Origin of the sequence: Chryseobacterium sp. YIM B08800, from assembly GCF_026163565.1 — a bacterium.
Lineage (GTDB): Bacteria > Bacteroidota > Bacteroidia > Flavobacteriales > Weeksellaceae > Chryseobacterium.
Genome location: NZ_JAPDKN010000002.1, coordinates 115,343 through 220,854, shown reverse-complemented (window position 1 = coordinate 220,854; position 105,512 = coordinate 115,343). Strand labels below are relative to the sequence as shown.

The window sequence follows — 105,512 nt, the reverse complement described above, 5'->3', positions numbered from 1 at the left end:
AAAAATTTTGATGTTAATTCCCACAGATTACTCAGATTTGCACAGATTTTAAGCATAAATTTAATTTTAATACATATTACTAAAACCCATTGTGCATTTTAAATTTTGTTTTTCGGAAATAAGTGAAACGGCTTTGTATATCTTATTCCAGTATTTTTTAAAATTCCTTGCCTATCCTTGCGTTTTTTAATCGCTAAGAAAGACAAAGTTCATTTAGATAGACCTCTTTTTTTTAAATAAACAAAGGCATTTGACTTCGTCGAATCTTCGATTTCATTTAACAAAGAAATACAATGTTTTAAATATCAAGTATTTAAAAACTTATTCAAAATACACAACGGGTATTACTAAAGTATTTAGGATAAACAATGGTATTTGTTGTTAAAAAATCTCCATCCCTTAAATCAATCTATTAAGTTTAAAATAAGATTTCTGCGAAAAAAAACAAACCGAATATTTTATCTTTGCAAAAGACACGCAACCCATGAGAGTTTACAATACCAAACATTTTCTGAAAATATTGGTCAGCTTACATAAAAGCGACACCATGAAAATCCTTTTTCCAACAATGATTTTGATGGCTGTTTATTCTTACGGAATCCAGTATCTGGAAATTGAATATCTGCATTTGACCTCAAAATCTAAAGTCAGCAATGTCGGGATGATTCATTCTTTATTGGGATTTGTTTTGTCTTTATTGTTGGTTTTCAGAACGAATACCGCTTACGACAGATGGTGGGAAGGAAGAAAACTTTGGGGAAAACTGGTAAATGACACGAGAAATTTTGCCGTAAAAATCAATATGATTCTTTCAAACGACAGAGATTCTGCAAACCAAATTGCACGTTACTTAAAATACTATCCACATTTTTTAGCTAAACATCTTTCTCAGGAGTCTACAAGATTGGCTCTTGATGAAGATTATTCTGAAATTGAAAAATCTTTAAAAAATCACGGACCTACAGATTTGGTGATTCTTCTGACGCACAAATTGCATCAATTAAAAAAGGAAGGAAAAATTTCTGATGTAGAAATGCTGTATTTAGATACGCAGATCTCAGGTTTTCTTGATGTTTGCGGAGGTTGTGAAAGAATTAAAAATACACCAATCCCCTATTCATACTCTTCATTTATAAAAAAGTTTATTATTTTATATGTTTTGGCTTTACCGATTGCTTACGTGATCAATCTTGGGCTATTTATGATCCCGCTGACGGTTTTTGTATATTATGTATTGATGAGTCTCGAATTAATTGCTGAAGAAATTGAGGATCCTTTCAATAATGATGAGAATGATATTCCGATGGAAACGATCGCTCAGAATATTGAAAAAAATGTGCATCAGATTATGGGTGCAAAAAAATAAAAATAATGGATCGTTTTTAAATCCGTTCATAAAGAAGAATTCGTAAATTGTAATAAGAAATAAAAATTATTTTGGTAAATAAATTAAAACTGGAAGAACTCAACAGAATTGATGTAGAAACTTTTAAAAAGGTTGAGAAAATTCCTTTGGTGGTGGTTTTAGATAATATAAGAAGCATGCACAATGTGGGTGCGACTTTTAGAACAGCAGATGCTTTTTTGGTTCAGAAAATTATTCTGTGTGGAATTACGCCACAACCGCCACATCGTGAAATTCATAAAGCAGCTTTAGGCGCAACAGAAAGTGTAGACTGGAGTTATGAAAATGATATTAATGTCACGATAAACGATTTAAAAAGTCAGGGGTTTGAAGTTGTAGGTATCGAGCAAACAACTAACAGTACGATGATTACTGATTTTAAAATCGATAACACTAAAAAATATGCAGTTATTTTAGGGAATGAAGTGGAAGGAATCAGCGACGAAGCTTTGCAGAATATTGATTCTTTTATTGAAATTCCACAGCTCGGAACAAAGCATTCTTTAAACGTAAGTGTATGCGGCGGAATCGTGATGTGGGAGTTTGCAAAAGCCCTAAAATAAAAAAACTGCGTCTGTCTAAAGACAGTGCAGTTTGAAATAAATCTAATAAAAAGTAAAAATGAAAGGCGACAAAGATACTTTATTTTTCTTTACGAACAAATTTTTGAATCCGTTTTTTTACTTTTTTGAAAAATAACTTAACTTTTAGAGAAAGGTTTCGTTTAAAATTTTATAAATTAGCACAATGTTTATCAAGGACTATATCTCAAAAGATTTTCCGTGTTTTCATCTGACTGACTCTATCGAATCAGCTAGAGAAACCCTAGAAGCATTTGGATATACGCATATTTTCATTAAAAAATCCCACCACTTTTACGGAGCCATCGCCAAAGACTTCCTTTATGAGGAAGAAGGTACTCTGAAAAATCTGGAACATCAGATCGAGCGGTTTGCGATTTTGGAAGACAATAATATCATGGATAGCATCCGATTGTTTTATACATTCAATGCCAACGTGATTCCTGTGATTAACAAAAATGAAAAATATCTGGGTTACATCTGTTGCGACGATGTTTTTCAAACCTTTTCAAAATACCCTCTGTTTTCAGAAACCGGCGCTATTCTTACGATAGAAACTCCGGCAAGGAAATATTCTATGACAGAAATTGCCAATATCGTCGAGAGCAACAACTCTAAATTTTACGGCGGATTTATCAGTTTTATGTCTGATGAAGTGATTCATATCACCATCAAAATCAGTAACGAAAATTTGGCTTCCATTGATGCAACGTTTGACCGTTATGATTACAGAATTGTAGAAAAATATTATTCTGATGAGAAAACAGATCTTTTCAAAGACCGTTTAGGTTTTTTACAAAAATTTATCGAAATATAATATGAAGGCAGCCATATATTCTCAGAAAAAAGATCTTGATACTTTTTTATATTTAAGCAAATTTATTTCTGAACTGGAAAGCAGAGGTGTAAAATCTGTTTTGTTTGACGAAATGGCTGAAGCGCTTCAGTTTTCTAAAATTTTTGAGACTTTTGGCAACAAACAAGATCTTATCGATAAAGAAGTTGATCTTTTCTTCACTTTCGGAGGTGATGGAACGATTGTAAACTCTTTAACTTTTATTGAAAATCTTGAAATCCCTGTTGTGGGGGTTAATACCGGAAGACTTGGATTTTTGGCAAGTTTCACCAAAGAAGAAGCCTTCAAAGAACTCGATTCTATTTTAAAAGGTGATGTAAAAACCAGCCGAAGATCTGTAATTGAAGTTGTTTCACCTAAGTCTGATGAGTTTTTTCCGTATGCTTTAAATGATGTAACAGTTTCCAGAAAAGAGACCACATCAATGGTAACGGTGGATTCTTATATTAATGATGAATTTTTAAATGTATTTTGGGGTGATGGTGTAATTGTTTCTACACCAACGGGTTCGACAGCTTATTCATTAAGTTGCGGCGGACCTATTATTTCTCCAAACAACGAAAATTTTGTTATTACACCGATTGCTCCACACAATTTAAATGTAAGACCTTTGGTTGTTAATGATAAAGTAGAAATTAAATTTAAAGTGGAAAGCAGAGTTCCGCAATATTCTCTTTCATTAGATTCAAGATTAATTCATATCGAAACCGATCAGGAAATTGTGATAAAAAAAGCAAGCTTCCAGCTATTATTGGTGCAGCCCAACAATTTAAGTTTCTACGAAACCATCCGTCAGAAGCTACTTTGGGGACGAGATAAAAGAAATTAGTAATTTCTTAAAATTGATTACCTTTACAAGAATTTTCAAAAAATATCCTAATATATTATAATAAAGTAAAACATGAGCAGAATTTTCCCGGCAGGAGTTGCCACAGGTCAGTTAGTTACAGATATTTTTCAATATGCTAAAGAAAACAAATTTGCATTACCTGCAGTGAACGTAATTGGTTCTAGCAACGTAAACGCAGTAATGGAAACTGCAGCAAAATTAAATTCACCTGTTATCATTCAGTTTTCTAACGGTGGAGCAGCTTTCAACGCTGGAAAAGGACTAAGCAATGACGCTCAGAAATCAGCTATTTTAGGTGGTATCGCAGGAGCTAGACATATTCATACCCTTGCTGAAGCTTACGGAGCAACAGTAATTTTACATACAGATCACGCTGCAAAAAAATTGTTGCCTTGGATCGATGGTTTGATGGATGCTAACGAAGAATTCTTCAAGCAGACCGGAAAATCTCTTTACTCTTCTCACATGCTTGATCTTTCTGAAGAATCTTTAGAAGAAAACCTTGAGATCTCTGCTCAATATTTCGAGAGAATGGCAAAAATGCAGATGACTTTAGAAGTTGAAATCGGGGTTACAGGAGGTGAAGAAGACGGTGTAGACAATTCTAGTGTAGACAACTCTTTATTGTACACTCAGCCAGAAGACATCGCTTACACTTACGAAAAACTGAAAGCAGTTTCTGACAACTTTACCATTGCAGCAGCTTTCGGAAACGTACACGGAGTTTACAAGCCAGGAAACGTTGTGCTTACTCCAAAAATCTTAGATAACTCTCAGAAATTTGTTCAGGAAAAATTCGGAACTGCAGAGAAGCCAATTAATTTTGTATTCCACGGTGGTTCAGGTTCATCTTTAGAAGAAATCAGAGAAGCTATTGATTACGGGGTAATTAAGATGAATATTGATACTGATCTTCAGTTCGCTTACTCAGAAGGAATCAGAGATTACATGATCAACAATGTAGAATATTTGAAAACTCAAATCGGAAACCCTGAAGGAGAAGAAAAGCCTAACAAAAAATACTATGACCCAAGAGTTTGGATCAGAAAAGGTGAAGAAACTTTCTCTAAGAGATTAGTTCAGGCATTTGAAGATTTAAATAACGTAAATACTTTAAAATAAAAATTGTATCAGTGTATTAATGTAAAATGTATTCATGATTTGAAAATTTTACATTAATACATTTTACTTTTATACATTAATACATACAAGATGGCATTCGACTGGTTTAAAAGAAAAGCACAAAATATTACCACTTCTACAGATGATAAAAAAGACGTACCAAAAGGTCTTTGGCATCAGACTCCATCAGGAAAAGTTGTGGAACACGATGAACTAAAGAAAAACAATTATGTTTCTCCTGAAGACGATTTTCATGTAAGAATAGGAAGTGCAGAGTTTTTTGACATCCTTTTTGACGAAGGAAAATTCACTGAGCTGGATGCGAATGTGGAAAGTATTGATATTCTTAACTTTAAAGATACCAAGTCATACACCGACCGTCTAAAAGAAGTAAAAGCAAAAACTAAGCTTACAGATTCTATCAGAAATGCTGTAGGAACCGTAAACGGAACTGAAATGGTAGTTTCTTGTATGGATTTTGCTTTCATTGGAGGATCTTTAGGTTCTGTAATGGGTGAAAAAATCAGAAGAGCAATTGATTACTGTATCGAAAAAAGACTTCCGTACATGATTATTTGTCAGTCTGGTGGAGCAAGAATGCAGGAAGCAACCTATTCTTTGATGCAGTTGGCAAAAGTTCAGGCTAAATTGGCCCAGCTTTCAGAAGCAGGACTTTTATACATCGCTTATCTTTGTGACCCAACTTTCGGTGGAATTACCGCTTCATTTGCAATGACTGCAGATATTATTATGGCAGAACCAAAAGCTTTGATAGGATTTGCAGGACCAAGAGTTATCCGTGAAACAATCGGTAGAGATTTACCTGAAGGTTTTCAGACTTCAGAATTCTTGCAGGAAAAAGGCTTTGTAGATTTTATTGTAAAAAGAACAGAAATTAAAGAAGTTGTTTCTAAAACAGTAAATCTTTTGGCTGTAAAAGCTTAAAATTTAAACTAAAAAACATATTATCTCTCTCAATTTGGGAGAGATTTTTATTTTTATGAGGACATTTAAAGTTATTTTAAATACCATCACATCAATGAGTTTAAAGAAAATCTTTAGACTCTTATCTGCAGTTTTGCCACACCCTCTTTTTTCGATTTTAAGTTTTTATGCAACGATAAAAGCCTTTTCTATCGCACAGAAGCTTTATCCTAAAACGGCATCCAAAAACGGTGAAGGAAACGCTTTCAGACATTCACTTTGGTGTTGCCTGATTATGATGTATTGCTGCAAAGTTTCATCTCCTGAAAAAGCATTAAACTTCTGTAAAAAAATTACAGATCTGCACGAAGAATTATTTCCGAACGAGCCTTTGGAAACCAAAATGGATCTCCACAACAATAAAATAGGCATGGATTATTTTATGGAACTTCTTCCGGGAATTCACCGTCAGTTTTTTGAGAAAAGCTTTTTTATTAAAGAATTACAAAAGAAAACAGCCAATGCCAAGATTTTAAAAAGTCTGGATGATGATTTTGAAGGAGAATTGGTGTATTTGGATGAAAATACCAATTGTTAGATTATACATTCTGCTTATCATTTCGTAGGAATCTAGATTCAAATCTTTAATTTATATCCTTAGATTTCTCCGGAATGACAAACATTGTTCAAATTTACTGGCATCATTAAAATTTATTTTCATCCTTTTTGTAATCTGAGTTTTTTTTAACTAAGTTTAAACAATTAATTTAATCAAATGGTTCTCAGCAGAATTTGGTCGGCTTTCATCATCATTGCCATTACTATTGCAAGTATAAAATACATCTCGTCAAGCCACTACAAAACCATTTTTAATGATATGGTTGTAGGAAAAGGCGGCGACACCGTACAAATTGCTACCCAAAACATCACTACACTCTCTCCTATTGTAAAAGATAGCCTGATGAAAAAAAATGATTTTGCCGACAGCAGAATCCATTATAAAGCAGATTCTCTGAAACAAAATGTACAGGTTTACCGAGTTCAGGAAGCAGATGGCGTCATTGGAACATCTGAAACTGCCGTTAAAATATGTCTTGGTTTAATAGGTATCATGACGCTCTTCATGGGTTTCATGAGTATCGCAGAAAAAGCTGGTGGAATCAATCTTTTAAGCCGATTAATACAGCCATTTTTCTCAAAATTATTTCCAGAAATACCCAAAAACCACCCTGCTTTCGGTCACATGCTGATGAACTTTAGCGCCAATCTTTTAGGTTTGGATAATGCCGCAACTCCTTTTGGTCTAAAAGCAATGGAAAGTTTACAGACTTTAAATCCAAATAAAGAGACAGCGAGCAATTCACAAATTATGTTTCTCTGTCTTCACGCAGGCGGAATGACATTGATTCCTGTTTCTATTATTGCAATCAGGGCTTCGATGGGTTCAAAAACACCGACTGATATTTTTCTTCCGTGTATGATCGCGACTTTTGCAGCAACTTTAGCGGCAATGATTATTGTTTCTGCTTATCAAAAAATAAATCTATTAAAACCTATTGTTCTTGCCTATGTTGGAGGAATTTCAGCTTTGATCGCGCTTTTGGTTGTCTATTTAGTTCAATTGAGCAAGAACGAGCTGGATGATTTCAGCAAAGTTTTAAGCAATGGTTTGATCTTATTTATTTTTATTGCCATTGTTCTCGGAGCCGTTTACAAAAAGATCAATGTTTTTGATGCTTTTATTGAAGGCGCAAAAGAAGGTTTCTGGACGTGTGTAAAGATCATTCCTTATTTGGTAGGAATGCTGATTGCTATTTCTTTATTAAGAACTTCAGGAGTTTTTGATGTTATTATTGATGGAATGAAATGGGTGGCAAATGTTGCAAATTTAGATGCCAGATTTGTCGATGGTCTTCCGACTGCATTAATCAAACCTTTGTCCGGTTCCGGAGCAAGAGGAATGATGGTTGATACGATGGCAACTTTTGGAGCTGACAGTTTCCAGGGTAAATTGGCAGCGGTTCTTCAGGGAAGCTCAGACACGACGTTTTACGTGATCGCAGTTTATTTTGGAGCAGTAGCCGTAAAGAATACGAGATATACAGTAATTGCCATGCTTTTGGCTGATTTGGTGGGTGTAATTACTGCAATTGGATTGGCATATTTGTTTTTCGCATAAATTCAAATCATAAATTTAAAATTATAATTAAACGATAATCAACTCGGAACTAAAAACCCGAAACTTTAAACTAAAAAAATGATTACAGATAAAGAATTCACATTAAGATTAATACGTCAGTTAACTCAAGCTTTAGAAAAACTGATTTTAGACAAACCAGAAGAAAGTTTAATGCAGAAAGAATTAGATTTCGATTCTTTAATGAAAGATATTTTTAAATTTGATTTTCAAGTTCTTTCCTCAAAATCTAAGGAAGAAATTATCGAGATTGTGAACGAAAGACAGGAAAGAGATCACAAAGATTATTACGAAATGCTTGGTAATCTTTTCTATTACAACGGAAAAGTAGAAAAGAATAATGAGTTTCTGGACAAAGCAAAAACCTTCTACGAACTCTATCTTAAAACCAGCGGAATTTTTGCACTTCCGATTATCAACAGAATTAACGAAATCGCGAAGAATTAATCTCCAAGAAATCACCGATAAAGATTAAATGATTAATTATATGACAAATAAAAAAAAGCACTTGAATAAAGTGCTTTTGTATTTTTAAAATGTAATGTTATAAGTTCCGGTGGATGAAACGCTGGCTTTTTCAGCTTTCACGTATTTTTTAACCCAAGCAACCGAAGTAGAAACTACACAAGGATCTGAAATTCCGCCTGATCTTCGTGCAGAAGAAATATTTCCGGCTTTATCTACGGTGTAAGCAATGGTAATCGATCCGCTCGCAGTACAATTATGACTTGGTTGCGCACCTCCTCTTCCCATTGTTCCTGGAATATATCCAATCAATCGACGGTCAATTCCTACTTTGCTGTCGCCATTTCCATCTCCGCCTAAAGGATCGCCATTATTACCTATTCCAGTTCCTGTACCTTGACTTCCGGCTTTTGTACCACGACCTCTAATTAGATTTCCGATGGCTGCAGTTCCTTTTCCGTCGCCATTTCCTGTTTTAGAATTGGCTGTTGTTGCAGAACTTTTTGCGCTTTTCGTAGTCGAACTTGCCGTTGATTTTTTATTGGTTTTTGAATCTTCTTTTTTCGGAGCGGTAACTTTGGTATTTGTTCCGGTAATTATTTTTTCTTTAACCTCAGTTTTCTTTGATTCAGGCTTTGGATCCGGAGTAATTACTGTTTTAGGTTCAGAAACAACATTTTCAACAGGCTCTGGAGCGGTTTCTATAGCTTCTGCAGCCAAACTCCCTTCTTGATTTGCAGGTTCTTCAACACCTGATCCATTTCTGTTATCTCCAAAGTTAACGAGCATTGTAGTAATCACCTCAGGTTCTTTTGCACGCTCAGTAGGTTTCATTTTATAGATGAAAACGAATAACAAAATAGCAGACCAAATCATGATAGAAAGTATTGCACTTTTTACCTTATCTCTGTTTTCCTCGTCTCTGTTTACAATATAGCTTCTCATTTTAAAATGATCTTTTCCGGTATTTTCGGAAGTACTATTTATCTTTAACCGTTGCAATGGCGATATTCAATTTATTTTTTTCAGCAATTTCCATTAAAAAAACAACATCTTTATGCATTGTGCTTTCATCTGCTCTTATGGTAAATGATTTTGCCGATTTACTCTGAAGGTCACTCAGGATCGTTTGTTCTACCAATTCTCTCGCTACAGGAATATCGTTTACAAAATACGATCCGTCTGGTTTTACACTTACCGTCATAGGATTCGGAATGTTGTTATCTACACTTCCTGTTTGTGGAAGTTTTACATCAATCGCACTCTGATTAGCCGCCGAAGAGGTAATCATAAAGAAAATCAACATTAGCAAGATAACGTCTGTCATTGCTGCTAAACTGAATTCCGGGTGCGCTTTATTTCTTCTCTGAATTTTCATCTGTTAGAATTTATAAAGGTTTATTGATAATATCTAAAAATTCTCCCGAAACATTCTGGCTTCTCAGAACAAATTTATCAATTCTTGTCAGCAAAATATTATAGAAAAAGTTGGCAGGAATGGCTACCGCCAAACCAACTGCAGTTTGTCCAAGAGCGGTATAAATACCTTCAGATAAAGTTTTCGGAGAGAAAGCGCCTTCAGCATGAGACAGATCAAAGAACGCAATAATCATCCCGATTACCGTTCCCAAAAGACCCAACATCGGTGCAATACTTGGTACAACTGCCAAAAGATTCAGGTTTTTTTCCATGTTGGCAACCTCAATTTGCGCCTGAGATTCCATTGCGCTAACAATATCAGAAACGGGTCTTCCCAATCTTGAAATTCCTTTTTCTAAAATTCTGGATTCCGGTGAATTCTGTGTTTTACAATAATCTGCTGCAGCTTCTATCTTTCCGTCTCTTATGAAATCTTCGATGTTATTCATAAAATTAGAATCCGTTTTTGAAGTCATTCTTTTAATAAAGAAAAATCTTTCAAAAAAAAGATAAACAGAGAAAACTCCTAATAACAAAACAGTTACCATCACTATTTTAGCGAAAGCACCACCATGAAAAAGGATATTCCAAAAAGAAAATTCAAGCTTTTCTACCGGTACAGCAGGTACAGCGACCTGTGCAAATAAAATCTGAGTAAGTTCCGTTAACAGCATTAATTGATTATTTTTATAATGATTTTAAACGACAAAAATAATGGAATATTATTAATCCTTATCTTAAAATAAGCTTAAAAAACACATCCCAAAGCTAATAATGTCTTAAAAAAGCAAATTTCTTTCCAAAAGAGTATTTGAAAAGAAATTTGTAGTTTATATTTTGGCAGCGATTAGTCTTCGTCTACCTCTATTTCGTCTTGTTTAAATTCGCATTTCAGCCTGAAAGGAATCGGAGTATCAGAACCTGTGTAAAAATCATCAATGTTTCCTTTCCAGATTACCTGAAGCTCATTTTCTTCGTTTTTCTCAAAACAAAGTTCGTTATCGTAGATGAAGGCATCTTCATCATCAAACAAATTGACTTCGGTATAAACCTCATCGTCAGAATCGTTGATTTCGAATGTTTTTCCTTCAATTTCGGCAGAATCTATTGGAAATTCAATTATTTCCAGCGAAAGCTGAGGAAAGTTGTACTGCAGAGAATCGTCGTCTACATGATCCAAACCGTCGTCGGTAATGACCTCTACTTCCAGAAAGTGTTTTTGATTACTATAAACAGCCTTGCAATAAGTGCTTCTTATATTGTATTTTAGTGTTTCGTCCGGATGGTAAATTTTTAAAATCCCTTTCATTATTTCTTAAAAAAGAGCTGTAATACTATGATTGTTAAATGCTTTAGGCAAAGATAAAAAATTGTACGAATCTGAAAAATGTTTTGAAAATTATTTTTATTAAAATCTACATTTAAAACAAATTTGATGTACAATATTGGTTATTTTTGTTATTTATTCGTTTGAATAAAATGCTGAAACAAAATTTTGTAACAACCATTGTATTTCATCTTACAAATAAAAAGTAAAGATTATCTATGAAAAATATTTTATTTAAAACCATAATCGGTCTCGGCTTGGCGGTGAGCATCTCATCTTGCAAAAAATCAGATTCACCATTAACGAAAGTTACGCCAACCAATATAGATTCTATTGCGTCTAATTATTATGAGCAATATCTGAAGCTTTATCCTTTAGAAGCCACTTCACAAGGAGACTTGAGGTACAACGACCAGCTTCCGATCAATATTGATAAAGATTTTATTTTGGGAGAAATTGCTTTTTATAACTCCATCCAAAAACAGCTTGAAAATGTAGATTACAAAAGCCTTTCAGATGAAGACAAAGTGGTTTATGATGTTTTAGATTATACTTTAAAAGATAAAATTGAAGCTTACGCTTATCATCCTGAATATATTCCTTTCAGCCAGTTTACAGGCTTACCATTAAACTTTCCTTTGTATGGAAGCGGACAAGGAAGTCAGCCTTTCAACACAGAAAAAGATTATGAAGACTGGTTAAAAAGAATGGAAAAATTCCCGGAGTGGATGAATGCTGCTGCAGATAATTTCCGTGAAGGAATAAACAACAAATTCGTTCTCCCAAGAAAATTAGTGGTAAAAATGATTCCCCAAATGAAAGCTGAAGAAATCATCACACCAGATTTTGAAAAGAATATTTTCTACGGACCTATAAAAAATTTTCCAAAGAGCTTCAGCAAAGAACAAAAAGAAAAACTTACCAAACTGTATAAAGAGGCGATTACAAAAAATATCATTCCAGCGTATACAAAAATGGGCGAGTTTTTAGAAAAAGAATATTTGCCTAAATCCAGAGAAACAGACGGTTACAACAGCCTTCCTAAAGGAGACAATATTTACAGATATTATGCTAAAAGCTGGACAACAACCAACAAAACACCTGAAGAAATCAATAAAATTGGTCTACAGCAAGTTGCCATGTTACGTGGTGAAATGGAAAAGGTAAAACAACAAGTTGGTTTCAAAGGAACGCTTGAGGAATTTATCAATTCTGTAAAAACAGATCCTAAAGCAATGCCTTACAAAACCTCAAAAGAAGTTTTGGATGGTTTCAACGGGATTTTAGCTAAAATAACTCCAAAGCTAAAAACAATGTTCAGCGTAACGCCAAAGACTAAATTTGAAATCAGACAGACCGAAAAATTCAGAGAAGCAAGCGCAAGCGCAGAATACATCCAGGGAACTCCCGATGGAAAAAGACCAGGAATTTTCTATATGCCACTTCCTGATCCGTCAAAATTCAACGTTACTTCAGGAATGGAATCTCTTTTCTTACACGAAGCGATTCCGGGACATCATTATCAGGTTTCTCTGCAACAAGAAAATACAAAACTTCCAAAATTCATGAGATTCGGCTGGTTTGGAGCTTATGGTGAAGGTTGGGCGCATTATTGCGAAACTTTAGGTCCGGAATTCGGGTTGTACACAGATCCTTACCAAAAAATGGGTTATTTGAGCGATCAGATGCTTCGTGCAGTACGTTTGGTCGTTGACACCGGAATTCATACCGGAAAAATGACAAGAGAAGACGCTATTACTTATTTCCTAAGCAATATTGCCTATGATGAAGCTGGCGCAACTGCAGAAGTTGAAAGATATATGGCAATGCCCGGACAAGCTTTAGGTTACAAAATTGGGTCTTTAAGAATCAGAGAACTGAGAGAAAAATACCAGAAAGAATTGGGCGATAAATTTAATCTGGCAAAATTCCATGATGAAGTTTTGAGCCAGGGTTGTCTTCCTTTGGATGTTTTAAACAGAAAAATGAAGCTTTGGGCGACGAAGCAGAAGTAAGTTTAACCTAAAATTACAGAGAAAATTTTCTCATTAAATTATAGAAGCCACGAATTAATTTTTCGTGGCTTTTTTGTTTTAGATTTGTTTAAACAAAATCATGAAACGAACTTTATATTTTATATTCATTTTAATTTTCTGTTTATCAATTGTAAGCTGCAAAAAAGAGAAGAAAGCCGAACAGTCTTTTGAAAAATTTGTCATTGATAAAAATCTTCCACAAAATGACACTATTAAATTGTTATCAAAATATCCTGAACTGAAACTTTATAAAAAGGAAAAATTAGAAAGTAAAACTAGAACGGCTTATATTATTCAGACCACAGTTTTATTTCAAACCGATAAATATAAATGCAACGCTGTTTCAAAAAATGACACCTTGGAGATTTTACTTAATAACAATAATGGCCTTTATGGAAATGGAGTTTTAATCAAAGTATTTGATGATCATTTTTTCATTAAAGATATTGACCCTAAAACCTTACATGGCGAAATAAAATTTATGAAGACGAAACCTGTTTATCAAAAATTAGTGCTTAATAACAATAGTTTTCAGAAAAACGACACTGTTTATGGTTTTATAGATTATAATACAAAAGTAGAAAATTTCACAAAAGATTTCATAGGATATTTTAGAGCTTTAGTAAAATAAAATTACTCGGAATATTGATTTTTCTTAATTTTGATTTGTTAGTTAACTACCCCGTCTTTTTGTTTCACAAAAATCCACCCCTTCAAGGAAGGAGAATTTAATAAAACTAAAATTATGACAGAAAGTATAAAATCATTATTCACAAGAGATTTAAATCAATTAAAAAAAGAAATAGAAGCCTATCAAAACGAAGAAAACATCTGGAAAATTGATAAAAACATTCTCAATTCTGCAGGAAATTTAGCGCTTCATTTGGTTGGAAATATCAATCATTTTATTGGATCAATATTGGGAAATTCAGGGTATGTAAGAAACAGAGAGCTTGAATTTTCATTAAAGAATGTTCCGAGAACGGAATTGATTGAGAAAATTGAAAAAACCATTGAGGTGATACATTCTTCACTTGATAAAGTTTCTGAGGAAGATCTAAAAAAAGAATATCCTATTGAAGCTTTAGGCTATAAAATGACTACAGAATATTTTCTGATTCATTTGTTTGGGCATTTGGGTTATCATTTGGGGCAGATCAACTATCATAGGAGGTTGTTGGATGTTGAGTGATTTTTTAAAAACTATTTATTATTTAACCACCCCGTCAAAAATTCTTGCGAATTTTCGCCACCCCTCCAATGGAGGGGAATTTTGCGGCTGTTATATTATTTATCTTTTTCTTCGAACAACATTTTTGTAATAAAATCTTTCTCGCCTTTTCCTCTTGCCGGAGAATATTCTCGGCCATAGAAAATAATCTGTAAGTGAAGTTTATTCCAAAACTCTTCTTTCCATAATTTTTTTGCATCTTTCTCAGTTTCTACGACATTTTTTCCGGAAGTGAGCTTCCATTGCGTCATCAGTCTGTGAATGTGCGTATCGACGGGAAAAGCAGGAAATCCAAAGCCCTGACTCATCACTACAGAAGCTGTTTTGTGCCCCACTCCTGCCAATTCTTCAAGTTCTTCATACGTTTGAGGGACAATCCCGTTATGTTTTTCCAAAAGTTGCTCTGCCATTTTTTTCAGATTCTTAGCTTTTGTATTAGAAAGTCCGATTTCTTTGATGAGTTCTTTAATTTCAAAATCCTCCAGTTTAGCCATTCTTTGCGGTGTTCCTGCTACAGCGAAAAGTTCGGGAGTTACCTCATTTACCTTCTTATCAGTAGTTTGTGCAGAAAGGGCAACAGCAACCATTAGAGTATAAACATCTGTATGATCTAAAAAAATAGGAACAACAGGATATAACTTTTCTAATTCTTCCTGAACGAGTGCGGCTCTTTGCTTTTTTGTCATTTAACCATTAAATTTGAACAAAAATAAATCATTATGCTGAAAGTTGGAGACCAATTACCACAATTTGAAGGAATAAATCAGGACGGAGAAACAATTAATTCTGAAAAGTTACTCGGAAAAAAATTAGTTATTTTCTTTTATCCGCAGGCGAACACTCCAACCTGTACTGTAGAAGCGTGCAATTTGAGCGATAATTATTCGCAATTGGAAAAAGCAGGATTTCAGCTTTTAGGGATCAGCGGAGATACTGTAAAAAAGCAAAAGAACTTTCACAGCAAATTTGCCTTTCCTTATGATTTGATTGCCGACGAAAATCGTGATATCATCGAGAAATTCGGGGTTTGGCAGGAGAAAAAAACTTTTGGTAAAACTTATATGGGAATAGTGAGAACTACTTTTATTTTCGATGAAAAAGGAATTTGCACGAGAGTTATTGAAAAGGTGACTTCTAAAACGGCCGCAGCACAGATTTTAGAATAAATTTAAACACAGATTTTCACGAATGTTTTCACTAATTTCATAAATATTTTGTGTTTTTTCCTGAAAACATTTGTGATTTTAGTATTTCGTTATTCTGTTTCGTAATACATCAACTCTTCATCTTCATTGGGAAGCGTTACATATTTTTGGAATTTTAAACCTAATCTTTCGATTAATTTTTGAGAAGAAAAATTGTCTTTTGAGGTAATGGCAGAAATTTTATTTAAGCCAAAATTATCCATACCGACAGATTTTATTTTTTGAGAGGCTTCAAACATTAAACCTTTACCTTCAAATTTTTCAAGGACAGAAAACCCGATATCTGCAACGTCTAAACCTTCTCTTTCGAAAATTCCCACACTTCCGATTTTCTGATTTCCTTCTTTTAAAACAAGAATATAATTTCCGAAACCAAGCTTTTCAATTTGTGGTAAAAACTTGGATTTAATGTAATTTTCGGCATCAGAAAGAGAATTGATGTGCTTATTTCCAATAAACTTTATAAAATTAGGCATATTATAAAGCTGAAAAATAATATCAGCATCATCTACAGAAACAGGTCGAATTAAAAGCCTTTCTGTTTCGTAGAAATTATTTTCTTTTTTTGGCGGGTTGTTTTTTTGGGTCATCTTTAGGTTCTTCTTTCTTTTCTATTTTTAAAAGACGTGGATTATTTGTACAGTTTTTAGTATAAACCTCGATGTATGTTCCGTTATCTTTAATATTCGAAACTACACCAGTAGATTTATTAACCGTTAATGTAAAATGTGTTTTCTGATAAGGACACTCTTTTGAGGTAATTTTCCCAAGATCTAAGTAATAATTTGTAGCATCTGTATAATAATTGGCAGCAACATCCACAAATTGCTCATCGATTAAATAACCATCTAAAACAGCAGACAATGCAGCTTCTTCGGCGTTATCAACCTTTCCGATAAACTCTTTTAATTCCTTTAGATCTGTTAAATAACTTATTTTGCCTCCTACAGAAGAAACAATATAATAAAAACTTTCTTCACCCGGTCTGAAATTAAATCCAACAAATTGAGGAAGATAATCCTGCTTAGTTCCCGAGACTTTTACTTCCCTATTTTTGCCATATTTGTTATTAACCAATACCCAAAAATCAACTTTGCTATTGGGAACAATTTTTCCCAAAACGGTATCAATATTTGAGAATTTTTTCTTTTCCTGAGAAAAAACAGAGATTCCCAAAAAGAAAAAAAGAAAAGTAAGTGTTGTAATTTTTTTCATAGTTTGAAATACGGACAGAAACTATGCCAATATTTACATAAATTTCTCTCCTTTTTTAAGGCTTTTTAAATCTAAAACGTATTCTTTAATCTGCTGATCATGCTCTCTTGGGCAGATTAAAAGTACTTTATCTGTATCTACAACGATAAAATCTTTTAAACCGTCTATCACAACTGCCTTATTATTTTTCACATGAATAATATTTCCTGTAGAATCGTAAGTAAGCGCTGTTTTGATATTGACTGCATTTTCATTTTCGTCTCTGTCGCTGTTTTCGAAAACCGAAGTCCAGGTTCCGAGATCGCTCCAGCCTAAATCAGCTGGAATTACATATACATTTTTAGCTTTTTCTAAAATCCCGTTATCGATTGATATTTTTTGAATTTTAGGATAAATAAGTTCTATACAGCTTACCTCAGCTTCGGCATTGTATTCGCAAGCCATAAACTGCTGAGTCATATCCGGAAGAAACATATCAAAAGCTTTATGAATAGATTTTACATTCCAGATAAAAATTCCTGCATTCCAAAGGAAATCTCCGCTTTCAAGGAAACTTTTGGCAATTTCAAGAATAGGTTTTTCCGTAAAAGTTTTAACTTTATAATAGTCTGAATCTTTTTTCTCTACAAATTGGATATATCCGTAACCTGTATCTGGTCTTGTTGGTGTAATTCCTAAAGTCACCAAGTAATCATGAGTAGAAGCAATACTGAAAGCCAATTCTACTTTCTCTAAAAAAACGTCTTCTTTTAAGATTAAATGATCTGCAGGAAGCACAATCATTGTAGCATCAGGATTAATTTCAGCAATTTTATTTGCCATATAAAGATTACACGCAGCCGTATTTTTCATCAAAGGTTCGCCCACTACATTATCCTCAGGAATTTCTGGTAATTGCTGATGAGAAAGCGCTACATACTCTTTGTTGGTAATTACAAATATGTTTTCTTTAGGAATAACCTTACTGATTCTGTCATAAGTCTGCTGAATCATGGTACGACCCGTTCCTAAAATATCCTGAAATTGTTTGGGAAATTTCTGTGTGCTCAGAGGCCAGAATCTACTACCGATTCCTCCCGCCATAATCACACAGTATTTATCTGATTTTGACATATTTAACTGCATTTTTTAACTCTCGCCAAAGGTTTGAAAGCATACTTTCTTCCTGTAGCCAGATTCATACAAAGATAGTTTTTTTTAATCAGACCCTCCAATAAATACTTTTGTTCCCTATAGATGAAGTTTTCGCCCTTTTTAAGCTTCTCAATAAAAACCTCATCATCATTCTGATTATCAATATGAAAATATTTTACAAGATCCGGGCTCGCCATAAAATTTGCTTTTGGAGACCGTGAAAACTTAGTCATAATCGGCTTCAGATCTTCATCGTAAACATCCACGCTTTCCAAAAGCATTTCTCTGAAAGTATGTTTCCATTCGTTCCCGTGTGGAGCAATTCTTCTTCCGAATTTTTCGAAGGCAATAAGATGCGCCAATTCGTGGGTTAATACGAAAAAGAAAAGCTGAGGAACTAATGTAGAATTGATGGTAATTTCGTGCGAATTATCCCTCAACTTACGATAGTCTCCAAGTTTTGAATTTCGATTTTTAGTAACTTTTATGTGAATATAATAATCTGAAAACCATTTCTGTAAATACGAAAGTGTATTTTGAGGCAAATATTTTTCTAAAGACTGAATAGACATTTTACAAAGTTAGCGGAATACCTGAATAGAAATTCAATAGTTTAAGACTGAAAAGATAATTAAATTTCGCTTGTTGAACCGAGCCTTGCGCATTGGCAAAATTGTTTCGGGCAATATTTAAATCATAAATTGTGGTACGACCCGCTGCATAACTTTTATCTGCAAATTCCATAGCCAATTTTGTGCTTTTTTCGGCCTCTACTGCTGCAAGATACACTTCATAATTAGCATCTGCGTCAAACTGAGCTTGCTGAACACTTTGCCTTACAGTTTGTTTTTGCTGTTCTAAAGTAGTTTTAGCAATATTTTCATTAATTTTTGACTGCTCTACCTGAAGTTTGGTAATTCCTTTATTGAAAATAGGAATATTTAAACTGATCCCACCTTGCTGCCCAAAGTTATCTTTGTACTGCTGGAAAAAACCAGGCTCTTTGGTGGCATTTCCAAATTGGTCATACCCTGCATTATCTGTATTCAATAAATTCCTATAAAAAGTTCCAACCCCTACACTCGCAGTAAGCGTAGGCCAAAATGCTGTTTTAGTAACTTCTGTTTGAGCTTCTGCAGATTTTATTCTGCTTTGTGCTGCTTTTATTTGGGGTTGATTTTCGTAGGCTAAATTTAAAACATCATCTACAGAAAATAATTGAGGAGTTAATTTATCATCAACTTCCACATCTTCCACATCAAAATCTTTGTAGTCTTTTAACTGAAGCAATTGTGCCAAAGCAAACAGACTTCTTCCTACATTGATTTCGGCTGTCTTTAAATTTTGTTTTTCTCTTGCCCAAGCTGCTTCTGCTTCTGCAACAATTGTTTGAGCCGTTGTACCTACTTCTGTAGTTATTTTTGCTCTATCAAATTGTTTTTTTGCATTGTCTACCGCGCTTTGAGAAATTTTCACAATCTCTTTGTTGAGCAAGGTTGTTAAGTATTGCTGAGCAATCTGAAGCGAAATATCATTTTTAATGGTTTCAATATCATATTGACTTGCCTCTACATCAAACTGAGATTTCCTGATTGTTTTTTCAAGCCTTCCATTATTGTAAATTAAAATATCAGCTCCAATGTTTGCCGAATTACTGAATTGATCGTTTCGAATACTTGTGGTTCCTAAAGAAGCCTGCCCGAAACTGACATTATTTCCCATGCTCGCATTTACCGAAGGAAGGTAATTTCTCTGGGCAATTTTAAGATTAGAATCCTGAATCTGTTTTGAATATTCATTCTGAATCACCTGAAGATTGTGCTTTACTGCGTAGTCTACACATTCACGCAAAGACCATTTCTGCTGAGCATTTAATCCTATAAAGGCTAATCCCAAAACAACCGTCAAAACTTTTTTCATAAGGAAATATTTAATTTTTTTTCAAATGGAACCGTTATTTTCAATTTATTTTTTCGGTGAAAAAGCTTCCAAATAACGATTTCAAATTGGCTTTATTCAAATTAGACGTAAAGATTGCAAAAAAGTTACAGATTTAGAAAATTATTGTTTCATTTTAATGAAAGTTTTGAGAATTTTGCACCATGACAAACGCACAATATCAGGAAGCTGTAGAATGGCTTTTCGTTCAGGCGCCAAACTATCAGATAGATGGACAAAAAGCATACAAACCAGGACTTGGAAATATTACAAGGCTCTGCGCTTTTTTTGATAATCCGCAAGACAAAATAAAATGCATTCACATTGGAGGAACCAACGGAAAAGGATCTACCAGCAATATGCTTTCCTCGGTTCTTCAGGAGGCGGGTTACAAAACAGGATTATATAACTCTCCACATCTTATTGATTTCACAGAAAGAATTAAAGTTAATGGTAAAAATTGCGATAAAGAGTTTGTCTATAATTTTATTTTAAAATTAAAAAAGCTTCCTGAAGATATCCTGCCCTCTTTTTTTGAGTTTACCACAATTATGGCGTTTGAATATTTTGCTCAACAAAATGTAGACTTTGCCATTATTGAAGTCGGTTTAGGTGGAAGATTAGATTCAACCAATATTATTCAGCCTTTGGTTGCAGCGATTACGAATGTTCAACTCGATCATCAGAATATCTTAGGAAATACCATTGAAGAAATTGCTTTCGAAAAAGCAGGAATTATAAAAACAGATACGCCGATTATTTTCGGAGATGATAATGAAATCGTAAAAAACATTATTAAAGACAAAGCAACTAAAGAAAACGCACCATTTATTGATGCTACTGTTTTAAAAACTGAGCTAAAATCAGATTTGAAAGGAAATTATCAAAATAAAAACATTAAAGTTGTTTTAAGCTTAGTTGAAGAATTAAGAAAATTAAATTACAGTATTTCGGATAAAAATATCAAGAACGGACTTTTAAACGTTCATCAAAACACCGGATTTATCGGTCGTTGGTTTGAATTTTCTCAAAACCCTTTGACGATTTGCGACACTGCGCACAATCAGGCTGGCTTAGAATCGGTTTTTGAGCAATTAAATTCTATTGAAAAGCACAAGCACGTTGTTTTAGGTTTTGTCAATGACAAAAAAATAGATGATGTAATGGGCTTACTTCCTGAAAATTCTAAGTTTTATTTTGCAAAACCATCCATCAACAGAGGAAGATATCCTAAAGACTATGAAGATTTATTAAAAAAATCAAAAATAAATTATAAAATTTTCGATTCAGTACAAGAAGCGTATCTTTCTGCAAAACAAGAATGTACAAATGAAGAAATGATTTTTATTGGCGGAAGCAACTTTGTAGTTGGAGATTTTTTAGAAAAAAATTTGGAGATTTGCGAATAAGTCGTATATTTGCACCACTCTAAACAACGGCAACGTTGAAGAGGGCGATTAGCTCAGTTGGTTCAGAGCATCTGGTTTACACCCAGAGGGTCGGGGGTTCGAATCCCTCATCGCCCACAAAAAGGAACGAAACCTTTCAAAAAAATCGGGTTCTTAGCTCAGTTGGTTCAGAGCATCTGGTTTACACCCAGAGGGTCGGGGGTTCGAATCCCTCAGGACCCACAGAAATCTCTCTTTTTTAAGGGAGATTTTTTTGTTTTTATATTATTTCATTTTTTTCAGCAATAAAGCTAATTTGTAAATATCCAAGTATTTTATTTTTGGATTCTCCGACAATAGATTTTTGAGAATCATCTTTTTAAGAAGCTTTTCATACAAAAAGATAAGAGTTTTGCCAAAACCAGCATTTCTTATGTTTCTAGCCACACGAAAGACTTTAATATCTTTAATGTATTTTTCATTTTCTACATCTTGAGAAAGCTGAAATAATGAACTGATTGCTGTTTCTGTCTTAACTAAGAAAGTTTCATTAGAAGTATCATCAATATGTATTACTGGATTATTTATTGCAGAAAATTTTACATGAGCCAGCTCCATTTTTTTTGCGAATACATAATCTTCATAACCATAATGAGCCAAAGTCTCATCAAAAGAAAACTTCCTAAAGGTTTCTCTCTGAATAATAAAATTTACGGTTTTAAAAACAGAAAAATCTAATGTTCGATCACCCGAAAAAATTTCTCTTTCTACAGAATATCTATTTCGTAAGGTTTTTGAGTAAGAATGATCAATTTTGAAATTGCCATAAATAACCTTAACTTCCCTATCCTGCTTTATTTCTTGTAAATAGTTTTTAAGGAAATCAGTGTCATCGATTTTAACATCACAATCTAAAAAAAGCAGATAATCTCCTTCTGTATGCTTTAAAAATAAATTTCTGATTTTAGATCTCCCGATATTCTTTTCAAGGAAAATAAACTGGTTTGCATAAGTCGAAGCTTCTTTATAAATCTCACTGAAGCTGTCGTCTGAAGCATCATCAATAAGAATAATTTCGGCATCAATTTGATTAATTTGAATTTCTGCTCTAAGAGCAATAACCAGATTTTTTACATCAAAATTATAAACCGGAATGCAAACAGAAATCTTCATTCTGTTAAATTTTTTCTATAATCTGTTGTACGTTGATTTCTTCCAAACATGCCCAATCACCACGGTAACATTCTTTATCACCAAAAACCGAACAAGGCCTACAGGTAAGATCATTAATCTGAACCACGTCATTCTCGCTTTGTCCGAAACCTAAAAATCCGGCATAAGGATGAGTTGCTCCCCAAATTGAAACACAACGAGTCCCAACAATACTGGATAAATGCATATTAGCTGAATCCATCGAAATCATTACTTCAAGTTGAGAAATTCTGTTCAATTCTTCTGAAAGATCCAGTTTACCTGCCAAACTTTCCGTATTTGGAATTTGTCTTTCCCAATTTTCGAGAGTTTCTGTTTCTTTTTTTCCGCCTCCAAAAAAGTAAACTTTATGTTTTTCTGCTAAAATTTTTACGAGTTCAAAAGACTTCTCTAAAGGAAGCATTTTTCCTTTATGTTGAGCAAATGGTGCAAAACCAATTCCTGATTTTTGATTGGATTTTGGTCTTAACTGATGCGAAAGTTCAACTTTAAAACCCATATCCCGAAAAACATCTGCATAACGTTCTACCGTTCTTTTCAGCTGAGTTTTATCTAAATTCCAAACATTGGTTAGGTTTTCTTTTTCCTCTTTTCCTTTGTTAATTTTAAAAACCCTTAAACCTTTTCTCACATAAAGTTTATCTAAGATTTTAGACCGGATAACATCATGTAAATCAGCAATATAATCTGGATGATATAATTTTAATAATTCTTTACCCAGCCTTCTTATTCCGAGAAAGCCTTTATAATCATCAAGGTCAATCCCATGAAAGATAACATTCGGAATATCAGCAAATAAGCTCTCAAAATTATTTCGTGAAACCATCACAATTTCAACTTCAGGATTTTGTTCTAAAAACTCCCGAAAAACTGGTACTGTCATAGCGACATCACCAAAAGCGGAAAAACGGTATGCTAAAATTCTGGTCACAACTAAGATTTCAGTTGGTATGCGACTGCATAAAATTTAATTTGCTTGGTCATCGCCATCAATCCGTTGGCTCTTGAAGGAGACAAAAATTCCTGCAATCCAATTTCAGAAATAAATTCAAAATCAGAATCAAGAATTTCCTGAGTAGAATGACCGCTGTAAATGCTTACCAGCAAAGAAACGATTCCTTTTGGAAGAATTCCGTCAGAATCTGCATTGAAAAATAGTTTTCCATCTTTAAATTCAGCATCAATCCACACCTTGCTTTGGCAACCTTTGATTAAGTTTTCATCGGTTTTCTTGTCATCCGGAAGACCTTTCAGTTCTTTACCCAAATCTATGATGTATTCATATTTCTGTTCCCAGTCTTCAAGAAATGCAAATTCGTCGATTATTTCCTGCTGTTTTTCTTTAATGGTCATTTCTATACTTTCTTTCCGCAAAGATAATTAATTTAAAAAAGATAATTTAAAACTGATTTTATCTGAAAATGAATTATACTTTTTGATTTTAAACGCAAGTTTAGACAAATATTTTTCTCAACAATTTATGATAAACAAAGGCGCTTCGCTTATTTTCGAAATACTATTTTGTTTTACATTGATAAGTGAAACGGCTTGGTTTAACTTTAAAAACGAGATATTTTTATTGAAACTTTGTTTGACTTTGCGATAAAAAATAAAATCAAAAAGATGCTTTTTCAAAAACTTCCAATAATTTCACTTCTTCATTTTCCCAACAAAGAATTTCGGAAGCTTTTTTCAGTTCAGATTGATAGTTTTTTCTTCCTTTATCTAAAACTAAATGTATTGCTGCAGCTATATTTTCGGGTTGATGATTTTTGATAATTTCGCCAACATCAAACTGATTTTTAATATTCAGCATTTCAGGAAGTGGAGATAAAATTAAAGGAACTTTAGCCTGAATACAATCTAAAACCTTATTAGGAAGTGAAAACTCATAGCTTTCGCCGCCATTTTCTTCGATGCTCATACCAACATCTGCTGTTAATGTGATTTTCCTTAAATCTTCTGGGAGCAATTTTCCTAAAAACTGAACTTTATCCTGAAGACCTTCTTTTAAAACCAAATCTTCATATTCTTTCTTTTTAGGGCCGTCACCAGCAATTTTAAAAATCACATTTTCGAGGTGATGCATTGCCAAAATGGCTTTATCAATACCGCGAAAAGGATTAATGGCTCCTTGATATAAAAATATTTTCGGATTATTTTCGAGAATTTCTATTGAAAAATCAATTTTTCTTGGCGTATTCTGAACAACGGTTGGATTGATTCCGTATTTATTCTGAAACCATTTTGCATAGCTTCCGCTTGCCGTGATCATGAATTTTAAATTCGGAACAATTTTATTCTGCAGATAACGCCACAATTTTTGAGACATTTTTCCCTGAACAGCCGGCATTTCAGAAAAAATTTCGTGACTGTCAAATATTAAAGGAATATTTAATTTTTCAGCTAAAAGATAATTGGGCAGCAAAGCATCCAAATCATTGGCATGCAGAATGGTATTTTGATCTGCTTTTCCGTAAAGTTCCCAATAAAGCTTCCAGTTAAATTCAAAATAGGCAGTTTTTAAGGTTTTAGAAACAATATTTATTCTTGAAAAATTGTATGGTCGGGTCATTGCTTCTTCTCCACCCCAATCATTTCCTATTAACTCAATTTCATACCCGTTTTCATACAGTGTCTTGCAGACTTTTTCGATTCTTTGGTCGGTATAAAGATTACTGAATGCAGAAATTAATATTTTTTTTCGAGCCATTATTTCTTCTTTGAAATCAATAAATGATATATCTGCACAAAACAAATAATTCCGTTGGGAATAATAACCGGCCAAAGCATTCCACTGAAAACTCCATAGATGACAAAACAGAGACAACCTATACAGTTAACAATCCTTATTTTGGTTAAATCTTTTAAAATGAAACTCAAAACGATAAAAACTGAAGCAGCATAGCCAATATAATTGATAATCTCAGGACTCATGGGGAATATTTAAGGACAACAAACTTAGTCATTTTCAATAAGATAAAAAATATTTTTCTGCCATAAAGTCATTAATTGTTTTTTGGTAAAATATTTGTAATTTAGATATTGAATATAAAGCAATTCTGCTTTTATTCTAACGAGATATATTATGGATTATAAGTTTTCACAAGGTTTGAGCCAAGTGTTCAAGCAAAGCAAAAATGAAGCTAAGCGTCTGAAAAGTGAATTTCTTAATACAGAACATCTACTTTTAGGTATTATAAAAACAGAAAACTCTGCAAAAGAAATCCTTCAAGGGCTTAATGCCGATTTAACACAGATCAGAAGAAAAATTGAAACTTTAAATACAGCAAGTCTAAATCCTATTTCTGAGGAAGCCACCAATATTTCATTCACCAAAATGGCAGATCATTCCATTAAGCGTGCAGAATTAGAGTGCAGACAATACAAAAGCAACGAGATTAATACCGTCCACTTGCTTTTGGGCATTTTATATAAATATGAAGACCCTACTTCAAGTATTTTAGGAGCTTATGATATTGATTATGAAGGAGTTTCAAGAGAATATCAAACAATGCTTAAAAATTCGGGACAGGCACCTCAGAATTCGGCTTACGATGATGATGATGACAGAGAAGAATTTGAGCAGATGAGAAAGCCTACAGGAAATTTAGGTTCTTCAAAAAGTAAAACTCCAACCTTAGATAATTTTGGTAGAGATCTTACTTCTTTGGCAAGAGACGGAAAATTAGATCCTGTTATCGGTCGTGAGAAAGAAATAGAAAGAGTTTCACAAATTTTATCAAGAAGAAAGAAAAACAATCCGTTGTTGATTGGTGAACCGGGTGTTGGTAAATCTGCCATCGCTGAAGGTTTGGCTTTAAGAATCCAGCAGAAAAAAGTTTCAAGAGTTCTTTTTGGTAAAAGAGTAATCACTTTAGATTTAGCGAGTTTGGTTGCCGGAACAAAATACCGTGGTCAGTTTGAAGAAAGAATGAAAGCCATCATGACGGAGCTTGAAAAGAACCGTGATGTCATTTTATTTATTGACGAATTACATACCATTGTTGGTGCGGGAAGTTCTACAGGAAGTTTAGATGCTTCCAATATGTTTAAACCTGCTTTAGCAAGAGGCGAAATTCAATGTATTGGTGCCACAACTCTTGATGAATACCGTCAGTATATTGAGAAAGATGGAGCTTTAGAAAGAAGATTCCAGAAAGTAATGGTGGAGCCAACTTCTATCGATGAAACGATTCAGATTTTGAATCAGATTAAGGATAAATATGAAGAACACCACAATGTAGTTTACACAGAGGAAGCAATTTTGGCTTGTGTCAATTTGACATCAAGATACATTACAGACCGATTCTTGCCGGACAAAGCGATTGATGCGATGGACGAAGCGGGATCTCGTGTTTACATTAAAAACATGAAAGTTCCTACTGCCATTATCGATTTTGAAAAGAAAATTGAAAACATCAAAGAATTAAAACAGAAAGCTGTAAAAGCACAAGATTATCTGGAAGCAAGAAAGCTGAAAGACGAAGAAGAGCGTTTACAAATGGAATTGAATTCCGCCCAAGATCAATGGGATAAAGATGTAAAAGAGAAAAAAGAAACCGTATCTGAAGAAAGTGTTGCAGAAGTAGTTTCTATGATGAGCGGCGTTCCTGTAACAAAAGTTGGTAAAAATGAGCTAGATAAATTAGCCGGAATGGATAATAACCTGAATGGAAAAGTTATCGGACAAGAAGATGCTGTGAAAAAGGTAGTGAAAGCTATCCAAAGAAACAGAGCCGGACTGAAAGATCCAAACAGACCAATCGGAACATTCATCTTCTTAGGAACAACCGGTGTGGGTAAAACTGAGCTTGCAAAAGTAATGGCAAGAGAACTCTTCGATTCTGACGAAGCATTGATCAGAATTGATATGAGTGAATATATGGAGAAATTTGCAGTTTCTAGATTGGTTGGTGCGCCTCCAGGATATGTTGGATATGAAGAAGGTGGTCAATTAACTGAAGCGGTTAGAAGAAAACCTTATGCAGTTGTTCTTTTAGATGAGATTGAAAAAGCGCATCCGGATGTATTCAATATCTTGTTGCAAATCTTAGATGAAGGTCATGTAACAGACAGTTTAGGTAGAAAAATTGACTTTAGAAATACAATTATCATCCTTACTTCAAACATCGGAACAAGAGACATCAAAGACTTTGGTGATGGTGTAGGTTTTGGAACAAATGCGAAGAAAACATCTTCAGATTCAAGAACAAGAAGTACAATTGAAAATGCGCTTAAAAAGGCATTTGCTCCGGAATTCCTGAACAGAATTGATGATATTGTGATCTTCAACTCTCTTGAAAGAACTGATATTTCTAAAATTATCGATATTGAATTGTCTAAATTATATTCAAGACTTGAAAAATTAGGTTATAAAGTGGATTTAACTACCGAAGCCAAAGATTTCATCTCAGAAAAAGGTTGGGACAAAGATTTTGGGGCAAGACCATTGAAGAGAGCTATTCAGAAGTATATTGAAGATCTATTGGCAGAAATGTTGGTCAACAAACAATTAACTGAAGGCGAAACGGTAACTTTAGATGTAAATGAAGCTAAAGACGGATTAGAAGGAAAAACACAGAAGACAAAAAAGTCTGCTGAGAAATCTTCTTAATAGTCAACTTTTAAAATAAATAATGAAAGCATCGGGAAATTCTCGATGCTTTTTTGTTTTATGTTGAACTTTCTCCCACAGATTGCAGTGATTTTCATAGATTATTCTGTTAAAAGATCTGCTTAATCAGCAAATCCGCGAGAATATAATTTAAAGATTTAGATTTCTATTCTCAATCATCAGTGAAAATCCGTGAAATCTGTGGGAAACCTTAAAGTCCAACCACAAAGCCGACACTAGGAATCAATCCGCCAGAAAAAACACTACTATTTTCTTTATACAAAACATTGTACATCAAACCAATCTGCATAAAAGAATTATTCCCGATCTGCTGCATATAACCACCGCCTAAATATAAAGCAGTCTCTTGCTGATTGTCTTTGAAATCGTAATATTTGTCTTCATAATTGATGAAAAAATGTTGCAGATTTCCACTCACAAAGAAAGATCTTGCAAAATAATAATTGACAAAAGGACCAAAACCAAACATCGTAGATTTATAAAAATCTGAAGTCTGCCAGGAAACACTTCCAATTAAACCCGCTTCCAAATCATTTGTCAGTCGATATCCCACTCTTGGTGCAACCTGAAGATTAAAATAAGAATTGCTTCCGAAACCAACACCTAATCCTCCACCGAAAGTCCATTTATTGGTTTCAGCAGTGGGTGTTCCTATTGCAACTTGGGAAAATGCTAATCCGAAAATAGGGATGAGTGAAGAAATAAATAGTTTTTTCATATTAAATATTTTTTTGGTGAACACTTAAACAACGATTTCGTGCTACTATCGTTTTTATCGATGTATAAAATTATCATTTTTTTTGTGAATAGGATTATCGTAATTTTGCGGCTCAACTAAGAACTCCCGTTAAGAGTTTCGTAAAATTGAATATATGAAAGTAGTAGTAGGTCTCTCCGGAGGCGTAGATTCGAGTGTTACAGCGTATTTGCTGCAACAACAAGGGCATGAAGTGGTTGCTCTTTTTATGAGAAACTGGAATGATGCTTCGGTAACTTTAGAAGACGAATGTCCTTGGATCGAGGACAGTAATGATGCTTTAATGGTTGCCCAAAAATTAGGAATTCCGTTTCAGGTGATCGACATGAGCGAACTTTACAAAGAGCGCATCGTTGATTATATGTTTGATGAATATCAGAAAGGACGAACTCCCAATCCTGATGTTTTGTGCAACAGAGAAGTAAAATTTGATGTTTTTATGAAAACGGCAATGTCTTTAGGTGCGGATAAAGTGGCGACAGGACATTACGCAAGAGTAGATTCTACTTTTGATGAAAACGGAAAAGAAATCTTTCATTTGTTGGCAGGAAAAGACAACAATAAAGACCAGTCTTATTTTCTTTGTCAGCTAAATCAGGATCAATTGTCAAAAGCATTGTTCCCAATTGGTGAACTGACGAAACCCGAAGTAAGAGAAATTGCCAAAGAAATTGGTTTGGTAACTGCAGATAAAAAAGATTCTCAGGGACTTTGTTTTATCGGAAAAGTAAGTTTACCACAGTTTTTGCAGCAGCAATTGGTTCCAAAAGAAGGTGAAATTGTAGAGATTTTCAAAGATTCTCCCCTTTTCGCACAAGAAACGCCAAGTTTTTCATCTAAAGAGGAAGAATTAGAATTTTTAAGCCAAAAAATTAATTATAAAAAAGCTGACGGAAAAGTAATCGGAAAGCATCAAGGTGCTCAGTTTTTCACGATCGGACAAAGCAAAGGGCTAGGAATCGGCGGACATAAAGAAAGTTGTTTTATCGTATCGAGAGACATGGAAAACAATATTATTTTCGTTGGCGAAGGTCATAGCTTTCCGGGATTGCATAAAAAAGCACTAAAGATTGATAATTCTGAGTTACATTGGGTTCGCAAAGATCTAAGATTAAAAAATGGAGAATCGATGGACGTGATGGCGAGATTCCGTTACAGACAAGAGCTTCAGAAAGCTACAATTTATCAGTTTGAAAATAGTTTCTTTGTGGAATTTGAAAAACCTCAATCTGCGATTGCTGAAGGGCAATTTGCAGCTTGGTACATTGATGATGAATTGATTGGAAGCGGCGTGATTTCGTAATTTAATATTGAATTATTTTTAACGCAAAGATTTAATTTTTAAGCCTATTATTTTAGGGAGCTAAGAATGGCGACAAGTCGCTGATGAAGCTTGAATATAGCCAACACCTTTGTTCCTTAAAAAGAAAATTTGCATTAAAAGCGGTTAACTCGCATTCGGTTTAATATAAAAGTTTTCTGTAACATATTTCAGATTGTGATACTTACTCAGTAAATAACAATTAAAAATATTTATCATGAAAACGACTTTAAAAAATCAGTACGCTTACGTCAACCAAATTTTAATTGCGGTAGTTTCTTCAACTTTAGGATACAATCTTTATCAGGAAATTGTACATCCAGAAAATTCAAGATTAACGATAAGCATTATTTTGGTAGTTTTAACTTATATTTTGGTTGAAAAATATGGTTATAAACCGGAAAAAGAAATTCAGAAATAAATTAAATAGAGGTTTGAAGAGATTCAGACCTCTTTTTTTATAAGATTTAGTTTTTAAGTAAAGTTAATTAACCAACCAATCTTTAAAATCTTTTACCCTTTCACGGCTCACTGTAATTTCTTCTTTTGGCTGAAAATTGAGCTCCACTTTATAATTGGGCGAAGTATGAATATTTTTGATGTAATCTGAATTGATAATAAACTGCCTGTTGACACGGAAAAACTTCTTATCATCAAGCACATCTGTTAATTCATCTAAAGTAAATTCTGAAGGATAAACCCGATCCTGAGTCTGCAGATAAACAATTTTATTTTCACTGAAAAAACAGCTGATTTCCGGGGTCTGTACGATCTTCAGATTATAACCGATCTTTACCAAAATTCTCGACAGAATCGTTTTTTCCTTTTTAATTAATTGCTTAATTTCTTGCGAGTTAACCGATTTATCTGAAGGAATAAATGATTTGAATTTTTCAATAGCTCCGGAAAGATCTTCCTCCATAATAGGCTTCAAAAGATAATCGATGCTGTTGAGTTTAAAAGCCTTCAACGTGTATTGATCAAAAGCCGTGGTGTAAATAATAAAAGCTTTTGTAGAGATTTTTTCAAAAATATCAAACGAAAGACCGTCTCCTAAAACGATGTCTGAAAAGATAAGTTGCGGATGCTCATTCTCGGCAAACCAGCTTACTGCTTCTTCCACAGATTCCAGGTTGGCAACCAATTGCAAATCAGGAAAAAGACTCAACATTCTTTCTAATTTTCTTGCGGCAGGTTTCTCGTCTTCGATGATGACCGTTTTAATCATTACTTGGCTTTTAGTTTAATTTTAAATAAAAATAATTAAATCTTTTTAGTTTTAAAAATTAATTGGCTTTTTCGATTTTTTAAGTTCTTCTTCCAGAATCTGATTTTCCCATTCAGAATCAAATATAAACAGATTTACAGCTTTCACTCCTAAAATGATTGCCCATATTGTCAGAATAAACCATCCTTGAAAATTATGATCTGTCCCATTATATTTCATAAAGTTTCTAATCAGAATAAATCCTGCAACGATTGCAAACCACATACAGTTTTTGTAGAATGATTTCAGTTTTTTTACTCTTTGTTGTGCGCTATTATAGTCCATTGTATTAATTTTTTAATGATTATTATTTAAAGTGATTTTGAATTTAATCTTTCCTGCTCCATCAATTCTTTTATTTTTTTCTCTTCCCAGTTTTTACCTATTCCAAAAATACTTACAGCGTGTAACGCAAGACCCAATCCCCATCCCAACATTGGCCAATAAAACCATAAGTGATTTGGCGCTGTCATTAGATTTAAAATCAATAAAAAAGGAATAACCAAGCAATATGAAGTAAGATTACCATAAAATCCTTTTAAGTCTTTTACTCTTTTTGCTGCTTTTCTGTACGCTAAGTTTTCTTTGTTTAATGATAGATTTTCCATGATCTTTTATTTTTAAAATTAATATTTGTTTGTTTTCTTGAGGCAAATTTAGGTCAAGAATCAACCTCAAATCAACTTTATATTACTGAACCGTGGAAAATATCGACTGAACAGCAAAAATCCCGACTCAACTGAAATCGGGAATTTACTTTATTTGTTAAAGTTTTTTTTACCGCAAAAAGTGATAGAAGAAATGATTGAAAAAAGGTATTTTAAAAGTTCATAAAAGACAGAGCTTTCATTTCTCGTTTTGCTAACATTTGAATAGCTTATAACTCTGTAAAATTTTTCCACGCAAAGATTTTAATTTCTAAGCTTATTATTTTAAGGAGCAAAGAATGGCGACAAAGTCGCTGATGAAGCTTGAATAAAACGAAAACTTCATAAAAATCAATTTATTGATTCATCTTTGCTCCTTAAAAATAAGGTTTATGAAAATCAAACTTTGCGTTAAAAAGATAAAACACTTATAATAAATCACTTATACTTATTATTTAATCTACATTGAAGTTAATAAATAAACGGAATCAGCTTTTTTGTTTTTTGTTTATATTTTAAATATTCATTTCCGAATTGCTGAATTAATACCTGTTCTTCAATTTTAATTCGATATGAAAATGCTAAAAATACCGGTACAAAAGCAATAAACAGAGAGAGCCAGTTATTTAGAAATAATCCTAAACCCAAGAACGTAAGAAGCGCAAACGAATAAGAAGGGTGTCTTACCAATCTGTAAAAACCTTCTTTTTTAATCTGATGATTTTCTCTAATTGAAACATCTACCGTGAAAAATTTTCCGAGAGATTTAATGATGATCCAACGGAAAATGACTCCAATCACAATTAAAAACTCACCTAAGTATAAAATCCAATATTGGTTTCTGATAGGAAAAGAAGTAAGATTAGAAATGGTTACCGCCGTAAAAACCGACGGAATAATCACTACCCACAAAATATTGAGTGTAGATTTATCTTTCTTTTGGTCTTTCGTTTCTGATTTAAATTTTTGCTTGTAATAAATTTCGCTTAAAAACCATGCAGCAATCGAAACGTAAAAAAGCAGATATAATGCATTCATTCTATTTATTTTTATCCATTAATTCTTTGATCTTCTTCTCTTCCCATTTTTTTGCAAAGTTAAATTTAGGTAAAAAAACAAACAATACATGAGCCAAAAGACCTACTCCCCAAAACACAGCCGTAATGAAATTTTTAAACTGAAAATAGCTCTCATTTGGTTTTAAATTGATGTAGTTATAATAAACAATCAAAAGGTTTACAGCTACGTAAGAAAATAAATGCCCGTAGAAACCTCTCAATCTTTCTACCTGTCTTTTTGCCTGTTGATAATTGATATCATTTTCGTCAAATTTTTCCATGATTTCTATTTTTTCTGTTTATCCATAATTTCCTGAATCTTTTTTTCCTGCCAAGATGTCCCGATTCCAAATACCTGAAATGCGTGAGAAGCCACACCAACACCCCATCCTAAAAGCGGCCACCAAAACCAATAATAATGATTTTGAGTATAAAAATTCACAAAAATAAGGAAAGGAATAACCGTGCAATATGAAATAAGATTCCCATAAAAACCTTTTATTTCTTTTACTCTTTTCTTAGCTCTTTCATAAGCTTTATCCTGGCTTTTTGCATCAACCTTTTCAGTATTTGGTTTTTCAGATAAGATCGGAAGTTTTACTTTAAAATAATCTTCAGATTTTTCAATAAAAACATTTTTTTTCGTCAATAAAGAATAGCGTTGTACAATGTTTGCCAAACCTATTCCTGCACTTTCTTTGATCTGTTCACGGATTTGCAGATTATTTTCTATGCATAAAGTACCTCCTTCCGTAAAAATTCTGATCAGCAAAGGTTTTGAAGATGTTGCCAGATTATGTTTGATGCAATTTTCCAAAAGCAATTGCAGAGAAAGCGGAACTACAAATCGTCGTAAATCATTTTCTTTTACATCAAAAATAAAATTAACACTGTCTTCAAATCTTGTTTTCAGTAGACCGCAATAAGTTTTTGCAAATTCTATTTCGTCTTCAATCGTCACCAATTCTTTATCTTTCTGCTCCAAAACGTATCTGTAAATCTTTGACATTGAAGCAGTAAACTTCTGAGCCTGGCTAGGATTTTCATCGATCAACGAGCTTAAAACATTTAAAGAATTAAATAAAAAATGCGGATCAAGCTGGTTTTTTAAACTTTCAAATTGGGCATTGGCAGATTTTGCGATTAATTTCTGCTCAACCACTTCTTTTTTGGAAGATCTTTTAAGTTCTTCCATAAAACTTTTAGCGTGTAGAAAAGCCGAAATCAGCAAAGCAACATTCACCATAAACCAATTGATAAAATTGTATTTTCCTGAGAAAAATGCTTCTGTTGTAGCTACTTTTTGAATAACAACAAAGTTGATGTAGTTGCAGAAATACACCAAAATAAAATTGGCAATAAGAATTGAAACAATGCTTAAAATCGCTCTTTTGGTTGTCGCTTCAGACCAAGGAACATTTTTGTTGAGAAAGCTATTAATCAAGCCATTTCCAGTTCCTATCAAAAAAGAATACATCACTGAAATAAATAAGGTAAGCGAGAAATTCTCAAGATTTTTTTCTTTCGTCGAAAGGAAAAAGAAAATCAGAGTAGTTGCCAAAGACACCCAAAATAATATGATAAAATCTTTACGTTTCATTGGTTAATTTATACTTCAAAATTAGCTTTTATTAAACTCTGTGAAAATTTTTTCTCACTGAAAGGTTACTTTTCTATTCCGAACTGTAATAAAAAGTTCTGAAATCTTAAAAACCCTTTCAGCATTAGAAATGTTGAAAGGGCTAATTAATATCTCGCAGATTAGGCAAATTTTGCAGATTTTTTTTCTTTTATTTATCTGCTTAATCTGTAAAATCTGCTAGAAATATAACATTTAATTGTAAGTTAAAAGATTCGCGATTACTTTGTCGGCTGATTGATAAAATATTCCGCTTCTCCTTTTCCCCAATTCGGGCTCAAATTTGTTTTTGGTTTAAAAGAATTAAATTTTTCCAAAGCAGTTTTAAACATTTCCATTCCTTTTGTTTTGCTTCCTCCGTATTGCTCCGGTGTAAAATAAATATCTTCCGCTTTTATAAGCGTTACTCTTGGATTAGCTGGGTCAAATTTTTCAGCTTTCGTAAGTTCTTCCTGAGCTTTCACTCCAAAAGTCATGTATCTTTCCTGCGGATTGACCATCATTTTCAATGAATAAACCATTTTTTGAAGCAAATGAATCTCAGAATTTTCTTTTTCAATACTTTCTGCGACATCAATAAATTTTTGAGCCTGATCTGCAACAATATCCATATCCTGCATTTTTCCTTCTCTCATCAATACTCTTCCTTTTTGGATGTAAGAAAAAGCAGCATAATAATTGGGTAGCCATTTTGTGGTTTCCTTATCGGCAATTCTCTGAAAATCGTTGGCTAAAACCTGAAAGTCTTCCCGTGTTTTGCAGGTTTCAATTTTTGCGATTTTCTCGGTCATTACTTTTTCATAATTAGCCTGAGCAAAAGATAATAAACTCATACAAGCTAAAGCAAAACTTAAAATGTATTTTTTCATAATTTCTAAATTGTTTAATGTTATTTTTTATTTGAAGTGAATTCGGGATAAGGATTTAAAATTATTAGTTATTTGAATTTTAGTTTTAATCGCAAAGTGAAACTAAGTTTTTTTATATTCTGATTTTTGATTTTTAAGATAAACTAAGCCGCTTCGCTTATTGAGGTAAAACAAAAGTAGTATTTCGTTGTTAAGTGTAACGCCTTTGTTTAACTTTAAATATTGAAAAATGTATTACTAAATCTTTGTTTCACTTTGCGGTTAAAAGAATTGTCGTTTAATTTTTTTAAGATATTATTAAAGATTATTATTGATCGCATCTTGCGTTTTATCTACTCCGAAACTGATAAACATCCCAACAAAAACAAAAGTATTGACGGGCGGAACAACTGCTGAACTTTGGCTTCCGTTTTGTGAAAAATTGTATCCGTAAACATTTTTAGTACCTAAAACATTTGAAATACTTAAAACGAAAATAGTAAATGCTTTTGAGTCTTTTTTACCAAGATTCGGAAGATAATTAAAGCTTAAGTTCAGCGCGTTGTAATCTTTCAGTCTTCCTTGATTTCTTATAATATTGATATCATTTTGTGTCACGATGTCGTAATAAGGTCGTCCTTTTGCATAAGTGTAAGAAAGATTGACTCCGGTTTTCCATTCCGGGATAAATCTTTTGGCGACCACAGAAAGCGTGTGTTCAGCAGCAAAATTGGGCTTTAAACTTACCGGATAATTCAGGAAATCTCTTTTAGAATCCAGGAACGAATAACTGATCCAGTAATCGATGTTTTCAAATGTTTTTTTGTCTCTCCAAAATACTTCAAGTCCTTTTGCGAAACCATTTCCGTTGTTATTAAAAGCAGTTTGGACTTGTTGATTTTGACTGGAATTCGGAACAATATTCTGAGTTTTAATCAATTCATCATATTTTTTATAAAAAGCTTCAAACCTCAAGCTTCGTCCTTCTGTAGACCTTTGAACCTGAAAAATGTAATGCTGTGACTTTTGAAAACCTAAATTTGCAGATGAGTTAATATATTTACTTTCAGTATTTTGGAAGAACAATCCGTAAGCGAAAGAGGTGGTCCAATCTTTTGCCAGACGATAAGCCAAAGCAAAACGCGGTGCCAAATTATTTTTATTCAGATAAGAAGAGTTTTCGGCTCTTACTCCAATTTTTGCTGATAAATTATTGCTGAAACCTAAATCTGTTTCCACAAAACCTGAAGAAATCAAATCACGATAATTTTTATTGACTTCACCGAAGTTTAGTTTTTCATTGGCATAATTCAATTCAAATCCGCCTCGCAATGCACTTATTTTATTGATTTTTCTATCGATAACTGCTTTAAAATTGATATAATTTCCGTCATTTAATAATTCTGTTTTCTCCGATTCAGTTTGATTGGTTTCCGTAGAAAAATTTAAATCTGACTGATTGTAAGAATACGAAGCACTTGTATTGAAAAGATACTTCCCGAATTTTTGCTTGAAAGACAAGTTATGGTAAGTATTTTCACCTTTTAATCTCACTAAGGCGAAATCGTATCCGGGCTCTAAACTTTCGGTTTTTACGCCCATTTTATTAGTGTCAAACATTCCGTAGTATTTTAAAAATCCACCGGATTTTGTTTTGATCCTAAAATTTGCATCGCCATTAAAACCTCTTGGAGCATCAATAAAGTCAGTATTAAAGTTAAAAACTTCCTGCATTAAACCCAAATTAGAATATCCTAAACTTGCACCATAAGAATGATTTTTATTTTCACCTAATTTCTGGAAACTACCATTTAAAAATATGGGAGAAACCCCGAAATCATAAGAACTCTGGTCAGGAAGGTCTACACTTTCGAGCATCAATGCTCCGGAAAGAGCCTGCCCATACAAAGCAGAATATCCACCGCTCGAAAAAATATTTCCTTTGAAAAGAGAGGTGTTAAAACGGTCTCTTCCAGCAATTCCGGGAACCGAACTGGAAAAATAATTGTTGATTAGACTTCCATCCATAAAAATTTTGGTTTCGGTACCTGTTCCTCCACGAACGAATAAGCCTTCGGTTTCCCCCACTTTCTGAACTCCGGGAAGATAAGTTAAAGCTGAAGAAATTTGTCCGTCGGCTCCTGCTGTTGTGTAAATATCAATCGGCGTCAATAAAGCAGTTGCTCTTTTTCTGTCACTCGCTTCGATAGAACCTGCAGAAATCACGACTGCATCAATCTCGTTGATTTGTTCTTTTAATTCGGCATTTACGGAAATATCTTTATCTTCAATTAAAATCGGTTTCTGAATTTCATTGTATTTCGGATGAACAAAAGTCAAGACATGATTACCTTTTTCAGAAGTTTCGAAAGAGAAATTCCCGTCGGAATCTGTTGTTGCACCGTCGTAAGTGTCTTTTAATGTCACATTAATCTGGCTTATTCCTTTATTTTTAAAAGTCACCTTTCCTGTAATTTTTGTCTGAGAAAAACTCAGAGCAAAAGAGAAAAAAGAGATGAGAAATAATAGTTTTGTTTTCATAGCTGTTTTAATTCGAATCAAAAATAGGATGAATTTTAATGCCTTTAAATTTTTTGTTACTGAGCTGTAGAATTTGCAAACTGAATCGCTTTTTTTGATTTTTTAATTTAAAAGGACTGCTTTTATAAAACGTAATATTCATTGAAAGCAAATGTAAAAGTCTCTTGTAAACCCATTTCGGTATCAAGATTGTTACTATGTATTAAATAATTTCAAATCATAAATGGTTCTGAAATTGTTTATTAAATTTATCGTCACAACATTTAAATATTAATTTATGAAACTACAAACATTAACATTATTAGCCAGTTGCGCTTTATTTGCAGCATCATGCAGTTCTAGTAAAACCTACAACGTTCTGGCAAAAAGCGGAACCGAAACAGGCGGAACGGCAAAATTTACTCAAAACGGAAATGAAGTGGTTATGGATCTGGAAGTAACGAATCTTACACCGGGAATTCATGCGGTACACATTCATGAAAAAGGCGATTGTTCCGCTCCGGACGCGACTTCTGCAGGCGGACATTGGAATCCCGGTAAAAATGATCACGGAAAATGGGGTTCTGAACACTTCCACATGGGAGATATCGGAAATCTGGAAGCCGGAACTGACGGAAAAGCAAAATTGACTTTTAAAACTGATAAATGGTGTTTAGACTGTGTAGATGAATCTAAAAACATTATCGGCAAAGGAATCATCATTCATGCTGATAAAGACGATTTTATGACGCAGCCAACAGGAAATGCGGGCGGAAGAGTGGGTTGTATAGAAATTAAATAACTTCTCTATTCTTAACAAAAAAGCGGCGCTAATCTTCGATTAGCGCCGCTTTTTTATAATATAATCTTAAACTTTAGCCTTCATATCTGCAACGATATTCATCGCTTCCTGAAGGTAAGAATCTTTTCTAAGGTTCTTGATCCACATTTCAGATTTCTTCTTGAAAACCTCATCCTTCTTCTCTCTTTCGATCTCTGCAGGATACATTTCAAATTTTAATCCGTTGTCAAATTTCGTAAGCTTTTTAAACTTTTCAATTTGAGACTTTCTGTGTTTCATCAAGTCATTAAACTTATTGATATTTAAAGTAATGGTCTCTTCTTTGTCTAATTGCTCTCTCCATTGAGCGGACTCAAGCAACAATTGATAGTTTGCATTTTTTGCCATTCTGTCGTTGCTCGCTTTTTCTAAAGCTTTAACATCAAAATAACTCAGCTTTTGGAAAGTAGCACTCGGAATTTTGTCCCAAGCTAAAGCAAAATCATCATATCTTTCCCCAATTTCTGCATAAGTAAAGAAGTCTTTCATCTGAACGTCAGAAACAATTCCTTTTCTCTGATTAGATTCTCCGGTTATTCTGTAGAACTTCTGAATCGTCAGTTTTAAAGATCCGAAATCGTCTTCACTATTTAAGAATCTGTTTAGGTCTACAAAAGTTTGTACCGTTCCTTTACCATAAGATTGTGGCGAACCTACAATAATTGCTCTTCCGTAATCCTGCATTACACCAGCTAAAATTTCTGAAGCCGAAGCTGAAATTTCATTCTGCATAATTACTAAAGGGCCCGTCCAGATTGGAGTTTCCTGCTTGTTTTTTAATGTCTGAATTTTTCCGTTTCCGTCTTTTACCTGAACATAAGGACCTGCATTCATAAATAATCCCATGATATCACCAACTTCCGTTAATGAACCACCACCGTTATTTCTAAGGTCTAAAACAATTCCTTCAATATTCTGAGCTTTCAACTTGATGATTTCGTTTTTGATGTCATCAGAAGCATTTCTTCCTTTTTCATCTTCGAAATCTGCATTAAAGCTTGGAAGATTGATGAATCCGTATTTTTTTCCGTTTGGAGAATTTACAATAATACTTTTCGCAAAAGTATCTTCAATAGCCACTTCTTCACGGATCATCGTTACTTCTACAATCGTTTTATCTTTTTTCTGAACCGTTAAAGTAACCGGAGTTCCTTTTTCTCCTCTGATCAAACGAACTGCCTCATCAGAAAGCATTCCCACAACGTTTACGTGATCTTCTTTCGGTTTAGATTTTACTTTTAAGATTTTATCACCTTCTGAAAGTTTTTTAGATTTCCAAGCCGGAGCCCCGATCGTTAATGCACCTAAATAAAGATTTCCTTTTTTCTCCTGAATAATAGCCCCGATTCCGATCACTTTTCCTTTAAACTGAGTATCAAAATCTTCTTTATCTTTTGGAGAATAATAATTGGTGTGCGGGTCGAAAACTTCTGTATAAGCATTCATATACACCGAAAACCAGTCCATTTTTTTTCTTTTTTTGAATCTGGTAAAGGTTTCTTTCACCAAATCTTTTACCTCGTCTGTAGCTTTTGTCAACTTTTGCTGAGGGCTAAGAATCTCAAGTTTAATGGTATCTTTCAGCTTAAACTTCTGAACTGAATCTTTTTTTTCTTTCTGAGCTTCTTCTTTGCTGTTCATCGATTCAATTTCCTGAAGAATATTGTATTTGATGAATTTTTTCCACTCATTATACTGCTCCTTTTGATCTGCAGGAACTTTTTTCAATTTAGATTCCAAAGTAAGCGTTTCGTCTTCTTCCAAATTAATTGGCTTGCTGAAAATCTCTTGGGTGATTTTATCGATTTCATCTACTCTTTGATATAATCTATCAATTGTCAGCTTATAAAACTGCAAATCCCCCTGATTGATATAATCGTCAAGCTTTGTTTCGTGCTTGGCAAATTCGTTCATATCAGATTGAAGAAAATATCTTTTCCCAGGATCGATCATTTCAAAATAATGCTTGTAAACATCTTTTGAATAGGCATCATTGATAGGTTTTGGACTGTAGTGTAAGTAAGAAAGAGTATTTTTAACGCTTACCATTATCGTCTGCATTTTCTCATCGTCATTCTTTGGCGAGTTGAAACAAAACATAAGACTTGTTAATGGAATAAAGAGTAGAAATTTATTTAGCTTAAAATTTTTCCACATAAATCTGTAATATATTTTTATTAAATTCTTTTAAATCATATAATAAGTAGCATTTATTAAATGACTGTTACAAACTATCAAATTTAATACCTTATTTACAATTATCAATTAGTTTTAAGTAATTTTGTTAAAATTAAATTTTTATGGAAAAACCACTTATTCTGGTAACAAATGACGACGGTATTACAGCTCCGGGTATCAGAAATCTTGTAGAATTTATGAATGAAATAGGGGAAGTAATTGTGGTTGCTCCCAACTCTCCACAAAGCGGAAAAGGTCACGCAATCACGATAAACTCGACCTTAAGCTATGAAGAAGTACAGCTTGGAGGCCCACAAAAAGATTTTTCATGCAGCGGAACTCCTGTTGACTGCGTGAAGATGGCTTTAGATAAAATACTTCCAAGAAGACCAGATCTTGTGGTATCGGGAATCAATCATGGGGCAAACTCTTCTATCAATGTAATTTATTCGGGGACGATGTCTGCAGCTGTAGAAGGCGGTGTAGAAGGTCTTCCTTCGATAGGTTTTTCACTTTTAGATTTTAGTTGGGAAGCAGATTTTACGCAGGCAAAAGAATATATTCAGGAAATTGTAAGAAAAACTTTAGAAAACCCAATGCCTAAAGGAGTTGTGCTTAATGTAAATATTCCCAAGCTTTTAAAAGAAGAAATAAAAGGGGTAAAAATCTGCAAACAGGCTCATGCAAAATGGGAAGAAAGTTTTGATGAAAGAATCAACCCGCATGGTAAAAAATATTACTGGCTAACCGGATATTTCAACAATATGGATGAATCTGAAGATGCAGACGAAACAGCTTTGGCAAACGGATATATCTCAATTGTTCCGGTGAAGTTTGATATGACCGCTTATGAATATATGAACACCCTTCGTGAAGTAATGGATTTTAAATAATGTACGAAAAATTAGACAATCCTGTATATCATTCACTTAATGAATATCATGAAAAGTTTTGCTTAAACTTCGGAGATTCTAAGTTTTACAATCCTGAAGTCGCCGCTTTCGGAGGTTCATCAAACGTCGCAAAAGAAAAAGACATCACAGAATATTTAAAAATCTGTGATGATTTTCTCATTTTCGGAAATAAACCAGATTTAGGAGAATTTAAAACAGAAATATCTCAGCTTGTTTGTGATCAATATGTTTTAGAAAACAAAATTGAACTCGACTATACTGATGAAGTCATTGAACTTCAGAATGAAAACCACGAAGAGTTATTAGCTTTTGTTAAAAAGTTTTATCCGCATTATTTTAAAAACAGAACTCCGGAATTAGGAAAATATTTTGGAATTTTTAAAGACGAAAAACTCGTTGCTGTAACTGGGCAAAGAATGCAGATGAATGACATGACGGAAGTAAGCGCCGTTATCACAGACACAGATTATCTGGGAAAAGGTTTTGCCAAACAGTTGGTTGCATTTGTTTCCAATACAATATTTAAAGATGGTAAAACACCATTCCTGCATGTCGCTGAAAGCAATCTCGGAGCAAAGAAACTTTATGAAAAATTAGGTTTTGATCTGAGAGGTAAAATAAATTTATGGGGGTGTGAAAAGATAATTTTTATGCCCTTTATATTGTCCTTTTGTCTTGAAACAAAAGAACGAAAAATTCAAGACTTGGAAACTTCCGCTAAAAATAAATTCTATTCTCTAAAAATTATCTTTTTGAAACCTTAACTACTTGTCCGAACATAAGTCTTAAGATATCTAAAGAATTAATTCTTACATTTTTATTTTCTTCAAGTTTAAGACTATGCTTTAATTCTTCATAATTTGAGTAATCAAAGCTTGAAATTCTTTCAACTACCTCATTGCCTTTTACTATAAACAAACCCTTATAGTCTTTATATTTTGATGGCTCTAGCCTTTCAAAATATAAATTTAAATCTTCAAAATCGTAATATTTAGTTTTAAAAAACTTTTTTATAGTGATTCCATTTTTTGTTATCAAAATCTGTGTATGGATATTTATAAAGAAAAACCAAATAAAAATCAAACAAATAATGAAAAATAAACTTTTGATTACCAATGAAATGCTAAATTCATTCTGTAAATCTTTTATATTATCAAAAAGAATTAAAGAAAAAACAGTTGATATCATAAAAGTCAAAAAATAAATTATCAGAAAGGATTCAAAGTTTCTCTTTGATTTTACTTCTTCTATAAATTTCATAATCTTTTCTTAAAACAATACCTTATCCTCTTTTCTCAATTCTTCCAGATATTTACTTTTGTCGTCTCTGTAAAACAGGTTCATCGTCTCAAAAGGGATCATTTTTAAATCTTTATTGACAATATGAACGCAAGATTTTTTCACCGCTCGAACATCAAAATCATGAGCATCCATAAAATTCATAATAATGATTCTGAAGAGATTATCGTAATCTAAATTTGGAGCCGAAACTTCTGGAAGACAGCAAAGTAATTGATTTACTTTAGGCTGAACTTTATCTACTGAAATACCTGTACTGAAAATATCCAAAAGCTGCATCTGCAAACCTTTGTCTTGCTCATAAACGATGGTATTTCTGGTCTCATTATTCAGCAAATCAGCAGGATTGATATATCGTGTTAAAGGAATCGTTTCGCCTTCCAGTTTTAAAATATACCCCATCGCCAAAGCATCCGGATTACACGGAACCGGAATAATATCATCTCCTTTCAAAAGCGGGAACTGGTTTAAAATTTCCTGTCTTACTTCCGTTAAAGTAATTTTTTCGTGTGCAGAATCTTCTCTGTTTCTTCCGGCAACTTCTACAGGCTGAAAAGTAATTCCACGGACGCATTTTTGTTTTAAAGCAAAGTCAATGAGTTTCCCTATTTCATCGATATTTTTCCCCTTTTGAAGAACAATCACCAACGTTGTAGAAAGATTTAATTCATTTAATTTTTCCAAAGCTTTCATCCGAACATTCGTAAGATCTTTTCCTCGGAAATCTTCCAAAACTTCGGGTTTAAAAGAATCAAACTGAAGATAAATTTCAAATTCAGGAGCATAAGTTGCTAATTTTTCAGCAAAACCGGGATCATTCGCAATACGAATTCCGTTGGTATTTAACATTAAATGTTTGATCGGTTTCGACTTGGCAATATCCATGATCTTAAAAAATTCAGGATGAATAGTCGGTTCGCCTCCACTGATTTGTACAACATCGGGTTCGCCTTCGTTTTTGACGATAATATCAAACATTGCCTCGATTTCTTCCAAAGTCCGATGACTTCCGTAATGTGGTGAAGACATCGCATAACACGTTGGGCACGTCAGATTGCACCGATCTGTAACTTCTACAATCGAAAGACAACTATGCTGCTCATGATCTACACACAAACCACAATCGTACGGACAACCATATTCTACATCGGTACCGAAATGAACGGGCATTTCTGAGGCTTTATTGTAGTTTCTGATGTTTTTATAATATTGAACATCCGAAGCAATCATCGTTTTAAAAAAACCGTGATCAGGACATCTTTTTGTCATAAAAACAGAGTCGTCTTCAATGATAATCTTTGCTCCTACCCTTTTCAGGCATTCCGGGCAAAGACTGATTGTATAATCGTAATACGTATAATTTCTTACCGGCATAATTTCTATTATAATTTAAATCCACAAATACATCCTCCTGCAATGAAAATCAATATTCCAGTAAGAATACCCATTAAAGCTGGTTTAAAATTGTATTTTTTATCAGAATTTGCAGCAGCCATAATTCCTAAAACTACAGCAACTATAATTGAAATAATAAATACTACCAGACCAATGAATAAAAAAATTAATCCTAATGCAGCAAGGTCTCCACCAAAACTACCGACTTCTAATAGTTTCATATTTGTTGTTTTTTAAAAGATAAATATAGTAAATGATAACCATACAACATACTATCTGAATGGTACTTAATCCCAATATGATATTATATTTCGGTTTCAGAAAATCAATAATAAACCTGAATGAAAAGTAGCACAACATGAATAACTGAAATAAAACTCCGGATCTGTAAGTATACCTTTTTTGAAAGATTTTCAATCCTATAAATAAAATCGTCAAAAATACCATTTCATATAAGGCAATAGGATGTCTTAAATATTGGTCTCCCAAATACATCCCGAAAATAGAATTGGTAGGTAATCCATAAGTTTCTTCATATATGCCGGTAAAAAAACATCCTATCCTTCCAATAAATATGGCTAAGATCAAAGGATAAACCATAAGGTCACCCGTACTTTCTTTTTTTCCAATGATCTTCTTCATAGCTTCAACGCCAATGAGACCACCCGCTAAACCTCCCACAATTGTATTGTTTAGCCAGATATACATCCAAAAATCCTTGGCATTTATCAAATCATCGGGTCTTTCTAATGAGCCAATTGTATGAGAACCTATTAACGCACCGAAAGTTGCAGCAATAAGAATCAGCAAAGACTTAACACTACTAAATTTTTCTTTATTTTTTCTTTTCAAAAATGTGTAATAGCGCATTCCCAAAAAAATCCCTAAAGATTCTGTGATGGGGTGAAGCAAAATCGTTTTACCAAAAATCTGAAATGTAACAGGAAAATCCATAAAATCAAAAGTAAGATATTTCGATTATCTTTTCCCACAAATTTTCACAGATTATTTTGCCACAGATACACACTTTTTTTTATAAAAACTGTTATTATAATTTTTCTTGAACTAAACTAATTTGTGTATTCTTGGCTGTTTACTTCACCTATTTTTTATTCTCAATCATCCGTGCTGAGCTCTGACATCTGTGAGAGTTACATTTTTCTCATAAATAAACCATAAAATCATTTATTTTAAGCTTTTCTATCAATCTTTTCCCTAATTTTATTTAAAATAATTTCCAGATTATGCGAATAGAAAATGATATAAAACTTGGTTTTAAAGACGTTATGTTCAGACCAAAACGTTCTACTTTAAAATCTCGTTCAGAAGTAGATTTAAACCGTGAGTTTACCTTCCTTCACACTCAAAAAAAATGGAAAGGCACACCCATTATCGCAGCCAATATGGACACGGTGGGAACATTTGAAATGGCTCTTGAGCTTTCCAAAGAAAAAATTATTACTGCCATTCATAAACATTATACCGTTGAAGAATGGAGCAATTTCCTCAATAATCAACCTGAAAATATTTATCAATACATCGCTTTAAGTACAGGAACAGGAAAAGCGGATGAAGAAAAAATAAAAACAATTCTCGAAAACCATCCAAAAATTGGGTTTCTCTGCATTGATGTAGCCAATGGTTATTCTGAGCATTTTGTAGAGTTTGTGAAACGTGCAAGAGCCAATTTTCCTGATAAAATTATTATTGCAGGCAATGTAGTAACCGGAGAAATGGTGGAAGAACTTCTTTTGGCAGGCGCAGATATTATCAAAGTCGGTATCGGTCCCGGTTCTGTGTGTACAACAAGGGTAAAAACCGGTGTTGGATATCCTCAATTATCGGCAATTATTGAAAGTTCTGATGCTGCACATGGTTTAAAAGGTCATATTATTGCAGACGGAGGTTGCAAAGTTCCGGGTGATGTAGCCAAAGCTTTTGGTGGCGGCGCAGATTTCGTCATGTTGGGTGGAATGTTTGCCGGTCATGATGAAAGCGGTGGCGAAATGGTGGAAGAAAATGGTAAAAAATTCAAACTTTTTTACGGAATGAGCTCAAAAACTGCAATGGATAAACATTCGGGTGGTGTTGCAGAATACAGAGCTTCGGAAGGAAAGACAGTGAAAGTTCCTTATAAAGGTGCAGTGCTCGAAACGGTGAAAGATATTTTAGGCGGAGTGCGTTCTACCTGTACTTATGTTGGTGCTTCTACCTTGAAAGAATTGTCTAAAAGAACAACTTTTATAAGAGTTCAGGAACAGGAAAATCAGGTTTATAATGATTAATCAAAATCTTAATCTTTGTAAATTCAAAATGTTAGAATAATTTGAATACCATCATAAAGCTCTATTGATAAAGGATTTATTTAAATAGAGGGGAAATTGAGGGGTTGATATTTTGCTCTTTTTTTAACTTTTTCTTCTATTTGTATCGTTCAAAAAAACTGAAATCCGAATGATGGAGGAAAAATTAATCTCTGGAGATTTTTAAACAAAATAAGTTTAAAATTTTCGGAGATTTTTTTTTGATATCTATTGTTTCAAAATTTTAATTCTAAAGAAATCACTGTAAATATTTACTGTAATAAATCGCTTTTTATCTGATTTAAAATTCACGCCAAATATCAAAATTTATTTAATATAAATGGAAAGTTAATTTTAATTCATTTATTGAAATTAAACCTTCAGTCATACGTTTCTTTTAATGTTCAGGTTTACATTGGCACAAAAGTTGAGCGAAAATACACAATCAAAAAAGACTGTAACACCCATGAATAATACATTTGTGAGGTGTTGACTTTTTATGTAGTGAACTAATAATACCAAATTATTTAAATGGGTTATCTCCATTCGTATAAATATTTACTTAGTCTTGTTCTTCTGAGCAATCTTTTTTATGCTCAAAATGAACCCGATATTGATTTTTTGGTAAAACAAATCAATACCATTCAGCTATCCGGAGAATCTGACAAAGTTTTGGACGCTTCACAAAAACTTATAAAATTATCAAATTCTATAAATAATGAAAAAGGGTTATCGTATGGCAATTATTATTTAGCCTCCTATTATTACGATCATGCAAAGTTTAAACAAAGTATTGATTATGCAAAAGAGGCACAAAAATATACGTCGTATTTAGAAACAGATCAAACGCATTCTGCCAATATTTCATCTTTATTAGCTGGAAATTACCTTCTTCTTGAGCTTTACAGCCTATCGTTTAAAAATTATCGAAAAGCGCTTGAAATCTTAAAAACCAAGCCCAATAAAACAACAAAAGATTCTCTCACAGAAAGTGCAATATATTCGCATTTGAGCTATATCTATGATAATTTTAATAAGCCGGATTCTATGCACTACTTTTTGCAAAAAGAAGATACAATTTTAAAAAAAATAAATTTAGAGGATGCTTATATTCAAAAAGGTTGTTCTTGTTTAGGTTTTGGAAATTATTATCTGAATCAAAATAAAACCGATTCTGCTCAATATTATTACAGCAAATCATTAGATCATTTTAAAGATAAAATCCATCCCTGCAAAATTGAATCGTTAATAGGACTTGGAAATCTATATACTGCTCAAAAAAAATATTCTGAAGCTCAAAATTTTTACGATCAGGCTTTAAAAAGTTTTGATCAGCATCATTTTCCGGATATTCTGAGCGAATTGTACAAAAAAATTGCCGAGCTGAAAATAGCACAGGGAAATGCAACCGAAGCAAAACAATATCAGGATCTTTATCTGAAAACGAATAAGGAATTGGATGACAGAATGAAGAAAGAAAGAGATTTTGCGTTGAATGAGGTGATGAAAGAAGAAAAAATAAAGCAGATTCTTGAAACCAAAAAAACGCAGAGAACAACCTTAATCATCATTTCTTTACTGGTATTCATCACTTTATTTATTATTTATCTTCTTAAAAAATCGAAATCTAGGAATCTGAAATCTATCGAAATCGCCCAAAAACTGCTTAAAGAAAAAGAAATAACAGAACAGGAAACGCACAAACTGAAACAACAAGTTAACGAAGCTTTCGACGAAATCATTCAATTGGCAAAAGATAATAATCCTTCATTTTATACAAGGTTTCAGGAGGTTTATCCTAAATTTCAGTCTAAAATGCTTCAGCTTAATGAAAGTCTGAAACCGAGCGAGCTTACTTTTGCAGCTTATATTTATCTCGGTTTTACAACGAAAGAGATTGCAGATTGTACTTTTAAAGCAATAAAAACGATAGAAAATAACCGTTATAATTTCAGGAAAAAAATCAACCTTTCACCCGAAAAAGACCTTCAAGTTTGGCTTAGAAATTACATCGATTCTGAATCATAAAAGAATCCCTTTCATAAAGCTTATGAAAGGGATTTATATTGTAGAATAATAATTTTCTTAAGTCAACATTCCTCCGTCAACGTTTAAAACCTGACCAGAAATATAAGAAGACATTTCGCTACCTAAAAATACACACGCATTGGCAACATCTTCAGGCTGTCCACCTCTTTTCAAAGGAATACCGTCTCTCCATCCTTGAACTGTTTTTTCGTCTAAAGCAGCCGTCATTTCAGTTTCAATAAATCCTGGAGCAATTGCGTTGCAACGGATGTTTCTTGAACCTAATTCTAATGCAATAGATTTCGTAAATCCGATAACTCCAGCTTTAGAAGCCGCATAATTTGCCTGTCCTGCATTACCTTTTACCCCAACAACAGAAGTCATATTGATGATAGAGCCCGATTTAGCTTTCATCATTGGCTTAATTACAGCCTTAGTAAGGTTGAATACAGAATCTAAATTTACTTTGATAATAGTGTCCCAATCGTCTTTTGACATTCTCATCAAAAGATTGTCTTTCGTAATTCCTGCATTGTTTACCAAAATATCAATTTTACCAAACTCAGCCATTACATCATCTACCAATTTTTGTGCAGCATCGTAATCTGATGCATCAGACTGATAACCTTTAATCTGAGTTACAGAACTTAAAGCAGTTTCCAATTCTTTCGCTTTTTCTACAGAACCTGCGTAAGTAAATGCTACTTTTGCTCCCTGTTGAGCAAAAATTTCGGCAATACCCTTCCCGATTCCTCTTGTAGCTCCGGTAATTAGTGCTACTTTTCCTTCTAATAGTTTCATATAATGATTATTTATTTTAAAAATCCAAATAACTTGAGTGGTTTAAAATTATTCAGATTGCAAATATATATATTTTGTTTTTGCGAGTTTTAATTCACTAATTAAACATTGTTTTAAAACATCACTTTATCTTCTGAAGAACTAAAATCAATCACTTCAGATTCTTTATCTTTTGTGAGGGTAAGCTTTTTGTTATCTGCAGAATATTTGTCGTAAATAACGTCTTTAAGCGGTTCATTTTTAAGATTCGTAACCCCGAATTTATCTCCTTTCTGTACCACAACTTCATCTGCTGAAAGAAAACTTACAATATCATCGTAGATAAACGGAACAATTTCCTTTCCTTCTTCATCAAGCATTCCGTAAAGGTTTTCTTTGTTTTTACAGATAATTGCAGGGTAAAACTGAAACGGTTTTATAGAAACAATATCTTTAATCGGTGTGTAAGATTTATCTGTTGGTGAAAATTTATAATAAACTTCGTCTTTTTTTACAATGACATTATTAAAGAAGATTTTCTCAATCTGAAATCCGTCATCCAAAACACTCTCAAAATTTTTATCTAAAAGCCTTTCTTCATTGTCTTTGCTTACAAAAACATAATCTTCACCTTTTATTTTAAAGCCTTCTACAACGTCATATTCTTTAGGCAAAACAACTTCCCCACTTTCTTTAATAACTGCAATTTTAGGATTTTTATAATCTTTTAGTGTTTTAAAATTACCGTTAAACAAATGATTTACATAATGATATTCGGTAGGGAAAAGTTTTCTTTCCGCTTTAGAAAAGACGCTTACTTTATTGTCTTTGATAAGGTAAATATAGTTTCTTCCCACAAAAGCCTGTTCGTAGATATTTTCTGCTAAAACCTGCTCATTTTCATCTACAATTCCATACTTATTTTTGGTAATGTCTTTTGTAATTAAAAATGGAAAACCGTTAATATCTTCGATGTAATGATTTGAAAACTGACTTACCGTTTTACCGTCGATATCTATCACATCTCCGGTTTTAATTCCGGTATTTAAATAAACTTTTCCTTTGTAAAATCTCAGGTTTTCCTTGAATGCTCTGTCAGAAACCTGTTGTCCGTCAAAATTATAAATAAACCAAAGCTTATCTTTTTTAATAAAAAATCTGCTGTCGTTTGCAAATTCTATTTTATCCTGAGAAGGGATAATTTCTTTACCATTGTAGTCGTAAACAAGATCTTTTCCATCTTTCGATACAATTAAACGGTCTCTATTTTCCCAGGTTTTGTATTTAAATTTATCTAATGGGATCAACTGATTTCCTTTTCCGTCAATTAAAGCAGTTTTTCCGTTTGATTCCCCTTCTTTTACTTTCAAAATAAACCTGTCTTTCGAAAGACGTAGAATTTCGCTTTTAAAAGGATAATTAAAGGAAATTGTTCCTAAAGAATCTACAATAGAAGAATTTCCGGTATTTGCGTCTGAAATAATTCCGTAACCGTTGGTATAAAAACGTACGTCTTTCCCAACTTGTTTAGACAATAATATCTCTTTATACTGATTGGTCTGTGCTGAAAAAATACCTGAAAGCAGAATGAAAACTAATTTTTTCAATGAAATTACTTTAAAGAATTATTAACGATTAAAACAATTTCACCTTTTAAAGTTTTACTTTTAGAGAATTCAATTAATTCATTGATTGTTCCTCTTTTAGTTTCTTCAAATTTTTTCGAAATTTCACGGCTTAAACTTGCTCTGGTCTCTTCACCGAAAAATTCTCTTATCTGTTCTAAAGTTGTATTGATTTTATGCGGACTTTCGTACAAAACGATTGTTTTTTTCTCTTCTGCAAGCTGTTTAAGCTTTGTTTGTCTTCCTTTTTTCTGAGGAAGAAAACCGGCAAAAAGAAACTCATTATTCGGTAAACCGGAAACCACCAAAGCCGGAATCAAAGCGGTTGCACCGGGAAGGCAAATCATTTCAATATCGTGATCTGATCCCGCTTTTGCCAACAAATATCCCGGATCTGAAATCCCTGGAGTTCCTGCATCGGTAATAATGGCAATATTCTGACCGTTTTTAAGGTCTGCAATCACTTTTTCTGTGGCTTGATGCTCATTGTGAAGATGATAAGATTTCAAAGGCTTTGAAATCTCAAAATGCTTTAATAAAATTCCCGAAGTTCGGGTATCTTCGCACAAAATATAGTCTACTTCTTTCAGCGTATTGATCGCTCTGAAAGTCATGTCTTCAAGATTTCCGACGGGTGTCGGAACAAAATATAAAATACCGCTCAAAATATTATAAAAATTTATTTTCTACCAATACCCAAAGTCTTTGGGCATATTCATCTACTTTTTCCCAATTTTTATCATAATATAGCTCGCTGAGATATTCTTTTGCCTCATCGATGTTTTTGCATCTGTTAAGCTCAGCAATAGAATCATTCAGATCGGTCTGGCTTCCGTTAAAAAGTACCTTTGTAAACGCTATTCTGTCATTCAGATCAAGCTTAAATTCTGGTCTTGGTTTTTCGGCCTCCATAAATTGAGTCGGAATATTTGTTTTTATTAAACTTCCGATATCTTCTTTTACAACCGGAATTTCAACTTTTTCATGTGGAGTTTCCCTTTCCAAAGGATCATCATCAAATAAGGTTTGAATGTTTTTTAAACCTCTTATGTGTGCAAGCTTTATTTTCTTTTCCTGATGATAAGCATCCAGATTTTCAAAACTTTCGTCTGATTTCGGAACTTCTGTGGTTATTTCACGTTGTGGTTTATCAATTTCAACAATTTTTCCTCTTTCAGAATCTTGTGTTTTCATTTCAACTTCTTCCGGAACTTCAGAATCTTTTTTAATTTCATTTAAAATAGATTCTACATTTGAACTTTCTGAGATAATTTCATCATTTTCATGATTAAAAGTTGAGACATATTCATTCTCAGTTTCTTCAATTAAAATTTCATCTTCTTCAAATTCATTCTCAAAAATATCGGGAATAATGTGAGTTTCAGCAGATGTTTTTTCAGAAATATGATTTTCTTCTTCAATAATTTCATTTAATTGATTATTGAAAGAAACCTCTTCTTCAGTTGATTTTTCAGCAAAAATTTCTTCGTTAAAATCATCATCACTTTCCGGCTGAGAATCTTCCAAAATTCTTTCTTCATCTACAAAACTCAAAACTCGGTCAGAATTTTCCGGTTCTTCATCTTCATCAATTTCATTGAGCTGGTTATTAAAAACGGCCTCTTCTTCTAAGTCTAAATGATCTGAAATTTCGTCTGAAACAAAGTTTTCATTGGCTTCTGGTACATTTTCTTCAGCTAAATTGACCATATTTTCATGGAAATCACTTTCAATAATTTCATTCAACTGATTATTAAAAATGGCTTCCTCTTCCTCAGTTTCAATTTTATTTTCAGAAAAAGATTCGTTTCCGATTTCGTTCAGCTCGTTATTAAAAATTGCTTCTTCTTCGGTTACCAAATAATTAGAAACCAAAGATTCGTCTTTCTGATAATCAGAAAAATTTGAATTTTGCTGTTGATAATCGCCCAGATTTTTATCCAACAATTTTAAAAAAGCAATTTTTTCCACGAGATCATTTAGTAGATCTTGTTTCGAAACCAGTTCGTCAACGTTGTTTATTCCACCCAAAATATCAATGATATTCCTGGATTCAAAAAAAATCTTATCCTTTAAATCTTGAATGTTCTGCATCGTAGATTCTTATTAAAATTGCTTACTTTTGATGTTAAAATATTACGGCTAATTTAACAAATGTTTTTAGAAAATACAATTAATCATTCCAAACAAAGCGGTTGGATGGAAGTTATTTGTGGCTCAATGTTTTCCGGAAAAACCGAAGAGTTGATCCGAAGGCTGAGAAGAGCTGAAATGGCGGGGCAAAATGTGGAAATTTTTAAACCTAAAACCGATACGAGATATTCTGATGAAGATGTCGTTTCGCACAACAAAAATAAGATTCGCAGTACTGCGGTAGAAAATCCTAACGAAATTATTTTGTTAGGCTCAAATTGTGATGTGGTAGGAATTGATGAAGCACAATTTTTTGATGAAAGTATTGTAGAAGTTGCCAATCAGCTGGCAAACAGCGGAATTCGGGTAGTAATTGCAGGTTTGGATATGGATTTTCTGGGACGACCATTCGGACCGATGCCAAATTTAATGGCTACTGCCGAATATGTTACAAAAGTACACGCCATTTGCAGAAGAACAGGAAATTTAGCCAATTATTCGATGAGAACTTCTGAAGGAAAAAACTTGGTAGAACTCGGAGAAACAGAATCTTACGATGCAGTAAGCCGAAGAGTTTTTGTAGATGAAGTTTTAAACAAAAAAGAAGTTTAATATCAAATTTATTTTTAATTTTGTTTAAATTTTAATAGTAAAAACTATCAAAAAATGATATTAGAAATTAAAAATTACATAAAAATAAGTAATTCTATAGATGAGATTCTGAAAAATTCTCCTTTCAAAATAAAATATATTATTGAAAAGACAGGAATTTCTGAGCCCACATTTTTTAGAAAAATGAAGGAGAAAAAATTCTTACCTGAAGAATTGCTGAAAATTGCTGAGATTATTGAGCCTGAAAAGGTTTCGAAAGAACATATTTTAAAGGCTATTGAGGAAGGCTTAGAAGATGTAAAAAACGGAAAAATTACCGAACATAGCCTTGTAATGAAAGAAGCAAGAGATAGAATTGCAAAAAAGAAAAATGAATATTTTTTGGACAAATAGAGCCAAATCTGATTTAGAAATTCTTGAAGATTTTCTAATTGATAATTGGGGTTTTGATGTCTTAGAAGATTTTTATGAAATTTTAGAAAGACAAATTTCTTTGCTTGAAAATGGTCATTTGAAACATCAAAAATATGAAGATACTGATTTTCACAAAGTATTAATTACTAAACATAATTCTATTATCTATGAAATTTCCGGAAATCAAATAAATCTTTTAAATATGATTAACAATTTCCAAAATCCGGAGTCTAACTATAAATTAATTACAGAAAAGTAGTTTATGAACTACACTATACATCAAATCGCAGATATCACCAATTCTAAGATTATTGGAAACGGAGAATTAATAATCAAAAACATTGCTTTTGATAGCAGAATTATTTACTCTACTAAAAATACTGCGTTTATTGCCATAAATACTTCTAAAAATTCTGGCGAAAAATTTATTGAATCTGCTATTGATAGAGGAATCAATGTCATTATTTCTGAACATCATTATTCTCAGTTTGAAAATATAACCTGGATTATTGTAGAAAATTCTGTGGAATTTCTTCAAAAATTAGCCAAATTTCATTTCGAAAATTCTCAAATAAAATCCATCGGAATTACTGGGAGTAATGGAAAAACTATTTTAAAAGAATGGCTATATCAATGTCTTTGGAATGAGTTTCCAACGGTGAAAAGCCCAAAAAGTTTTAATTCACAAATCGGACTTCCACTTTCTTTGCTTCAAATAAATGACAGCCATAAACTGGGAATTTTTGAAGTCGGAATTTCTAAGCCTAATGAAATGAAAAAGCTGGAAAATATCTTCCAGCCACAAATTGGTTTATTGACCCATATTGGAACGGCACATCTCGCTAATTTCGAATCTGAAGAAGATTTGATCGATGAAAAAATACAGCTTTTCAAAGATTCTGAAGTGATTATTTACAACGGCGATAATACTCTGGTTGATAAAAAATTAAATGATTTATATTCAAGTAAAAAATTAATTTCTTATGGACTTTCAGATGCTAACCAAGTTTACTTTAAAAATAATACTTCAAAAGACGAGCAGTTTGTTGTACACTATTTTGGTGAAGAAATATCCTTCCCAGTTCATCAAAGAGATGAAGCGACTTTAACGAATGTTTTAGCGCTGATTACGGTCTTGAAAGAATTAGGTATTGAAAATCAAAATATCGTCGAAAAAATCAACGCTTTAAAGGCTGTTGAAATGAGACTCGAAGCGATCGAAGGACAAAAAAACAACATCGTCATTAATGACTCTTTTAATCTTGATTTAGATTCTCTTAAAACCGCTCTTCAGTTTTTAAATGAATACAAAAAACCGAAAAAATCCTTGGTGTTGACCGATATTGTCGGTGTTAATTCCAATTCAAAAGAGCTGTATGAAGAAGTTTCGGAATTGGTTAATGAACAAAAATTTGATTCTGTTTTCTTAATTGGTGATGAAATATCAAAATTTAGTGATTTATTTAAAGCTAAAACCCATACTTTCATTAATACTCAGGAATTATTTGACAGTAAACATCTTACAGAAATTGAAAATCAGATTATTTTACTTAAAGGAGCTAGAAAATTTGAAATTGAGAAAGTAAAAGATTTGTTAGAGCTTAGAAAGCATGATACGGTTTTAGAAATCAATTTAAATGCACTTCTGCACAACATTAATTATCATAAATCTTTACTTAAACCAACCACAAAAATGATGGCAATGGTAAAAGCAAATGCTTACGGTTTAGGAAGTTACGAAATTTCAGAATTTTTACAGCACCATCATATTGATTATTTAGGAGTTGCTTTCGTTGACGAAGGAGTTGAACTTCGAAAAAAAGGAATTACCGTTCCTATTGTTGTCATGAATCCTGAACAACATAGTTATGACACGGTGATTCAGTATAATTTAGAGCCAGAAATTTACAGTTTCCGCGTTCTAGAATTATTTTATGAAGCCATTCAAAAATCAGGATACGACAAAAATTATCCTATTCACATTAAGCTTGAGACAGGAATGCACCGTCTTGGTTTTAAAGAATTTGAATTGGATCATTTGAGCCAGATTTTAAATAAAACCAATCTAAAAGTTCAAAGTATTTTTAGCCATCTTTCGTCTTCCGATATGCCAACCGAGAAAGAATTTACTTTAAAACAGCTGGAAACTTTTGAGAAAAATTCAAGCTATTTAATTGAAAAATTGGGCTACACTCCTATTCGACATATTTTAAATTCTTCTGGAATTACAAACTACACCAATCATCAATATGACATGGTGAGAATTGGAATAGGAATGCTCGGAGAATCACCAAATAGTGAAATACAAAAACAGTTACAATCTGTAGTAAGTTTTAAAACTGTAATTTCACAAATTTCCTTAGTAGAAAACGGAGAATCTGTAGGATATAGCAGAAGATTTAAACCGAATCAAGCGACAAAAATTGCCACAATTCCTGTTGGTTATGCAGACGGAATTCCAAGACTCATTGGAAACCAAATCGGAAATGTGGGTGTTAATAAAACTTTGGCACCAATTGTTGGAAGCATTTGTATGGATATGATGATGATTAATGTCGATCATATTCCCAATGTAAAAGAAGGCGATACGGTGACTGTTTTCAATGCAAAACCAAGCCTAAAAGAATTCGCAGAATACTGCAAAACCATAACTTATGAAGTATTAACCTCCATTTCACCTCGTGTAAAACGGATTTATGTAAAAGATTAACTATGAGAAAATTCCTGACTTTGCTGTTTGTATTTCAGCTACTTTTGATACAGTCTCAGGTAAAGAAAGATTTGGTGATTCCTAAAAATCCAAAAATCGGACTTTCACTTGCAGGTGGTGGAGCTAAAGGTTTTTCTCACGTAGGAGTTCTTAAAGTACTCGATTCTTTAGGGGTAAAAGTAGATTATATTTCCGGCACAAGTATGGGTGCAATTGTAGGAGGTTTGTACGCTTCAGGATATTCGGGAAAGGAAATTGAAAAAATTGTGATGGATACAGATTTCTATTCATTAATCAGAGATCCAAAATCAAGAAAAGAAAGTTCATTTTTCAATAAATCTGTCGATAAATATCTTTTCTCTATTCCTTTAAAAAACGGAAAGATAACCCTTCCCTCTTCGATCAGTTCGGGGCAGAAGAATGTTTATCTTTTAAAAGAATTATTTAAAAACGTTTCCAACGTTAATGATTTCTCAAAACTTCCTATTCCATTTATGTGTGTTGCCACGAATCTAGAAAGTGGAAATATGAAAATTTTTGAAAGCGGAGATTTAGTACAGTCTATTATGGCAAGTTCTGCGTTTCCTTCTTTAATGGATCCTGTAAAAATTGGCGACAGCATTTATATTGACGGCGCAATGACCGTAAACTATCCTTCAAAACCATTAAAAGATAAAGGAATTGACATTGTAATTGGGGTAGATTTAAATCAGGATTTATCTAAAAGAGAAGATTTAAATAATATTATTTCAATTCTTAATCAGGTCATCGATTTCGGCATTCAAAAAGATACAAGAAGGCAGTATAAACATACCGATATCAACATCAAGCCAAATCTTACCGGAATGACCGCTACAAGCTACGATGACAAGAAAAAAATTCTCGATAGCGGATATGTAGAAGGTTTAAAATATGCTGCAATATTAGATCAATTACCAAAACGTGAATTTGACCGCCTTAGACAGCCAATAAATCCAATATATTCTAATGTATATAAGATTGACAGCATTTCAATAGAAGGAGGCAAAATTTACGGCAATAACTACGTTCTCGGGAAAATGGGTCTTCGCCTTCCCTCTTTGCAAACTTATGGCAGTATCAATAAAGGTTTAGACAAATTGGTTGCTACCAATAATTACCGTTTTATTAATTATGATATCATCACAGAAAACAATATAAATTATCTAAAATTATATGTAACTGAAGATGAAGCTCGTCATTTTCTGAAAGTCGGACTTCATTACGATGAAATTTTCAAAACAGGACTTCTATTAAATTATTCAGCTAAAAGACTTTTATTCAAAAATTCAAATCTTTCTTTAGATGTGGTTGTTGGTGATAAACCCAGATATTACTTAAACTATTTTATAGATAACGGATATATTCCTGGCTTTGGTATTTACTCTTCAGGGATGAGCTTCGATTTAAAGAATAGCTCAAACATTAATGCAGATAAATGGGAATGGCTCCGCAACGAAGCTTACATACAGTCTGTTTGGAGAGATAAATTCGCAATAGGAGCCGGAATTAGCCATGACTATTTTGAAGCAGAAATAAACGGTTTAAATAAGCGCTACAACCGTTTCTTAAATCCTTATGTATTCCTGAAAAGCGATACCCAAAACGATCGCGATTTTCCTACTAAAGGATTCTATCTTAATGCAGAAGGAAAAGTAATCGACTTAATGAAATCTGAAGTTGAAAAAAGATTAATTCAGGTGAAAGCCGATGTGAGAGTTAATCTTCCAATTACAAAACAGCTTAGTTATCATCTTAATCTGTATGGCGGAATTACCATCGGCGAAAATTTACCTGAGTATTATCAGTACAGATTGGGAGGAATATTTGAACAGAATATTGTCAATTTCAAAAACTTTTCAGGTTTTTATTTTGCACAGCTTAATACAAATAATGTAGTTTTAATTTCAAATGATCTTCAGTTCAAATTTTATAAAAATTTATTTTTGAGCGGAAATTTTTCTTTCGCCAATCTTTCAGACGACATAAGCTTTGAAGACGCTGTAAAAGTTAATTATAGCTCTGTTGGTGCTACTCTAGGCTATAAATCTCCGTTTGGACAAATAAAACTGAATTTCAGTCATTCACTAAAAAATAATCAAAAAGGCATATTCAGTGTTATTTTAGGGCACTGGTTTTAAAAAAATGATACAATTCTTTTACGAAAATTTACCCGAATCGGTAAATACAGAATACACAACTTGGTTGAAAGACATCATTCTTTCAGAAGGAAAAAAGCTTGGCGAAATAAATTATATTTTCTGCGACGACGAATATTTATTGAAAGTAAACCAAGATTATTTACAGCACGATTACTATACAGATATCATTACTTTCGACTATGTAAAAGGTAAAACAATAAGCGGAGAGATTTTCGTATCTTTGCAGCGCATTTCAGACAACGCTTCTACCCTATCCAAAAATTATGAAGAAGAACTTAGAAGAGTCTTGGCTCATGGTATTCTTCATCTTTGCGGATATAAAGATAAAACTGAAGAAGAAGAACAGTTAATGCGAAATAAAGAAGATTTTTATATCGCAAAGTATAATTAAATCTTTTTAGAGCTTATTCCCGCTCTCCGCACTCGCTATTTTCTTTTTTAAAAGAAAATGAGCTCAGACAAATGCTACGATCGGGGCGAAATAAAGCACACTACAAGCGATTATAGCTTGTAAATTTAAATAATGTTTCACGTGAAACATTTAGACAAAAGATTAAAATTAGAAGCTTAAAACAAGCAATAAAAAATGATTTCAGAAATATATGATGTAATCGTAGTAGGTGCAGGTCATGCAGGTTGTGAAGCTGCTGCCGCTGCTGCCAATTTAGGTTCAAAAACTTTATTGGTTACTATGAATATGCAGACCATTGGGCAAATGAGCTGCAACCCGGCAATGGGTGGAATTGCCAAAGGACAAATCGTAAGAGAAATCGATGCGATGGGAGGATATTCAGGGATTATTGCAGATAAATCTGCGATTCAATTCAAGATGCTTAATCTTTCAAAAGGTCCTGCAATGTGGTCTCCAAGAACACAGAATGACAGAATGCTTTTCGCGGAAGAATGGCGTTTGGCATTAGAAAACACTCCTAATCTTGATTTTTTTCAGGATATGGTAAAAAGCTTAATTATCGAGAATAACAAAGCAGTTGGTGTTGTCACTTCATTAGGAATTGAAATAAGATCTAAATCTGTTGTTTTAACCAATGGAACTTTCCTTAATGGATTAATCCATGTTGGTGACAAGCAATTGGGTGGCGGAAGAATGGGTGAACCAAGAGCTTTTGGTATCACAGAACAACTTTCTTCATTAGGTTTTGAAGCTGGGAGAATGAAGACTGGTACTCCACCGAGAGTAGATGGAAGAAGCCTTGATTATTCTAAAATGGAAGAACAAAAAGGAGATCAAAATCCTCAGAAATTCAGTTATTTAGATACACCGAAGTTAACCAAACAATTAAGCTGTCACATTGTTTATACAAATGAGGCAGTACACGATATTTTACGTGAAGGATTTGATAGAAGCCCAATGTTCAACGGTACAATTCAAAGTTTAGGTCCAAGATATTGCCCGAGTATTGAAGATAAAATTAACCGTTTTGCAGAAAGAACAAGACATCAGTTATTTGTAGAACCAGAAGGTTGGAAGACTGTAGAAATCTATGTCAACGGTTTTAGTTCATCTCTTCCGGAAGATATACAGATTAAAGCAATGAAACAAATTCCAGGATTTGAGAATGTAAAAGTATTCAGACCTGGCTATGCTATTGAATATGACTACTTCCCCCCTACTCAGTTAAAGCATACTTTAGAAACAAAATTAGTAGATAATTTATACTTTGCAGGTCAAATCAACGGTACAACCGGTTATGAAGAAGCAGCAGGACAAGGTTTGATGGCGGGTATCAATGCACACAATAAAGTTCACGAAAAAGAAGAATTTATCCTTAACAGAGATGAGGCTTATATCGGGGTTTTAATTGACGATTTAATAACAAAAGGTACTGAAGAACCTTATAGAATGTTTACTTCCAGAGCTGAATACAGACTTCTTTTAAGACAAGATAATGCAGATATCAGACTAACTGAAAAAGCATATCAATTAGGTTTAGCAAAAGAAGAAAGATTAAAAAGAGTTGAAGAGAAAATCACTAAAAGTCAGGAACTTGAAGCCTTTTTACGAGAAACTTCTTTAAAGCCAGGAATCATTAATCCTATTCTTGAAAGCATTGAAAGTAATCCTGTAGATCAGGCTTACAGAGCTTCACAATTCCTTACTAGACCAAATATTACTTTAGAAAAATTAGAAGAAATTGATGCAATAAAAGAAGTTTCTTCTCAATATGATGATGAAGTAAGGGAGCAGGCTGAAGTAAATATTAAGTATAAAGGCTATATTGAAAAGGAAAAAGAGAACGTTGCAAAGCTTAATCGTTTAGAAAATGTAAAGATTCCTGAAGATTTTGATTATTTAAAAATCTCAAGTTTATCTGCAGAGGCTAAACAAAAAATGAATAACGTAAGACCAAAAACAGTTGCTCAAGCAGGAAGAATAAGTGGTGTTTCGCCAGCTGATATCAATGTTTTATTAGTCTATTTAGGACGTTAAGTACAAAATGTTTCACGTGAAACATTTATAAAATAAAAGCAAAAATTAAGGTATTTATGAGGTTATTTTAAACTCTGAATATCTTAATTTTTAATTTAAAAGAAATAAGCTAAATGAAAATAAAAGATCATTTTCTTTCTCAGGAAATATTTGAAATTAAAGAAACAGAAACAAAAGGAGTTTTTAAAACCTCCCCTATTCCATCGAATATTTCTAAATATTATGAAAGTGAAGATTACATATCTCATCATCAGGATTCTGGAAGTTTAAAAGAAAAATTGTACAAATTTTTACAATCATTCAATTTACAGTATAAAAAAACAATTCTTTTAGACAGAATAAAAAAAGGTTCAAGAGTTTTAGATTATGGTTGTGGTGCAGGAGAATTTGTAAAATATATAGAAAATGATTTTGAAGTTTTCGGTTTTGAACCAAATGCAGATGCAAGAAAAGCTGTGCAAAATAAAATTTCAAAAGCTACAATTTTAGATAATATTAATACTATTGAAGATCTAAGTTTAGATGCAATTACGCTTTGGCATGTTTTCGAACACGTGGAAAATCAGGATGAGATGCTTGAAATTTTCAACAAAAAATTAAAAGAAAAAGGGTTACTAATTATTGCCGTTCCCAATCCTACTTCTTATGATGCAAAACATTATAAAGAATTTTGGGCAGCTTATGACGTACCAAGACATGTCTATCATTTCTCAAAAAAAGGAATGGAAAATCTTATAGCAAAGAAACCAAACTGGAAAATCAGAAAAATCAAACCTTTGATTCTAGATTCGTATTACATCTCAATGTTGAGCGAAAAATACAAAAAATCACCCTTATTTTGGCTAAAAGCAGTAATCTACGGAACGATTTCTAACATAAACGCCCTTTTTTCTAACGAATTTTCAAGTTTGATATACATTATCGAAAAAAAATAGAAAATCGATTTTTAACCTATTTATAGAGGTCGATTTTCACCATTTTTCTTTAAAAAATAAAAACTCGAGATACAATTTCGAGTTTTTTTATTTTTTGTACTCCTACTCTACTTTCAATTTTAAGCTCATATATTTTATAAAATCAAAAATTTCAAAATTGAAGATTTAAAATATTAGTAACTTGTTAATAACTCCAGAAAATAATAAAAATAGAAACTACTATTTATTTTAAACTAACCGTCTGAGAATCGTCTATATTTTTTTTATTAATAATTTATGCATTACAGCAAATATAAAATAGTAGAAATTGAAAAAGGTAAAATAACAATAATCTAAAATTTTAATATTAAAAAAAATTCAATTTAAAAATAGAATATAATCTCAAACTATGCCTCTGAGAATCGCACAGAATTTTTTTTATTAGTAATTGATCGCTATAGAAGAGAGAAAATAACACTAAATGGAAAAGTAAATAAGTTTGAAAAATTTATCTTTGAAAGAAAGTTCAAACAAACCCTCTGAGAATCGTGTAGATTTTTTTAAATTGACAACAGCACAGTCTAACAGCTTCAGAAAACCTCAAAATTTTTTTTAAAAATATCCTCAATAGTTTTGAGGATATTCAAAAAAGGAAAAAGTCTGCTATTGTTTAGCAGACTTTGAAAATATTGTTTAAAGTTTAGTTGTTGATTGCAGCAACACCAGGAAGTTCCAGACCTTCCAAACTTTCAAGCATTGCTCCACCTCCGGTAGAAACATAACTTACTTTTTCTCCATAGCCGAATTGTTTTACGAAAGCTACACTGTCTCCTCCTCCAACTAAAGAGAAAGCTCCTAATTTTGTAGCTTCAGCAATGCTATCACCTAAAGCTACAGTTCCACCAGAAAAATTAGACATTTCAAAAACACCGATTGGTCCATTCCAAAGAATAGTTCTTGAATTTAGTAAAACATCATTAAACTGATCTCTAGATTTTGCACCTGCATCCAATCCCATCCATCCTTCAGGAATTTCATAAATATCAACTTCTTTTCTTTCAGCGTCATTATTAAAACTTTCAGCAATAATAGTGTCTGAAGGAAGATAAACTTTTACATTATGTTGTTTAGCTTTTCCTAAAATTTCCAAAGCCAATGGTAATTTATCTTCTTCAACCAATGACGTACCAATTTTTCCACCCAAAGCTTTAATGAATGTAAATGCCATTCCACCACCAATAATTAAATTATCAACTGCTGGTAATATATTTTCTATAATGGTAATTTTAGTTGAAACTTTAGAACCACCAAGAATTGCGGTAATTGGTTTTTCACCACTCTTCAATACTTTATCGATAGCCTGAAGCTCTTTAGCCATTAGTAAACCGAAAAATTTAGTCGAATTAAAAAACTGAGCGATTACTGCAGTTGAAGCATGTGCTCTGTGAGCTGTACCAAACGCATCATTTACATAAGCGTCGGCGAGCTTAGAAAGCTTTTCTGCAAAGGCAACATCGCCTTTTTCTTCTTCATTATGAAAACGTAGATTCTCTAACAAAAGGATTTCTCCTGCTTTAAGTTCAGAAGCAGCTTGTTCAGCCTTCTCTCCTACACATTCATCGACAAATTTTACTTCCTGACCCAATACATTAGAGACTTCATCTACAATATGTTTTAAAGAAAACTCATCTTTAACCTCTCCTTTTGGTCTTCCCAAGTGAGCCATTAAAATAACAGAACCCCCATCTTTAAGAATTTTATCTACTGTAGGTTTTACAGCTACAATCCTAGTATTATCGGTTACCTTCAGCTGATCGTCCTGCGGAACATTAAAATCTACTCTTACCAGAGCTTTTTTGTCTTTGAAATTGAAATCATTGATTGTTTTCATACGTAAATCTATATTTTTTGTCAAATGAAGTCGTCTCGCTAAACCAAGATTTGAATTTTCAAACCTGGAGCGATTTCACAAATTCTTTTGAAATTTTGTTTCACAAATGTAAGATTTTAAAGTCTCGCAAAAAATCGAATCTTTTAAAAGTTTTCAAAAAATTCCCCACAAAGCTTTACCCACCAATCAACACTATCATCTTTTTTTTTAAAAGAAAGAATGAATACTGTTGTTGAGTGTTGTGAGTTTCGGGGATAACTTTAACGATAAAACTTGATAACATCTAATTTATCCGTAACTCAGATTTAATTCACATTTTAAAATGCTGAAAATCTGTTTTTTCAGCTACTTACTAACAATTATGGATAACTTTTCCACTATTCTGATTATGGATAACAGATTTATGGAAAAACTAAGGAATACTCTAAAAAAAGTTTTTAAAAATTTTTAATCGAATATTAGGAAGTAATTTCTATTACAACTTTTTCAGAAGAAAAAAAATATTATTTTTAACAATCTTTTCCACACTTATTAACAATGATCTTAACAATTTGTGAGTAACTAACTAACAATTTATGAGATTCAAAAAAAAGTGAAAATAAAAATTTAAAATATGCTGAAAATCAATTTATTGTCTTTTGTATTAATCGTTTTCAATTGTTTCGGACAAGAAAACTATACTACAACCTCCTCAAAAATTAGAGAAGTAAAAATTTATTCAAATGGTGGAATTATCAAGCATTTTTTCTCGGCAGATGTAGCTCAAGGAAAAAATTTCATTATCATCAAAGACTTTGGGAGAAGCAGCGGAATGGATATTTCATCTTTTAAGCCAGACAAAAAAATTAATCTTTTACGTTACGAAACCTATAATAGTAACTACGCAGAAAAACTGGGTAAAAATAAAAACATAGGTCCTATAAATGACAGCATTGAGTTTTATAAAAATGCTAACAAAAAGATTGAGCAGGAGCTGACTCTGACTAGAAATTCTATAGGAATTGTTCAGAAAAATCAGACATTGGGAAATCCTTCTTCTGCAGAAATTCTTAAAATGATTGATTTTAATCAAACCACTCTTAAAAATTTATACAAAGATGAGACAGACGCTCAGGCGAGAATAGCAAAGAACCAATCCAGAATGTCAATTTTAGAGAATAAAAGATATGGTCTAACTAAAGATGATGAAGCATTTTACAATAATATTATTGTTCTCCAAATTGCAAGTGATAAAAGGCAGACAGTTAATTTTGAAGTCAATCAGCAAATTCAAAATGCGAATTGGCGACCTTATTATGTAATAAAATCAAACGGAATAAAATCTCCATTGAAGATTTCTTACAAAGCAAAAATTCAACAAAATACAGGTTTGGAATTTAAAAATATTCCGATAAAATTAATCAACGGAAGTTTTAGTTCAGAAGATAAACCTTACGAATTGGATCGTTGGTTTTTGAGAACAGAGCGAGATTATTATGTTTCCAATCAAGCATTTCAAAGACCGAAGAGTAATGCGAAAACTTCCAGCGTTGCTGAATATGTAGTAATGGGAGAATCAAATTCACGAATTGCTCAAAGAACGATGAAAACAGAAATTTCTTTAGATAAAAATGTAGTGCTTCCTTCGGATGTGGAAGTAACAGAAGATTTGAATAACTTTGAAGTAACAACTAATTATAAATATTTTACGACAACAAAATTAGAAAACAAAACTTTCCTTCTGGCTTCTATAAAAGACTATTCACAATATAATTTCTTGCCTGGAAATGCAGATATTTTCATGGAAGATGTACAAATTGGTACAGCAAATATTGATACGAATCAATTAACGAGCGAAATGCTGATTAGTCTTGGAAGTGATCCGAATATTCTTACGAAAAGAGAGTTGGTGAAAAAAGAAACTAAAAATTTAGGTGAAAAAGAAAAGTTTGAAAATTATTTCTACGAAATTACTATTAAAAATAATAAAGACACTTCTGTGAAGCTTGAATTGAAAGATCAGATCCCGCTTTCAGTGGCAGAAAATATAAAAATAGATGCCATTAATCCGGATAATGCAGACTATGATAAAAGCTCAGGTTTCCTGATTTGGAATTTTGAGATAAAACCTAATGAAACAAAGAAGATTAAATTCGGATTTAACGTAACTTTGCCAAAAGATTTAATAACTGCAGATATAAGATAAAAAGTAAAATAAATTTAAAAGTAAAAAATGAAAAGAAAAATTGCTATTGCAGCAGATCATGCAGGTTTTGAATATAAAGAATATTTGAAACAGCAGTTACAAGATGAATATGAAATTCAAGATTTTGGAACTCATTCTCTTGAAAGTGTAGATTACCCTGATTTTGTACATCCAGCAGCTTCTTCTGTTGAAAATGGAGAAAATGAATTAGGAATTTTAGTTTGTGGAAGCGGACAAGGCGTACAGCTTTCTGCTAATAAACACCAAGGAATTCGTTGCGCACTTTCTTGGATGCCGGAAATTGCGGCTTTATCTAAACAACACAACAATGCCAATATGGTTGCATTACCTGCAAGATTTGTGGCTAAAGAATATGCTTTGGAAATTGTAAAAACTTTTTTAAATACAGAATTTGAAGGAGGAAGACACCAAAACAGAGTAGACAAAATTGCATTCTGCTAAATTGATAAAGGCTTGTAAATCAATTTGCAAGCCTTATTTATTTTTTATTTTATATATTTGCACTGTCCAACAGCAATTACCAAACTGTTGATTCCATAAAAATTTTCAGAGTTTCTAAAGAAAGTTTATCCCTCCTTCTCCACTTTTTTGTTTTAAATTTAGCTAAAACTTCCATTGTAAATAATTCAGATGGAAAATTAAGTTATGATTAAAAAAATTTAACTTTTGAAGAAATTTATATTTTCATTTTTCTTGTTATTAAGTTTTCTATGCCTTCAAGCACAGGAAAAAGATTCTGTAAGCAATGACAAAATTGAAGATGTTGTAATTTTAGGACTAAGAAAAGTAGATTGTCAAAAAATCTATGATGAAGAAAAAGCACTTTATGAAAAGCAGTCTGAAGAGCTTCAGAAACTTAATTTTGAAACACTTTTTGATGAGCTTTTAAAACTAAAAGAATTTCAGAAAATAAAATCTGATGAAAGAAAAATTGTAATACTTAATCCTGATTACAATACAATAATATCTTCTTGCGGAAATGATTCTTTTTTTAAATGTAAACATTACGAAAAGTATATTAATAAGGACGTTTTCGAAAAAGTATGGAATAAAAATAGCTATTTAAAAATTCAAAATTTCTTTGATAATAAAATAATTATTCCTTTGATTGAATTCCCGTTTTGGTCTTTTGAACAAAATATGAAGGATGAAAATAATTATCTTAAAACACGAAATATTGAGCCTTTTTACAAAGGAATTTACAGAGATTTAAATAATAAAAAGAAAGAATTTTATTATTCATCTCATAAAAAACCAACAAAAAGCTTAGAAATTAGCCTTGACAAGAATAAAATAATTGCACAGAATTACCTTCAACTTGATATGAAAATATTTCCTGTTGTAAGTGAAAGTTCGAGCATTTATGGTGTAACGATCATTTTAGGAAATCGTGAAAAAGAACTCAGCAAAAGATATTTGCTTTACCAATACAAAGATGGAAAATGGAATTTTTTAGAAGAAAAGAAATTACCATAAAAACAAAAAGCATAATAATCCGAAAAAATGATGATGAATAATTTAAAATAATTTTCATCAAGAAATTAAATAAAAACTTAGAAATAAAACAAAATATTTCCAATTACAAGCTAAAAGAAATATCTTTATACAATCAAATTAAAAAATGGCAAAAAAGAAAAAATATATAAGTCAGAAAAATGATCATAAATTAATGGAAATCGGAAGATTGATCATGAAATTTATGAATCAAAACCAAACTAAAGTATACAATTACAAACAAATCTCAGACGGAATTGATCATAAAAATCCGAGACAACGTGAGATGGTGATTCAGGCTTTGCACAAACTATTGGCAAACCAAAGAATAAAAGAAACCGACAAAGGAAAATACAGCATTAATCTTAATATTGAAGGCACTTTAACTGGTATTATCGATTTCAACCAAAGCGGAAATGCTTATGTAGCAGTAGAAAATCTGAAAGATGATATTTTCATTCATTCAAAAAATGTGAAAGACGCTTTACAGGGCGATAAAGTTTTAATTGTTACCTACAATTTTAAAGGTAAAAAACTCGAAGGTTCTGTTTTGGAAGTTTTAGAAAGAAAAAGATCAGAATTTGTAGGAACTTTTCAATTGGTTCCTCACAAAGAATTTGGGTTTGTAGTTTGTGATAAAAAGACAATCAATACCGATATTTTTATTCCGAAAGGAAAAATAAATGGTGCTGAAAACGGCAATAAAGTCGTTGTAAAAATGACAGAATGGAAACCTGGAGACAAAAATCCTGAAGGAGAAATTTTACAGGTTTTAGGAAATCCGGGAGATCATGAAACAGAGATCCACTCTATTCTTGCAGAATACGGTTTACCGTACGAATTTCCTGAAGAAGTGGAAAGAGATGCCGATAAAATCGATCGCAGAATTACCGATGAAGAAGCTGCAAAGCGTTGGGATATGCGTGATGTTTTGACTTTCACGATAGATCCTAAAGATGCAAAAGATTTTGATGATGCCTTGTCGATGCGCAAATTGGAAAATGGAAACTGGGAAGTTGGAGTTCACATTGCAGACGTTTCTCATTATGTAGTTCCCGGAACTATTTTGGATGATGAAGCCTACGAAAGAGCAACTTCAGTCTATTTGGTAGACCGTGTTGTACCGATGCTTCCGGAAGTTTTGAGTAACGATGTTTGTTCTCTTCGTCCGAATGAAGATAAATATACTTTCTCTGCAGTTTTTGAGTTGAATGACAATGCAGAAATTCAGAAACAATGGTTTGGAAGAACGGTTATTCATTCAGACAGAAGATTCACTTATGAGGAAGCTCAGGAAAGAATCGAAACCAAAGAAGGAGATCTGCAGGAAGAGATCAATGTTTTAGACAGATTAGCTAAAATTATGCGTGCAGGTCGTATCAAAAATGGTGCGATTACTTTTGATAGAAGTGAAGTTAGATTCAATTTAGATGAAAATAATCAGCCGATTGGAGTTTACTTTAAAATCAGTAAAGATTCTAATCACCTGATTGAAGAATTTATGCTTTTGGCGAATAAAAAAGTGTCAGAATTTGTTTCGCTTAAAAAAGGAAGTCCAAACGGAAATACCTTTATTTACAGAGTTCACGACGATCCGGATCCTGCGAAACTGGAAGCTTTAAGAGATTTCGTTTCTACTTTTGGATACAAAATGGATCTTGCCAACACCAAAAAAGTGGCTGAATCTTTAAACACCTTATTGAAAGATGTAAAAGGAAAAGGCGAAGAAAATATGATCGAAACTTTAGCGATGCGAAGTATGAGTAAAGCTGTTTATTCTACCGAGCCAATTGGTCACTATGGTTTAGGATTCGATTATTATTCGCACTTCACCTCTCCTATCCGTCGTTATCCAGATTTGCTTGCCCACAGATTGTTGCAGCATTATTTGGATGGAGGAAAATCTCCCGACAGAAATGAATTGGAAGAAAAAGCAAAACACTGCAGTGCAATGGAGCGTTTGGCAGCCGATGCAGAAAGAGATTCTATCAAATTTATGCAGGTGAAATTCATGGAAAAACATTTGGGAGAAACTTTCACAGGGGTAATTTCCGGAGTGGCTGAATTTGGCTTTTGGGTAGAAATTCCTGAAAACGGTGCAGAAGGTTTGATCAAATTGAGAGATTTGATGGATGATTCTTACACGTATGATAAAGCTACACATGCTGTTTATGGATCTCGTACAGGAAACAGATATCAATTGGGAGATCAGGTTCAGATTAAAGTGGTAAAAGCCAATTTAATTCAAAAACAGCTCGATTTTAAGATTGTTGAGTAAGATTTTAATATAAAAACAGAAGACTGCCCGATTGTGGCAGTCTTTTTTTGTTTAAAAAAGTCTTTATTGTATAATTCGGGTTTAAAAAACTCATTTTTGCAGACAAATAGAAATATAATTTTTAAATTTGGGATAGAAACAATTTTAAATGTTTGAACTTATATTGTCGGCCATTGGTCTTGGTTTTATGTTGAGCCTGGTTTTCATTGGTCCTATTTTTTTCCTTTTGATTGAAACTAGTTTCACAAGAGGTCCTAAACATGCTTTAGCGCTGGATTTTGGTGTTATTACAGCAGATTTATTATGCATTGTTGCAGCCTATTATGCAAGTGCCGATATTGTTAATTTAATTGACAAACATCCCGGTTTTTACAGAATTACGTCCATCCTTATTCTCAGCTATGGTATCATCATGATGGTGACAAAAACTAAAATGCATTTACCTGGAGAAGAAAAAATAATCAGCCAGAATTATTTCAAAACATTCCTCAACGGATTTCTTTTAAATCTTCTGAATGTCGGAGTTATTCTTTTCTGGTTGGTAACGGTAATCGGAGTTCGAAATCAGTATCCCGATACAGAAACATTGATTCTTTACCTGGCAATTGTAATCGCAACTTATCTTTTAATTGATTTTGCTAAAATTTTTCTTGCAAAACAATTCCATTATAAACTGACTCAAAAATTGGCAAACAACATCAGAAAAGGGGTTGGAGTTGTGCTGATTATTTTCAGTTTTTTCATTTTCCTTCAAAGCTTTAAAATGTTTAATCAGTTTGATAAACAGCTTGAAGAGGCCGAAAAAAAGGAATTAAAATATAAAAAATAATTAAAATCGTAATCATTTTTCAATTGAAATATCTTGGGTTTCTTTGCTAATTAGAACGCCTTTGCGAACAAAAAAAATGCAGAATAATAGTAAAAAAAATCTTTGCGAACTTTGCGTTAAATTTTAAGAATCACTAAAATAATCATATTAAAAAACAACAACTGATTAATGAAAATATTTCCAAAGTCACTTACGAAAGGCGATAAAATTGCCATCATTTCTCCAGCTGGTTCAATAGAGCCCAGTCAACTGGAAAAAGGGATTGAAATGATTAAATCTAAAGGTTTTGAACCTGTTTTAGGTGAAAATCTTTATACTAAATTTTCAAACGGATACAATTACGCCGGAACTGAGGAACAAAGATTGAAAGATATGAATTGGGCTTTAAATGACAGCGAAATTTCCGCGGTTTGGGCTTCAAGAGGTGGTTATGGCTGTCAACATTTAGTTGAAGGTTTAAACTTAAAAGAATTTACCAAAAACCCGAAATGGTATATCGGTTATTCTGATAATACGGTTATACAAAGTTTTTTACTGAAAAAAGGTTTTGCTTCCATTCACGGACAAACCATTAAAACATCAAGCTTCGGAGTTACTGAAGAAAGCTATGATTTGATTTTTCATATTTTAAAAGGGAAAAAGCCAAAATATAGTTTAGAATCAAATCAATTTAATAAAAAAGGAAATATTGAAGGCGAATTAATTGGAGGTAATTTAGCGCTTATTTATGCGCTTTTAGGAACGAAATATTCTTTTGATTTTAAAGATAAAATATTATTCATCGAAGATATTGGTGAAAATTTTTATGCGCTCGACAGAATGATAATGAGTCTGGAATTAGCCGGAGTTTTTACAAAAATAAAAGGTTTAATTGTTGGCGGAATGACAAACATGGGCGACGAAAAAGACAATAAGCAATACGAAGAGAGTTTTGATAAATTTGCAAACCAGCTTATTGCCGATAGAATTTCAAAATATAATTTCCCTGTTGTTTTTGATTTTCCGAATGGACACATTAAAGACAATCGACCTTTGATTATTGGAAGCCAGGTTAAGGTAAAGGTTAATGATAAGGTAAAGGTTGAGTTTTAAATAAATTCTATAACTCTCCTACTCTCAAACACTCCAACTCAAATGGCAGATCACAACGACCTCGGAAAACTAGCAGAAGATTTAGCCGTACAGTTTTTACAGGAAAACGGCTATAAAATTCTTGTGCGAAACTTCCATTATCAAAAAGCTGAGATCGATATTATCGCTGAAAAAGATAATCTAATTATTGTAGTTGAAGTGAAAGCGAGATCGACCGATTTTTTCATTTTGCCTCAGGAAGCGGTTACAAAGGGTAAAATCAAACTTATTGTTACGGCAGCCAATCATTTTATGGAAGAATTTAATAAAGATCAGGAAGTACGATTTGATATTATTTCTGTGCTTCCCGACGAAAAAGGAAAACTCATTATAGAACATATTGAAGATGCTTTTGAAGCATTTGATGCAAACTGAATTAATGTAACAATTTAACAATCTATCAATGTACCAATTATTGGTAAACTTTTGTTTTGATACATTGTTAAATTTAAAAATTGAAATTTTTTATGAAAACAATACTCGTTACCGGAGCGACTTCCGGAATAGGAAAATCTACTGCTGAACTTTTAGCAAAACAAGGAAACAGAATTATTATCTGTGGAAGACGACCAGAAGTTTTAGAATCTGTAAAGGCAGAATTATCATCTTTAACTGAAGTTTTTAGTTTAAAATTTGATGTCAGAAATATTGAAGAAGTAGAAACCTCAATCGAATCACTTCCTGAAGAATGGAAAAATATTGATGTACTGATTAATAACGCAGGAAATGCACATGGTTTAGAGCCTCTTTCCGCTGGAAGTACAGACGATTGGGATTCTATGATTGACGGAAATGTAAAAGGACTTTTATACGTCTCAAAAACTTTAATTCCGATGATGAAAGAAAGAAATTCGGGGCAGATTATTAATATCAGTTCGGTTGCGGCGAGACAAACTTATGCAAACGGAGTTGTGTATTGTGCTACAAAAAAAGCGGTAGATGTTATTTCTGAAGGAATGAGGATCGAATTGACAGAATTTGGAATTCGTGTGACGAATATTCAGCCAGGAGCTGTAGAAACCGATTTTTCTTTAATCAGATTTAAAGGAGATCAGGAAAGAGCAGCAACGGTTTATGCAGGTTATGAAGCTTTGAAAGCCGAAGATATTGCTGATGCAATTGCCTATTGCATCAATGCTCCGCAACACGTAACGGTTTCAGATATGACCATTTATCCGAGCGCACAAAGCGAGCCGAGAACGATTTACAGAAAAGGATAATTTTAATTTGAAAATGGTTTAATTTGAGAATTTGAAAATGAGGTTCTTCCCTATTCTATTTTTGTTTTGCTTTGTTTTTGGATTTTCTCAGAATTATTCAAAAGATGAGAAAATGGTTTTATTACAAGCAAAAAAGCTAGATTCTCTGATGATGAATAATGATACTCAAATTATTGATTTATTTTGTTCAGATGTTTCGTTCGGTCATTCCAATGGATGGATTCAGAATTCTGAAGATTTTAAGAAAGATTTTTCATCAAAAAAAGCGGTTTATAAAGAAATTAAACAGACAGAAGTTTCAGAAATCAAGAAATTCAAAAATACATTCAGTATAAGAAGGAAAATAAAAGTTTCAGGCTTATATAAAAATCAAGATTTTGATATGAATTTGTCGCTTCTTGAGATTTGGATAAAAAAGAAATCTCAATGGAAATTGTGGAGCCGGCAAAGTGTGGAAATAAAGCCATAAATTTGTTTTAAAAATAACACAATGGACGGAGAGTTTCAGAACTTTTTAATTTACCAAAATCCAAAAGGAGAAATTCGTGTAGATGTTTTTGTACAAAACGAAACGCTTTGGCTTACACAGAAGTCTATGGCTGCCTTGTTTGATGTAAATGTTCCTGCAATAAGCAAGCATCTATCAAATATTTTTGATGAAGGCGAACTTAAAGAAGATTCAGTTATTTCCATTTTGGAAACAACTGCTTCTGATGGAAAAAATTACAAGACAAAATATTACAATCTTGACGCTATAATTTCTGTTGGTTATCGTGTAAATTCATCTAAAGCAACACAGTTTAGAATCTGGGCAACACAGATTTTGAAAGAATTTATCATCAAAGGTTTTGTGATGGATGATGAAAGATTGAAACAAGGTCAAAATGTATTTGGTAAAGATTATTTTAAAGAACTTCTGCAGAGAATCCGCTCTATTCGAGCAAGTGAAAGAAGAGTTTACCAGCAAATCACCGATATTTTTGCTGAATGCAGTATTGATTATGATAGAAATTCTGAGATTACGAAAAACTTTTACGCAATGGTTCAGAATAAGTTTCATTTTGCAATTACCGGAAAAACTGCTGCTGAAATCATTTATAAAACTGCCGATTGTACCAAAGAAAATATGGGCTTAACATCTTGGAAAAATGCTCCGGATGGAAGAGTTTTGAAGCAAGATATTTTAATAGCTAAAAATTATCTTCAAGAAACAGAAATTAAACAACTGGAAAGAACCGTGTCAGGATATTTTGATTATATCGAAGGGTTGATTGAAAGACAAAATACTTTTACAATGGAATCTTTGGCTAAAAGTGTCAATCGGTTTTTAGATTTTAACGAATACAGAATTTTGGAAGGAAAAGGAAATATATCTAAAATTGCTGCAGAAAAAAAAGCAATTAAAGAATATGAGACTTTTAACAAAACTCAAAAAATAATTTCGGACTTCGATAAGCAAATTAAAAAATTAGGAAAAGATTAAAATAAAAAATGAAAATATTATATCTCGAAACGTCCTCAAAAAACTGTTCTGTAGCCATTTCAGATGGTGAAAAACTGCTTTGCTCTACAGAAGAAGTTTCAGAAAACTATAAACAGAGCGAGTCGCTCCACACTTTTGTAGAATGGGCTTTGGAAGGAGCCCAATTATCAATGAAAGATATTAAAGCCATTTCTTTGGGAAAAGGTCCGGGTTCTTATACTGGTTTGAGAATTGGAGCTGCTTCAGCAAAAGGTTTTTGTTATGGACTTAAAATTCCTTTGATTGCAGTCAATTCCATGGAAAGCATGATAGAGCCTTTTTTAGGACAAAACTATGAATTAATTATCCCTTTGATCGATGCAAGACGAATGGAGGTTTATACCGCTGTTTATGATGGAATTTCGGGGGAAGAACTTGCTCAGACCGAAGCTAAAGTTTTAGATGAAAATTCTTTTGAAGAATTAAAAGATAAAAAAGTACTTTTCGTGGGCGATGGAGCGTTAAAAGCAAAAGAAATATTACAACTTCCGAATGCGGAGTTTAATGCAGAAATATTTCCTTCTGCTCAGTTTTTAATAAAGAAAACTTTAGAAAAGATAAAGAATGAAGATTTTGAAGATATAGCTTATTTTGAGCCTTTCTATCTTAAAGATTTTCATGGAGTAAAGAAAAAAACAAAAAGCGAAGAATAATCTTCGCTTTTTTTATTGTTTCATTGTTTTCACTTCACCAGTAGTTTGCTGAAGTTTTTGCATCGTATTATTTCCTGCTTTTTTCGGAATATTATTATTCTGTTGAGGAACATTATTATTCATCATCTGCGCACCAGTATTGTTCGGAGCAAGATTATTATTTTGAGATTGTTGGAAATTACTAGGCTGTCCAGGTCCGTTAAAAGGATTATTAGGTACTGTATTTCCTTTATTATCGGTTGCCTGAAATGCGATATCGCTTTTCAGATAATTGAGCATTTCCTTAGCTTTAATTCCTTCAGGAGTTTTGGCATAATTCAAAACAATTTGCTCAAGCTGCAGAATCATTACTTCTTTTCCGCTGGTTTTTCCGGCATTGAATGCGTTTAAAAGATTCAGTTTAGGTACTAAAGCATCTTTAGGATATTTAAGAACCACCTGCTCTATTTTACCCTGACTTTCAGCAAATTTTTCAGATTCATATAAAGCAAAAGCCATTTTGTATTCGTTTTCAACTTCTTCTGAAGACTTTACGAAGGTATTGCTTTTAGGATTTCTTGCGAATTCTGCAAAAGAACTATAAGGATAATCGGTCAATAAAATCTGTTTTGCTCTGGCTGCAGCTTGCGGATCTTTCTCATAATTCATCGCAAAAATTTCATACAAAGCCTGAAGCATTACTTTTTCCTCCGGTTTTACATCTACCAAATCATAAAGCGTCTTTGTTGCTAAAGGCGTATTGGTAAAATAATTCTGATACATTACCCCAAGACCTAATGAAGCAGTATCTCTATCTTTTTTCAACTGAGATAATTTTCCGGCATCTGAAGGAATTTGTTCAATATAAAAAGAAGGTTCAAAACGTCTCGGATTAGGCGCTGAAGTTACTCCTAAAGCTTCATTCTTCATGTCTTGAAGCGATGCCGTTTTTTTAGAATAACGCCAGTTGTCAACCAAAGCACGATCTCCCCAAACCTGTTTAAAGGTGGATGTACCCTTGCTTACGGTTCCAGTATTTCCAAAGTAAAAACCTTTTGCAGCGATCCCGAAATCTTCGAAAGAATTTGAGCTGTTTGCAAAAAGAGAATTGGCATTGTAATCTCCGGTGTCAAAACCTTTGCTTCTTTCGGCGCGTCTCCTTTCCTGTTCTTCTCTTTCTTCTTTAATTTTTAGTTTCTCTATATACTTTGCAAAATAATCAGTTTTCTGCGCATCAGACATTTTTGCCAAAGACAGAATACTGTCGTTTTTCTTAATTAAATAATAATTTTTAGAGATTTTTTTAATGTAATTAGACTGATCTTGAAGCAAAATTTTAGAAGGCTCATACGTCATTGCAACCAATGCAGAATCATAATAAGCTCCCGCTCCGATGTAATCATTTCTGTCTAAATAATCTTTACCGATTTCATAATAAGCCAAACCTCTCACCTGCCCGTCTGAAACTTTTTCAAGCAATGATTTTCTAAAGAATTCCTGTGCTTCTTTTTTCTTGCCAGCTTTGTTGGCCATTAAGCCTAAAGCATAATAAAATTCATTCTTTCTTGATCCGTAAGTACCTTTTTTGCTTATTTTTTCAAGATAATCTTTAGCACCTTCATAGTTTCCTTTTCCGTTGAATGTTTTAGCAATTTCGATCTGAGATTTTACTTCAAATTCAAAATCATTGGCATATTTGTAAGCGGCTAAAAAACTCTCTCTTGCAAGATCTTGTTTTCCTGTTTCTTGTAAAACCTGTCCTCTCAAAAATGCAATTCTGCTTTTTAGTTTTCTATTGCTGTTCAGTTCAAAAGCACGGTCTAATTCTTTTATAGATTCTTCTTTTTTACCATGATCCAAAAGAGATTCAGCATAATAAATACTCAACAGTTTATCATGATCTTTGCTTAATTTTTCACTTTTAAGTTTATTAAAAATTTCGTCAGATTTATGATAATTTTTAATTTTTGAATAGGCTAAAGCTTCATAAATATGTGCTAAAGGAAGTCTTTTATCTTCCTTCATGTGAGTGAAAACATAGTTTAAAGCATCTAAAGCTTTAATTGATTTTCCCTGATAAATTCTAGATTGAGCCAAAATAATATAAGCATCAAAAATAGTTTTGTTTTGCTCCTCTCCTTTTCTGATGACAGAATATTTATTAATTGCTTTTAAAGCTTTTGCTTCTGCAATTTCTAAAACTGTAGCTCCTTTATTTTCTTCAGGATTATTAGGGTTTTGAGGCGTATTTCCGAACATTCCAGGCATTCCCGGTCCGTTTGATGGCATTCCGGGTGCGTTTCTTCCGTTGGGTTGAGGGCGGTTTACTTCCGCCATTTTCATAGAATTTTCTGCAAAAGCCGAAGACTGCCCCAAATCACTTCCCAAAGGCTGCTCCTCATAAGTTAATATGGGAATATAAGGCGCATAAAAATTATCTTTATGAGCTTTATCTCTATCTGTAAACTCACTGTTTAAAGCGTCTTTGGCATTAAACAGGGTATTGTAATAAGTTGAAAATCCTTTCAAAAACTTTGATCTGGCTTCCGGTTTTTTCACTTTCGTGCCACAGGAAACAACAATAATCGCTGCTAAAAGGAATGCTATTTTCTTTTTCATTATTTCAATATAACTCGCTAATTTACTTTTTATTATCAGCAGTTTGATGATTTTGTAAAAATAATAAAATTTTATTTTGAAAATATCTATAATTCTCGCAATATTTTATAGACCAAATGCGTTGGAAGTCCCATAATGGTATAAAAATTTCCGTTTATTTTTTTAATTTTCGACATTCCAAGCCATTCTTGTATACCATACCCTCCTGCTTTGTCGAACGGTTGATATTTTTTGATATAAAAATCAATTTCTTCATCCGAGATTTCATCAAACTCTACATCAGCAACATCGGTTTCTGTGATAATTTTATCTAAAGTTTTAATCGTAATTCCCGTATAAACCTGATGTATTTTCCCTGATAATGACTGAAGCATTTTTTTTGCTTCAATTTCATTTTTTGGTTTTCCCAGAAACTGATTTTCATTGGCAACGACTGTATCCGCGGTCAATAAAACTTCATCATTCTGCAGATTTCTGAATGCATTTGCTTTTAATTCAGATAAATAAGCTGCAGCGTCTTCTGTTTTTATATTTTCAGGTAAAATTTCTTCACAGTCAATTTTCACGACTTCAAAATCAAAACCTAAACTTGACAGTAATTCTTTCCTTCTCGGAGATTGCGATGCTAAAAGTATTTTCATCAGTATTTTATAAATGATAAACGATAAATGTTAAATGATATTTTGCAAAATTAGATATTTGATTGTAAGTCTTTTATCCATTTTCTTTCACCTTCTTATACAGATTGCGTATTATCATCATGCCATTTTCCCTGAATCTTCATCACCTGTTCAATCACATCGCGTACTGCCCCACTTCCTCCTTTTATTTGCGAAATATAGTCTGCGATTCCTTTAATTTCAGGAACGGCATTTTCAGGACAGGTTGCAATGGCCGAACTCTGCATCATATGAAAATCCGGAACATCATCTCCCATCGTTAAAATTTCTTCGTTTTTAAGATTATATTTAGCTTTAAAATCTTCATAATCGACCATTTTATCATGAGATTTTGGGTAGTAATCCTGTATTCCCAAATAGTTGATTCTGTGTCTTACCATTTCGTCATTTCCCCCTGTAATAACTCCAATCAGATAGTCGTTTTTTAAAGCTTTTACTACTGCATAACCATCCAAAACATTCATTACCCTGCTCATATTTCCGCCGGGCATAAGATAAACGCTTCCATCCGTAAAAACACCGTCTACATCAAATACAAAAGCTTTTATATCTTTTAATTTCTCTTTATAACTCATGTTGATTTATAAATGATAATTGATGAATGATAAAAGATTCAGATCAATTGCATTCACTTATCATTTTTACTTTATTTTTAAATTAATTTAATCAAGATTATAGGTCAGTCTTACCGTAATTCTCGCTGATTTTTCCTTGCTTGAAGTATCAAAATTTCCTCCATAACTATCTTCATCAGTAGAACCTTTTGCGGTAATCTGAAATACACCCATCGATGCGTCTTTTAATTTTCCAAGATCTCCATCTGCACTTTTTACAATTTTCTCCGCTCTTTCTCTCGCATCTTTAGAACCTTGTTCTATCAAGCTATGTTTCAACGAAGAAAGATCAGAATAAGTATATTGAGCTGAAGATGGTTCAAACTGAACGCCACTATTGATAAGTTCTGCAGTTTTGTCAATCACGCTTTCAATTTTCTTCATCAAAGCCGGGTTTTTCTTTGCTCTGAAAAACACAGTTTGGGTGGCTTTATATCCATCAAAAACATCTTCTGATTTTTCTGATCCATCCGCTTCTTTTGTCGTTACAGTACGATATGACCGAGAAAAATTGACTCCGCCAAAAGCAAATTCACCTGCTTTGAAGCCTTTGCTGTAGAAAAATGTTTTTACTTTTTCTTTGTCTTGCGAGATTAAATTGTAAGCTTCTTTTGCATCCATTGCACTGGCGTCGAAACTTCCGCTCCAGCTTATTTCGTCTGAAGTAAAATCTTTAGAACCAAGACCTGTAACTGATATGGTATCTTGTTTTAAATTTCTGTTTTTAAAACTTGAGCCTAACACAAAAGCTGTAATAACGATTGATGCTCCGATGATGAGGGAACGGATAATGTTTGTATTCATTTTTTTGGTTTTCATCAAAGTTAAAAATTTATGGTAATTGATACATTTTTTTGATGGAAAGATTCATTGTTTTATAAATCTCAAGACTTTCGTCTTGTAATAGTTGCTCATGCAATTCCAAAATTCTTTTGTCGTTTCTTACAGCAGGTCCTGTTTGGGCTGATTTAGGATCTATTTCGTTAATTTTCTGAACAGTTTCATTAATCAACGGTAAAAAATAATCGAACGGAATTTCCTGTGCATCCGAAATTTCCTTAGCTCTCGCAAAAAGATGATTCACAAAATTGCAGGCAAAAACTGCAGTTAAGTGAATGTATTTTCTCTTTTCATGAGTACTTTCCATTACATTATCTGAAATTTTAGAAGCCAATTCAGTTAAAACTTTTTGGTCTTCTTCTTTTTCTGCTTCAATAAAAAAGGGAATTTTCTTGTAATCTAAATCTTTAGTTTTAGAAAAAGTCTGTAAAGGATAAAAACTGGATTTCTTATAATCTCCAACCAAAATTTCTTTAGGTAGAGAGCCAGAAGTATGAGCAACCAAACAATCTTTTTTAGTAATCAACTTAGAAACAGCCTCTACGGAATTATCGCTTACGCAAAGAATATACAAATCTGAATCGACTAAATGTTTAGTTGAGTTTGGGATGTTTAATTCTTCCGAAATTTTATTTAATTCTTTCTCATTTCTTCCAAAGATTTGGGCTATAGATATTCCATTTTGAACGAAAGCCTTTGCCAAATGATAGGCAACATTTCCGGAACCGATAATAACTGTTTGCATAAAACAAAGATAGGCGTTTTTAGTTTTTGAAGGAAAGCTTAATGATAACGGAAGTTTTTGAATAAATATTATTGGTATAAATCTTAAAAGTTAATATATTGGACTAAAAATTGAATAAGTAATTTAACTTTTAGATATTTTTGTAATCCAAAACAATGAAAGCATCTTATGAAGATTAAAGACGCAGAAATTATTGCGCTGATGCAAAACCCACGAACACTTGAGAAAGGTATTCGGGTGTTGATGGATGCTTATCAGAGTAGATTATATTGGCATATCAGACGTATTATTGTAGATGGAGACCTTGCTCAGGATACTTTGCAGGAAACATTTATAAAAGCTTACCAAAATTTTCATCAGTTTAAAAATGACAGTCAATTGTACACTTGGCTGTACAGAATTGCAACTAATGAAGCTTTGCAGCAGATTAATAAACTGAAAAAGATGCAGAAAACTGATGAAGATCCGGAATACTACATGCAGAATCTGGTTGCCGATAACACACACAGTGATGCTGAAGAAATACAAATTTTCTTGCAAAGAGCCATACAAAGCCTGCCCGAAAAGCAGAAACTGGTATTTATGATGCGGTATTATGATGATTTACCTTACGAAGAAATATCAAAAATAGTTGATATGTCGGTAGGAACATTAAAGACAAATTATCATTACGCCAAACAAAAAATAGAAGAATATATCAAAGAGAATTACGAGAGATAATTTTTGAGAACCCACAACATGAAAGATTTTGATCTAGAAAAATTAGAACGCAAAAACATTTATAAAATGCCAGACAATATGTTTGAAAGCATTCAAAATAGAGTGTTGAGCGAGGTGAATGATTTTGATCTAGAAAAATTAGAACGAAAAAACATTTACAAAGTCCCTGAAAATATGTTTGAAAATATTCAGGACAGAGTAATGAGTGAAATAAAAGCTGAGCGAAAAGCTCCTATTTTCAAAATGAATTGGGGATATGCTGCAGCAGCGTCTTTGGCTCTTATTTTCGGAGCAACATTTGTATATCAATCTAATTCTGATTCTTCAACAAACGGAGATTCAAATCTTAACTATGCTGATAACAGAACAGCACCTAAAAAGGAAAGTCAGATAGCGTACGAAACTTTAGCATCAGATTTAACTTCAGTAGAAAATCATGATCAAAGAGTTGAAAGACAGTCGGATATAAAGCCTATGGTTTCGCAGGTTGTTAATAATAATTCTGGAAATCAGAATAAAAAAGCGGTAAAAACGGCTAATGAAATCCATATGAATGAATATTTGGAATCTCTTCCTAATTCAGAAATTGCAGAATTGGCAAACAATTCCAGTCAAGATGTTTATTTAGATTTATATAATTAAAAGAAAGATGAAACAAATATTATTTATACTTTTTATTATCTCAAGTTTTGGGTTAAAAGCCCAGATTAAAGAGTATGATTGGAAGAAAATGAGTCCCGATCAAAGAAAAGAGGTAATAAACAATCTTTCGCCAGATGAAAGAAAAGCACTTCTTACCCAATTCAGAAATAACATGGTTGTTGATATGCTGGATGTTGCACCTCAGGATAAAGCAGAATTTACTGCGATGTACAACGAGTATTTAGACAATCAGAAAAAAATAAAAAGTCAGTTCGATTCAAATTTTGATCCTGCAAAACTAACGGAAGAAGAAGCAAAAGTGAAACTTCAGCAAAGTTTTGATGTAGGACAAAAATTATTCGATAATAGAAAAAAGTATGCTGAGAAGATGCAGACTGTGATTCCTTGTCAAAAAGTCTTGAAGCTTTTTCAGTCTGAGGGAATGATGAGAGATAAGATGAATGAAAGAAAACCTCACGGCGGAAAAAAGAATGCTTCAGAATCGAAGCAAACTCCATAATAGTTTATTTTTTTAATGTTGGACGACTCTTGCAATTTATTGTGAGGGTCGTTTAATTTTTAGGAAATATCTATTTTTGCAAAAAAATAATTATGAAAAAAATATTTCAGGTTGTATTCTCTTTTATGGCAATCTTATCATTTTCTCAGGCTACAGAAGCTATCAAATTTAGAGGAAATATTACCAGATTTGATGATGTTACTTATAAAGGATTTAAGGTTTTAGATCAAAGACAAGATAAATCAATTGGTAGTATTCCTTTTGGGGAAAATAAAGAAATGAAAGAAGTTGTTTTTCCTACAACTCCAAGTAATGACTTTCAAGCTTGGTTTGATAGGGGAAATTCTTTAACAGGAAAAAATGAATTGCTTCTTATTTTAAAGAGATTAAAACTTTCAACTGGAGAAAGTGAAGGAAAGAAAACAAATGGGAAAATGGATTTCTCTGCTCAATTATTTCAAAAAGAAGGAGATAAATACAAGTTTTTGTATAAAAAAGATACTGTTTTTGCATTCCAGGATAAAGAAGTTTCGGAATTAATGGTAAAAAATATTCCAACGATTTTCTCCATTTTTATTAAAAAAGCTTACACTTTAGAACCCAGCCAAAAAGCAGTAACATTCAATGATCTTGCTGATTATGAAACATATATTAAAAACAATTATGAAGCCTTTAAAAATGAACAATTGAAGGATGGAATATATCTGGATTTCACTTCATTTTTCAATCAAAGTCCAGTACAAGGAAATTATGTTTTGGAAAGAAATGATAAAGGAGAAGTTACGAAAGCAATAAAAATAGAAAACGGAAAAAAGGAAAAAATACCTGCCTATAAAATGTTTGCTTATGTTGAAAACGGAAAAGCTTATAGAAAAACAATGTCTGGCTTCATAGAAATCAATAAAAATGAAAATGGATTTTATATAATCGCAAACAGAGGACATATTTTTCCGGCGCAGTATAACAGCACTTACGGAATGTTTGGCTTAATAGGTGCGGTTGCCGGTTCTATCGACCAAGCAGCCAAACAAAAGAAAATGAAAAATGAAGATAAAGAAGAAATTTACATAGATTCTTTGACGGGAGAATATGATTTTCAGGATTAATAAATTATAACAAAAGGAGAGACCGGAAAGTCTCTCTCTCTTTTATCTTTTATCAGTAGAATAAGAGTAAGGAAAATCTTTTTCATGAGTTCCTCGCTCTTTATTTGGCTGAGAAATCATATCAAATTTCAATGTTGCCCCTTTCATTAATTCTGAATGACTTAGCCAGTTTTTAGAATATTTTTTACCATTAAATTTTAATGAATTCACATAACGGTTTTCATTGCTGTTATTATCAGCTTTAATTTCAATCGTTTTTCCGTTTTCTAAATGAATAGTTGCTTTTTTAAACAAAGGCGCTCCTAAAATATATTGATCTGTCGCAGGAGTTACGGGATAGAAACCAAGCGCTGAGAAAATATACCAAGCCGAAGTTTGGCCGTTATCTTCATCACCACAATATCCATCCGGAGTTGGCTGATACAATCGATTCATCGTTTCGTGAACCCAATATTGAGTTTTCCAAGGTTCTCCGGAATAATTATAAAGATAAATAATATGTTGTGCTGGCTGATTTCCATGGGCATATTGACCCATATTGGCGTTGACCATTTCCTGAATTTCATGGATGGTTGAGCCGTAATAAGAATTATCATAAATTGGAGGTAATTCAAAAATCTGATCTAACTTTTTTGAAAACTCTTTTCTTCCGCCCATTAATTTTGCCAGTCCGTCAATATCCTGAAAAACCGACCATGTGTAATGCCACGAATTTCCTTCTGTAAAAGCATCTCCCCATTTTAAAGGATTAAAAGGAGCCTGAAAACTTCCATCCTGATTTCTTCCGCGAGCTAATTTTGTTTCAGGATCAATCACTTTTTGGAAATTCTGAGAGCGTTGGTAATATTCTTTCCATTCAGATTCCGGTTTTCCTAAAGCTTTTCCAAGCTGTGCAATCGCAAAATCGTCATAAGCATATTCTAAGGTTCGAGCAGCATTTTCATTGATTTTCACATCATAAGGAACATAACCTAATTTTTTATAATATTCAATTCCTAATCTTCCTGTTGCTTGCGGACCTTCATTATTAGCACCGTGAAGCAAAGCCTGATATAATGTTTCAATATCGTAACCTCGCAAACCTTTTATATATGCATCTGCAACCACTGAAGCCGAATTATTTCCAATCATAATATCAGAATAGGATGGGCTCGACCATTCTGGCAACCAACCACCTTCTTTATAATCATTAATTAATCCTTTTTGCATTTCAATATTGATGCTTGGATAAACTAAATTCAAAAAAGGGTAGAGCGCTCTGAAAGTGTCCCAAAAACCAGTTCCTGCAAAACGATATCCAGGCTCAGTTTTCCCAGAATAAGGGCTGTAATGTACAATTTTATCACTCTTATCAATCTCATACATTTTATGCGGAAAGCAAAGCATTCTATATAGACAAGAATAGAAAGTCCGCATTTGGTCGATAGTTCCGCCTGCAACTTCAACTTTTTTGAGCTTCTCATTCCAAGCTAATTTTGCTTTATTTAAAGTTTGATCGAATGAATCTTTGCTGAGTTCTCTTTGTAAATTTAATTCTGCCTGTTCTAAACTGATAAAAGAAGAAGCAATCCTTAAATTGACTTTTTCACCTTTTTTAGTTTCAAAACCAACTACTGCACCGCAATGATCTCCCGTAATTTCCAATGCATCTTTTACAAAATCTTTATCCTTCCAAGTCGAATATTTCGTAAAAGGTTTGTCTGCATAAATCACAAAATAATTTTTAAAGCCAATCAATTTTCCTCGGGAATATTTTGTTGAATAGCCTGTAATTTTATTTTGAGAAGGAATGATTGTTATACTAGAACCTTTATCAAAAGCATCTACCACAAACCAAGAATTTTCAGAACCGGGATAAGTTAAACGCATTTGTGCAGCTCTCTCGGTGGGAGTAAGTTCTGCAGTTACATTATGATCAGCTAAATAAACGCTGTAATAATAAGGTTTTGAGGTTTCCGATTTATGAGAAAACCAACTTGCTCTTTCCTCCTCATTAAATCGCATTTTCCCTGTTATCGGCATAATAGAAAACATTCCGTAATCGTTCATCCACGGCGAAGGTTGATGTGTTTGCTTAATTCCACGGATTTTATCTGCATCATAAGTATATTGCCATCCATTTCCGTTTTTTCCGGTTTGTGGAGTCCAAAGATTCATTCCATGCGGTACGGCAACTGCGGGATATGTATTTCCATTGGAAAGGGAAGGTTTTGAAAGCGTACCAATCATAGGATTGACAAATTCTTCTGGATTTTGTAGCGCTTTTTCAATCCATTGCGATTGAAATTGGGCAAAAGAAATAATGAAAAGTAGTATAAGAACTTTTTTCATGGATAAAATAATTTAAACACAAATATCACTAATAATATCACAAATTACACAGATTTAATATTAAAGTTTAAGATCATTTAAATTATTCAGGTTAATTAAGCGCTATTTCTAAAAGCCAAGTTCATCTTAATATTCTAAAATTCTTAACCGAAATCTTATGTAGATTAAATGAGATTTTTTATTAGTGTTTTAGTGGTAAAAATTTGTGGTATTCGTGTTAACATCAGATTTAAAATTAAGAATGATGAATTCTCCTGCATTTTTTTATCTTTGCAAATTACATAGTTCTTAAATGAAAAACATACGAAATTTTTGCATAATCGCCCATATTGACCACGGTAAATCAACTTTGGCAGACCGTCTTTTGGAGTACACTAATACAGTGACCCAAAGAGAATTACAATCTCAGACGCTAGATGATATGGATTTGGAAAAAGAACGTGGGATTACGATTAAATCTCACGCCATCCAGATGGATTATGAGCTTAATGGCGAAAAATATATTCTAAACCTTATTGATACACCAGGACACGTAGATTTTTCTTACGAAGTTTCCCGTTCGATTGCTGCTTGTGAAGGGGCGCTTCTTATTGTAGATGCTGCTCAAAGTATTCAGGCTCAAACGATTTCAAATTTGTATCTGGCTTTAGAAAACGACTTGGAAATTATTCCGATTCTTAATAAAATAGATCTTCCGTCTGCAAACCCTGAAGAAGTAACCGATGAAATTATGGGGCTTTTAGGATGTAAATACGAAGATGTTCTTAGAGTTTCCGGTAAAACAGGAGAAGGAGTTCACGAATTATTAGAGGAGATTGTAAAAAGAGTTCCGCCACCGGTGGGAGATCCTAAAGCGCCGCTTCAAGCTTTGATATTTGATTCTGTTTATAATCCTTTCAGAGGAATTGAAGCCTATTTTAAAATCGTAAACGGAAGTATTTCTAAAAACGAGAAAATTAAATTTTTCGCTACCGGAAAAGAATATGGAGCTGATGAAGTAGGAACTTTAAAATTAAAACAAGTTCCAAAGAAAACGATAGAATGTGGTGATGTAGGTTATCTTATTTCAGGGATCAAAGATGCCCGCGAAGTAAAAGTAGGAGATACGATCACGTCTTTTGTAAACCCAGCAGAAGCGCCTATCGACGGTTTTGAGGAAGTAAAACCAATGGTTTTTGCCGGAATTTATCCTATCGAATCTGAAGATTTTGAGGAATTAAGATTTTCATTGGAAAAATTAAGATTAAATGATGCTTCTTTGGTTTTCGAACCAGAAAGTTCTGCAGCATTAGGTTTTGGTTTCCGTTGTGGATTCTTGGGAATGCTTCACATGGAGATCGTTCAGGAGCGTTTGGAGAGAGAATTTAACATGAACGTTATTACCACGGTTCCCAACGTTTCGTATCACGGATTTTCTAAAAAGGATCCTGAAACTGCAATTTTAATCAACAACCCGTCTGAAATGATTGATCCGAATCTTTTAGATAGAGTAGAAGAGCCTTATATTAAAGCTTCTATCATTACAAAATCTGATTTTGTTGGAGCAGTAATGACACTTTGTATCGAGAAAAGAGGTGAAATTGTTAACCAAAGTTATCTGACAGCTGATAGAGTAGAATTGACTTTCAATATGCCTTTGGCGGAAGTTGTTTTCGACTTTTATGATCGATTAAAATCAATTTCTAAAGGATATGCTTCATTCGATTATTCACCAATCGGAATGCGAGCTTCTAAATTGGTCAAAATGGATATCCTGATCAACGGAGATATGGTAGATGCTTTATCTTCATTAATTCACGATTCTAATGCCTATTACATTGGTAAAAGAATGTGTGAAAAACTTCGTGAGCTTATTCCAAGACAACAGTTTGATATTGCTGTTCAGGCTGCTTTAGGAGCTAAAGTTATCGCAAGAGAAACGATTAAAGCTTTAAGAAAAGACGTTACCGCAAAATGTTACGGTGGAGATATTTCAAGAAAGAGAAAGCTTCTTGAAAAGCAGAAAGAAGGTAAGAAAAAGATGAAACAGATTGGTAGAGTAGAGGTTCCGCAATCAGCATTTATGGCTGTTTTGAAACTGAATGACTAGCTAAAGAACCAAGTAAAAAGGCAAGAGATAAAAGTAAAATCCGCAGAAAATTTCTGCGGATTTTTTATTTTACTTCAAAATAATGTCTTTGGTTTTTTATAATTTGTTTATCGTAATTCATTGTAAATTCATCTGATGAAGAACTTCCAGTCCAAATTTTAAATTTGCCTTGACTTTTTCCAGTTAAATAATTAACTGAGACAACAATGATTTCATCTGGATTGAGTTCTCAATAACGATATTGCCATCTGGAATCACCACATATAAAGGCATTGTCATTCCATATTGTTTGCCATTTATTTTTATCATTGAGAACAGCTAAAGGAAAATTTTTAAATTCAGAAAGACATAATTTTCGTCCAGAAATATTTTTTATAAATACAGGGAAAGCTTTATATTTTTTTATACCTCCAGTTTCGTAGTTGTAAGCATATTTTGGAATAGTATCCTGAATTTTAATTTCAATTTTTACATTACGATTGGAAAAAGAGTCAAAATCGATAGGAGTTTCAGAAAATTTTATTCTGTCAAAAGTTGGGTGAAAATATTTTAAGAGTTCTTTTTCCCTCTGTAATTCGTCAGCATTAATTATATAATTTGGATTTGGTTCGGGTGGAGCAATCATTGATTTGTTATATTTCACATCAATTTTAGCAGTATCTTTTCCAATATAGATTATTCCAGATCCGCTTTCTCCGATTCCATCATTAAACTTTTGAAAAGTTAATTTCTCGTCTTTTGGAAAATTCAAAACAATATCATCTGCAAAAGATTTCTCTTCTTTGCAGCTTATCAGGAATACAATTAAAATCAAAAGGAATTTATTCATTCAAACCTTTTTTTAAGAATTTTGAATGTACAAAAAAACCGCTTCAGTTGAAACGGTTTAGACTTTATTTTTTCGTATATTTTATTTCCATTGTTTTGTACTCTTTGCCTGTTTTAGAATCAGGACCGTACATTTCTAATGTTTGATGAGTATCATCTACATAAGTATAGACTTCTCTCATATTGCAGTCTTTTCCGGGTCTGGTAGGATCAGTCATTTTTCCTTTAAATTCAATTGATTTTTTGGATGCATCCCAGTCTCCTTCCATGGTCATCAATCCGGTTCCCATATTGTCGATCCAGGTGCTTACAAATTTCTTTTTGGCATTGTCATAACCTGTAATGCTCATTCCTTCAAAAGGCATTCCCATAAAATTCCCTGTGTGTTCGCTGGTTTGATACCTTCCGTCAAAAATCATTTTGTTGGTCGTAATTGAGGTGCTTGTCATGGGTTTTCCACCGTCTTCCATCCACATCGTATTTTCTCCGGACCAAACCCCGTCAGATTTTGCTAGCATTTTCTGCATATCTCCGGGAGTGGCAAATTCCATCCATGCTTTGTTTGCCGTTGCAGAATCTACCGGTTTCCACTCTTCATTGGCGATAGAATCTGCTCCGGTTGAAGTTTTTACATCGATTTTTGCTTTATCACAAGCGATAAACAGAAGAGCAGTACAGGCTGCAAAGAATAAATTTTTCATAATTGTTTAGTTTTAAGTTGATTATAAATGTAACAAAAAATAGAATTCGAAAAATTATTATTTTAATCTTGAAAATGAAATTTCTAATTGTTACTTTTGTGTACTCATAACGCAAATTAAATTATGGATTCTCCTAAAAAATTACAGGATATAAAAGTTGCTGTAGACGCAGTTATTTTCGGATATTTTGATAAAAAAGATCTTCAGATTCTTTTAATTAAAAGAAATATTGAACCATTCAAAGGTGGCTGGGCGCTTCCCGGAGGATTAGTTTTAGATGATGAAAATCTCGATGATGCTGTAAAAAGAGAATTACAAGAAGAAGCGGGTATAAAACCCGATTTTTTAGAACAACTCTATACTTTTGGTAATGTTGGTCGGGATCCTAGAAATAGAGTGGTTTCAGTGGCTTATTTAGGTCTGGTGAATCCTTCTTATCACGAGCTGTTTGCCGATTCTGATGCTGAAGATGCACAATGGTTCAGTGTCAATCAACTTCCGAAATTGGCTTTCGATCATCAAACGATTATTGATATAGCATTAAAAAGACTTCGTACAAAAATTCAATATCAACCGATTGGCTTCAATCTTTTGAATGATGAATTTGCTTTTTCTGATCTTGAAAATTTATACAAAACGATTATCGGAAAAGAAATCGACCGCCGAAATTTCCGTAAGAAAATCATGAGTTACGGATTGTTAAATGATACAAATACGTTAAAAAAAGAAGGCAGCGGAAGACCAGGAAAATTATTTACTTTCAATCAGGAAAAATATAAAGAGCTTGAAGAAGAAGGTTTTTATTTTGAAATCAAATAGTTTTTTGCCACTAATTCACGAATTTTTTGTCTTTAAATCAACTTGATAACTTTTAAAATCAAAAATAATTAACAAAATTATTCGTGCATTTGTGGCAATTCTTCATCGCAACGAATTATCGTTAAAATATTTTTATACTTGAAAATCAATCAATTAAATTAATTAGCGTAAAATAAACACAAATAAATTTGGAAGATAAAACCATAATCTTTTACATTTGTGTAATAATAACGCAATCATGAAATACACATTACAGAATATAGTTGAAAAATTTCAGAGAAAAGAAAAGCTAGACTTTCTATTCTTTTGGGGACATACAGTGAAAGATGAAATTACAAAAGCATGTTTCAGTCAATGGTTTCCTTTTGAGTTTCAGGAAAATGAAATCCGTTATAAAACGGCTGAACATTATATGATGGCTGGAAAAGCGAAATTATTTAATGATGATGAAATTTTAGAGAAAATTTTAAAAGCAGAAACTCCAAATCAGGCAAAAAGTTTAGGCAGAAAAGTCAAAAATTTTAATCCGAAAATTTGGGACGATCATAAATATGAAATCGTAAAACAAGGAAATTTTCTGAAATTTTCTCAAAATGAAAAGTTTAAGCAATTTTTACTTTCAACAAGCGATAAAATTTTAGTAGAAGCAAGTCCTTACGATACAATTTGGGGAATCGGAATGCTGGAAACGGATCCAAAAGCGGAAAATCCACAACAATGGAATGGTGAAAATTTATTAGGATTTGCTTTAATGGAAGTCAGAGACGAATTAAGAGGATAAAAACACAAAACCAAACACAAAATATTAATCATGAAAAAGACAGAATTACATCCGCAAATTTTCATAATTGAGAATTTTCTGACTGATCAAGAATGTGATCATTATATTGAATTGACCAAAGATAAAGTCTTTGAAGAAGCGAAAATAAAGATGGGAGGTCGACAAATGATGAGCAAAGGAGTTAGAAATAATGACCGACTGATGATTTTTGATAATGATTTGGCTGAAAATCTTTTTCAAAAAGCAGTGGAATTTCTTCCTCAGACTCATGAAGATTATCAAGTTTTGGATTTTAATGAAATGTTCAGAATTTATAAATATTCTTCAGGACAGAGATTCAAAATGCATAGAGACGGAAGCTACATCAGAAATGAAAATGAGAAAAGTTTTTACACTTTTTTGATTTATCTGAATGACGATTTTGATGGTGGAGAAACAGAATTCGAAAATTTATTCACTGTTGCTCCGATAAATGGTTCTGCATTGGTTTTTTATCATCCTTTAAGACATGAAGGAAAAACTTTAATCAGTGGTTTAAAGTACGTTTTGAGAACAGATGTAATGTATTCTAAAAAATAATTCGAAAAGAATTAAAGTAAAACTATGCAGTTTTTAATTAGTGTAAAAACAACACAAAAAATAAATTATGGAAGAAGACTTAAAACCCAGATTCATCGAGTCATTGCAAAGAAATAATGACCAGATAAGAGAAGACCGTGCCCGAATTATCGGAGAAGATGCAGAGCTGATTTACAGGCGGAGAGTAGAAGATATCGAACTGAAAATCAAAAGAGTGGGAAGAGAACAGGAAGGCTTGATCGACATCAGTCCTTTAGACAAAAACAGTTTAACATTCGCTGATTTTCAGCCGGAAGCATTCGTTCAGAGAGACATAGAATTATCATTAATCATCAGAAATTTAAATATTCAATTAGAATTAACAAGAACAAGATTCGAATATTTATTTGGCAAAAAATTTTAAGTTATGGGAAGTACAAGATATGACATGGACGCTCGTTTTGACAGAGCAAAGAAAGCAGGATATGCATCAAAATCTGCAAGTGAGATTTTCACGCAGAATGCAAAAAGAAAAGCACATGAATCTATGAATCCACATGGTATTTCCTTCAGAGAATCGAGAGATTCTGCGGTTCATCCGAATTCAGTTCCTATTATTTTAGGGCTTGATGTGACAGGAAGTATGGGACATATTCCTTATGATTTGATTAAAGAAGGTCTCCCAAAATTAATGGGTGGAATTATTCAGGGTGGAGTTCCCGATCCGGCACTTTTATTCTTAGGAATCGGAGATCATGAATGCGACGGTTATCCTTTACAGGTCGGTCAGTTTGAATCGGGAGATGAAGAGCTTGATATGTGGTTAACAAGAACTTACATCGAGTCCGGAGGTGGAGGAAATGCAGGAGAAAGTTATTTATTGGCTTGGTATTTTGCGGCTTTTCATACAAGAACGGATGCCTTTGAAAAGAGAAATCAAAAAGGATTATTGTTTACTGTTGGTGACGAACCTTGCCTGAAAACACTTCCTGCTTCTGCGATCAGAGAGATTATGGGAACGGGTCAGCAAACTTTCAAACACACGGAACTGTTGGCGGAAGCTCAGAAGAAATATGAAGTTTTTCACATCAGCGTTTTACATTCCGGACAGGCTGTCGATGCAGACAAAGGCTGGAAAGATCTATTGGGGCAAAACTGTTTGTCTATTGAAGATTACAGAGATGTTCCAAAGGTGATTAAAGATGTAGTTTGCAGTAAATTTAAAGATCGTTTTACGAAAACAATAGAGAATTTAGGGTTAGATAATATTCAAATGTATTAAGAAATGAAAACAGCACAAATAATTATAGGCTTAGGATTTGGGGATGAAGGCAAAGGCATTACCACCGATTTTCTGGCTCAGCAACATCCTGAGTCTGTAGTTATTCGGTTTTCAGGAGGTCAACAAGCGGCGCATACGGTGATGATTGATGATAAAAAACACATTCATTCCAGCTTTGCAAGTGGTGCGCTGCGTGGTTTGCCTTCGTATTTTACAGAACATTGCACGATTCATCCGACATTTTTATTCAATGAAAGGGAAGAATTAATTCAAAAAAATGGAAATATAGAATTGTATATTCATCCGTTGGCGAAAGTGACAACACCTTTTGATGTTTTGTACAACAGAAAAAATATCAAAAACTTAGAACACGGAACTTGTGGAAAAGGAGTGGGTGCAACAATGAAAAGAAATGAAAGTCCGTTTAAATTATTTGCCGTTGATTTGATCGCTCCAAGAACAATGTTGATTGAAAAATTGAAAGGAATCGCTAATTATTACGGTTTTGAAGAAGATGAAGAAATTATAAATGTATTACAGGATTTTTTGGATGCTATCGATAAAATTGATTGGAAAATAGAAGGTTATGAATATTTAAAATCATTTGAACATCTTATTTTTGAAGGAAGCCAGGGAATTTTATTGGATATGGATCATGGAGTTTTTCCGAATGTGACTTTTGCAAATACCACTTCAAAAAATGCGTATGAAATCTGTCAGTTACTAAAAATTGAAGATATTGAAATGTTTTATGTGACCAGAAGTTATTCAACCCGTCACGGAAGCGGATGGATGAGCAATGAAAAATCATTAAATCTGAAAAATAATGAAGAAGAAACCTGTACTTTTAATGAGTTTCAAAAGGATTTACGTTTCGGAGATCTAGATTATGATTTGTTGAATTATGCGCTGAAACTAGATGAAGCTTATGTTGTTGCTCAAAAGAAAAATCTGGTGGTAACCTGCTTAGATCAATTGGATGAGACATTTAAAATTGAAAATATAAAAGTAAAATTTGATCAGGTTTTTGGATCTTACTCGCCTTATTCAAAGGATTTTAAAAGAATTGATTGAAATCAAATCTCGTGAAAACTATTTGTGATCTTAGTTAAGTGAAACGTCTTTGCGAACTTAAAAATATACATCAAGTTTTAAAAAAAATCTTTGCGGACTTTGCGTTAAAAAAATTAAAAATAAAAAAACACAACATGAAAACAAAAACACTATACAGACCCGTCGGAGAAAAAGAAATGATTTTAATTATTGAAAGCAATTTCAAAAAATTTCCTCCAAGACTCGAATGGCAAACGATTTTCTACCCCGTTTTAAATGAAGATTACGCTTCCGAGATTGCAGAAAAATGGAATGCCAGAGATGAAGGAGGAAATTATCTCGGTTTTGTTACCCAATTTGAAGTGTTGGAAGAAGAGATCAATAAATATCCTGCCCAAAATGTCGGAGCCAAAAATCATAATGAATTATGGGTTCCTTCGGAAGAATTGGATACTTTTAATCAGGCAATTGTAGGAAATATTAAAGTGACAAAAGTATTTATGGGGAAAGATTTTAAAGAGCCTGCGAATGCGGATGTAGAAAATTTACTACTAAACATAAAAAAACTAACGATGACAAATAAAGGAATGGCAAAAGATACATTGGAAATCCTTGCCAAGAAATATTATATAAACGAACACAACGAAAAAATAAATATAGAAAACGAACTGGAAATTTCCACAAAAGGAACCATTTTATATTCGCCGGAACAACTTTCGGAAATGACAAAAGATGAACTTCCTGAAACTGGTTTTCAAACTCAGTTTGAAGTCTGGAGATGCAGTTCTTTAAAAGCAATTTTAAAACTAGCTGAAGAGGAAGATCAGGAGAAGATCATGTGTCTGAATTTCGCATCAGCAAAAAATCCGGGAGGAGGTTTCATCAACGGAGCTGAAGCTCAGGAAGAAAGTCTGGCAAGAACTTCTGGATTATATGAGACTTTGCTTAAAGGTTGGGATTATTACAAAATTCATCGCGAAATGGAATCTTGTTTCTACACCGATATGATGATTTACAGCCCGAAAGTTCCGGTTTTCAGAAAAGATAAAGGCGAATTGTTACCAAAAGCCGTTTTATGTAATTTTATTACGTCTCCGGCGGTGAATGCAGGTGTTGTAAAACGTCAGGAACCAGAAAGAGTTCACGAGATTTTCGGCGCAATGGATGTAAGAACAGATAAAATGTTGGCTTTGGCTTTACATCAGGGAAATGAAACCCTGATTTTAGGAGCTTGGGGATGTGGTGTTTTTAAAAATGATCCAAAAGAAATTGCAGAATTATTTAAAAAGCATCTTCACGGAAAGTATAAAAATAAATTTAAAAGAGTGGTTTTTGCGATTCTCTCGAAAAAAGAGGAAATGATAACGCCGTTCGAAGAAATATAATGGACATCAAATTAAAAAAATATAAAGAACAACTACAAGATTGGCCTCAAGAAGGACATCACATCATGGCTCAATATGATGATGAAAAAATCGTTGTTTATCAGTCGTATCGAAAAGAAATAGGTGAATTTGCTGTAAAAAATCAATATTTTGGTGGCGCATTCAGTCTGGAAAGAATGACTTGGATAAAACCTAATTTTCTTTGGATGATGTATAGAAATGGTTGGGGAAAAAAGGAAGGTCAGGAATATGTTTTAGCGATTCATTTAAAAATGGACGCCTTTAAAAGATATCTTGAAAATGCTGTTTATTCTTCATACAATGAACGACTAGGAATTTCTAGAGAAGAATGGCAAAATCAAGTAAAAGAATCTTCTGTGAGGTTGCAGTGGGATCCGGATCACGACCCTTTTGGTGTAAAATTGGAAAGAAGAGCGATTCAGATTGGTTTGAGAAATGAATTCATCAAATCTTTTGCGAAAGAAGATATTATTTTAATCGAAAATATTTCGGACTTTGTGCAAGAACAATATCAATTTGTATTAAAAGATGATTTGGATAATTTAATTCTTCCCGAAGAAAAACCATTGCTGTTTGATGATGAAGATTTAAATAAAAAATTAAGGTTAATTTAAATATAACAAACATGAAGGCTTATAAATATAGATCAATAGAAAAGAATGTTTTTGAAAGAGATTTTGAAACAATTAAGAATAATTCTTTTTACTCATCAAATTATAATATGTTGAATGATCCATTTGATATTTATTTTAATGAAGAAATCTCTCAAGTTATAAGTCTTTTGAAAACGCTATTTCCATATCAAGAATTAGATAATTTCGAGAACCAATTTAAAAAAGTTTTAAATTTTAAGGAAGAAATTGGAGTTTATTGTTTAAGCAAAGACTTTTTGAATGAACAACATTGGGCTTATTATGCAAGTTCTTATTCCGGATACTGTATCGAATATGATTTAGAAAAATTAATTGATAAGAGTCAGAACTTTGATTTCCAATATAAATTCGACATTGATTATAAAGATAATATTCCAACTTTAGGAATTGATGATCTTACAAACTTACAGGATGGCTTTATTAAAAAAATGTTTGCTACTAAAAAATCGACGTGGAAGCATGAAGAAGAAATAAGGTTAATTTTTGATAAGTATGGAATGAAAAAATTTCATCCTTCTGCCATCACGGGAATTTATTTTGGAATTAAAACACCAGAAATAATTAAGGAATCTTTTTATGGACTTTTCAAAGATTTAGACGTAAAATTTTATGAAGTATTTCCATCTAATTTTAAATTAGACTTTAAATTGATTCATGAAACAAAAAGAAAGTTAAAGTATGATTTAAATAAGTTTGATTTCAATATAATTAGATATCGAGAAAATAGATTTGAAGAAATTTTTGATGTTTATTTCAAAATGGAAAATCAAAATGAAGATGAACTTAAAGAATTCATTCTAGCATTTAGAGAAAAATATAGTGTTAAGGAAAGCACTTTATACATTTATAATAATGAAGAAATCACAGGTCTTTTAGATGTTTATCCAAAAAACGATGATCAATACATTAAACTTGCAAATTCTTTAATCACTTATTTAAATAATGATGAATTAGAAATTATTTATTATCCCTATAAAGATTCTAAATATCATGAAATAATAAATATGTCATGAAAAAACTAATACTTTTAGCAACATTTACCCCAATTTCTTATCTGTTTTCCCAAGAAAAAGATTCAATCAAGGATATTCGGGAAGTTGTGATACAAAGTGAGGCAGGAAGATTGCAAGCGGTGAATTTTCACAATATCAATCCTGCTAAAAGTATCAGAAATGTTGGTCAGGAACCTTCTTTTTTATTATCGGAATCGGTTCCGTCTGTGACTTCCTACTCAGATACTGGTGGAAACAACGGATATTCTTATTACAGAATTCGTGGGATCGATCAGACGAGAATCAATGTTTCGATCGATGGAGCGCCGATGAATGAGCCGGAAGATCAGGGTTCTTATTTTTCGAATTATCCTGATATTTTTAATTCTTTCGACAAAATCCAGATTCAGAAAGGAGTCGGTTTGTCGAAGAACGGAACGGCAAGTTATGGTGGAAGTATTCAGTTATTCTCTCCGGATTTGAGTGAAAAGAACTTTGAATTTGGAGCTAATTACGGTTCATATAACTCGATGAGATTGTATGGAAAATATACATCAGGAATTAAAAATAATAAAGCAATTCATGTAAGATTGTCGGAGATTTATTCGGATGGTTATAAGTACAATTCCTCTAATCATGGACAGTCTGCGTTTATCAGTGGTGGAATTTGCAAGGATAAAAGTATCTGGAAATTCAATGCTTTGATGGGAAATCAGAGAAACGGACTGGCTTGGTTGGGCGTTACGCAGGAACAAATCGAAAAAGATCCGAGAACCAATGGAAATCGTGATGAAAGAGATCGCTTTTTCCAAACATTTTTGCAGGTTTTTAATCAGACAAAAATAAGTGAATCTTCTTCGCTTCAAAGCAGTATTCATTATACGTATTTGAATGGAAATTATGATTTTAATTGGAATAATTTCATCGGATTACCGGAAAACGGAGAAATGTATAACTATGCTTTTGCGTCTAACTTTTTAGGGTTTTATTCTAATTTTCAGAATAAGTTTAAAAACGGGAAAATTGTCACAGGAATTAATGGAAATATCTATCACAGAAATCATGTCGGAAGCGAAATTTCTTTTGGAGAATTGTATAGAAACACAGGTTACAAAAATGATGTAAGTGCTTTTGCTCAGGCGGAATTCAAGGCAGGAAAATGGATTTTTTCAGGGGATGTTCAGTACAGATTTGCAGATTTCAGATACAAAGGAGATCTTGAAATGGATAAAATAGAATGGAATTTCTTTAATCCGAAAGTTGGAGTTAATTATTTGATAGACAACAATTCAAATGTGTTGTTCAGTTTGGGAAAAGTAGGAAGAGAACCGACGAGAAATGATATTTTTATGGGAAATGATAATCTGATGTTCGACGAAAATAATCAGTTGACGCTTGGAACAATAACGCCTGAATATATAACTGATTATGAGTTAGGTTACCGTTTAATAAAAAGAAAGTAAAGCTTGAATTTAATCTGTTTTATATGAATTTTAAAAATGAAATTGTATTAAACGGAAATTTCGGACCCAACGGATTAGCTTTGACGAATAAAGTAGATAAAAGTTATAGAATGGGGGCAGAATTATCAGTAAATTACCAGATTAATGAGCATTGGAACCTGAAAAATAATTCGTCTTTTGTTTACGCTAAAATTAAAGAAGAAGATATTTCGTTTAGCCCGGTATTGACTCCGAAATTTATTGTAAATCAGGAATTAAACTATAAATTGAAAAGCTTAACAATCAATTTAACTTCCAGATTTCAGGATAGTTCGTATATGGATTTTTCTAATGTAACTAAACTTCCATCGTATGTAATTTTCAATTTAGGAGTTTTATATGATTGGAATCAATGGCAAATAGGATTTTTCGTGAATAATGTTACGAATAAACGATATTTCAACTATGGATATACAGAAGCTGATGGCACGGGAAAATATTTTATTCAGATGCCGAGAAATTTTATGGCTTCTTTAAAATTTAAAGTTTTTTAAAATGAAGGGTTTTGTATTTGGGAAATTTTATCCGTTTCATATCGGTCATCAAAAAATGATCGAATTTGCCCTTGAAAAAGGAAGTGTAACGGTTTTAATTTGTGCAGAAGAAAATGAAAAAATCGACGGAAATATTCGAAAAAAATGGATTAAAGATACTTTTCCCAACAATAAAAACCTGAAGGTAAAAGTATTTAAATATAATGAAAAAGATTTTCCGAACACTTCGGTTTCAAATTGGGATGTTTCCAAAAGATGGAGTGAGGTTTTTAATGAATATTTTAAGGATGAAAACTTTTTGGTAACCTCAGAAGAATATGGAGAAATGCTTTCTGTGATCATGAATATTGAACATTTTATGTTTGATGAAAACCGAGAAAATATTCAGATTTCGGCTTCAGAAATTAGGAAAGAGATATTTAAGAATTGGGAATATTTGCCGTTATCGGTTCAGAAATATTTTGCATTAAAAGTTGTTTTTCTGGGAACAGAGTCAACAGGAAAAACCGTGATGACGAATAACATTTCAGAATATTTTAAAGCCAATAAAGTTTCAGAAGCGGGAAGAGATTTAATCCGGAATTCTAAACAATTTGAATTCGAAGATCTGAAAAAAGTGTACACCGAACACGCCAACAGAATTGAAAAAGTGAATCACGGGGAAAGTTTTTTAACCTTAATTGACACCGATGTTCACATTACAAAATCTTATGCTGAGTTTGTTTTTGGACGAAAATTAATTGTTCCGGAAGAAATTACAGAGAAAAATAAAGCCGATTTATATCTTTATTCAACAAAAGATGCAGAATACGTTCAGGACAGAACCCGCCTTGAATTTGATGAAAGAAACAAGTTGGACGAAAGCCACCGAAAAGTTTTAAAAGAAAACAAAATTGATTTTCTAGAGATTTCAGGAACTTGGGAAGAAAGAGAAAAAATGGCAATTGATAGTATTGAAAATTTAATTTTAAAACAAAAAATACGATTTAAAGATTCATAAGATCTTTGCTGAGTGAAACGCCTTTGCGAACGAAAAATATTTTCAAATATTTTAAAAAAAACCTTTGCGAGCTTTGCGTTAAAAATAATTATAAAAACAAAAAACAAATGAAAAAACTAACCATATTAACCGGCGCCGGAATAAGTGCCGAAAGCGGAATAAAAACTTTCAGAGACGGAGATGGTCTTTGGGAAAATCATAGCATAACCGACGTGGCAAGTCCGGAAGGATGGCGAAAAGACAGAGCTTTGGTTTTGGAATTTTATAACCAGAGACGTCGTCAACTTCATGAAGTTGAACCAAATGATGCGCACAAATTAATTGCCGATTTGGAAAAACATTTCGATGTTCAGATTATCACGCAAAATATCGATGATTTGCATGAAAGAGCGGGTTCTAAAAATATCATTCATCTTCATGGCGAATTATTTAAGTCATGTTCTTGTAACAATAAAGCTCTGATTTACGAACAAAAAAACGACATCAAGATCGGTGATAAGGCGGAAGACGGGGCTCAATTGCGACCTTTTATTGTTTGGTTTGGAGAAGACGTTCCATTGATGAATGAAGCAACGAAAAAAGCAAAGGAAGCAGATATTTTCTTAGTAATCGGAACGTCTTTGCAGGTTTATCCGGCTGCAGGATTGCTTCATGATATTAAAGATGACTGTCTTTTAATTGTCATCAACCCCAACGAAACAGGCTTCGGATACGGACAAAGAGCGGTCGTAATGAAGGAAACCGCAACGAAAGGAATGAAATTATTGTACGATAAATTGTTAAATCTTGCGTAATGGAAAATATTGTAAAAGCAGGGATTTTTGGCGTGTGTATTGGCGATGCATTGGGTGTTCCGGTGGAGTTCAATAAAAGAGAAACTTTAAAAGTTTTCCCTGTCGAAAATATGCGGGAGTTTGGTTCTTGGAATCAGCCGAAAGGAACCTGGAGCGACGATAGTTCACTAACGCTTTGTATCGCAGAAGAATTGACAAAAGGCTTTGATCTCGAGAAAATTGGAAAAAGCTTTGTAAAATGGAATAAATTCGGACATTGGACAGCTCACGGAAGGCTTTTCGATATTGGCGGAACGACAAGACATTCGATTGCGAGATTAATTAAAGGAGAAAGTGCCAGATTTTCAGGAAATATCTTTGAAGAAGATAATGGAAATGGTTCTTTAATGAGAACGCTTCCCTTGGCTTTTTATCTTAAAGATGAAGAAAATATTGAAAAATTATATCAGGTTGTAAAAGAAGTTTCTTCGATAACTCATGGGCATTTCCGTTCAGTCTTTGCGTGTTTTATCTATGTAATTTTTGCGCTTGAATTAATAAAAGGAAAAGATAAAAAAGAAGCATATCATCATACCCAAATTGTCAGTTTGAAATTTGCAGAAAATCAAGGTTTTAACCCAAAAGAGGTTCGGCTTTTTGATAGAGTTTTAAAGAATGATATTTCAAAATATGACGAAGACACAATTAGTTCAGGAGGATACGTTCTTCATAGTTTAGAAGCATCATTATGGTGTTTTTTAAATTCTGAAAGTTATTCTGAAGCAGTTTTAAAAGCTGTCAATTTAGGAGAAGATACCGATACAACAGGAGCAATCACAGGCGGAATTGCAGGAATTTATTATGGCTTTGAAAATATTCCTGAAGAATGGATTGCGGAGTTGGTGAGGAAAGAGGATATTGAAAAGCTTTGTGAAAAATTTTATAATAAATTAGAATGGAAAACATAGTGAAAGCAGGGATTTTTGGAGTTTGTATCGGTGATGCTTTGGGTGTTCCGGTAGAATTCCGAAGTCGTGACCAACTGAAACGATCACCAGTTACGACAATGAGAGCTTTTGGAACTCATCGTCAACCGATTGGAACATGGAGTGATGACAGTTCTTTAATGCTGTGTCTTGCGGATAGCCTTTGCAAAGAATATGATTTGGAAGATATAGCTTTAAAGTTTTTGCAATGGTATAATGCAGAAATCTGGACTCCACATGGAAGTGTTTTCGATATTGGAATTGCCACTTCACAAGCCATTCACAGAATAAGTAAAGGAGCATCCCCGACTTTATGTGGCGGAACAAGTGAATTTGATAATGGAAATGGTTCTTTAATGAGAATATTACCGTTATTATTTTACATTAAAGATTTTCACATTGAAAAGCGTTTTGATATTGTAAAAGAGGTTTCCAGCATTACACATGGGCATATTCGTTCTGTTCTGGCTTGTTTTATTTACTTGGAATTTGCTTTAGAAATTTTGAAAGAAAAAGACAAATGGGTAGCTTATAAATCAATGCAAAATACAGTTCGGAATTTCTTAGACAGCAACCCTATTTGTTCACAAGAAGAAATGGATAAATTCCACAGAATTTTAGAATTAAAAGTTGGCGAATATGACATAGACCCATTACACACTTTGGAGGAAGAAGAAATAAGTTCATCGGGATACGTACTGTCAAGTTTAGAAGCCTCATTATGGTGTTTTCTAAATTCTGAAAGTTATTCTGAAGCAGTTCTGAAAGCAGTCAATTTAGGAGAAGATACCGATACAACCGGAGCAATCACGGGCGGAATTGCAGGAATTTATTATGGCTTTGAAAATATTCCTGAAGAATGGATTGAGGTACTTGTTAGAAAAGAGGATATTGAAAAGCTTTGTGAAAAATTAAATGAGAAATTAAGCAACAATGATCGAATTATATAAATTTATTTCAGAAGAAGAATTATTAGAGATTAGAGAGAAAAAATTCAGAGAATTTTCTTCCAATTTTCCTCTGCATTTTTATTTAGATAAGTCATTTGATCAAAATATTGATGAGAAATTGATTTTTTTGGTTAAATGTGAAATTTCAGCAGAAGACTTACTTACTTTAAAAATAGAAACTAGTAATGAAATAGTAATAAGTTCTGAAAATTTGGAAGCCTTTAATTTACTTATTTACAGAATTAAGATTATTGATACTTCGCTTGGAGATTTGCATCATTTAGATGAAATAATCAAAGATATTATCATTAATGAAATGCACTTAGCTGAAATGAGACTCAAAATATTCCTTGAAACAAATTCACGTGAAATTATAACAGACGATTATTTTTATGGAGAGGATGACTTTACTTCAGATTACAACTCAGAATTAACCGAGGAAATGATTGAGAAAATTGAAAACGAAATAAGAGAATCTGCAGAATTTTTAGATAAGAAAAAAGAGAAAACAATAAATATTAATACCGTAAAAGATGCTGTGGAATTCCTTATAAATGAAGATCTTAAACAAAATGATATAAATGTAATTAAAAATCAATCGATTAATGCAAGAATGGATTCTTTCAGAAATCATTTTGGATTGGGAACTTATATTCGAAATCTTTTCTTTCACGGAAAGACGAATCAAAAATTTCTAGATGACATAAAAGAATACAAAAAAAAATTCAGTGCAATTGATCATGGAGAGTTTGGAGAAGGGATTATCGAAGATTATTTATGGAGAAAGCTAAATAATTGTGAAACTACATCAGAAAATCTTCGAAAAATTATTGAAATTGAAGAGAAAGTAAAATCTGTTCGCGATGAAATTTATATAAATAAAGAGGTTGATAATCTTTCAGATGAAGAAAATGATGATTTATGGGATCAATTTTATAAACAGTTAAAAGAAGGATCATTAAAAAATTCTTCAAAAAGAGTCAAACTATTTTCATACAATTTTAAGGAAGAAGAAATTGAAAAGTATCTCGATTTAGATGATAAATCTAAAAATGATAAAAATAATTTTGAGGAATATTATTACCAACAGAAAGCTCTTTTAGCAAGATTAGATAAAGAAGAAAATGAGATTTTCGAAAATTTAAAACAAGATTATTTTAACGTTCAAAACATTCTTAATATTTTAGAACACAAACATGAATGAACAACATAAGAAAAAAACAAGCAAATTTCTGAGCTATGTTCTCAGGCATCATCCAGAACTCATTAATTTGAATTTAGATGAAAATGGATGGGCAAATGTTGATGAATTAATCACAAAATCAACAAACGATTCTCAAGGTTTTACTTTTGAAGAATTGGATGAAATTGTGGAAACCAACGATAAAAAACGTTTTATTTTTAATGAAGATAAAACCAGAATCAGAGCAAATCAAGGACATTCTATTGATATTAATCTGGCCTTAATTCCACAACAACCGCCTGAATTTTTATATCACGGAACGGCTCAAAGTAATATCGATTCTATTCTGGAAAAAGGAATTGAAAAAAGAAACCGACAACACGTTCATCTGAGTCAGGATAGAGAAACGGCTACTAAAGTCGGAATGCGTCACGGAAAACCGATTATTTTAACCATCAATACCGAAA

105 protein-coding genes and 2 tRNA genes (1 of these 107 cut by a window edge) are annotated in these 105,512 nt (G+C 32.8%); 65 read left to right on the top strand and 42 right to left on the bottom strand.

From position 1 onward, the window contains the following. Positions 1 to 484 precede the first annotated feature (484 nt). The 9 genes from OEW74_RS01370 (at position 485) to OEW74_RS01330 (ending at position 8,382) form a co-directional block, all read left to right on the top strand. Positions 485 to 1,366, top strand: a complete 882-nt coding sequence (locus tag OEW74_RS01370; RefSeq protein WP_265426774.1) for a bestrophin family protein — start codon at positions 485 to 487, stop codon at positions 1,364 to 1,366. A 71-nt stretch (positions 1,367 to 1,437) separates the two neighbouring features. Continuing rightward, positions 1,438 to 1,968: an RNA methyltransferase gene (locus tag OEW74_RS01365; RefSeq protein ID WP_159472590.1), complete on the top strand. Its 531-nt coding sequence runs from the start codon at positions 1,438 to 1,440 to the stop codon at positions 1,966 to 1,968. Between the two features lie 184 nt (positions 1,969 to 2,152). Then, the gene (locus OEW74_RS01360) at positions 2,153 to 2,803 is read left to right on the top strand and encodes a CBS domain-containing protein (RefSeq protein ID WP_074230613.1); all 651 of its coding nucleotides are present in this window, start codon (positions 2,153 to 2,155) and stop codon (positions 2,801 to 2,803) included. 1 nt (position 2,804) lies between these two features. Next, positions 2,805 to 3,671 carry an NAD kinase gene (locus OEW74_RS01355; RefSeq protein WP_265426773.1) on the top strand — a complete coding sequence of 289 codons (867 nt, stop codon included), beginning with the start codon at positions 2,805 to 2,807 and terminating at the stop codon, positions 3,669 to 3,671. 72 nt (positions 3,672 to 3,743) lie between these two features. Continuing rightward, positions 3,744 to 4,814: a class II fructose-bisphosphate aldolase gene (fbaA, locus tag OEW74_RS01350; protein WP_265426772.1), complete on the top strand. Its 1,071-nt coding sequence runs from the start codon at positions 3,744 to 3,746 to the stop codon at positions 4,812 to 4,814. 90 nt (positions 4,815 to 4,904) lie between these two features. After that, positions 4,905 to 5,759: an acetyl-CoA carboxylase, carboxyltransferase subunit beta gene (gene accD, locus OEW74_RS01345; RefSeq protein ID WP_265426771.1), complete on the top strand. Its 855-nt coding sequence runs from the start codon at positions 4,905 to 4,907 to the stop codon at positions 5,757 to 5,759. Between the two features lie 55 nt (positions 5,760 to 5,814). Next, complete coding sequence (locus OEW74_RS01340) at positions 5,815 to 6,336, top strand: DUF6973 domain-containing protein (RefSeq protein ID WP_265426770.1); 522 nt, start codon at positions 5,815 to 5,817, stop codon at positions 6,334 to 6,336. Positions 6,337 to 6,513: 177 nt separating this feature from the next. Next, entirely contained in the window at positions 6,514 to 7,917 is a 1,404-nt protein-coding gene (locus OEW74_RS01335; RefSeq protein WP_265426769.1) for a nucleoside recognition domain-containing protein, read from the top strand. Between the two features lie 78 nt (positions 7,918 to 7,995). Beyond that, complete coding sequence (locus tag OEW74_RS01330) at positions 7,996 to 8,382, top strand: hypothetical protein (protein ID WP_265426768.1); 387 nt, start codon at positions 7,996 to 7,998, stop codon at positions 8,380 to 8,382. Positions 8,383 to 8,466: 84 nt separating this feature from the next. Here OEW74_RS01330 and OEW74_RS01325 read toward each other — a convergent pair whose 3' ends face one another. The 4 genes from OEW74_RS01325 to OEW74_RS01310 all read right to left on the bottom strand — a co-directional run bounded on the left by OEW74_RS01325 (position 8,467) and on the right by OEW74_RS01310 (position 11,128). Further along, positions 8,467 to 9,345, bottom strand: a complete 879-nt coding sequence (locus tag OEW74_RS01325; RefSeq protein WP_265426767.1) for a ferric siderophore ABC transporter substrate-binding protein — start codon at positions 9,343 to 9,345, stop codon at positions 8,467 to 8,469. Positions 9,346 to 9,379: 34 nt separating this feature from the next. Further along, complete coding sequence (locus OEW74_RS01320) at positions 9,380 to 9,778, bottom strand: ExbD/TolR family protein (protein WP_265426766.1); 399 nt, start codon at positions 9,776 to 9,778, stop codon at positions 9,380 to 9,382. 10 nt (positions 9,779 to 9,788) lie between these two features. Then, on the bottom strand, positions 9,789 to 10,493 hold the full coding sequence (locus tag OEW74_RS01315; RefSeq protein WP_230650110.1) for a MotA/TolQ/ExbB proton channel family protein: 705 nt from the start codon (positions 10,491 to 10,493) through the stop codon (positions 9,789 to 9,791). Positions 10,494 to 10,666: 173 nt separating this feature from the next. Beyond that, positions 10,667 to 11,128 carry a hypothetical protein gene (locus tag OEW74_RS01310; RefSeq protein WP_265426765.1) on the bottom strand — a complete coding sequence of 154 codons (462 nt, stop codon included), beginning with the start codon at positions 11,126 to 11,128 and terminating at the stop codon, positions 10,667 to 10,669. Positions 11,129 to 11,364: 236 nt separating this feature from the next. Between OEW74_RS01310 and OEW74_RS01305 the strand changes: the two genes are divergently transcribed. The 3 genes from OEW74_RS01305 to OEW74_RS01295 all read left to right on the top strand — a co-directional run bounded on the left by OEW74_RS01305 (position 11,365) and on the right by OEW74_RS01295 (position 14,374). Further along, positions 11,365 to 13,161, top strand: coding sequence for a DUF885 domain-containing protein (locus OEW74_RS01305; RefSeq protein ID WP_265426764.1), 1,797 nt, complete (start codon positions 11,365 to 11,367; stop codon positions 13,159 to 13,161). 100 nt (positions 13,162 to 13,261) lie between these two features. Further along, on the top strand, positions 13,262 to 13,813 hold the full coding sequence (locus OEW74_RS01300) for a hypothetical protein (protein ID WP_265426763.1): 552 nt from the start codon (positions 13,262 to 13,264) through the stop codon (positions 13,811 to 13,813). Positions 13,814 to 13,927: 114 nt separating this feature from the next. Further along, positions 13,928 to 14,374 (top strand): DinB family protein, encoded by a 447-nt coding sequence (locus tag OEW74_RS01295; RefSeq protein ID WP_265426762.1) that lies wholly within the window; start codon positions 13,928 to 13,930, stop codon positions 14,372 to 14,374. A gap of 95 nt (positions 14,375 to 14,469) precedes the next feature. Here the strand turns inward: OEW74_RS01295 and OEW74_RS01290 are convergent, their stop codons facing one another. Then, positions 14,470 to 15,099, bottom strand: a complete 630-nt coding sequence (locus tag OEW74_RS01290; protein WP_079463471.1) for an endonuclease III domain-containing protein — start codon at positions 15,097 to 15,099, stop codon at positions 14,470 to 14,472. A gap of 33 nt (positions 15,100 to 15,132) precedes the next feature. On the opposite strand from OEW74_RS01290, the gene bcp reads away from it, so the two are divergent. Beyond that, the gene (gene bcp / locus OEW74_RS01285; RefSeq protein WP_265426761.1) at positions 15,133 to 15,579 is read left to right on the top strand and encodes a thioredoxin-dependent thiol peroxidase; all 447 of its coding nucleotides are present in this window, start codon (positions 15,133 to 15,135) and stop codon (positions 15,577 to 15,579) included. Between the two features lie 89 nt (positions 15,580 to 15,668). On the opposite strand, the gene OEW74_RS01280 is transcribed toward bcp, so the two are convergent. Genes OEW74_RS01280 through OEW74_RS01260 form a run of 5 tightly spaced genes read right to left on the bottom strand, consistent with a single transcriptional unit; the run spans position 15,669 to position 19,887 of the window. Next, positions 15,669 to 16,208, bottom strand: coding sequence for a GNAT family N-acetyltransferase (locus tag OEW74_RS01280; protein WP_265426760.1), 540 nt, complete (start codon positions 16,206 to 16,208; stop codon positions 15,669 to 15,671). Beyond that, a complete protein-coding gene (locus OEW74_RS01275; protein ID WP_265426759.1) occupies positions 16,171 to 16,833 on the bottom strand; it encodes a hypothetical protein in 663 nt (220 codons plus the stop codon). The genes OEW74_RS01280 and OEW74_RS01275 overlap by 38 nt, the downstream gene beginning before the upstream one ends. Before the next feature lie 33 nt (positions 16,834 to 16,866). Then, positions 16,867 to 17,946 (bottom strand): mannose-1-phosphate guanylyltransferase, encoded by a 1,080-nt coding sequence (locus OEW74_RS01270; protein WP_265426758.1) that lies wholly within the window; start codon positions 17,944 to 17,946, stop codon positions 16,867 to 16,869. Between the two features lie 2 nt (positions 17,947 to 17,948). Continuing rightward, positions 17,949 to 18,539: a SprT-like domain-containing protein gene (locus OEW74_RS01265; RefSeq protein ID WP_265426757.1), complete on the bottom strand. Its 591-nt coding sequence runs from the start codon at positions 18,537 to 18,539 to the stop codon at positions 17,949 to 17,951. A 1-nt stretch (position 18,540) separates the two neighbouring features. After that, the gene (locus tag OEW74_RS01260; RefSeq protein ID WP_265426756.1) at positions 18,541 to 19,887 is read right to left on the bottom strand and encodes a TolC family protein; all 1,347 of its coding nucleotides are present in this window, start codon (positions 19,885 to 19,887) and stop codon (positions 18,541 to 18,543) included. A gap of 182 nt (positions 19,888 to 20,069) precedes the next feature. Here OEW74_RS01260 and OEW74_RS01255 point away from each other — a divergent pair, with 182 nt between their 5' ends. The 3 genes from OEW74_RS01255 to OEW74_RS01245 all read left to right on the top strand — a co-directional run bounded on the left by OEW74_RS01255 (position 20,070) and on the right by OEW74_RS01245 (position 21,536). Next, positions 20,070 to 21,314, top strand: a complete 1,245-nt coding sequence (locus OEW74_RS01255; RefSeq protein ID WP_265426755.1) for a bifunctional folylpolyglutamate synthase/dihydrofolate synthase — start codon at positions 20,070 to 20,072, stop codon at positions 21,312 to 21,314. Between the two features lie 42 nt (positions 21,315 to 21,356). Beyond that, positions 21,357 to 21,431 (top strand) — tRNA-Val (locus OEW74_RS01250). 30 nt (positions 21,432 to 21,461) lie between these two features. After that, positions 21,462 to 21,536: transfer RNA gene (locus OEW74_RS01245), tRNA-Val, on the top strand. Positions 21,537 to 21,578: 42 nt separating this feature from the next. Here the strand turns inward: OEW74_RS01245 and OEW74_RS01240 are convergent. The 5 genes from OEW74_RS01240 to OEW74_RS01220 all read right to left on the bottom strand — a co-directional run bounded on the left by OEW74_RS01240 (position 21,579) and on the right by OEW74_RS01220 (position 25,442). Continuing rightward, positions 21,579 to 22,466 carry a glycosyltransferase family 2 protein gene (locus OEW74_RS01240; RefSeq protein ID WP_265426754.1) on the bottom strand — a complete coding sequence of 296 codons (888 nt, stop codon included), beginning with the start codon at positions 22,464 to 22,466 and terminating at the stop codon, positions 21,579 to 21,581. A 4-nt stretch (positions 22,467 to 22,470) separates the two neighbouring features. Continuing rightward, complete coding sequence (locus tag OEW74_RS01235) at positions 22,471 to 23,436, bottom strand: glycosyltransferase family 9 protein (protein ID WP_265426753.1); 966 nt, start codon at positions 23,434 to 23,436, stop codon at positions 22,471 to 22,473. A 2-nt stretch (positions 23,437 to 23,438) separates the two neighbouring features. Beyond that, positions 23,439 to 23,858, bottom strand: a complete 420-nt coding sequence (locus tag OEW74_RS01230) for a SufE family protein (protein WP_175623311.1) — start codon at positions 23,856 to 23,858, stop codon at positions 23,439 to 23,441. A gap of 262 nt (positions 23,859 to 24,120) precedes the next feature. Beyond that, positions 24,121 to 25,218 (bottom strand): glycosyltransferase family 4 protein, encoded by a 1,098-nt coding sequence (locus tag OEW74_RS01225; protein WP_265426752.1) that lies wholly within the window; start codon positions 25,216 to 25,218, stop codon positions 24,121 to 24,123. Continuing rightward, complete coding sequence (locus OEW74_RS01220; RefSeq protein WP_265426751.1) at positions 25,218 to 25,442, bottom strand: uroporphyrinogen decarboxylase; 225 nt, start codon at positions 25,440 to 25,442, stop codon at positions 25,218 to 25,220. Before OEW74_RS01220 ends, OEW74_RS01225 begins: the two co-directional genes overlap by 1 nt. Before the next feature lie 151 nt (positions 25,443 to 25,593). Between OEW74_RS01220 and OEW74_RS01215 the strand changes: the two genes are divergently transcribed. Next, positions 25,594 to 28,122 (top strand): ATP-dependent Clp protease ATP-binding subunit, encoded by a 2,529-nt coding sequence (locus tag OEW74_RS01215; protein WP_265426750.1) that lies wholly within the window; start codon positions 25,594 to 25,596, stop codon positions 28,120 to 28,122. A 211-nt stretch (positions 28,123 to 28,333) separates the two neighbouring features. Here the strand turns inward: OEW74_RS01215 and OEW74_RS01210 are convergent, their stop codons facing one another. Beyond that, positions 28,334 to 28,861: a hypothetical protein gene (locus OEW74_RS01210; protein ID WP_265426749.1), complete on the bottom strand. Its 528-nt coding sequence runs from the start codon at positions 28,859 to 28,861 to the stop codon at positions 28,334 to 28,336. Between the two features lie 154 nt (positions 28,862 to 29,015). Between OEW74_RS01210 and mnmA the strand changes: the two genes are divergently transcribed. After that, positions 29,016 to 30,203 carry a tRNA 2-thiouridine(34) synthase MnmA gene (gene mnmA / locus OEW74_RS01205; protein ID WP_265426748.1) on the top strand — a complete coding sequence of 396 codons (1,188 nt, stop codon included), beginning with the start codon at positions 29,016 to 29,018 and terminating at the stop codon, positions 30,201 to 30,203. A gap of 235 nt (positions 30,204 to 30,438) precedes the next feature. After that, positions 30,439 to 30,642, top strand: coding sequence for a hypothetical protein (locus tag OEW74_RS01200; RefSeq protein WP_265426747.1), 204 nt, complete (start codon positions 30,439 to 30,441; stop codon positions 30,640 to 30,642). A gap of 63 nt (positions 30,643 to 30,705) precedes the next feature. Here the strand turns inward: OEW74_RS01200 and OEW74_RS01195 are convergent, their stop codons facing one another. The 8 genes from OEW74_RS01195 to OEW74_RS01160 all read right to left on the bottom strand — a co-directional run bounded on the left by OEW74_RS01195 (position 30,706) and on the right by OEW74_RS01160 (position 38,221). Next, the gene (locus tag OEW74_RS01195; RefSeq protein WP_265426746.1) at positions 30,706 to 31,449 is read right to left on the bottom strand and encodes a LytR/AlgR family response regulator transcription factor; all 744 of its coding nucleotides are present in this window, start codon (positions 31,447 to 31,449) and stop codon (positions 30,706 to 30,708) included. 51 nt (positions 31,450 to 31,500) lie between these two features. Next, positions 31,501 to 31,773, bottom strand: coding sequence for a 2TM domain-containing protein (locus tag OEW74_RS01190; RefSeq protein ID WP_265426745.1), 273 nt, complete (start codon positions 31,771 to 31,773; stop codon positions 31,501 to 31,503). Between the two features lie 26 nt (positions 31,774 to 31,799). Continuing rightward, entirely contained in the window at positions 31,800 to 32,096 is a 297-nt protein-coding gene (locus OEW74_RS01185; RefSeq protein WP_265426744.1) for a 2TM domain-containing protein, read from the bottom strand. Between the two features lie 510 nt (positions 32,097 to 32,606). Continuing rightward, positions 32,607 to 33,173, bottom strand: coding sequence for a methyltransferase family protein (locus OEW74_RS01180; RefSeq protein ID WP_265426743.1), 567 nt, complete (start codon positions 33,171 to 33,173; stop codon positions 32,607 to 32,609). Between the two features lies 1 nt (position 33,174). Continuing rightward, entirely contained in the window at positions 33,175 to 33,474 is a 300-nt protein-coding gene (locus tag OEW74_RS01175; protein WP_265426742.1) for a 2TM domain-containing protein, read from the bottom strand. 5 nt (positions 33,475 to 33,479) lie between these two features. Continuing rightward, positions 33,480 to 34,793: a 2TM domain-containing protein gene (locus OEW74_RS01170; protein WP_265426741.1), complete on the bottom strand. Its 1,314-nt coding sequence runs from the start codon at positions 34,791 to 34,793 to the stop codon at positions 33,480 to 33,482. Positions 34,794 to 35,053: 260 nt separating this feature from the next. Further along, positions 35,054 to 35,701 (bottom strand): hypothetical protein, encoded by a 648-nt coding sequence (locus OEW74_RS01165; RefSeq protein ID WP_265426740.1) that lies wholly within the window; start codon positions 35,699 to 35,701, stop codon positions 35,054 to 35,056. Between the two features lie 297 nt (positions 35,702 to 35,998). Beyond that, positions 35,999 to 38,221, bottom strand: a complete 2,223-nt coding sequence (locus tag OEW74_RS01160; protein WP_265426739.1) for a TonB-dependent receptor — start codon at positions 38,219 to 38,221, stop codon at positions 35,999 to 36,001. 277 nt (positions 38,222 to 38,498) lie between these two features. Here OEW74_RS01160 and OEW74_RS01155 point away from each other — a divergent pair, with 277 nt between their 5' ends. Next, on the top strand, positions 38,499 to 39,002 hold the full coding sequence (locus OEW74_RS01155; protein WP_115949404.1) for a superoxide dismutase family protein: 504 nt from the start codon (positions 38,499 to 38,501) through the stop codon (positions 39,000 to 39,002). A 66-nt stretch (positions 39,003 to 39,068) separates the two neighbouring features. On the opposite strand, the gene OEW74_RS01150 is transcribed toward OEW74_RS01155, so the two are convergent. Then, positions 39,069 to 41,198, bottom strand: coding sequence for a carboxy terminal-processing peptidase (locus OEW74_RS01150; protein ID WP_265426738.1), 2,130 nt, complete (start codon positions 41,196 to 41,198; stop codon positions 39,069 to 39,071). A gap of 143 nt (positions 41,199 to 41,341) precedes the next feature. Here OEW74_RS01150 and surE point away from each other — a divergent pair, with 143 nt between their 5' ends. Then, positions 41,342 to 42,112, top strand: a complete 771-nt coding sequence (surE, locus tag OEW74_RS01145; protein ID WP_265426737.1) for a 5'/3'-nucleotidase SurE — start codon at positions 41,342 to 41,344, stop codon at positions 42,110 to 42,112. After that, on the top strand, positions 42,112 to 42,897 hold the full coding sequence (locus OEW74_RS01140) for a GNAT family N-acetyltransferase (protein ID WP_265426736.1): 786 nt from the start codon (positions 42,112 to 42,114) through the stop codon (positions 42,895 to 42,897). The genes surE and OEW74_RS01140 overlap by 1 nt, the downstream gene beginning before the upstream one ends. Here OEW74_RS01140 and OEW74_RS01135 read toward each other — a convergent pair. The 4 genes from OEW74_RS01135 to OEW74_RS01120 are packed head-to-tail and all read right to left on the bottom strand — an operon-like array spanning position 42,878 to position 45,781. Beyond that, positions 42,878 to 43,393 carry a hypothetical protein gene (locus tag OEW74_RS01135; RefSeq protein WP_265426735.1) on the bottom strand — a complete coding sequence of 172 codons (516 nt, stop codon included), beginning with the start codon at positions 43,391 to 43,393 and terminating at the stop codon, positions 42,878 to 42,880. The genes OEW74_RS01140 and OEW74_RS01135 overlap by 20 nt on opposite strands. A 9-nt stretch (positions 43,394 to 43,402) precedes the next feature. After that, on the bottom strand, positions 43,403 to 44,806 hold the full coding sequence (locus tag OEW74_RS01130) for a radical SAM protein (protein WP_265426734.1): 1,404 nt from the start codon (positions 44,804 to 44,806) through the stop codon (positions 43,403 to 43,405). A gap of 8 nt (positions 44,807 to 44,814) precedes the next feature. Then, positions 44,815 to 45,048, bottom strand: a complete 234-nt coding sequence (locus OEW74_RS01125; RefSeq protein ID WP_265426733.1) for a hypothetical protein — start codon at positions 45,046 to 45,048, stop codon at positions 44,815 to 44,817. Next, entirely contained in the window at positions 45,026 to 45,781 is a 756-nt protein-coding gene (locus OEW74_RS01120) for a prolipoprotein diacylglyceryl transferase (RefSeq protein ID WP_265426732.1), read from the bottom strand. Before OEW74_RS01120 ends, OEW74_RS01125 begins: the two co-directional genes overlap by 23 nt. A 290-nt stretch (positions 45,782 to 46,071) precedes the next feature. On the opposite strand from OEW74_RS01120, the gene OEW74_RS01115 reads away from it, so the two are divergent. After that, positions 46,072 to 47,112: a GMP reductase gene (locus tag OEW74_RS01115; RefSeq protein WP_265426731.1), complete on the top strand. Its 1,041-nt coding sequence runs from the start codon at positions 46,072 to 46,074 to the stop codon at positions 47,110 to 47,112. A gap of 549 nt (positions 47,113 to 47,661) precedes the next feature. Next, positions 47,662 to 49,158: a tetratricopeptide repeat protein gene (locus OEW74_RS01110; protein ID WP_265426730.1), complete on the top strand. Its 1,497-nt coding sequence runs from the start codon at positions 47,662 to 47,664 to the stop codon at positions 49,156 to 49,158. Positions 49,159 to 49,215: 57 nt separating this feature from the next. On the opposite strand, the gene fabG is transcribed toward OEW74_RS01110, so the two are convergent. The 4 genes from fabG to OEW74_RS01090 form a co-directional block, all read right to left on the bottom strand. Further along, positions 49,216 to 49,959 carry a 3-oxoacyl-[acyl-carrier-protein] reductase gene (fabG, locus tag OEW74_RS01105; RefSeq protein WP_265426729.1) on the bottom strand — a complete coding sequence of 248 codons (744 nt, stop codon included), beginning with the start codon at positions 49,957 to 49,959 and terminating at the stop codon, positions 49,216 to 49,218. 113 nt (positions 49,960 to 50,072) lie between these two features. Continuing rightward, on the bottom strand, positions 50,073 to 51,545 hold the full coding sequence (locus OEW74_RS01100) for a WG repeat-containing protein (RefSeq protein WP_265426728.1): 1,473 nt from the start codon (positions 51,543 to 51,545) through the stop codon (positions 50,073 to 50,075). A gap of 5 nt (positions 51,546 to 51,550) precedes the next feature. Next, the gene (gene rsmI, locus OEW74_RS01095) at positions 51,551 to 52,228 is read right to left on the bottom strand and encodes a 16S rRNA (cytidine(1402)-2'-O)-methyltransferase (RefSeq protein ID WP_265426727.1); all 678 of its coding nucleotides are present in this window, start codon (positions 52,226 to 52,228) and stop codon (positions 51,551 to 51,553) included. A gap of 4 nt (positions 52,229 to 52,232) precedes the next feature. Further along, on the bottom strand, positions 52,233 to 53,657 hold the full coding sequence (locus OEW74_RS01090; protein ID WP_265426726.1) for a hypothetical protein: 1,425 nt from the start codon (positions 53,655 to 53,657) through the stop codon (positions 52,233 to 52,235). A gap of 60 nt (positions 53,658 to 53,717) precedes the next feature. On the opposite strand from OEW74_RS01090, the gene OEW74_RS01085 reads away from it, so the two are divergent. The 8 genes from OEW74_RS01085 (at position 53,718) to OEW74_RS01050 (ending at position 62,996) form a co-directional block, all read left to right on the top strand. Then, positions 53,718 to 54,308 (top strand): thymidine kinase, encoded by a 591-nt coding sequence (locus OEW74_RS01085; protein WP_265426725.1) that lies wholly within the window; start codon positions 53,718 to 53,720, stop codon positions 54,306 to 54,308. A 54-nt stretch (positions 54,309 to 54,362) separates the two neighbouring features. Beyond that, entirely contained in the window at positions 54,363 to 54,701 is a 339-nt protein-coding gene (locus OEW74_RS01080; protein ID WP_265426724.1) for a hypothetical protein, read from the top strand. After that, positions 54,679 to 54,981, top strand: coding sequence for a type II toxin-antitoxin system RelE/ParE family toxin (locus OEW74_RS01075; RefSeq protein WP_210148467.1), 303 nt, complete (start codon positions 54,679 to 54,681; stop codon positions 54,979 to 54,981). The genes OEW74_RS01080 and OEW74_RS01075 overlap by 23 nt, the downstream gene beginning before the upstream one ends. A 3-nt stretch (positions 54,982 to 54,984) precedes the next feature. Then, positions 54,985 to 57,432 carry a bifunctional UDP-N-acetylmuramoyl-tripeptide:D-alanyl-D-alanine ligase/alanine racemase gene (locus tag OEW74_RS01070; RefSeq protein WP_265426723.1) on the top strand — a complete coding sequence of 816 codons (2,448 nt, stop codon included), beginning with the start codon at positions 54,985 to 54,987 and terminating at the stop codon, positions 57,430 to 57,432. Between the two features lie 2 nt (positions 57,433 to 57,434). After that, positions 57,435 to 59,591: a patatin-like phospholipase family protein gene (locus OEW74_RS01065; protein ID WP_265426722.1), complete on the top strand. Its 2,157-nt coding sequence runs from the start codon at positions 57,435 to 57,437 to the stop codon at positions 59,589 to 59,591. 4 nt (positions 59,592 to 59,595) lie between these two features. Beyond that, positions 59,596 to 60,003 (top strand): rRNA maturation RNase YbeY, encoded by a 408-nt coding sequence (gene ybeY / locus OEW74_RS01060; protein ID WP_265426721.1) that lies wholly within the window; start codon positions 59,596 to 59,598, stop codon positions 60,001 to 60,003. Between the two features lie 195 nt (positions 60,004 to 60,198). After that, the gene (mnmG, locus tag OEW74_RS01055; protein ID WP_265426720.1) at positions 60,199 to 62,061 is read left to right on the top strand and encodes a tRNA uridine-5-carboxymethylaminomethyl(34) synthesis enzyme MnmG; all 1,863 of its coding nucleotides are present in this window, start codon (positions 60,199 to 60,201) and stop codon (positions 62,059 to 62,061) included. Between the two features lie 113 nt (positions 62,062 to 62,174). Beyond that, positions 62,175 to 62,996 carry a class I SAM-dependent methyltransferase gene (locus OEW74_RS01050; RefSeq protein ID WP_265426719.1) on the top strand — a complete coding sequence of 274 codons (822 nt, stop codon included), beginning with the start codon at positions 62,175 to 62,177 and terminating at the stop codon, positions 62,994 to 62,996. A 679-nt stretch (positions 62,997 to 63,675) separates the two neighbouring features. Here OEW74_RS01050 and OEW74_RS01045 read toward each other — a convergent pair. Further along, positions 63,676 to 64,866 (bottom strand): phosphoglycerate kinase, encoded by a 1,191-nt coding sequence (locus OEW74_RS01045; RefSeq protein ID WP_265426718.1) that lies wholly within the window; start codon positions 64,864 to 64,866, stop codon positions 63,676 to 63,678. A gap of 613 nt (positions 64,867 to 65,479) precedes the next feature. On the opposite strand from OEW74_RS01045, the gene OEW74_RS01040 reads away from it, so the two are divergent. The 11 genes from OEW74_RS01040 to tsaB all read left to right on the top strand — a co-directional run bounded on the left by OEW74_RS01040 (position 65,480) and on the right by tsaB (position 76,199). Next, complete coding sequence (locus OEW74_RS01040; RefSeq protein ID WP_265426717.1) at positions 65,480 to 67,051, top strand: DUF4139 domain-containing protein; 1,572 nt, start codon at positions 65,480 to 65,482, stop codon at positions 67,049 to 67,051. A gap of 27 nt (positions 67,052 to 67,078) precedes the next feature. Continuing rightward, positions 67,079 to 67,513, top strand: a complete 435-nt coding sequence (rpiB, locus tag OEW74_RS01035; RefSeq protein WP_265426716.1) for a ribose 5-phosphate isomerase B — start codon at positions 67,079 to 67,081, stop codon at positions 67,511 to 67,513. A 225-nt stretch (positions 67,514 to 67,738) separates the two neighbouring features. Then, entirely contained in the window at positions 67,739 to 68,548 is an 810-nt protein-coding gene (locus OEW74_RS01030) for a hypothetical protein (protein WP_265426715.1), read from the top strand. Between the two features lie 145 nt (positions 68,549 to 68,693). Beyond that, positions 68,694 to 70,844, top strand: coding sequence for a ribonuclease R (gene rnr / locus OEW74_RS01025; RefSeq protein ID WP_265426714.1), 2,151 nt, complete (start codon positions 68,694 to 68,696; stop codon positions 70,842 to 70,844). 148 nt (positions 70,845 to 70,992) lie between these two features. Beyond that, a complete protein-coding gene (locus tag OEW74_RS01020) occupies positions 70,993 to 71,673 on the top strand; it encodes a LysE family translocator (RefSeq protein ID WP_265426713.1) in 681 nt (226 codons plus the stop codon). Between the two features lie 168 nt (positions 71,674 to 71,841). Next, positions 71,842 to 72,765 (top strand): S66 peptidase family protein, encoded by a 924-nt coding sequence (locus OEW74_RS01015; protein ID WP_265426712.1) that lies wholly within the window; start codon positions 71,842 to 71,844, stop codon positions 72,763 to 72,765. Positions 72,766 to 72,807: 42 nt separating this feature from the next. Next, complete coding sequence (locus OEW74_RS01010) at positions 72,808 to 73,179, top strand: YraN family protein (protein ID WP_416207893.1); 372 nt, start codon at positions 72,808 to 72,810, stop codon at positions 73,177 to 73,179. A gap of 92 nt (positions 73,180 to 73,271) precedes the next feature. Next, positions 73,272 to 74,024, top strand: coding sequence for an SDR family NAD(P)-dependent oxidoreductase (locus tag OEW74_RS01005; protein WP_265426711.1), 753 nt, complete (start codon positions 73,272 to 73,274; stop codon positions 74,022 to 74,024). A gap of 112 nt (positions 74,025 to 74,136) precedes the next feature. Further along, positions 74,137 to 74,493, top strand: a complete 357-nt coding sequence (locus OEW74_RS01000; RefSeq protein WP_265426710.1) for a hypothetical protein — start codon at positions 74,137 to 74,139, stop codon at positions 74,491 to 74,493. Between the two features lie 21 nt (positions 74,494 to 74,514). Beyond that, positions 74,515 to 75,507 carry a virulence RhuM family protein gene (locus OEW74_RS00995; protein WP_265426709.1) on the top strand — a complete coding sequence of 331 codons (993 nt, stop codon included), beginning with the start codon at positions 74,515 to 74,517 and terminating at the stop codon, positions 75,505 to 75,507. Positions 75,508 to 75,515: 8 nt separating this feature from the next. Then, a complete protein-coding gene (gene tsaB / locus OEW74_RS00990; RefSeq protein ID WP_265426708.1) occupies positions 75,516 to 76,199 on the top strand; it encodes a tRNA (adenosine(37)-N6)-threonylcarbamoyltransferase complex dimerization subunit type 1 TsaB in 684 nt (227 codons plus the stop codon). Positions 76,200 to 76,211: 12 nt separating this feature from the next. On the opposite strand, the gene OEW74_RS00985 is transcribed toward tsaB, so the two are convergent. From OEW74_RS00985 to OEW74_RS00965, 5 genes are all read right to left on the bottom strand, one after another. Further along, on the bottom strand, positions 76,212 to 78,797 hold the full coding sequence (locus OEW74_RS00985) for a tetratricopeptide repeat protein (protein WP_265426707.1): 2,586 nt from the start codon (positions 78,795 to 78,797) through the stop codon (positions 76,212 to 76,214). 86 nt (positions 78,798 to 78,883) lie between these two features. Then, a complete protein-coding gene (locus OEW74_RS00980; RefSeq protein ID WP_265426706.1) occupies positions 78,884 to 79,438 on the bottom strand; it encodes a Maf family protein in 555 nt (184 codons plus the stop codon). Positions 79,439 to 79,533: 95 nt separating this feature from the next. After that, positions 79,534 to 80,052 (bottom strand): KdsC family phosphatase, encoded by a 519-nt coding sequence (locus OEW74_RS00975; RefSeq protein ID WP_265426705.1) that lies wholly within the window; start codon positions 80,050 to 80,052, stop codon positions 79,534 to 79,536. An 87-nt stretch (positions 80,053 to 80,139) separates the two neighbouring features. Next, on the bottom strand, positions 80,140 to 80,895 hold the full coding sequence (locus tag OEW74_RS00970; protein WP_265426704.1) for an SIMPL domain-containing protein: 756 nt from the start codon (positions 80,893 to 80,895) through the stop codon (positions 80,140 to 80,142). Positions 80,896 to 80,923: 28 nt separating this feature from the next. Then, complete coding sequence (locus OEW74_RS00965; protein ID WP_265426703.1) at positions 80,924 to 81,676, bottom strand: Rossmann-like and DUF2520 domain-containing protein; 753 nt, start codon at positions 81,674 to 81,676, stop codon at positions 80,924 to 80,926. A gap of 168 nt (positions 81,677 to 81,844) precedes the next feature. On the opposite strand from OEW74_RS00965, the gene OEW74_RS00960 reads away from it, so the two are divergent. The 4 genes from OEW74_RS00960 (at position 81,845) to OEW74_RS00945 (ending at position 84,664) form a co-directional block, all read left to right on the top strand. Continuing rightward, positions 81,845 to 82,396: an RNA polymerase sigma factor gene (locus OEW74_RS00960; protein ID WP_265426702.1), complete on the top strand. Its 552-nt coding sequence runs from the start codon at positions 81,845 to 81,847 to the stop codon at positions 82,394 to 82,396. An 18-nt stretch (positions 82,397 to 82,414) separates the two neighbouring features. Further along, positions 82,415 to 83,038 (top strand): hypothetical protein, encoded by a 624-nt coding sequence (locus OEW74_RS00955; RefSeq protein ID WP_265426701.1) that lies wholly within the window; start codon positions 82,415 to 82,417, stop codon positions 83,036 to 83,038. A gap of 7 nt (positions 83,039 to 83,045) precedes the next feature. Continuing rightward, positions 83,046 to 83,558 carry a hypothetical protein gene (locus OEW74_RS00950; RefSeq protein WP_265426700.1) on the top strand — a complete coding sequence of 171 codons (513 nt, stop codon included), beginning with the start codon at positions 83,046 to 83,048 and terminating at the stop codon, positions 83,556 to 83,558. Positions 83,559 to 83,650: 92 nt separating this feature from the next. After that, positions 83,651 to 84,664, top strand: coding sequence for a hypothetical protein (locus OEW74_RS00945; protein WP_265426699.1), 1,014 nt, complete (start codon positions 83,651 to 83,653; stop codon positions 84,662 to 84,664). 42 nt (positions 84,665 to 84,706) lie between these two features. Here OEW74_RS00945 and OEW74_RS00940 read toward each other — a convergent pair whose 3' ends face one another. Next, the gene (locus tag OEW74_RS00940; RefSeq protein ID WP_265426698.1) at positions 84,707 to 86,995 is read right to left on the bottom strand and encodes a GH92 family glycosyl hydrolase; all 2,289 of its coding nucleotides are present in this window, start codon (positions 86,993 to 86,995) and stop codon (positions 84,707 to 84,709) included. 292 nt (positions 86,996 to 87,287) lie between these two features. On the opposite strand from OEW74_RS00940, the gene lepA reads away from it, so the two are divergent. Beyond that, positions 87,288 to 89,084 (top strand): translation elongation factor 4, encoded by a 1,797-nt coding sequence (lepA, locus tag OEW74_RS00935; protein ID WP_265426697.1) that lies wholly within the window; start codon positions 87,288 to 87,290, stop codon positions 89,082 to 89,084. Positions 89,085 to 89,313: 229 nt separating this feature from the next. Here lepA and OEW74_RS00930 read toward each other — a convergent pair whose 3' ends face one another. Beyond that, positions 89,314 to 89,913 carry a hypothetical protein gene (locus tag OEW74_RS00930; protein WP_265426696.1) on the bottom strand — a complete coding sequence of 200 codons (600 nt, stop codon included), beginning with the start codon at positions 89,911 to 89,913 and terminating at the stop codon, positions 89,314 to 89,316. A 64-nt stretch (positions 89,914 to 89,977) separates the two neighbouring features. Then, positions 89,978 to 90,613 (bottom strand): DUF1579 domain-containing protein, encoded by a 636-nt coding sequence (locus OEW74_RS00925; RefSeq protein ID WP_265426695.1) that lies wholly within the window; start codon positions 90,611 to 90,613, stop codon positions 89,978 to 89,980. Between the two features lie 123 nt (positions 90,614 to 90,736). On the opposite strand from OEW74_RS00925, the gene OEW74_RS00920 reads away from it, so the two are divergent. The 17 genes from OEW74_RS00920 to OEW74_RS00840 form a co-directional block, all read left to right on the top strand. Then, on the top strand, positions 90,737 to 91,432 hold the full coding sequence (locus OEW74_RS00920) for an NUDIX hydrolase (protein WP_265426694.1): 696 nt from the start codon (positions 90,737 to 90,739) through the stop codon (positions 91,430 to 91,432). A 238-nt stretch (positions 91,433 to 91,670) separates the two neighbouring features. Continuing rightward, complete coding sequence (locus OEW74_RS00915) at positions 91,671 to 92,213, top strand: NADAR family protein (RefSeq protein ID WP_265426693.1); 543 nt, start codon at positions 91,671 to 91,673, stop codon at positions 92,211 to 92,213. A gap of 30 nt (positions 92,214 to 92,243) precedes the next feature. Then, the gene (locus OEW74_RS00910; RefSeq protein ID WP_265426692.1) at positions 92,244 to 92,792 is read left to right on the top strand and encodes a 2OG-Fe(II) oxygenase; all 549 of its coding nucleotides are present in this window, start codon (positions 92,244 to 92,246) and stop codon (positions 92,790 to 92,792) included. A 67-nt stretch (positions 92,793 to 92,859) separates the two neighbouring features. Beyond that, positions 92,860 to 93,195 carry a hypothetical protein gene (locus OEW74_RS00905; protein WP_265426691.1) on the top strand — a complete coding sequence of 112 codons (336 nt, stop codon included), beginning with the start codon at positions 92,860 to 92,862 and terminating at the stop codon, positions 93,193 to 93,195. A 3-nt stretch (positions 93,196 to 93,198) separates the two neighbouring features. Next, positions 93,199 to 94,053: a hypothetical protein gene (locus OEW74_RS00900; RefSeq protein WP_265426690.1), complete on the top strand. Its 855-nt coding sequence runs from the start codon at positions 93,199 to 93,201 to the stop codon at positions 94,051 to 94,053. Positions 94,054 to 94,056: 3 nt separating this feature from the next. After that, on the top strand, positions 94,057 to 95,127 hold the full coding sequence (locus tag OEW74_RS00895; protein ID WP_265426689.1) for an adenylosuccinate synthetase: 1,071 nt from the start codon (positions 94,057 to 94,059) through the stop codon (positions 95,125 to 95,127). A 134-nt stretch (positions 95,128 to 95,261) separates the two neighbouring features. Beyond that, entirely contained in the window at positions 95,262 to 96,491 is a 1,230-nt protein-coding gene (locus tag OEW74_RS00890) for a TIGR02452 family protein (RefSeq protein WP_265426688.1), read from the top strand. Then, a complete protein-coding gene (locus tag OEW74_RS00885; protein ID WP_265426687.1) occupies positions 96,491 to 97,126 on the top strand; it encodes a DUF4291 domain-containing protein in 636 nt (211 codons plus the stop codon). The genes OEW74_RS00890 and OEW74_RS00885 overlap by 1 nt, the downstream gene beginning before the upstream one ends. An 11-nt stretch (positions 97,127 to 97,137) precedes the next feature. Then, complete coding sequence (locus OEW74_RS00880; RefSeq protein WP_265426686.1) at positions 97,138 to 98,178, top strand: DUF2971 domain-containing protein; 1,041 nt, start codon at positions 97,138 to 97,140, stop codon at positions 98,176 to 98,178. Continuing rightward, complete coding sequence (locus tag OEW74_RS00875) at positions 98,175 to 99,620, top strand: TonB-dependent receptor plug domain-containing protein (protein WP_265426685.1); 1,446 nt, start codon at positions 98,175 to 98,177, stop codon at positions 99,618 to 99,620. Before OEW74_RS00880 ends, OEW74_RS00875 begins: the two co-directional genes overlap by 4 nt. A 23-nt stretch (positions 99,621 to 99,643) precedes the next feature. Then, positions 99,644 to 100,153 carry a TonB-dependent receptor domain-containing protein gene (locus OEW74_RS00870; protein WP_265426684.1) on the top strand — a complete coding sequence of 170 codons (510 nt, stop codon included), beginning with the start codon at positions 99,644 to 99,646 and terminating at the stop codon, positions 100,151 to 100,153. 1 nt (position 100,154) lies between these two features. Continuing rightward, entirely contained in the window at positions 100,155 to 101,153 is a 999-nt protein-coding gene (locus OEW74_RS00865) for an AAA family ATPase (protein ID WP_265426683.1), read from the top strand. 107 nt (positions 101,154 to 101,260) lie between these two features. Then, the gene (locus tag OEW74_RS00860) at positions 101,261 to 101,947 is read left to right on the top strand and encodes an SIR2 family NAD-dependent protein deacylase (RefSeq protein ID WP_265426682.1); all 687 of its coding nucleotides are present in this window, start codon (positions 101,261 to 101,263) and stop codon (positions 101,945 to 101,947) included. After that, on the top strand, positions 101,947 to 102,894 hold the full coding sequence (locus OEW74_RS00855; RefSeq protein WP_265426681.1) for an ADP-ribosylglycohydrolase family protein: 948 nt from the start codon (positions 101,947 to 101,949) through the stop codon (positions 102,892 to 102,894). The genes OEW74_RS00860 and OEW74_RS00855 overlap by 1 nt, the downstream gene beginning before the upstream one ends. Then, positions 102,882 to 103,862 carry an ADP-ribosylglycohydrolase family protein gene (locus OEW74_RS00850; protein ID WP_265426680.1) on the top strand — a complete coding sequence of 327 codons (981 nt, stop codon included), beginning with the start codon at positions 102,882 to 102,884 and terminating at the stop codon, positions 103,860 to 103,862. Before OEW74_RS00855 ends, OEW74_RS00850 begins: the two co-directional genes overlap by 13 nt. Positions 103,863 to 103,989: 127 nt before the next feature. Continuing rightward, entirely contained in the window at positions 103,990 to 105,066 is a 1,077-nt protein-coding gene (locus OEW74_RS00845; protein ID WP_265426679.1) for a hypothetical protein, read from the top strand. Beyond that, positions 105,059 to 105,512, top strand: the 5' portion of a protein-coding gene (locus OEW74_RS00840) for an RNA 2'-phosphotransferase (RefSeq protein WP_265426678.1). It continues 89 nt past the right edge of the window; 454 of the gene's 543 nt are visible here — the first part of the coding sequence; its start codon is at positions 105,059 to 105,061; its stop codon lies off the right edge, out of view. The genes OEW74_RS00845 and OEW74_RS00840 overlap by 8 nt, the downstream gene beginning before the upstream one ends.

What these genes read in the sequence shown, in the direction of transcription:
- OEW74_RS01210 (WP_265426749.1), bottom strand. Translation starts at nt 28,861, where the DNA reads ATGAAAAAACTATTTATTTCTTCACTCATCCCTATTTTCGGATTAGCA.
- OEW74_RS01070 (WP_265426723.1), top strand. Translation starts at nt 54,985, where the DNA reads ATGAACTACACTATACATCAAATCGCAGATATCACCAATTCTAAGATT.
- OEW74_RS00940 (WP_265426698.1), bottom strand. Translation starts at nt 86,995, where the DNA reads ATGAAAAAAGTTCTTATACTACTTTTCATTATTTCTTTTGCCCAATTT.
- lepA (WP_265426697.1), top strand. Translation starts at nt 87,288, where the DNA reads ATGAAAAACATACGAAATTTTTGCATAATCGCCCATATTGACCACGGT.
- OEW74_RS00965 (WP_265426703.1), bottom strand. Translation starts at nt 81,676, where the DNA reads ATGCAAACAGTTATTATCGGTTCCGGAAATGTTGCCTATCATTTGGCA.
- OEW74_RS01230 (WP_175623311.1), bottom strand. Translation starts at nt 23,858, where the DNA reads ATGACCATTAAAGAAAAACAGCAGGAAATAATCGACGAATTTGCATTT.
- OEW74_RS00910 (WP_265426692.1), top strand. Translation starts at nt 92,244, where the DNA reads ATGAAAAAGACAGAATTACATCCGCAAATTTTCATAATTGAGAATTTT.
- OEW74_RS01310 (WP_265426765.1), bottom strand. Translation starts at nt 11,128, where the DNA reads ATGAAAGGGATTTTAAAAATTTACCATCCGGACGAAACACTAAAATAC.
- OEW74_RS01120 (WP_265426732.1), bottom strand. Translation starts at nt 45,781, where the DNA reads ATGGATTTTCCTGTTACATTTCAGATTTTTGGTAAAACGATTTTGCTT.
- OEW74_RS00925 (WP_265426695.1), bottom strand. Translation starts at nt 90,613, where the DNA reads ATGAAAAATTTATTCTTTGCAGCCTGTACTGCTCTTCTGTTTATCGCT.
- OEW74_RS01150 (WP_265426738.1), bottom strand. Translation starts at nt 41,198, where the DNA reads ATGTGGAAAAATTTTAAGCTAAATAAATTTCTACTCTTTATTCCATTA.
- OEW74_RS01010 (WP_416207893.1), top strand. Translation starts at nt 72,808, where the DNA reads ATGGCAGATCACAACGACCTCGGAAAACTAGCAGAAGATTTAGCCGTA.
- OEW74_RS01185 (WP_265426744.1), bottom strand. Translation starts at nt 32,096, where the DNA reads ATGGAAAATCTATCATTAAACAAAGAAAACTTAGCGTACAGAAAAGCA.
- OEW74_RS01050 (WP_265426719.1), top strand. Translation starts at nt 62,175, where the DNA reads ATGAAAATAAAAGATCATTTTCTTTCTCAGGAAATATTTGAAATTAAA.
- OEW74_RS01140 (WP_265426736.1), top strand. Translation starts at nt 42,112, where the DNA reads ATGTACGAAAAATTAGACAATCCTGTATATCATTCACTTAATGAATAT.
- fbaA (WP_265426772.1), top strand. Translation starts at nt 3,744, where the DNA reads ATGAGCAGAATTTTCCCGGCAGGAGTTGCCACAGGTCAGTTAGTTACA.
- OEW74_RS01135 (WP_265426735.1), bottom strand. Translation starts at nt 43,393, where the DNA reads ATGAAATTTATAGAAGAAGTAAAATCAAAGAGAAACTTTGAATCCTTT.
- OEW74_RS01180 (WP_265426743.1), bottom strand. Translation starts at nt 33,173, where the DNA reads ATGAATGCATTATATCTGCTTTTTTACGTTTCGATTGCTGCATGGTTT.
- OEW74_RS00880 (WP_265426686.1), top strand. Translation starts at nt 97,138, where the DNA reads ATGAAGGCTTATAAATATAGATCAATAGAAAAGAATGTTTTTGAAAGA.
- OEW74_RS01130 (WP_265426734.1), bottom strand. Translation starts at nt 44,806, where the DNA reads ATGCCGGTAAGAAATTATACGTATTACGATTATACAATCAGTCTTTGC.
- OEW74_RS01280 (WP_265426760.1), bottom strand. Translation starts at nt 16,208, where the DNA reads ATGACCCAAAAAAACAACCCGCCAAAAAAAGAAAATAATTTCTACGAA.
- OEW74_RS01370 (WP_265426774.1), top strand. Translation starts at nt 485, where the DNA reads ATGAGAGTTTACAATACCAAACATTTTCTGAAAATATTGGTCAGCTTA.
- OEW74_RS00870 (WP_265426684.1), top strand. Translation starts at nt 99,644, where the DNA reads ATGAATTTTAAAAATGAAATTGTATTAAACGGAAATTTCGGACCCAAC.
- OEW74_RS01045 (WP_265426718.1), bottom strand. Translation starts at nt 64,866, where the DNA reads ATGAAAACAATCAATGATTTCAATTTCAAAGACAAAAAAGCTCTGGTA.
- OEW74_RS01335 (WP_265426769.1), top strand. Translation starts at nt 6,514, where the DNA reads ATGGTTCTCAGCAGAATTTGGTCGGCTTTCATCATCATTGCCATTACT.
- OEW74_RS01325 (WP_265426767.1), bottom strand. Translation starts at nt 9,345, where the DNA reads ATGAGAAGCTATATTGTAAACAGAGACGAGGAAAACAGAGATAAGGTA.
- OEW74_RS01165 (WP_265426740.1), bottom strand. Translation starts at nt 35,701, where the DNA reads ATGAAAAAATACATTTTAAGTTTTGCTTTAGCTTGTATGAGTTTATTA.
- OEW74_RS01275 (WP_265426759.1), bottom strand. Translation starts at nt 16,833, where the DNA reads ATGAAAAAAATTACAACACTTACTTTTCTTTTTTTCTTTTTGGGAATC.
- OEW74_RS01225 (WP_265426752.1), bottom strand. Translation starts at nt 25,218, where the DNA reads ATGGCTCGAAAAAAAATATTAATTTCTGCATTCAGTAATCTTTATACC.
- OEW74_RS01005 (WP_265426711.1), top strand. Translation starts at nt 73,272, where the DNA reads ATGAAAACAATACTCGTTACCGGAGCGACTTCCGGAATAGGAAAATCT.
- OEW74_RS01015 (WP_265426712.1), top strand. Translation starts at nt 71,842, where the DNA reads ATGAAAATATTTCCAAAGTCACTTACGAAAGGCGATAAAATTGCCATC.
- OEW74_RS01315 (WP_230650110.1), bottom strand. Translation starts at nt 10,493, where the DNA reads ATGCTGTTAACGGAACTTACTCAGATTTTATTTGCACAGGTCGCTGTA.
- OEW74_RS01240 (WP_265426754.1), bottom strand. Translation starts at nt 22,466, where the DNA reads ATGAAGATTTCTGTTTGCATTCCGGTTTATAATTTTGATGTAAAAAAT.
- OEW74_RS01175 (WP_265426742.1), bottom strand. Translation starts at nt 33,474, where the DNA reads ATGGAAAAATTTGACGAAAATGATATCAATTATCAACAGGCAAAAAGA.
- OEW74_RS01360 (WP_074230613.1), top strand. Translation starts at nt 2,153, where the DNA reads ATGTTTATCAAGGACTATATCTCAAAAGATTTTCCGTGTTTTCATCTG.
- OEW74_RS01085 (WP_265426725.1), top strand. Translation starts at nt 53,718, where the DNA reads ATGTTTTTAGAAAATACAATTAATCATTCCAAACAAAGCGGTTGGATG.
- OEW74_RS01040 (WP_265426717.1), top strand. Translation starts at nt 65,480, where the DNA reads ATGCTGAAAATCAATTTATTGTCTTTTGTATTAATCGTTTTCAATTGT.
- OEW74_RS01330 (WP_265426768.1), top strand. Translation starts at nt 7,996, where the DNA reads ATGATTACAGATAAAGAATTCACATTAAGATTAATACGTCAGTTAACT.
- OEW74_RS01125 (WP_265426733.1), bottom strand. Translation starts at nt 45,048, where the DNA reads ATGAAACTATTAGAAGTCGGTAGTTTTGGTGGAGACCTTGCTGCATTA.
- OEW74_RS01115 (WP_265426731.1), top strand. Translation starts at nt 46,072, where the DNA reads ATGCGAATAGAAAATGATATAAAACTTGGTTTTAAAGACGTTATGTTC.
- OEW74_RS00995 (WP_265426709.1), top strand. Translation starts at nt 74,515, where the DNA reads ATGGACGGAGAGTTTCAGAACTTTTTAATTTACCAAAATCCAAAAGGA.
- OEW74_RS00985 (WP_265426707.1), bottom strand. Translation starts at nt 78,797, where the DNA reads ATGAAAAAGAAAATAGCATTCCTTTTAGCAGCGATTATTGTTGTTTCC.
- OEW74_RS01160 (WP_265426739.1), bottom strand. Translation starts at nt 38,221, where the DNA reads ATGAAAACAAAACTATTATTTCTCATCTCTTTTTTCTCTTTTGCTCTG.
- OEW74_RS01075 (WP_210148467.1), top strand. Translation starts at nt 54,679, where the DNA reads ATGAATATTTTTTGGACAAATAGAGCCAAATCTGATTTAGAAATTCTT.
- OEW74_RS01090 (WP_265426726.1), bottom strand. Translation starts at nt 53,657, where the DNA reads ATGCAGAACATTCAAGATTTAAAGGATAAGATTTTTTTTGAATCCAGG.
- OEW74_RS00850 (WP_265426680.1), top strand. Translation starts at nt 102,882, where the DNA reads ATGGAAAACATAGTGAAAGCAGGGATTTTTGGAGTTTGTATCGGTGAT.
- OEW74_RS01190 (WP_265426745.1), bottom strand. Translation starts at nt 31,773, where the DNA reads ATGGACTATAATAGCGCACAACAAAGAGTAAAAAAACTGAAATCATTC.
- OEW74_RS00970 (WP_265426704.1), bottom strand. Translation starts at nt 80,895, where the DNA reads ATGAATACAAACATTATCCGTTCCCTCATCATCGGAGCATCAATCGTT.
- fabG (WP_265426729.1), bottom strand. Translation starts at nt 49,959, where the DNA reads ATGAAACTATTAGAAGGAAAAGTAGCACTAATTACCGGAGCTACAAGA.
- OEW74_RS00875 (WP_265426685.1), top strand. Translation starts at nt 98,175, where the DNA reads ATGAAAAAACTAATACTTTTAGCAACATTTACCCCAATTTCTTATCTG.
- OEW74_RS01270 (WP_265426758.1), bottom strand. Translation starts at nt 17,946, where the DNA reads ATGTCAAAATCAGATAAATACTGTGTGATTATGGCGGGAGGAATCGGT.
- OEW74_RS00915 (WP_265426693.1), top strand. Translation starts at nt 91,671, where the DNA reads ATGAAATACACATTACAGAATATAGTTGAAAAATTTCAGAGAAAAGAA.
- OEW74_RS00930 (WP_265426696.1), bottom strand. Translation starts at nt 89,913, where the DNA reads ATGAATAAATTCCTTTTGATTTTAATTGTATTCCTGATAAGCTGCAAA.
- OEW74_RS01065 (WP_265426722.1), top strand. Translation starts at nt 57,435, where the DNA reads ATGAGAAAATTCCTGACTTTGCTGTTTGTATTTCAGCTACTTTTGATA.
- OEW74_RS00955 (WP_265426701.1), top strand. Translation starts at nt 82,415, where the DNA reads ATGAAAGATTTTGATCTAGAAAAATTAGAACGCAAAAACATTTATAAA.
- OEW74_RS01020 (WP_265426713.1), top strand. Translation starts at nt 70,993, where the DNA reads ATGTTTGAACTTATATTGTCGGCCATTGGTCTTGGTTTTATGTTGAGC.
- OEW74_RS00860 (WP_265426682.1), top strand. Translation starts at nt 101,261, where the DNA reads ATGAAAAAACTAACCATATTAACCGGCGCCGGAATAAGTGCCGAAAGC.
- OEW74_RS01340 (WP_265426770.1), top strand. Translation starts at nt 5,815, where the DNA reads ATGAGGACATTTAAAGTTATTTTAAATACCATCACATCAATGAGTTTA.
- OEW74_RS01265 (WP_265426757.1), bottom strand. Translation starts at nt 18,539, where the DNA reads ATGTCTATTCAGTCTTTAGAAAAATATTTGCCTCAAAATACACTTTCG.
- tsaB (WP_265426708.1), top strand. Translation starts at nt 75,516, where the DNA reads ATGAAAATATTATATCTCGAAACGTCCTCAAAAAACTGTTCTGTAGCC.
- OEW74_RS01355 (WP_265426773.1), top strand. Translation starts at nt 2,805, where the DNA reads ATGAAGGCAGCCATATATTCTCAGAAAAAAGATCTTGATACTTTTTTA.
- OEW74_RS00960 (WP_265426702.1), top strand. Translation starts at nt 81,845, where the DNA reads ATGAAGATTAAAGACGCAGAAATTATTGCGCTGATGCAAAACCCACGA.
- OEW74_RS01215 (WP_265426750.1), top strand. Translation starts at nt 25,594, where the DNA reads ATGGATTATAAGTTTTCACAAGGTTTGAGCCAAGTGTTCAAGCAAAGC.
- OEW74_RS01195 (WP_265426746.1), bottom strand. Translation starts at nt 31,449, where the DNA reads ATGATTAAAACGGTCATCATCGAAGACGAGAAACCTGCCGCAAGAAAA.
- mnmA (WP_265426748.1), top strand. Translation starts at nt 29,016, where the DNA reads ATGAAAGTAGTAGTAGGTCTCTCCGGAGGCGTAGATTCGAGTGTTACA.
- OEW74_RS00890 (WP_265426688.1), top strand. Translation starts at nt 95,262, where the DNA reads ATGAAAACAAAAACACTATACAGACCCGTCGGAGAAAAAGAAATGATT.
- OEW74_RS01170 (WP_265426741.1), bottom strand. Translation starts at nt 34,793, where the DNA reads ATGAAACGTAAAGATTTTATCATATTATTTTGGGTGTCTTTGGCAACT.
- OEW74_RS01290 (WP_079463471.1), bottom strand. Translation starts at nt 15,099, where the DNA reads ATGACAAAAAAGCAAAGAGCCGCACTCGTTCAGGAAGAATTAGAAAAG.
- OEW74_RS00975 (WP_265426705.1), bottom strand. Translation starts at nt 80,052, where the DNA reads ATGAGTTATAAAGAGAAATTAAAAGATATAAAAGCTTTTGTATTTGAT.
- OEW74_RS00855 (WP_265426681.1), top strand. Translation starts at nt 101,947, where the DNA reads ATGGAAAATATTGTAAAAGCAGGGATTTTTGGCGTGTGTATTGGCGAT.
- OEW74_RS01320 (WP_265426766.1), bottom strand. Translation starts at nt 9,778, where the DNA reads ATGAAAATTCAGAGAAGAAATAAAGCGCACCCGGAATTCAGTTTAGCA.
- ybeY (WP_265426721.1), top strand. Translation starts at nt 59,596, where the DNA reads ATGATACAATTCTTTTACGAAAATTTACCCGAATCGGTAAATACAGAA.
- OEW74_RS00950 (WP_265426700.1), top strand. Translation starts at nt 83,046, where the DNA reads ATGAAACAAATATTATTTATACTTTTTATTATCTCAAGTTTTGGGTTA.
- OEW74_RS00980 (WP_265426706.1), bottom strand. Translation starts at nt 79,438, where the DNA reads ATGAAAATACTTTTAGCATCGCAATCTCCGAGAAGGAAAGAATTACTG.
- bcp (WP_265426761.1), top strand. Translation starts at nt 15,133, where the DNA reads ATGCTGAAAGTTGGAGACCAATTACCACAATTTGAAGGAATAAATCAG.
- rnr (WP_265426714.1), top strand. Translation starts at nt 68,694, where the DNA reads ATGGCAAAAAAGAAAAAATATATAAGTCAGAAAAATGATCATAAATTA.
- OEW74_RS00885 (WP_265426687.1), top strand. Translation starts at nt 96,491, where the DNA reads ATGGACATCAAATTAAAAAAATATAAAGAACAACTACAAGATTGGCCT.
- OEW74_RS00900 (WP_265426690.1), top strand. Translation starts at nt 93,199, where the DNA reads ATGGGAAGTACAAGATATGACATGGACGCTCGTTTTGACAGAGCAAAG.
- mnmG (WP_265426720.1), top strand. Translation starts at nt 60,199, where the DNA reads ATGATTTCAGAAATATATGATGTAATCGTAGTAGGTGCAGGTCATGCA.
- OEW74_RS00945 (WP_265426699.1), top strand. Translation starts at nt 83,651, where the DNA reads ATGAAAAAAATATTTCAGGTTGTATTCTCTTTTATGGCAATCTTATCA.
- OEW74_RS00905 (WP_265426691.1), top strand. Translation starts at nt 92,860, where the DNA reads ATGGAAGAAGACTTAAAACCCAGATTCATCGAGTCATTGCAAAGAAAT.
- OEW74_RS01200 (WP_265426747.1), top strand. Translation starts at nt 30,439, where the DNA reads ATGAAAACGACTTTAAAAAATCAGTACGCTTACGTCAACCAAATTTTA.
- rpiB (WP_265426716.1), top strand. Translation starts at nt 67,079, where the DNA reads ATGAAAAGAAAAATTGCTATTGCAGCAGATCATGCAGGTTTTGAATAT.
- OEW74_RS01300 (WP_265426763.1), top strand. Translation starts at nt 13,262, where the DNA reads ATGAAACGAACTTTATATTTTATATTCATTTTAATTTTCTGTTTATCA.
- OEW74_RS00895 (WP_265426689.1), top strand. Translation starts at nt 94,057, where the DNA reads ATGAAAACAGCACAAATAATTATAGGCTTAGGATTTGGGGATGAAGGC.
- OEW74_RS01305 (WP_265426764.1), top strand. Translation starts at nt 11,365, where the DNA reads ATGAAAAATATTTTATTTAAAACCATAATCGGTCTCGGCTTGGCGGTG.
- OEW74_RS00865 (WP_265426683.1), top strand. Translation starts at nt 100,155, where the DNA reads ATGAAGGGTTTTGTATTTGGGAAATTTTATCCGTTTCATATCGGTCAT.
- OEW74_RS01220 (WP_265426751.1), bottom strand. Translation starts at nt 25,442, where the DNA reads ATGAGTCCTGAGATTATCAATTATATTGGCTATGCTGCTTCAGTTTTT.
- OEW74_RS01295 (WP_265426762.1), top strand. Translation starts at nt 13,928, where the DNA reads ATGACAGAAAGTATAAAATCATTATTCACAAGAGATTTAAATCAATTA.
- OEW74_RS01080 (WP_265426724.1), top strand. Translation starts at nt 54,363, where the DNA reads ATGATATTAGAAATTAAAAATTACATAAAAATAAGTAATTCTATAGAT.
- surE (WP_265426737.1), top strand. Translation starts at nt 41,342, where the DNA reads ATGGAAAAACCACTTATTCTGGTAACAAATGACGACGGTATTACAGCT.
- OEW74_RS01260 (WP_265426756.1), bottom strand. Translation starts at nt 19,887, where the DNA reads ATGAAAAAAGTTTTGACGGTTGTTTTGGGATTAGCCTTTATAGGATTA.
- OEW74_RS00920 (WP_265426694.1), top strand. Translation starts at nt 90,737, where the DNA reads ATGGATTCTCCTAAAAAATTACAGGATATAAAAGTTGCTGTAGACGCA.
- OEW74_RS01110 (WP_265426730.1), top strand. Translation starts at nt 47,662, where the DNA reads ATGGGTTATCTCCATTCGTATAAATATTTACTTAGTCTTGTTCTTCTG.
- OEW74_RS01000 (WP_265426710.1), top strand. Translation starts at nt 74,137, where the DNA reads ATGGTTTTATTACAAGCAAAAAAGCTAGATTCTCTGATGATGAATAAT.
- OEW74_RS01155 (WP_115949404.1), top strand. Translation starts at nt 38,499, where the DNA reads ATGAAACTACAAACATTAACATTATTAGCCAGTTGCGCTTTATTTGCA.
- accD (WP_265426771.1), top strand. Translation starts at nt 4,905, where the DNA reads ATGGCATTCGACTGGTTTAAAAGAAAAGCACAAAATATTACCACTTCT.
- OEW74_RS01255 (WP_265426755.1), top strand. Translation starts at nt 20,070, where the DNA reads ATGACAAACGCACAATATCAGGAAGCTGTAGAATGGCTTTTCGTTCAG.